The sequence below is a fragment of the Streptomyces sp. NPDC029674 genome (genome assembly GCF_044903205.1).
Lineage (GTDB): Bacteria > Actinomycetota > Actinomycetes > Streptomycetales > Streptomycetaceae > Streptomyces.
In genome coordinates this window covers 55,608-170,950 of the sequence record NZ_JBJDPY010000016.1, presented here as the reverse complement: position 1 = coordinate 170,950, position 115,343 = coordinate 55,608, and the positions used below count along the sequence as shown (strand labels likewise).

General features: G+C 72.5%; 43 protein-coding genes (2 of these 43 cut by a window edge). 18 read left to right on the top strand and 25 right to left on the bottom strand.

What is annotated here, in order from left to right; translation table 11 throughout:
• Nucleotides 1-1,444 carry the 5' portion of an FGGY family carbohydrate kinase gene (locus ACI2L3_RS31775; RefSeq protein ID WP_404755856.1) on the bottom strand. Its footprint begins 29 nt before the window's first position, so 1,444 of the gene's 1,473 nt are visible here — the first part of the coding sequence; its start codon is at nt 1,442-1,444; the stop codon falls past the left edge of the window.
• Nucleotides 1,445-1,714: 270 nt separating this feature from the next.
• On the opposite strand from ACI2L3_RS31775, the gene ACI2L3_RS31770 reads away from it, so the two are divergent.
• Together ACI2L3_RS31770 and ACI2L3_RS31765 are read left to right on the top strand one after the other, a co-directional pair.
• Nucleotides 1,715-2,707 (top strand): hypothetical protein, encoded by a 993-nt coding sequence (locus ACI2L3_RS31770; protein ID WP_404755855.1) that lies wholly within the window; start codon nt 1,715-1,717, stop codon nt 2,705-2,707.
• A 69-nt stretch (nt 2,708-2,776) separates the two neighbouring features.
• Nucleotides 2,777-4,309 (top strand): amino acid permease, encoded by a 1,533-nt coding sequence (locus ACI2L3_RS31765; protein ID WP_404755854.1) that lies wholly within the window; start codon nt 2,777-2,779, stop codon nt 4,307-4,309.
• 18 nt (nt 4,310-4,327) lie between these two features.
• On the opposite strand, the gene ACI2L3_RS31760 is transcribed toward ACI2L3_RS31765, so the two are convergent.
• From ACI2L3_RS31760 to ACI2L3_RS31750, 3 genes are all read right to left on the bottom strand, one after another.
• Complete coding sequence (locus ACI2L3_RS31760; RefSeq protein ID WP_404755853.1) at nt 4,328-4,882, bottom strand: GNAT family N-acetyltransferase; 555 nt, start codon at nt 4,880-4,882, stop codon at nt 4,328-4,330.
• A gap of 36 nt (nt 4,883-4,918) precedes the next feature.
• On the bottom strand, nt 4,919-5,653 hold the full coding sequence (locus ACI2L3_RS31755; RefSeq protein WP_404755852.1) for an SDR family oxidoreductase: 735 nt from the start codon (nt 5,651-5,653) through the stop codon (nt 4,919-4,921).
• Nucleotides 5,654-5,783: 130 nt separating this feature from the next.
• A complete protein-coding gene (locus tag ACI2L3_RS31750) occupies nt 5,784-7,160 on the bottom strand; it encodes a radical SAM protein (protein ID WP_404755851.1) in 1,377 nt (458 codons plus the stop codon).
• A 302-nt stretch (nt 7,161-7,462) separates the two neighbouring features.
• Between ACI2L3_RS31750 and ACI2L3_RS31745 the strand changes: the two genes are divergently transcribed.
• Nucleotides 7,463-9,154, top strand: a complete 1,692-nt coding sequence (locus ACI2L3_RS31745) for a translation initiation factor 2 (protein ID WP_404755850.1) — start codon at nt 7,463-7,465, stop codon at nt 9,152-9,154.
• A gap of 8 nt (nt 9,155-9,162) precedes the next feature.
• Here the strand turns inward: ACI2L3_RS31745 and ACI2L3_RS31740 are convergent, their stop codons facing one another.
• Nucleotides 9,163-10,161, bottom strand: coding sequence for a helix-turn-helix domain-containing protein (locus ACI2L3_RS31740; RefSeq protein WP_404755849.1), 999 nt, complete (start codon nt 10,159-10,161; stop codon nt 9,163-9,165).
• 289 nt (nt 10,162-10,450) lie between these two features.
• On the opposite strand from ACI2L3_RS31740, the gene ACI2L3_RS31735 reads away from it, so the two are divergent.
• On the top strand, nt 10,451-10,849 hold the full coding sequence (locus ACI2L3_RS31735; RefSeq protein WP_404755848.1) for a hypothetical protein: 399 nt from the start codon (nt 10,451-10,453) through the stop codon (nt 10,847-10,849).
• Here ACI2L3_RS31735 and ACI2L3_RS31730 read toward each other — a convergent pair.
• From ACI2L3_RS31730 to ACI2L3_RS31695, 8 genes are all read right to left on the bottom strand, one after another.
• Nucleotides 10,837-12,981 (bottom strand): AAA family ATPase, encoded by a 2,145-nt coding sequence (locus tag ACI2L3_RS31730; protein ID WP_404755847.1) that lies wholly within the window; start codon nt 12,979-12,981, stop codon nt 10,837-10,839. The genes ACI2L3_RS31735 and ACI2L3_RS31730 overlap by 13 nt on opposite strands.
• 10 nt (nt 12,982-12,991) lie before the next feature.
• Nucleotides 12,992-14,014: a Gfo/Idh/MocA family protein gene (locus tag ACI2L3_RS31725; protein ID WP_404755846.1), complete on the bottom strand. Its 1,023-nt coding sequence runs from the start codon at nt 14,012-14,014 to the stop codon at nt 12,992-12,994.
• Nucleotides 14,011-15,075: a Gfo/Idh/MocA family protein gene (locus tag ACI2L3_RS31720; protein WP_404755845.1), complete on the bottom strand. Its 1,065-nt coding sequence runs from the start codon at nt 15,073-15,075 to the stop codon at nt 14,011-14,013. The genes ACI2L3_RS31725 and ACI2L3_RS31720 overlap by 4 nt, the downstream gene beginning before the upstream one ends.
• Before the next feature lie 47 nt (nt 15,076-15,122).
• A complete protein-coding gene (locus ACI2L3_RS31715) occupies nt 15,123-15,950 on the bottom strand; it encodes a carbohydrate ABC transporter permease (protein WP_404755844.1) in 828 nt (275 codons plus the stop codon).
• Complete coding sequence (locus tag ACI2L3_RS31710) at nt 15,943-16,890, bottom strand: carbohydrate ABC transporter permease (RefSeq protein WP_404755843.1); 948 nt, start codon at nt 16,888-16,890, stop codon at nt 15,943-15,945. The genes ACI2L3_RS31715 and ACI2L3_RS31710 overlap by 8 nt, the downstream gene beginning before the upstream one ends.
• On the bottom strand, nt 16,887-18,143 hold the full coding sequence (locus ACI2L3_RS31705) for an ABC transporter substrate-binding protein (protein ID WP_404755842.1): 1,257 nt from the start codon (nt 18,141-18,143) through the stop codon (nt 16,887-16,889). The genes ACI2L3_RS31710 and ACI2L3_RS31705 overlap by 4 nt, the downstream gene beginning before the upstream one ends.
• A 65-nt stretch (nt 18,144-18,208) precedes the next feature.
• Nucleotides 18,209-19,342: an ROK family transcriptional regulator gene (locus ACI2L3_RS31700; RefSeq protein WP_404755841.1), complete on the bottom strand. Its 1,134-nt coding sequence runs from the start codon at nt 19,340-19,342 to the stop codon at nt 18,209-18,211.
• Between the two features lie 139 nt (nt 19,343-19,481).
• Nucleotides 19,482-20,573: an amidinotransferase gene (locus tag ACI2L3_RS31695; protein WP_404755840.1), complete on the bottom strand. Its 1,092-nt coding sequence runs from the start codon at nt 20,571-20,573 to the stop codon at nt 19,482-19,484.
• A 327-nt stretch (nt 20,574-20,900) separates the two neighbouring features.
• On the opposite strand from ACI2L3_RS31695, the gene ACI2L3_RS31690 reads away from it, so the two are divergent.
• Entirely contained in the window at nt 20,901-21,998 is a 1,098-nt protein-coding gene (locus tag ACI2L3_RS31690; protein ID WP_404755839.1) for a mechanosensitive ion channel family protein, read from the top strand.
• A gap of 82 nt (nt 21,999-22,080) precedes the next feature.
• Nucleotides 22,081-23,016, top strand: a complete 936-nt coding sequence (locus tag ACI2L3_RS31685) for a cation diffusion facilitator family transporter (protein WP_404755838.1) — start codon at nt 22,081-22,083, stop codon at nt 23,014-23,016.
• Nucleotides 23,017-23,050: 34 nt separating this feature from the next.
• Here the strand turns inward: ACI2L3_RS31685 and ACI2L3_RS31680 are convergent, their stop codons facing one another.
• Nucleotides 23,051-23,263 (bottom strand): hypothetical protein, encoded by a 213-nt coding sequence (locus ACI2L3_RS31680; protein ID WP_404755837.1) that lies wholly within the window; start codon nt 23,261-23,263, stop codon nt 23,051-23,053.
• 235 nt (nt 23,264-23,498) lie between these two features.
• Between ACI2L3_RS31680 and ACI2L3_RS31675 the strand changes: the two genes are divergently transcribed.
• Nucleotides 23,499-24,491: an esterase/lipase family protein gene (locus ACI2L3_RS31675; RefSeq protein ID WP_404755836.1), complete on the top strand. Its 993-nt coding sequence runs from the start codon at nt 23,499-23,501 to the stop codon at nt 24,489-24,491.
• Nucleotides 24,492-24,554: 63 nt separating this feature from the next.
• Here ACI2L3_RS31675 and ACI2L3_RS31670 read toward each other — a convergent pair whose 3' ends face one another.
• Nucleotides 24,555-25,928, bottom strand: coding sequence for a phenylacetate--CoA ligase family protein (locus ACI2L3_RS31670; protein ID WP_404755835.1), 1,374 nt, complete (start codon nt 25,926-25,928; stop codon nt 24,555-24,557).
• A 754-nt stretch (nt 25,929-26,682) separates the two neighbouring features.
• On the opposite strand from ACI2L3_RS31670, the gene ACI2L3_RS31665 reads away from it, so the two are divergent.
• Entirely contained in the window at nt 26,683-27,486 is an 804-nt protein-coding gene (locus tag ACI2L3_RS31665) for a thioesterase II family protein (protein WP_404755834.1), read from the top strand.
• A gap of 8 nt (nt 27,487-27,494) precedes the next feature.
• Nucleotides 27,495-28,289 carry a BTAD domain-containing putative transcriptional regulator gene (locus ACI2L3_RS31660; RefSeq protein WP_404755833.1) on the top strand — a complete coding sequence of 265 codons (795 nt, stop codon included), beginning with the start codon at nt 27,495-27,497 and terminating at the stop codon, nt 28,287-28,289.
• An 83-nt stretch (nt 28,290-28,372) separates the two neighbouring features.
• Here the strand turns inward: ACI2L3_RS31660 and ACI2L3_RS31655 are convergent, their stop codons facing one another.
• Nucleotides 28,373-29,623: a cytochrome P450 gene (locus ACI2L3_RS31655; protein WP_404755832.1), complete on the bottom strand. Its 1,251-nt coding sequence runs from the start codon at nt 29,621-29,623 to the stop codon at nt 28,373-28,375.
• A 315-nt stretch (nt 29,624-29,938) separates the two neighbouring features.
• On the opposite strand from ACI2L3_RS31655, the gene ACI2L3_RS31650 reads away from it, so the two are divergent.
• The 5 genes from ACI2L3_RS31650 (at nt 29,939) to ACI2L3_RS31630 (ending at nt 48,851) form a co-directional block, all read left to right on the top strand.
• Nucleotides 29,939-34,870 carry a type I polyketide synthase gene (locus tag ACI2L3_RS31650; protein ID WP_404755831.1) on the top strand — a complete coding sequence of 1,644 codons (4,932 nt, stop codon included), beginning with the start codon at nt 29,939-29,941 and terminating at the stop codon, nt 34,868-34,870.
• A gap of 80 nt (nt 34,871-34,950) precedes the next feature.
• On the top strand, nt 34,951-46,488 hold the full coding sequence (locus ACI2L3_RS31645; RefSeq protein ID WP_404755830.1) for a type I polyketide synthase: 11,538 nt from the start codon (nt 34,951-34,953) through the stop codon (nt 46,486-46,488).
• The gene (locus ACI2L3_RS31640) at nt 46,485-46,919 is read left to right on the top strand and encodes a nuclear transport factor 2 family protein (protein WP_404755829.1); all 435 of its coding nucleotides are present in this window, start codon (nt 46,485-46,487) and stop codon (nt 46,917-46,919) included. Before ACI2L3_RS31645 ends, ACI2L3_RS31640 begins: the two co-directional genes overlap by 4 nt.
• Before the next feature lie 40 nt (nt 46,920-46,959).
• The gene (locus ACI2L3_RS31635) at nt 46,960-47,382 is read left to right on the top strand and encodes a nuclear transport factor 2 family protein (protein WP_404755828.1); all 423 of its coding nucleotides are present in this window, start codon (nt 46,960-46,962) and stop codon (nt 47,380-47,382) included.
• Nucleotides 47,379-48,851: an FAD-dependent oxidoreductase gene (locus ACI2L3_RS31630; protein WP_404755827.1), complete on the top strand. Its 1,473-nt coding sequence runs from the start codon at nt 47,379-47,381 to the stop codon at nt 48,849-48,851. The genes ACI2L3_RS31635 and ACI2L3_RS31630 overlap by 4 nt, the downstream gene beginning before the upstream one ends.
• A gap of 68 nt (nt 48,852-48,919) precedes the next feature.
• On the opposite strand, the gene ACI2L3_RS31625 is transcribed toward ACI2L3_RS31630, so the two are convergent.
• The 7 genes from ACI2L3_RS31625 to ACI2L3_RS31595 form a co-directional block, all read right to left on the bottom strand.
• On the bottom strand, nt 48,920-51,724 hold the full coding sequence (locus ACI2L3_RS31625) for an AAA family ATPase (RefSeq protein ID WP_404755826.1): 2,805 nt from the start codon (nt 51,722-51,724) through the stop codon (nt 48,920-48,922).
• Nucleotides 51,721-56,853: a type I polyketide synthase gene (locus ACI2L3_RS31620; protein WP_404755825.1), complete on the bottom strand. Its 5,133-nt coding sequence runs from the start codon at nt 56,851-56,853 to the stop codon at nt 51,721-51,723. Before ACI2L3_RS31620 ends, ACI2L3_RS31625 begins: the two co-directional genes overlap by 4 nt.
• A 17-nt stretch (nt 56,854-56,870) precedes the next feature.
• The gene (locus ACI2L3_RS31615) at nt 56,871-68,945 is read right to left on the bottom strand and encodes an SDR family NAD(P)-dependent oxidoreductase (RefSeq protein WP_404755824.1); all 12,075 of its coding nucleotides are present in this window, start codon (nt 68,943-68,945) and stop codon (nt 56,871-56,873) included.
• 49 nt (nt 68,946-68,994) lie between these two features.
• The gene (locus tag ACI2L3_RS31610) at nt 68,995-81,024 is read right to left on the bottom strand and encodes an SDR family NAD(P)-dependent oxidoreductase (protein WP_404755823.1); all 12,030 of its coding nucleotides are present in this window, start codon (nt 81,022-81,024) and stop codon (nt 68,995-68,997) included.
• Nucleotides 81,025-81,148: 124 nt separating this feature from the next.
• Nucleotides 81,149-93,640, bottom strand: a complete 12,492-nt coding sequence (locus ACI2L3_RS31605) for an SDR family NAD(P)-dependent oxidoreductase (RefSeq protein ID WP_404755822.1) — start codon at nt 93,638-93,640, stop codon at nt 81,149-81,151.
• 52 nt (nt 93,641-93,692) lie between these two features.
• Complete coding sequence (locus ACI2L3_RS31600; protein WP_404755821.1) at nt 93,693-100,430, bottom strand: SDR family NAD(P)-dependent oxidoreductase; 6,738 nt, start codon at nt 100,428-100,430, stop codon at nt 93,693-93,695.
• Nucleotides 100,431-100,436: 6 nt separating this feature from the next.
• Nucleotides 100,437-109,370 (bottom strand): beta-ketoacyl synthase N-terminal-like domain-containing protein, encoded by an 8,934-nt coding sequence (locus ACI2L3_RS31595; RefSeq protein WP_404755820.1) that lies wholly within the window; start codon nt 109,368-109,370, stop codon nt 100,437-100,439.
• Between the two features lie 380 nt (nt 109,371-109,750).
• On the opposite strand from ACI2L3_RS31595, the gene ACI2L3_RS31590 reads away from it, so the two are divergent.
• Nucleotides 109,751-110,455 carry a thioesterase II family protein gene (locus tag ACI2L3_RS31590; RefSeq protein ID WP_404755819.1) on the top strand — a complete coding sequence of 235 codons (705 nt, stop codon included), beginning with the start codon at nt 109,751-109,753 and terminating at the stop codon, nt 110,453-110,455.
• 252 nt (nt 110,456-110,707) lie between these two features.
• Here the strand turns inward: ACI2L3_RS31590 and ACI2L3_RS31585 are convergent, their stop codons facing one another.
• Nucleotides 110,708-111,283, bottom strand: a complete 576-nt coding sequence (locus tag ACI2L3_RS31585) for a TetR family transcriptional regulator (RefSeq protein WP_404755818.1) — start codon at nt 111,281-111,283, stop codon at nt 110,708-110,710.
• A gap of 13 nt (nt 111,284-111,296) precedes the next feature.
• The gene (locus ACI2L3_RS31580) at nt 111,297-112,832 is read right to left on the bottom strand and encodes a DHA2 family efflux MFS transporter permease subunit (protein ID WP_404755817.1); all 1,536 of its coding nucleotides are present in this window, start codon (nt 112,830-112,832) and stop codon (nt 111,297-111,299) included.
• A 205-nt stretch (nt 112,833-113,037) separates the two neighbouring features.
• Here ACI2L3_RS31580 and ACI2L3_RS31575 point away from each other — a divergent pair, with 205 nt between their 5' ends.
• From ACI2L3_RS31575 to ACI2L3_RS31565, 3 genes are all read left to right on the top strand, one after another.
• Entirely contained in the window at nt 113,038-113,904 is an 867-nt protein-coding gene (locus ACI2L3_RS31575; protein ID WP_398299100.1) for an SAM-dependent methyltransferase, read from the top strand.
• A 47-nt stretch (nt 113,905-113,951) separates the two neighbouring features.
• A complete protein-coding gene (locus ACI2L3_RS31570; RefSeq protein WP_404755816.1) occupies nt 113,952-114,851 on the top strand; it encodes an alpha/beta fold hydrolase in 900 nt (299 codons plus the stop codon).
• Nucleotides 114,852-114,971: 120 nt separating this feature from the next.
• Nucleotides 114,972-115,343: the beginning of a type I polyketide synthase gene (locus ACI2L3_RS31565; protein ID WP_404755815.1), read on the top strand. It continues 2,034 nt past the right edge of the window; only the first 372 of its 2,406 coding nucleotides appear in the window; the start codon lies at nt 114,972-114,974; its stop codon lies off the right edge, out of view.

Below are 115,343 nucleotides of genomic sequence, written 5' to 3'. Positions count from 1 at the left end.
GGAGTGCCGCCACCGCCGCGTCGAAGTCCGCGCGGCGTTCGGCGGCCCGGTCGGCGTCGATGCGCGGTTCGTAGACGGCGGCGGGCCGCCACCGCGGGACGGCGTCGGCGACGGTGAGTGCGGGGTCGAGGCCGATGCGGGCGACGGCGGCCGCGCCGAGGGCTGTGGCTTCGGGCAACGCCGATACCTCGACGGGGAGTTGGAGCAGGTCGGCCTGGGTCTGCATGAGCAGGGCCGAGCGGGTCAGGCCGCCGTCGACGCGCAGGCTCGTGAGGGGCTCCCCCAGGTCGGCGGCGACCGCGTCGGCGAGCGAGGCGACCTGCGCGGCGATGCCCTCGCAGAGGGCGCGCACCACGTGGCCCGCGGTGGTGTCGAGGCCGAGCCCGGTCAGCGAGCCGCGCAGGTCACCGCGCCACCAGGGCGCCGCGAGACCGGCGAGCGCGGGCACGAAGGTGACGCCGCCGGAGTCCGGGACGGCGGAGCCCACGAGGTCGATGTCCTCGGCGCCCGCGATCACGCCGAGGTCGGTGAGCCAGCGGACGGCGGACGCGGCCGTGTAGACCTGCCCGTCGAGGCAGTAGCTGCTCCGGCCGGCGAGCCGCCAGGCGACACAGCTGACCAGGCCCGAGCCGCCGCGCCGCGGCCGCGCACCGGTCTGGGCGAGCAGGAACGCCCCTGTTCCGTAAGTGCACTTGGCGCTTCCCGGGACGGTCACGTCCTGGGCGAGCAGTGCGGCCTGCTGGTCGACGAGGAGGCCGGTGAGGGGTATCTCCGGGCCGAACGCGGTGGTCGTGCCGACCGGTCCCGCCGCGTCGACGACGCGGGGCAGGCACTCGTCGCCGAGGCCGTAGATCTCCAGGGCCCGCGGTGACCACTCGACGGTGTCGAGGTCGAGGAGCTGGGTGCGGCCGGCTGTCGCGGCGTCCGTGACGTAGGCGCCGGTGAGGCGGTGGACGAGCCAGGCGTCGCTCGTCGTGACCACGCCGCGCCGGGTCAGGTGGCGGCGTATCCACGCCATCTTGGGAGCGGCGAAGTACGGGTCGAGCGGCAGACCGGTGAGGGCGCGCAACTCCTCGGCGTGGTCGGCCAGTTCGGCGCAGAACGAATCGGCGCGGCGGTCCTGCCAGACGAGGGCGTCGGTGAGGGGTTCGCCGGATTCCGGGTCCCAGGCGAGGACGGTCTCGCCCTGGTTGGCGAGGCCGACGGCGGCGACCGGCTCGCCCGCGTCCGCCAGCGCCGCGCGGCCCGCTTCGACGACCGACGAGAGCAGCTCGGCGGGGTCGGCCTCCACGAGGCCGCCGGGCAGGAAGCGGGGGCGCACCGGCGCCGCGCCCGCACCGATCACGCCGCGCTCCGGGCAGACCACGAGGGCCTTCGTCCCGGACGTGCCCTGGTCCACGGCGAGCACGGGGCGCTGCGCCGGGGGCCGCTCATAGGTGATCACCGCGGGAAGACTGCTACAGCGCCCCGGAGGGCGTCAAGGGATCGAAATGACTGCTCCCGCCCGTCAAATGACTGGTTCCGCCCGTCACATGATCGACCGGCGCGCCGTGTTGACAGGACGTCGACAGAACAGGGCCATAAAAGATCGGCGAAGCGCCATGGAACCGGAACGCCCAGCTCTACACTGTCCGCCGAGCACCACCGTCAACTCCCGCCCCAGCACGCCCTGTTAATCGCTCAACCTCCGCCCTCTTCCCCCAACAGAGGTCTCATGCCCATGCCGTCAGGCCGCCCGGTGTACCACCCGGCAGGCCACGACGAAGCGTTGCGCGCGGTGCTCCAGGACCTCAGGACCGGCCGCTGGGTCTCCACGCGCAACCTGCTGACCGAGACGCCCGACTGGGGGCTGTGGACCCAGCGCACGCAGATCCTCGGGGCCGCCGTCGCCGGCTCCGACGTGGTGCGGGCCTGGCGCGCCGAGGAGCCGCGCAGCGCGTCGGCCGCCGTGCTGCACACCCGTGTCCTGGTGGAGCGCGCCCTGCGCGCCCACCGCTCGGGACACCGGCGGACCAACGACCTGTGGCGCGAGGCGGTCGGGGCGTGCGCCGACGCCTCCGCCATGTCGCCCGAGGACCCGGTGCCGTGGATCTGCCTGCTCACCCTGGCCCAGCTGGACGTGGGCCAACGCTGGGACGAGCACCGGGTGGCGCCTCCGGAGCCGATGCTCTTCCCCGGCCCCTGGCAGCTCCTCGCCGAGGCCGACAAGCGCGATCCGGGCAACCGCGAGGCGTACCACCGGATGCTGCAGTTCGTGTACGGGCGACGGGCGCAGGGCCCCCTCACCGAGGCGTACAACTTCGTGCAGTGGGCGTCGGCCGCGGCGCCCGCGGGCTCCGCGCTGCATCTGCTGCCGCTGTACGTGCGGGTCGAGCGGTACCGCAGGGAGTCGGGGCAGGAGCAGGCCCTCGATCTGCACTGGATCTCCGAGGACGCCACACGCGCCGCGTTCCTGGCCCTGCAGCTGTGGTTCGACCACGCGGCGCCCGCCACGACCTCGCTCCTCGACCTCAACCACCTGGCACACGCGCTGTGGGGCGCCCACCAGTTCCACGACGCGTCACGCGTGTTCCAGGCCCTCGACCCGTTCTTCACGACCGTGCCGTGGACGTACCGCACCCGCTCCCCCGGTGACGCGGACGCCGCCGCCGAGGTCTTCCTCCAGGCCCGCGCCCGCTGCTTCAGCGCCTCCCGCAGCCCCGGTTAGGCCCCTCGGGCCGCCCACGGACCCACCTTCCCCGCACCACCACCGCCGCTCCCCACCGGAGGTCCCACCGTGTCCCGCACCACCTGGTCGTCGAGCTCCGTCCCCGCGCCACGCCAGGACGAGGAGGAACGGCTCAGAGAGCTCGGCTACCAGCCCGTCCTGGCCCGCCGCATGGGCGGCTTCGGCAACTTCGCCATCAGCTTCTCCGTCATCTCGATCCTGTCCGGCTGCATGACCCTGTACGGCTTCGGCCTCCTCACCGGCGGCCCCGCCGTGATGCTCTGGGGCTGGGCCGGAGTCGGCCTGTTCGTGCTCTGCGTGGGGCTCGCGCTCGCCGAGGTCACCAGCGCGTACCCGACGTCGGGCGCCCTGTACTACATGGCGGACCGGCTCGGCGGGCGCCGCTGGGGCTGGTACACGGGCTGGCTGAACCTCCTCGGTCTGCTCGGCGCGATCGCGGGCATCGACTACGGCGCCGCGCTGTTCACCGGCGCGTTCCTGAACCTGAGGTTCGGCTTCACGCCGACGCCGGAGAAGACGTTCCTGATCTTCCTCTGCATCCTGCTGCTGCACGCCGTCCTGAACCTCTTCAACGTGCGCCTGGTGAGCCTGCTCAACTCGGTCAGCGTGTGGTGGCACCTGGTCGGTGTCACGGTGATCGTCGGCGCGCTCGTGATCGTGCCGGACCACCACCGGTCGGTGTCGGACGTCTTCGGCAGCGGCGGCTACTTCAACGGCACCGGCTGGGACAACCCGCTCTACGTCACGGCGATCGGCCTGCTCCTCGCCCAGTACACGTTCTCCGGCTACGACGCGTCAGCTCACCTGTCGGAGGAGACGTCCAACGCGTCGGTGTCCGCGGCCCGCGGCATCGTGCGCGCCATCTGGGCGTCCTGGATCGCCGGGTTCGTGCTGCTCACCGGCCTGTCCTTCGCTATCCAGGACTACGCGGGCACGCTCGGCACCGGCACCGGGGTGCCGCCCGCGCAGATCATGATCGACGCGCTCGGCGAGTCCGGGGCGACGGCGCTGCTGCTCATCGTGATCGTGGCGCAGCTGTTCTGCGGCAACGCCGAGACGGCCGCCGCGAGCCGCATGGTGTTCGCGTTCAGCCGCGACAACGCGCTGCCCGGTTCCGCCGTGTGGCGCAAGGTCAGCTCCCGCACCCAGGTGCCGGTGCCCGCGGTGTGGCTGTCGGTGGGGCTGGCCGCGGTCATCGCCCTGCCGTCCCTGTACTCGGCGACCGCGTACACGGCCGTGACCGCCATCAACGTCATCGGCATCACCCCCGCGTACGCCATCCCGATCTTCCTGCGCCTGCGCGCCGGCGACCGCTTCCAACCGGGGCCGTGGAACCTGGGCCGCTGGAGCAGGCCCATCGGCTGGATCGCGGTGCTGTGGGTGGCGTTCGTGACGGTGCTGTTCTGTCTGCCGCAGGTCTCCCCGGTGACGGCCTCCACGATGAACTACGCGTCGATCGCGCTCGCCGTGGTGCTGCTCCTGGCCACCGTGTGGTGGTTCGTCGCCCGCCGCTCCTACAGCACCCCGCAGGCGTACGGCTCGGACCGCGAGCAGGCCGAGGTCGCGGAGAACATCGTCTGAGAGCGGACCCGGAAAGGCTTATGCCGAACGGTCGTTGAGGATTTTCTGGAACAGTCGGTGATCGCGCCAGGCTCCGTTGATGTGGAGGAACTTCGGTGCGATCCCGTACTCCTCGAAGCCGCACTTGGTGAGCACGCGCTGCGAGGCGGTGTTGTGGAGCAGGGTGCCCGCCTCGACGCGGTGCAGGCCGAGCCGGGTGTCGGCCACCTCGCAGGCGTGGCGCGTGGCGGCGGAGGCGATGCCCCTGCCGACCAGTTCCGCGTCGGTCCAGTAGCCGAGGGCCGCGCTGCGGGCCGGGCCGAGCACGATGTTCGACAGGGCGGCGTGACCGACGATCTCGCCGCCCTCGACGAACACCCAGTGCGCCGCCCGGCCCACCCGCATCTCCTCCAACTGCCCCCGGACCCGGTCGGCCTGGCCCTCCACGGTGTAGAAGGCCTCGGGCCTGATGGGGTCCCAGGGTGCGAGGTGGGCGCGGTTGCGCCGGTAGGAGCGGGCCAGCGCCTCCGCGTCGTCGAACGTGACGGCCCGCATCAGGACGCCTGCCGTGAGTACTGTCTCTCCGCCGATCATGCGAACCAGCGTACGAGAGAGCCCGGCGCGGGAGCGTCAGCGGCCGCCCGCGACCCTCAGCACCGTCCCTGTCGTGTAGGAGGCGTCGTCCGAGAGCAGCCAGGAGACGGCGGCCGCGATCTCCGACGGCCGGCCGGCGCGGCCCAGCGGGATGCCCGACGCGAGCTTCGCGGGGCGCTCGGGGTCGGCGTGGAACTCGGTCCAGATGACGCCGGGGGCGACGGCGTTGACGCGGATGCCGTCCGCCGCGACCTCCTTGGACAGGCCGACCGTCATCGTGTCGACCGCGCCCTTGGCCGCCGCGTAGTGGACGTACTCGCCGGGTGCGCCGAGGGTGGCGGCGGCGGACGAGAGGTTCACGATCGCGCCGCCGCCGTGGGCCTTCATGTCCCGCACCGCGCGCCGCGCGCAGAGCAGGTATCCGAGTACGTTCACGTCGAGCGCCCGGCGCATGCCCTCGGCGTCGGCGTCGGCGAGGGGTCCGACGGGGCCGCTCACCCCGGCGTTGTTGACCAGTCCGGTGACCGGGCCCAGCTCGGCGGCGGCGGTGTCGAAGAGGCGGTCGACGTCGGCCTCGTCGGCGGTGTCGGCCTGGACGGTGACGCAGCGGCGGCCGGCCGCGCGGACCGCCTCGGCGGTCTCTTCCGCGGCCGCCGCGTTCGACCGGTAGCCGATGACGACGTCATGGCCGTCCCCGGCGAGACGGGCGCTGACAGCGGCGCCGATACCGCGGCTGCCGCCGGTGACGACGGTGACGGGGTGGTGCTGCACGGGAGACCTCCGGCTGTGGGTGGCTGACTGTCGCGCCCGCCCGGACGCGGGGGTCGCCCGCGTCCGGATCGGGGGCCATCCTAAGCAGCGGTGATCTACATCACCGACCCCGGTCCCCGGCCACGCCGGGTCAGTTGCCCGAGGTCACCGCCGGGGCGACGGCGTCCTCCGGGGCCGCCTTCTCCGCGGGCAGGCTGTCCATGAAGGAGCTGACCGAGAAGACCGCGTTGCCGGGGCCCGCCGGGCCGTAACCGGGCGGGGACGTCAGGCCGTTCGCCTCCATCGTCGCGCGGTAGGCCTCTAGGAGCCGCACGTGGTACTCCAGCGGCGCACCCTGCGGGTTCGCCTTGCCGAGCGGGGTCGTGGGCTCCGGGCACCAGGTGGTGAAGCGGGGCGTGATGCCGCGCGACATGAAGTACTGCAGGCCCTCGACGGTCGAGTCGATGGCCTCGTCGACGGTCTTGAAGCCGAACGGCTCCGCCATCTCCACGCCCGCCACGAAGTTGGGGATCACGTTGCGCGGCCCGAACACCTCGGCGGAGTCCAGGATGCGGCGGTGCCACTCGTCCCGGCCGACGTACCGCTCCTTGCCGGGGCAGTACCGCTCGAAGAGGTACGGGTCCCACACCTCGTAGTTGGGGTGGTAGATCCGCACGCCGTAGTCGTGGAAGCGCTGCACGTCCGCCTTGGGCAGGGCCTGGGCGACGACCTTGCCGATCCAGCGGCCGGGGAAGCGCTCCTCGATGGCCTTCGCGTACTGCCCGTAGAAGTCGGCCTCGTCCTTGCCGCCGACCTTCGAGGTGACGGCGCCACCGGTCAGCGTGTACGCGGTGGAGGACTTGTTGGTGTCGTACTTGTCGATGATGGCGAGGGCCTCGAGGACCTCCTCGACGGGCTTCACACCGGTGTACGGACGGCCCGCCGCCTTGTGCTGGCGCCAGTTGTGGTTGATGTCGCAGTACTGGCACTCCTCCTTGGCGCCGAAGTACTGGCAGACCCGGAAGACCGTCAGGTAGATGAGGTAGCCCCACTGGATGGTGGGCGCCACCTCCATCACCGACTTGCCGTTCTCCAGCGTGTGCCGGTAGTAGTCCGGCATCGGGGGCAGGCCGACGTCGGAGATCCGTACGCCGTCCAGGTAGAGGCCCAGCACGCCGTGGTCGTCGGCGGCCACGCGGTACGGCGACGCCGGGTTCACGCGGACCGAGACGACGGTGCGGCGCAGCTCGTACGGGCCGCCGGTGAGGACGATCTCCTCCGGCGGGCGGCGCAGCGCGGCGGCGCCCAGCTCGGGGAGCGTGCCGTGGTCGAAGGAGAAGATGAAGTACGACTTCGGCTTGACGTCGCCGTCCTCATTGTCGCTCAGCGCGGACTCGTCGAAGGCGATGCCGCCGCGCAGCAGGTCTTCCTTGATCACGGCTTCCCGCGGGACGTGCGGGAACCGCTCCATGAGTGACTCGATGAGCTGTGTACGGCTCTCGGTACGGCTCTCGCTGCTGCTTGGCATGGGCCGGGCACCTCGGATCCTGTCGGTCGATCTGTTTTGTCCACGCTAATACCCTGCCGATCCGTTCCGGCGCCGGGTCTCCGACCGGCGGGGCCGGACGGCCGGTCCGGGTACGATCTCCGGCATGCCGCCCGCCGACCCTCACATACCCGCCCCGAAGTGCGGAAACGGGCCACATGCCACGCCGCCGCAAACTAGGATGAACACTCCCGAAGCGGGCAGCGGGCAGCGGGCAGCGGGCAGCGGGCAGCGGGCAGCGGGCAGCGGGCAGCGGGCAGCGGGTCCCGTCGCGGGTGGCTTCCGTGGCGAGCAGCCGCGGCGAGAAGCGCGTGCTCTTCGCCGCCCGGTCGGCGACCGCCCTGCACCGGCTCCTCGACGTCCTCCCCGTCTTCGCCGGCGACGACCGGATCCGCCGCCGCTTCACCCTCGTCCCCGGCTCCGACTTCGGTACCGAAGCCCTCGCGGCCGTCGAGCGGGCGGGCGGCCGCACCGTCCCGTGGGCCGAGGCCCTCGCCCACCCCCACGACCTGATCCTGGCCGCCAGCCCCAAGGGCGGCCTCGCCGAGCTCCGCGGCCCGCGCGTCCTGCTGCCGCACGGCGCGGGCTACAACAAGGCCCTCGGAGAAGAGACGGGCGAGGGCGGCTCCGGCGACTCCGCGTCCGGCATGGCCCCGGCGCTCCTGATGCCGGGCGGCCACCCCGTGGCCCACCTCCACGCCCTGGCCCACCCCTCCCAGGTCGCCCGCCTCGCCACCGAGTGCCCGCCCGCCGCGGCGCACGCCACGGTGACCGGCGACCCCACGCTCGACCGGGTCCTCGCCTCCCTGCCGCTGCGCGAGCGCTACCGGTCCGCGCTCCGCACCCACGGCCGGAGGCTCGTCGTCCTCACCTCCACGTGGGGCCCGAACTCCCTGATCCGGCGCCACCCGGGCCTCCCCGCCCGGCTGGCCGCCGAGCTCCCCCACGACACGTACCAGCTGGGCCTCGTCCTGCACCCCAACGAACACAGCAGGACCGGCGGGTTCGACCTCGCGCAGGACCTCGCGCCCGCCCTCGACGCGGGCATGGTCCTGGCCCGCCCGTACGAGGAGTGGGCCGCGCTGCTCATCGCCGCCGACGTGGTGGTCACCGACCACGGCTCGGCGGCGCTGTACGCGGTGGCGGCGCGCGACGTTCCGGTGGTCGCGGCGGGGGACGGCGGCGGCGAGCTGATACCGGGCACGCCGATGGCTCAACTCCTGGCCCACGTACCGGCGTTGACGCCTGCGGACCGGCCGACCGCCGCCGACCTCGAACGCGCAATCGCCGCGCACAGCCCCGGCATCGCGGCCGCGGCGGCCGGGCAGGCGTTCGCCGAGCGCGGCCACGCCGTACGCCGGCTGCGCGAGGAGCTGTACCGCGTCCTCGGCCTGACTCCTCCGGACGGGCCCGCCGAGCCGCGCCTCCTGCCCGATCCCGCGCCCCCGGCCCGCGCCCTCGCGGCTTTCGCCGTCCAGGTCGACCGGCGGGGCCCGGACACCCACGTCTCGCGTCGGCCCGCCCGCTCCGACTCCCCCGCACATCACCTGGCCGCCGAGGTCGGCGAGGCGTCGGACACCCAGGTGCAGAGCGCCGGGCTGCTGTTCCGTCGCGCGGGGCGCCCCGCCGCCGGCCCCGTGCGGGGCGAGACCTGGACCGTCGACGGCTGGACGCGACACGTGCTCGCCGAGCACGGCGGCGTGCGCACGGCCGCCGTCGCGCTGGACGCCTCGTACTGCGTACTGCGCCGGACCGGTAGCCCGCTCTGCTCCGTCCGCATCGAACCGCACCGGGAGCCGGACGGCCGCGTGCTGCGCGCGGACCCGGCGGCCGTGCTGTCCGGTGTCCACGCGTGGCTCGTGGACCACCCCGAGCCGCTCTCCGCCCCGGTGACGATCCCTTGCGTCATCGCGAACCGCACGCACCGGGCGACGCTGACCCGCGCCGCCCCGGCGGAGGGGCGCCAGGAGATCTAGGTCCGCTCTCACGGAGGCGGAAGCAGTTTGATCAGGAACTCCTGGTCGGCGGCGCCGGAGCAGCGGCCCTGGACGATTTCCGTGCCGGCTTCGGTGCCCTGGTCGCGCAGGCTCAGGCACCGGCCGGTGGCGACGGGGCGCAGGCGGAAGTGGGCGGCGGCGGCCGGGCCGAGGGGGCTGACGCGGAACTGCTGAGCCTCGTTGTCGTCGGCGCAGTCGTCGCGGGGTTCGAGGAGGTCGCGGCCCGGCCCCTTCAGCAGGACCGTCAGGCAGCCGATGCCGTACTTCGGGTGGTGCCACTGGATCTGCACGATGTTCCTGCCCAGGGGTTCCAGGAAGACCCTGGGCTGTACCGCCTTCGCGCAAGGGCGCTGGGCGGCGACGGCTGTTCTGTAGTCGCCGGTGCGGTCCCGGCCTTCGGTGACGCAGAGCTCCGGCGTCCGGGCGGGGTGGATACGGGCCCAGCTGCCCACGGCCGGGATGCGCGCCCCGTGCACCGGCATCGCGGACGAGGCGGCCGACACGGCCGTCGGCACCGAAGAGTCGAAGAGGCTACCGACGCGGAGGGTGCCGGCGACTCCGAGACCCGCGGCGACGACCAGGCCCACCGCTCCGCGCCACCACCGGGCACGCGCCGGGACGGGAGCGGGTGACTCGCTGTCGCCGCCGTCGTCGCCGATGACCGCTGCGGGCTCGTCGGTGGCCAGGCGTCGGCGGGCCTCCAGCCGCTGACGCACTTCCTCGTCGCCGAGGCCGCACGCCCGGGTGAAGGCCTCGACGAACCGGTCCCGAGGCAGGGTGACACGGCCGAGGGTGGTCGCGATCGTACTGGCGGGCAGGGTGTCGCCGTGTGCGGTCGCCTTGCTCTCCAGCTGACGGTAGGTCAGTCCGGACCACGTCCGCAGGGTGCGTAGCGCCGCGGCGAACTCGGCCGGGGTGCCGAGCCGTGCCGGCTGCGGCGCTTGTGCCGGCTGCCCGGCCGGAACGCCCTCTGCCCGGCTCGTCACGGCGCCGGCCGGAGCCACCGGGCGGCCATCGGAATCAGCCGGTCCGCCGGTGTTCGGCCGTGTCCGGAACACGATGAGCACCGTTCCGAACAAGCTCGAACATCATTCGGCCTTGTCGACGCGGCGCGCAGCGGGCAGCGTCTGCCCCGACCAGTCCCGACCGTCACGCTGCCGCCCCCTTCGACGCCTGAGCTCAGGCCAGCGGCCAACATACGCACCACCGCTCCCGGTCGGCAGGTCGCATCCAGTCATTTGTCATCGTCCGGCACATCGATCTCCAAGGAGCATCATGCGTACTCGCACATGGTTCGCCGGTCTCGCGGCGGGAGCCGCTCTGCTGGCCGGCGGTTCGGTCACCACCGCACAGGCGACGGCCCCTGCCGCCGACGCCGGCATCGGGGCGCCGCCCGGCTGGAGCCCCGACGGCGTGCAGAGCTGCTCCTCCCACTCCCACCGGGACATCGACCCCGGCGGCGGACAGACGGTCAGTACCCAGACGCTGCGCCGGAGCGGTCCCCACAACACCTGCGGCAGCAATCCGGTCCACAGCACGGCGGTCGACTACCACTGCTACACGGTGAACGAGTCCAGCAACACGTGGACCTATGTGACGGTCCGTGCCACCGGAGCCAAGGGCTGGGTGTACGACGGCAACCTCACGAACGGCGGCAGCGACTACGAGTGCTGAGCTGACGCCTCACCGGAGTCGTCCAGGCCGCCGCCCCGCTCCCGCACCGCGCGCGCCGCCGTGCGGAACTCCGTGGCGGCGGCCGTGTCCCCGGTCTCGGAGGCCAGTTCGGCCAGGGCGTCCAGGGCCCGCAGTTCCTCGCGGAGGGATGCGCTGAGGCGGGCCTCCCGCAGCGACTCGTCGTAGAGCGCCCTCGCCTCGTCGGGTCGCCCGAGGGACCGCAGCACCCGGGCGAGCGCGAAGCCGGTGCGGGCGGTCAGGCGGGCTCGTCCCAGCTCCTCCGCCTGCGCGTGCGCGGCCGTCAACAGCTGGGCGGCGCGGCCGAGTTCGCCGAGCTCGGTGAGGGCCTTGCCGAGCAGGTAGGTCTGGAGCATGGCCCCGTACGCGTTGCCGATCTCCGTGTGGATGCGGCCCGACGCCTCGAAGTCCGCCGCCGCTGCCGCCCATTCGCCGCGGGCGGAGCCGAGCAGCCCGCGGAACTCGATGACCGAGGCGCGCAGCTTCCTCTCCCGGGCGCCGTCGCCCAGCGTCTCCGCGGCCGCCGAGGCGAGGCGCAGTTCCGTCGCCGCGTCGTCGAAGCGGCCCCGCTCCCACAGCGGGCGTGCGAGCTGGCAGCGCATGCGGATGAGCGCGGTGAGCGGGCGCCCGGCGCGCAGCGCGGCGTCCCGTCCTCTGCTGAACGTCTCGATGACCTGGGTGAGGCGGGGGTGGTCGAGGTAGTGGGTCCACAGGGGTTCGCAGAGCGACCAGGCCTCGTCGTCGAGTCCGCGCGCGTGGGCGACGCGTACGCAGTCGTGGAGCGCGAGCCGTTGGGCCTCCAGCCAGTGCAGGGCCTTCGCCTTTTGCTGCTTGTCGCTGTCGGCGGCGGTGATGCCGAAGTCCGTGTCGGGGGCGCCGGGGAGGGGCGGCACCTGTTCGGCGAAGGTCATGCGCGGGCCGGCGCGCAGTGCGTCGGCGCGCTGGGCCTGGCGGAGGTACCAGCGGATGACGCGCTGCCCGGCCTCGTCCGCCTCGGTGCCGTCGCCGTCCCCGCGCACCCGGTCCGCCCGGCGTGCCGCGTGGGCGCGCAGCAGGTCGTGCAGGCGCAGCCGCCCGTCCCGTTCCCGGGCCAGGAGGCTCGCCCGCACCAGTTCGTCCAGGGCGTCCTCGGCCTCGTCCTCTCCCCTGCCGAGCAGCGCGGTGGCCGCCTCCGGGTCGATCCAGGGGCCGGGGTGCCCGACGAGCAGGCGGTAGAGCGTGGCGGCGCCCGGGGTGAGGTCCTGGTACGCGGCGTCCCACACGGCCTCCACCGTGGGCACCCCCTTCGCGTCGAGTTCGGCGGCGAGCTGGGCGGTGAGGCGGGTGAGTCTGCGGGTGCGGTGCTTGCGCAGCCATTCGGCGGCCACGTGGAGGGCGGCGGGCAGGCCGCCGCAGATGCGGGTGAGCTCGGCGGCCGACGCGGGGTCGGCGGCGAGCCGGGGGTCGTCGACGATGCGGCTCAACAGCCGTTCGGCGTGCGGCTCTTCGAGCGGCCCGACGGGGAGTTCCAGGTCGACGCCGCCTTCGACGTCGTACAGGGTCTGGCGGCTGGCGGCGACCACGACGCTCTCCGCCGACGACGGGAGGAGCTCGGTGATCTCGGTGCCGGAGCGGGCGTTGTCGAGGACCAGGACGAGGCGGCGCCTGCCGGTCTGCTCCCAGTACTGCTTGCGGCGCCGCGCCGGGCTCCCTTCGAGGAGGTCGGTGACCTCGAAGGAGCGCAGCAGCTCGCCCATGACGTCGGCCAGGTCGGCGCCGCCGTCGGGCCGGTGGTCGTCGAGGTCGACGTAGCGCACCACGTAGCCGTGCTCGTCGGCGAGGCGGTGGGCGAGGTGCACGGCGAGCGCGGTCTTGCCGACGCCGTGCACGCCGGTGACCGAGACGACCAGTGGACGCCCGGTGGCCCTGGGGCGTGCGGCGGCGTCCAGCACGTGGGCGCGCTGGGGGTCACGGTCCTCGAAGTGCCGGATGTCCGGCGGCATCTGGTGCGACGGCGGTGGGTCCTCGGGCCCGCCCGGGGCGCCGTACACATGCAGCACCTCCACAGGGCCCGTCTGGACGGCCGTCCCGACCTGCGCCTGCCCGCTCACACTGTTCCGCGTCCGTTCGTCCACGGCCCCAACTCTAGGTGTCCCGGCCCAGCGTGACCGGTACTCCGCTGCGGGCGGACGCGTAACCCGCCGCCACGACGCGCAGCGTGCGCAGGCCGCCCTCACCGTCCGCGACGGGCATGCCGCCCTCGCCAGGGCCGTAGAGGAAGGCGCGCAGCATCAGTTCGTCCAGGTCGACGCCGAACGGCACCTCGGTGCCGCGCCCCCGACGTTCGCTGAAGCCGTGCACCTTCTGGTCGAAGGCGTCCATCTCCAGGGTGGCGTGCTCGCCGACGACGGTGAGTTCCAGGCCGCCCCAGGAGTGGTGGGAGCGGGGGTGGGACCAGCTGCAGTCGATGGTGGCGACGGCGCCGTTGGAGTAGGTGACGCTGACCAGGCCGCTGGTCTCGGCGGCGACCTCGTCGGCGTAGAGGAGGTTGTTGGTCTGCGCGTACACCTCGACGGGCCCGGCCTCTCCGAAGAGGTCGTCGAGCAGGTCGGCGATGTGCACGGTGTGGTCCATCAGGGCGCCGCCGCCGGAGAGTTCGGGCTCGGCGAACCAGCGGCGGTCGCGGGTCGGCATGGCGCCGTTGTTGGCGCCCGACACCGCGAGGACGCGTCCCGCCTCGCCCGAGTCGACGGTGGCCTTCACGGCCGCGTACGCGGGGCTGAACCGCACGGGGTAGGCGACCGCGAGCCGTACTCCGGCGGCGCGGCAGGCGGCGACCATCACTTCGCCGTCCTCGACGGAGGCCGCCAGCGGCTTCTCGCACAGGACGTCCACGCCGTGGGCGGCGGCGAGTTCGACCAGGGGGCGGTGGCGGGCGTTCTCGGAGCAGACGATCACCGCGTCCGGTTGCCGGGCGAAGGCTTCCTCGTACGTGTCCGCGTACGCGACGCCCACCGCGTCGGCGAGCGCGCGGCCCCGCACCTCGCCGGGCGCCGCGAGGTCCGTGTCCGGGTCGCTGCCCAGGACCTCGATGCCGGGCATACGGTCCAGGAGCCTCAGGTAGCCCGCCGCGTGGACGTGGGCGAACGACAGGACGGCGACCCTCATCGCGCTGCCTCCTCGGTCCGGTCGGAAAGTGTGGACGTGGCCATCCCGACTGTGGGCGTGGCCATCTCGACGACGCGGCCGGTGCGGCTGGATTCCGCGGCGGCCTCTGCTATCCGCACCGCTTCGACGCCGTCGCGGGTGCTGACGCGCGGTTCGGGTCCGCCGTCCCGCCAGGACGCGGCGAACTCGCGGAGTTCGGTGAGGAAGGGGCTCTCGGTCATGGGGCTGGACGGGATGCCCTCGTTGGCGGCGCGCACGCCCTGCGCGGTGATCCGGAAGCCGGGCACGGCGGTCGAGTCGTGGTGCAGCAGGCCGTCGGCGCCCGCGACCCGGAACGTCGTACGGAACCGCTGGTCGGGCAGGCCCCACAGCCCGTTGATGTGGCTGACGGCGCCCGACGCGTGGGTGAGGACGGCGGACGCGGTGACGACTTCGGGCGGGGCCCCGGTGGCATGCTCGACGCCGCGGGTCCGCGCGTGCACGCGGACCACGTCGCCCGCGAGCCAGCGCGCGATGTCGATGTCGTGCACCATCAGGTCCATGATGACACCGCCGGACTGGGCCGGATCGCCGAACCACGGCGCCCACTGGGGCCTGGCCCCGCCGCGCGTGAAGCGCAGCACGGCGAGCGCGCCGAGGTCGCCGCGGCTGACGGCCCGGTGCAGGGCGGCGTAGGCCGGGAAGTAGCGGACCACGTGGGCGGGGTGGAGCCGTACGCCCGCCGCGTCGGCCGCGGCCGCGAGCTCCTCGGCGTCGCGGGCGGTGAGGGCGAGCGGTTTCTCGCAGACGACGTGCCGGCCCGCGGCGACGGCCGCGAGGACGAGTGCCTTGTGGGTGGGGGTGGGGGTGCAGACGTCGACGGCGTACGCGTCCGTGAGGAGCGCGTCCAGGCTGTCGACGGCACGGATGTCGTGCCCGCGTCCGGCGTACTCCGACGCGAGCTTCTCCGCGGAGCCGTCGACGGTGTACACGCTCACCCGGGCGCCGAGCGCCAGCCAGCCGGGCAGGTGGGCGCGTGCGATGCCGCCGGCGCCGAGCAGGCCGATGTGAAGCGGTGCCATGAAGAAGGGCTGCCTTTCCGTGGGGGGGGCGGCGGGGCCCGGGCCGGTCAGTTCTTGGAGCCGGAGAGGGCCACGCTCTGGACGAAGTGCCGCTGGAGGAAGACGTAGACGAGCAGCATCGGCAGGCTCGCGACGAGCGAACCGGCCATCATGACCGGGTAGTTGGTCTCGAACTGGCCCTCCAGGGAGGTCAGTCCGGCGCTGATCGGCATCTGCTCCGGGTCGGTGTTGACGATCAGGGGCCACAGGAGGTCGTTCCAGGACCACATGGCGGTGATGACGGCGAGCGCGGCCAGCGCGGGCCGGATCAGCGGCAGCATGATCGACCAGAAGATGCGGAAGGAGCCCGCGCCGTCGATGCGGGCGGCCTCCTCCAGCTCCTTGGGGAGCGTCAGGAAGAACTGGCGGAGCATGAAGGTGCCGAACGCGCTGAACATGCCGGGCAGGAAGAGCGCGGGCGCGCTGTTGAGCAGGCCGAGCGACTGGATGATGTCGTACTGCGGCAGGACGAGCAGGGAGCTCGGGACCATCAGGACGGACAGGAAGAGCGCGAACAGGACGTTGCGGCCGCGGAACTGCATGCGCGCGAACGCATAGGCGGCGAGCGAGCAGAACACGAGCTGGCCGAGGGTGCGCCCGACGGTGTTGAGCAGGCTGTTGGTGAGCATTTCGCGGAACGGCAGCGCGGTGAAGACTTCTTCGAAGCTCGCCCAGTTCCAGTCGTCGGGGAGGAAGGTGGGCGGTACCCGCGAGGTCTCCGCCAGGGTTTTGAGCGCGGTGAGCAGCTGCCACAGGAACGGGAAGACCATGACGAGCGCGCCGAGGGAGAGCGCGGCGTGAGTGGCGACGGATCCGGGACTGATGCGCTTAGGCATAGTGCACCCACCTCTTCTGGATCCGGAACTGGAGGTACGTCAGGGCCGCGATGACCAGCATCAGCAGGAAGGCGAGCGCGGCGGCCGCGCCCTGGGCGTTCTCGACGAACGCCCATTTGTAGAAGAGGCCGACGACCGACTGCGTATCGCCGATCGCGGGATTCGACTCGCCCATCATGATGTAGATCAGGTCGAAGGTCTGCAGGGAATTGATCATGCAGATGACGGAGGCGAAGAAGATGGTCGGGCTGAGCAGCGGGAGCGTGATGGTGAAGAACCGGCGCAGCGCCCCGGCCCCGTCGAGTTCCGCGGCTTCGTAGTAGTCCCGGGGAATTCCCTTGATGCCCGCCATGAAGATGACCAGGTAGTAGCCGGTGGTCGACCAGACGATCACCGCGCCGATGGCGTAGACGGCGGTGGAGGGGTCGGACACCCAGTAGCGGCCGTCGACGCCGATCCAGCTGAGGATTTCGTTGATGAGGCCGAAGTCGCCGTTGTAGAGCCAGTTCCAGACGAGGCCGACGGCGACGGGCAGCGTCACGAAGGGCACGAAGTACAGGGCGCGGTAGACGGAGACGCCGCGCAGGCCGCGCCGGTTCAGGAGGGATGCGACGACGATGGCGACCGGTAGCGCCATCAGCCCGATGACGCTGTAGATGAGGGTGTTGCCGAGGGCCTGCCAGACGGTGACGTCCTTGACGACGCGTACGTAGTTGTCGGTGCCGATGAAGGTGTGGCCGCCGAACGCGCCGAATTCGGTGAAGCTGTAGTAGAAGGTCTGAAGGAGCGGCCAGAAGTAGAAGACGGCGAAGCCGATGCCGAGCGGCGCGATGTACCAGTAGGCCACCCGTTGGTTGCGGAATCCGGGCCGGGCGCCGGACGCGGAGGCACGGTTGCGGCCGGCCGACTTCGCGGCCGCGGTGGCGGGAAAGACACTCATGAGGCGCGTTCCTCCTTCAGGGCCCGGTCCATCTGCTCGCCCAGGGTGCGAGCCGCGCTCTCGATGCCGCCCTTGCCGCTGAAAGCGGCGCCGAGCAGCGGGTATTGGAGGTTCTCCCAGACGGCGGTGTTCTCGGAGCTCGGATAGGGCACCGCGTACTTCTGCATGTCGATGAAGTGCTTGAGGTCGAATTCGGGCATCGACTTGAGCCAGGCGTCCTGGGTGCCCTCGTACGAGGAGATGGTGACGCCCGCCTTCGCCTGGATCTCGGCGGCTTCGCGGCCCGCCATGAAGTGCACGAATTTCCAGGCGGCCGCTTTCTTGTCGCTCTTGGCGGAGATGACGTTCGCGAGGCCGTGGATGATGGTGGCCCTGCGGCGGCCCTTGGGCAGGACGGTGATGCCGCCGTGGTCCTTCAGCGCGGGCACGGCGTACATCTGCCCGGCCATCGCGGAGAGGTCGTAGTTCATGGCGACCTTCTCCGACCAGTAGCGCACGCGCCCGACGGACTCGGTCATGGCGCTCTGCGGGGGCGACCAGCCCCGGTCGACCATGTCGGTCAGGAAGCGCAGGCCCTCGATGGTGCGGTCGTCGCCGAAGCCGGAGCGGCCGTCCCGCAGGATGAAGCCGTCGGCGCCGACGACCGCCGGGTAGATCTTGATCTGCCGCTGCATCTCGGCGGCGAAGCCGTGCACGCCCCGGCCGGGATCGGTGAGTTCGGCCGCCGCGTCGCGCACGTCGTCCCAGGTCCAGCTCTCGTCCGGGTACTTGATGCCCGCCTTGTCGAACAACTGTTTGTTGTACCAGAGGCCGATGGTGTCGAAGTCTTTCGGCAGGCCGTACTGCGTGCCCCGGTGGGAGTAGAGCTTCACCAGGGCCTCCGGGTGGCGGTCCACGGGGGTGGCATCGGCCTTGATGTGCCCGGAGAGCGGTTCCAGGACGCCGTTGGACGCGTACAGCTGGAAGTTGACGGCGTTCATCCAGAACACGTCGGGGGCGGTGCCGCCGCGCATCGACGTCTTGAGGGTGGTCCAGTAGCTCGTCCAGGGCGTCAGCTGGATCCGCACGGAGATCCGCGGGTTGCGCTTCTCGAACGCGGCGATGATCTTCTCCATGCCCGGCACCTGCGCCGGATCCCACATCCCGTACGACAGCGTCGTCCTGCCACCGCTGTCCGTGCCGTCGCTCCCTCCGGAGCAGGCGGCGAGCAAGGGGGCCGCCAACACCCCGCCGAGCAGAGTCCTTCTGCGCATGTGCGTCTTCGCCTCCCGATGAGTCGCCGGACGTCCCACGGCCACCCGCGCTGGGCGGGCCGCCGCTACGACGCCTTGTCCGCCAGCAGGTCCTCCTCCACCCGGTCGAGCGCCTTGCGTACGGCGCCGATGGCCACGCCCCGCTCGCCGAGCGAGCTCAGCGCGATGCGCGGGACGTGCAGGGTCATGGGGCGCAGCCGCTCCTCGAGCAGCGGCACCAGGTGCCGGCCGACCGGTGTCGCCCCGCCGGTCAGCACGATGAGTTCCGGGTCGACGGCGAGGGCGAGGGCCGCGATGCCCGGGGCGATGCGGTCGGCGAAGTCCGCGACGGCGGCCCGGGCGCGCGGGTCCCCGGTGTCCGCCGCCCGCGCGAGGGCGGCTACCTCGGACTCGCCGGCGCGCCGCGCACCCGGCCACTTCAGGGCTTCCTGCGCGGTGCTCATACCGAGCGGCGGCAGCATGCCGAGCTCGCCCGCGCCGCCGCGCCTGCCCCGGTGCAGCCGGCCGCCGATGGTGAGGCTGCACGAGACGCGGTGTCCGGTGAGGACGCAGACGACGTCGCCCGCGAGGGTGGCGGCGCCCTGCCAGCGCTCGGCGAGGACGGCGAGGTTCACGTCGTTCTCGACGAGGGTGTGGCCCGGCCGGTCGTCCTGGAGCAGCCGCCCGAGGTCGACGCCGGACCACTCGGGGACCACCACCGTGGTCACGACGCCGCCCGTGTCCACCACGCCGGGCACACCGACACAGCGGGCGAGGACGGCGGCACGGGGCGGGATGTGGGCGTCGAGGAAGGCCTCCGTGCCGTGGCGCAGCAGGTCGAGGCGGGCGCCGCCGCCGAGCTCCGGGTCGATGTCGCGGCGGTGTGCGGCCAGCACGGTGCCGCCGAGGTCGGCGAGGAGCAGCACCATTTTGTGCAGGCCTATGTCGGCGCCGAGCACGTACCCGGCCTCGGTGCGGAAGCGGAAGCGGCGCGCGGGTCTGCCCGGTGTGCGCTCGCCGGGCTCCTCGGCGGACTCGCCGACGAGGCCGCGCTCGGCCAGTTCTTCCACGGCGGCTTCCACGGTGGGCCGGGAGAGGCCGGTACTCGCGGCGAGTTCGGCGAGGGTGCGGGGGCTGCGGTGGTGCAGGGCGCGCAGCACGACGGTGGTGTTGAGCCGCCGCAGCGCGATCAGGTCGTGCCCACGAGCCCCGTTCCGCATCAGTGCTTCACCCCAAGTCCGCGCGGCGGCAGCCCACTTGACGGGCTGCGATGCCCACCGGCTCGCGGAATTAGGGAGGAGACTTGCATAACTGTCGCGGTCGGGGAACCCCTCCGGCGACGGTCAGTCGGTCAGGCCGTCAGTCGAAGTACGTTTCGAGCGTGCCGCGGCGCCGGACGTCGAGCGTCGCGCAGTGGAACGCCCCGCCGAACGGCGCGTAGTGGAGCAGGTCGCACGGGATCGGCTCGAACCCCCACCCTTCGAGGGCGCGCAGCATGCCCGTGTGGTGCCGCTCCGCGATCACCCGCTTCTCGTCGATCATCAGCACGTTCATGCTGAGCCACTTGCCGCACATCGAGGTCATCTTGAGCAGCCGCTCGTCGATGGGGTCGGGTTCCGGGGCGACCAGCACGTCCCACGAGCTCAGCACGTCGGGCAGCCGGTCGGCATCGACGTACTCGGGGTTGATGAGCACCTTGCCCGGCGCGAGCGGCATGAACGTGGTGTCGATGTGCATGGGCACACGGCAGCGGCTCTCGATCTCGTGGACGCGGTATTCGGGGCCGAGGTGGCGGCGCAGCCATTCGATGCCCATGAGGTTCGTGACGTTGCTGCGCGTCACGAAGAGGTCCCGGCCCGCCCGCACGAAGTCCGCCGCGTCGAACACCGGCTCGAACTCGGTGAGGATGTAGCGCATCGGCTCGTCCTCCTGGGGAGGGCGGAAGTCCTTCTCGTAGAGGTCGTCGGTGAGTTGGGGCTTCGGCGCCGCCGTCCAGCGCGCGCCGCGCCGGAAGTAGTCCTTGAGGAGTTCGCGGTACGAGTGCGTCTCGAAGTACCGGCACGGCCAGGCCATCGGGGTCTCGATGATCTCGTCGCCGACGACGAGCATGCTGTCCCGCGGACAGGTGTTGCAGAATCCGCGCGACTGCCAGTCGGGGGTGCCGAAGCGGTGCTTGTGGTCGACGGCGGCCGGCCGCGTCACCGTGATGTCGAGGGATTCCAGCAGAGCGATGAACTGGTCGAGTTCCTGCTGCGCCGGCTCGATCAGCCGCTGCGGGTACTCGAAGCCCGCGGCGAGGCCCTGCAGCCGCGCCGCCCAGGGCGGGATGTTGCAGGCCACGACGGGGTGGCTGGAGGGGATGGTCGCGCCCTCGAGGCGGCCGACGACGACCTCCTCCAGCGGGTCCCACTCGTTGTGGGATTCGACGGGTGAAGTCCCGGGTCTGCCCATTGACGCCATGATCAACCGCCTCCGCTCACATCGATCGACCGGCTCGACCGGTCCGCTGGATCCCGGGTGGCCAAATCGGCTGACTCAATGCTTTACCACGGACCGCGCGCTCATCTGCGTATGGACAGACGTGGCCGCTCTGTGAAGATCCAGGTGGGGGTACGCGCGCCTGTCGTGAGCGGATGGGGCAGGATGACGTCCGCGCCGGAACCGAGCCCCCGTCCCGGCGTGACCGCACTCCCCGGAACCAAGCAGGTATCACAAGGTGACGTCACATCACATACGCCCCACCCAGGCGCACTCCCCCCGAACGACGGGAGCGAACTGATGACCCGAGCGCTCACACTGCACGACTGGATCGCGGCCGGGATCGCGGTCGTCGCCGGCATCGTCGCCGGGCTGCTCCTGCGCACCCTCCTGAAATGGCTGGGCGAACGGGCGAGCAGGACCCGGTGGAGCGGTGACGACGTCATCGTCGACGCCCTGCGCACCCTCGTCCCGTGCGCGGCCATCACCGCAGGGCTCGCCGCCGCCGCGGGCGCGCTGCCGCTGACGCCGCGCACCGGACGCAACGTCACCATGACGCTGACCGCGCTGCTCATCTTCGCCGCCACCCTCACCGCGGCCCGGATCGCCACCGGCCTGGTCAAGGCCGTGGCGCAGTCCCGCTCCGGAGTGGCCGGGTCGGCCACCATCTTCGTGAACATCACGCGTGTCGTGGTCCTCGCGATGGGCTTCCTCATCGTCCTGCAGACCCTCGGCATCTCCATCGCGCCGCTGCTCACCGCGCTCGGCGTGGGAGGCCTTGCGGTCGCCCTCGCGCTCCAGGACACGCTCGCCAACCTCTTCGCGGGCGTGCACATCCTCGCCGCGAAGACCGTGCAGCCCGGCGACTACATCCAGCTCAGCAGCGGCGAGGAGGGCTACGTCGTCGACATCAACTGGCGCAACACCACGGTCCGCCAGCTCTCCAACAACCTCGTCATCATCCCCAACGCGAAGCTCGCCGGCACCAACATGACCAACTACAGCCGCCCCGAGCAGGAGCTGTCGATCATGGTGCAGGTCGGGGTCAGCTACGACAGCGACCTGGAGCACGTCGAGAAGGTGACGACCGAGGTCGTGGACGAGGTGATGGCCGACATCACCGGCGCGGTCCCCGACCACGAGGCGGCGATCCGCTTCCACACCTTCGGCGACTCGCGGATCAGCTTCACGGTGATCCTCGGCGTCGGCGAGTTCAGCGACCAGTACCGCATCAAGCACGAGTTCATCAAGCGCCTGCACCAGCGCTACCGCGCCGAGGGCATCCGGGTTCCCGCCCCCGTGCGCACGGTCCGGGTGCAGCAGGGCGAGCTGCCGCCGCCGCTCGGCATCCCGCACCAGCGCGACCGCGACGCGTCGGTACCCTCGCAGCTCCACTGAGACCCCCGGGACGCCGCCGGGCTGAGCCGAGTGGCCGACCGCTCGGTGGCGGCCTCCCGGACCGCGTGTTCCACTCGCGGGCATGGGGCACGACCACGGCCCGTCCGCCGGGGCGGCGGGCGGCACTCTCAGCGGGACGTACCGCAACCGGCTGCTGTGGACCATCGGCATCAGCGGCTCGATCACCGTCATCCAGGTGGTCGGCGCGCTCCTGTCCGGCAGCCTCGCGCTGCTCGCCGACGCCGCGCACAGCCTGACCGACGCGGTCGGCGTGTCACTCGCGCTCGGCGCCATCACCCTCGCCCAGCGGGCACCGACACCGCGGCGCACCTTCGGGTTCTACCGGGTGGAGATCTTCTCCGCGGTCCTCAACGCGCTGCTCCTGGTGGCCATCTTCTGCTGGGTCCTGTGGTCGGCGATCGGCCGGTTCAGCGAGCCGGTGGAGGTCAAGGGCGGCCTGATGTTCGTGGTCGCGGTGGGCGGGCTCGCCGCCAATCTGGTGGGCCTGTGGCTGCTGCGGGACGCCAAGGAGAAGAGCCTCAACCTGCGGGGCGCGTACCTGGAGGTCCTGGGGGACGCGCTCGGCTCGGTCGCGGTGATCGTGGGCGGCCTCGTCATCCTGCTCACGGGGTGGCAGGCCGCCGACCCCATCGCGTCGATCGTGATCGGCCTGCTGATCGTGCCGCGCGCGTACGGGCTGCTGCGGGACTCCGTACACGTCCTGCTGGAGGCGACCCCGCAGGACGTCGACCTCGGCGAGGTGCGCCGGCATCTGCTGGCCGAGCGGGGCGTGGTCGCCGTGCACGACCTGCACGGCTGGACGGTCACCTCGGGGATGCCGGTGCTCACCGCCCACGTGGTGGTCACGGACGCGGCCCTCGCGGGCGGGACGGACGCGTACGGGGAGCTCCTGGGCCGCCTCCAGCGGTGTGTCGGGGGTCACTTCGACGTGGCCCACTCGACGATCCAGCTGGAGCCGGAGGGGCATGTGGAGGAGGACGGGGCGCTGCACACGTAGGGCCGGCGCCGGCGACGGGTGCGGGCCTCGCGGGTCAGGCGCCGTCGGTGCCGAGGACCCGCCGTACCGCCTGCTGGGCCGCGTAGAAGTCGGCGTCGGAGACTCCGGGGTCGTCCTCGACGCCGTCGAGCCACTCCGCGATCTCCTCGGCCGTATACAGGTCGAAGCCCTTCGGAATGTCCAGTGTCGTGGTCTCCGCGCGGAGCTGCTCCGCGGCAGCCGCTTCCTTCATGCTGCGCGTGCTCACTTCGATCATCGTGATCGTGGCTCTCCCTTCGGTTCTGGAACCCTTCGGTTCTGGAGGGGGACGGACGGGCGACCATGCCAGACGCCTCCCCGGGATGTCCAATCATCCGGTCGCTTCACCAGCATGCCACCGTCAACTGATGTGCAACCTGGGGTTGTTGACGTCCAGCGTGACGTCGGATCACGATGAGGGGCTCCCTCTGGAGGGAGCCGTCACTCTCTCTGTGGAGGTCACTGTGCGCTTACCCTCATGGCTCGGCGGCGTCGCCGCGGTCGTGCTGGCCCTGACCGCCGTTCCGGTCTCCGGAGCCCGGGCGGCCGCCGATCCCTCGCCGCCGCTGGAGCTCCCGGCGGCCGAGCTCGCCAAGGCTCTGCACTGTGGGACGGACCTGGCGGACATGCGGGAAGCCGGCGACAAGCCGACCGTCCTCTTCGTCCCCGGGACCGGCCTGAAGGGCGAGGAGAACTACGCCTGGAACTACATGGCCGAGCTGAAGAAGAAGGGCTACCAGTCCTGCTGGGTGGATTCGCCCGGGCGCGGGCTGCGCGACATGCAGGAGTCCGTCGAGTACGTGGTGTACGCGACCCGCGCGATTGAGGAGGCCACCGGCCGCAAGGTCGACCTCGTCGGGCACAGCCAGGGCGGGCTGCTCACGGCCTGGGCTCTGCGCTTCTGGCCGGATCTGCTGGGGAAGGTCGACGACATGGTGACCTTGGGCTCCCCGTTCCAGGGGACCCGGCTGGCGAGCCCGTGCCGGCCGATCGCCGAGGTCGCGGGCTGCCCGGCCTCGGTCCTGCAGTTCGCCCGCGACTCGAACTGGTCGAAGGCGCTCGCCGCCGGCGGCACGCCCATGCCCGCCGGTCCTTCGTACACCACGATCTTCTCGTACGCCGACGAGTCGGTGGTGGCGGACGGCACGGCGCCGTCGCTGCCGGGCGCCCACCGGGTCGGCGTCCAGGACGTCTGCCCGGGGCGGCCGTGGCCCACCCACATCGCCATGGTCGTCGACCAGGTCACCTACGACCTGGTCGCCGACGCCATCGAGCACCCCGGCCCCGCCGACACGAGCCGCGTCGACGGCGCGCACTGCCTCAAGCCGGTCATGCCGCTCAACAGCGAGGAGGCCGTCAACGCCCTGCCCGGACTGCTGAACTCCCCGGTGGAGCTGCTGATCCACAGCCAGCCGTGGGCCAAGGAGGAGCCGCCCCTGCGCGCATACGCGCAGTAGGCGCGCCCACGCGGCGAGTCCGGCTCAATCAGCTCAGACCGGCTCAGTCCCGCTCAGTCCCGCTCAGTCCGCGAGCGGGATGATCGTCCGGTGCTTGCCGCCGGACGTCTGCCGCGGCGGCTCCTCGCCCCGTTCGACGGTCACGTTGTCGAGCTTGTTGTCGGCGAGGAGACGGGTCAGGCCGTCGTGGGCTTGCTGCCACACGCGGTCCGCGTCGGCGCCGGGAGACGCGGCCACGCGGACCCGCAGGGTCGACGGCGCGGTCTGCTCGATCTGGAAGAGCTCGACTCCGGGCATGCGGTCGAAGAGGCTGCTGAAGGCGAGCGGGGCGAGGCTGATGTCCTCGCCGCGGCCGGAGGGGAAGGTGAGGATGTCGCCCGCCCTGCCCTGGACGCGGATCGCGGGCGTCGGGGTGCCGCAGGGGCAGGGGTCGGGGCGGAGCATGACGCTGTCCCCCAAGTCGTAGCGGAGGAACGGCTGTACGCGGTTGGCGAGGTTGGTGATCAGGACCGTGTGCGAGAACTCCCCCGGCGGGGTGGGCCGGTGGTCGGCGTCGACCGGTTCGAGCACGGCCCAGTCGTCGTTGACGTGGTACCAGCCCTCGGCGCAGCCGTGGCTGAGGTAGGTGCACTCCGTCGCGCTGTACATCGTGCGCACCTTGGCGCCGAAGGCCGCCGCGATGCGGTCGGTGTCGCTCTGGGTCATCGTCTCGCCCGCGGGCTCGATCAGCACCGGGTCGATGTGCAGCCGGCCCGCTTCCTGTTCGGCGGTGAGCAGCATGATCGTGCTGGTGTAGCCGATGAGGAACGACGGGCGGTACTCGTTGAGTCGGGCGACCAGGCGTGACATCGGTTCGTGCACGGAGAAGGCCCGGATCAGTTTGCTGCGTGCCCCGCCCTCCTGGAGCAGGCGGGAGTATCCGGCGAAGCCGACGTAGTGTCCCTCGGTGGCGACGAGTTGGGCGAACCGGCCGCCGTGGACGACGGCCCGGGCGACGCCGAGGGGGCCCAGCCAGGAGGCGAGCGCACGGGAGGTCACGGCGGAGGACACGTTCATGTACCGGTCGTCGAGCACGAACAGGCCGCGCCTGCCGCTGGTGCCGGACGTGGTGGCCACCAGATAGCGGCCGAGGAAGCGCCGGCCGATCAGGTCGGGGTCGTCGGTGAACGCGCGGACCTTCTCCAGGGTGATGTCACGGTCCGTCGCCCAGTCGTCGAAGCGGTCCATCAGCTGCTTCTTGTCCGTGACCGGCAGCAGCGCGGAGTCCTCGATCCGCTCGGGCAGGTCCCGGTAGAGCTCCCGGTAGTACGGCGACGCCGAGCGTGCGTAGGCGACCAGGTCCGCCAGTCGGTCGGCTCGGCGCCGCGCGGTCCCGTCGGGGCCCTGCTTGCGTGCCTTGCGGACGTCCCGCGTCAGCCACGCCGTGCTCTCGCTCATCGTTCCGTGCTCCTTCGGTGGCAGGTCCGGCCCGCGCGGCCGGCTTGCGCCTCCGCACTTCCCCCCATGGCACGACGATCGCGGATGCGCCATGGGGCAGGACACCTCGGACGGGGCACAGTCACCCCAAAAGGTGACAACCCCGTCTCCGGAGCCTGTAGAGCGAGTGGCCAGCTGCCGCGGATTCACACGCGGCCGGATCCGGCCAGCCACCGCCGGAGCCTCCGGGCCCCGGACGCCGCGCGGCGGCAAAATCAAGACCGCTCCCGACCGGCCGGCACCGCAAGAAAACAACAAGCCACAATCGGAGTCCGGGCGAGCCCGCCCGCCGGCCGCGTGGAGACAGCGGATCTTTTACCCTGTATGGGAGAAGGGTCGAGAAGTGGCGCAGGCCAGGGCCGGGGCAGGGCATCAAACCAGCACAGCGTAATAATCCCGCAAAGACCGCCGCGATCACGGGAGGGCGGCGACTGCGGCGGCCGGGGGACCATCATCCCTGGCCGGAGGGGGGCTTGCCGCCGCGAGAGCACCCGGCCAAGGGGGGCGTTGTTAAGCATTCATATTGAAATTTACCCCGCCTTGCGAGCCGTGATCGGCTCGAGCGAGAATCCCTTCATAAACGATAGGGAATGTCTTATTCCGCCCCGCTGCCGCGTTAGCGACGTTGCCCTTTAAACTTCGAGCTGCGCATGATCAGGACCGGCTATGTGATGCGGCGACACCGTTGTCAGCGATCCTGGCGAAGGGAAAGATCTTGTCTGCCTCCCCCCCACCCGATATGTCGGACCCCTGGATACGTCGCTTTCGGCCCCGGCCGGAAGCCGCTGTCCGCCTGGTCTGCTTCCCCCACGCGGGCGGCTCGGCCTCCTACTACCACCCCCTCGCGCAATCCCCCACCCTCCTGCCCGAAACCGAAGTCCTCGCGGTCCAGTACCCCGGACGGCAGGACCGCCGCAGAGAGCGGCTCGTGGACGACGTCCCCGAGCTCGCCGATCTCATCACCGAGGCGCTCGGCCCGTTCGACGACCGCCCGTTGGCCTTCTTCGGCCACAGCATGGGTGCCGTCCTCGCCTACGAAGTCGCACAGCGGCTCGGCAGGCGTACGGGCAAGGAGCCCTGCCGGCTGTTCGTCTCGGGACGCCGGGCACCGTCGCGCTTCCGGCCCGGCACCGTACACCTCCTGAACGACGCCGAGCTGGTCGCCGAGCTGCGCCGGGCCGGCGGCACGGACCCTCGGTTCCTGGACGACGAGGAGCTGCTCGCGGAGATCATCCCGGTCGTCCGCAACGACTACCGGGCGGTCGAGCTGTACCGGTGGAATCCGTCGCCTCCGCTGGCCTGCCCGGTCACCGCCCTGGTGGGCGACCGGGACCCGCAGGCCCCGGTGGACGACGTGGAAGCCTGGCGGCAGCACACGGACGGGCCCTTCGACCTCAAGGTCTTCTCCGGGGGCCACTTCTATCTGAACACGCACCAGCGGGGCGTCGCGGACGTCATCTCCAAAGCCCTGGCGGACGGTGCGCAGCAGCCCGTGACGGCAAGGGGGAACGCTCGGTGAGATACGAAATGCTGGGCCCACTCCGCATCAAGGACGGAAACAACTACGCCACCATCAACGCCCAGAAGGTGGAGATCGTCCTCACCGTGCTCCTCATCCGCGCCGACCAGCTGGTCTCGCTGGAGCAGCTGATGCGGGAGATCTGGGGCGAGGATCTGCCCCGGCGCGCGACTGCGGGGCTACACGTGTACATATCCCAGCTCCGCAAGTTCCTGAAGGTGCCGGGCTCGCCCGGCAACCCGGTGGAGACCCGGGCGCCGGGGTACGTCCTGCGCAAGAAGGACGACGACGAGATCGACGCCCAGGAGTTCCCCGAACTGGTCGACGCGGGGCGGGCGTTGCTCAGGGAGGACCGCTTCGAGGAGGCGGCTTCCTGTTTCGGCCGGGCGCTCGCGCTGTGGCGCGGGCCGATCCTCGGGCAGGGCGGGAACGGTCCTGGCGCCAACGGCCCGATCATCGACGGCTTCTCGACCTGGCTGAGCGAGATCCGCCTGGAGTGCCAGGAGATGCTGGTCGAGTGCCAGCTCCAGCTCGGCCGGCACCGCGAGGCCGTGGGCATGCTGTACGCCCTCACCGCGGAGAACCCGATGTGCGAGGCGTTCTACCGCCAGCTCATGCTGGCGCTCTACCGCTCCGAGCGGCAGGCGGACGCGCTGAAGGTGTACCAGTCGGTGCGCAAGACGCTCAACGACGAGCTGGGGCTCGAGCCCGGGCGCCCGCTCCAGGATCTGCAGCGGGCCATACTCACGGGTGACATGCACCTGATGTCTCCGGCCCCGCCCCTCGTCATGTCCGGTCGCTGACCGGAGCGTCGTGCGGCGCACTTGCGCAGAGGGAAGCGTATGTGCGCAGGACGAGGCGCTCGTGCTCAGCAGTGTGAGAAGGCTCAGAAGGCGCAGTGCAAGTGCTTGATGCCTTCGATGAAGCTGGAGTCCAGCCTGCGGGGCTGCCCCACGGCGTGGATCTGGGGCAGCGCCGCGAGGAGCTCCCGGTACAGGACGGTGATCTCCATCCGGGCGAGGTGGGCCCCGAGACAGACGTGGGGGCCCACCGCGCCGAACGTGACGTGCGCGTTCGTTCCGCGCGTGATGTCGAACCGGTACGGGTCGGGGAAGACGGCCTCGTCGCGGTTGCCCGACCAGTAGAACAGGAACATCCGGTCGCCCCTGCGGAACCTGTGGCCGTTCATGTCGCAGTCGCGGGTGGCGACGCGGCGCATCCAGTTGATGGGCGTGGAGACCCGGAGGATCTCCTCCACCGCGCCCGGCGCGTACGTGTCGAAGTCCGAGAGCAGCAGCTGCTTCTGCTCGGGGTGCTCGGTCAGCAGCACCAGGGCGTGCGAGATGGCGTTGCGGGTCGTCTCCATCCCGGCGATGACGAGCAGGATGAAGAACGAGACGAGCTCCTGACGCGTCAACTGCTCGCCGTCCGCCTGCACTTTGACCAGCTTGGTGATCAGGTCGTCGCCGGGGGCGGCGAGCCGTTCCGCACGGAGGCCCGCGATGTAGTCGCCGAGTTCGCGCGACGCCTCGATCACCGCGCGCTCGGAGTCCGCCCGGTCGGGCACGTAGTCCGGGTCGAGGGGCCCCACGATCGTGTTGGACCGGTCGAAGAGGAAGTCGTAATCCGACTCCGGAATGCCCATCATGTCGCTGAGCACGGCGATGGGCATCTCCGCGGCGACCGGCCTGATGAAGTCGCCGGGTCCCCGCGCGATCAGCTCGTCGATGATGCGGCGGGCGGTGCGGGTCGCCACGGCTTCGAACTCGGGGATCATGTTGCGGCCGAAGGAGCGCGAGACGATGCGGCGCAGCCGGGAGTGGTCCGGGTTGTCCATGTTGATCATCGAGCCGTAGTACTCGTCCAGCTCGGGCGGCAGGCCGATGATCGTGGTCGCGCCGTTCGAGGAGAAGTCCTGCGGCCTGCGGCTCACCTCCACGATGTCCGCGTACTTGACCAGCGCGTGGTAGCCGAACGTCCAGGGCACGCCGGGCATGTTCTGCCGGATGAACGCCGGATGCGGCAGCCCGCGCATCTCCTCGAACAGTGCCACGCGTTCCTCGTGCGGCCGCGCCCAGAAGGACGGGTCGACCAGGTCGGGGAGTGTGGCGGCCGGCTTGCTATCCGTGATGGACACGATGCCTCGCTTCGCGTTGGTCCGGACCGACGGTCAGGCCCGCCGGCCGCACGGGCACGGCACGGGGCGACGCCGCTGATCAGGGCGTGACGGCCTGACATCGGCCCACACCCTGGCAGGCACCGCTTAAGCGTCCCTAAGAGGCTCCTGCTTCGCCCGCGGACCCTCCGACGCCCCGACCAGTGCCGAGGAGTCCCGGCGGCGCGGCGTACACAGCCAAGTATTAGGAGGGCTTTAGCGGCGTCGACGAGTCTGCGGTCCGGCGGGGCCCCCGGGGTTCTGCCGTTCTCGCGGAGAGGGGCGGTTGTCACCGGGATGGCGCACACCGAAGAGAAGCTTCTTGAATACCTCAAGCGTGTCACCGCGGACCTGCGCCAGACGGAACGCCGGCTGCAGGACGTCGAGTCGGCGGGCCACGAGCCGATCGCGGTCATCGGCATGGCCTGCCGGCTGCCCGGCGGGGTCCGGTCTCCCGAAGAGTTCTGGGAGCTGATCTCCACGGGCGGCGACGCCGTGGCACCCCTGCCCGGCAACCGCAACTGGGACCTCGACTCCCTCTACGACCCCGATCCCGAGAGCACCGGCACCAGTTACGTCCGCGAGGGCGGCTTCGTCTACGACGCCGGTGACTTCGACCCCACCTTCTTCGGCATCGGGCCGACCGAGGCCGCGGCGATGGCGCCGCAGCAGCGGCTCGCCCTGGAGACGGCGTGGGAGGCCATCGAACGCGCCGGCATCGACCCGCTCACCCTCCGCTCCAGCGACACCAGCACCTTCATCGGCTGTGACGGACTCGACTACGCCCTCGGCGCCTCCGAGGTCCCCGAGGGCACCGCCGGGTACTTCACCATCGGCAACTCCGGCAGCGTCACCTCCGGACGCGTCGCCTACACCCTCGGCCTCGAAGGCCCAGCGGTGACGGTCGACACCGCGTGCTCCTCGTCGCTCGTCTCCCTGCACCTCGCCGCCCAGGCGCTGCGCACGCAGGAGTGCTCGCTGGCCCTGGCGGGCGGTACGTACGTGATGTCGTCGCCCGCCCCGCTCATCGGCTTCAGCGAACTGCGCGGCCTGGCACCCGACGGCCGCTGCAAGCCGTTCTCGGCGAGCAGCGACGGCATGGGCATGGCCGAGGGCACGGGCGTGGTCCTCCTGGAGCGCCTCTCCGACGCGCGCCGCAACGGCCACAAGGTACTCGCGGTGATTCGCGGCTCCGCCGTCAACCAGGACGGCGCGAGCAACGGCCTGACCGCCCCCAACGGCCCCTCCCAGGAACGCGTCATCCGCGCCGCCCTCGCCAACGCCCGCCTCACCCCCGAGGACATCGACGCCGTGGAGGCGCACGGCACCGGCACGACGCTCGGCGACCCCATCGAAGCCGGGGCCCTTATCTCCGCCTACGGCCAGGAACGCCCCGCGGACCGGCCGCTGTGGGTCGGAGCGGTGAAATCCAACATCGGCCACACGCAGATCGCCGCGGGCGTGGCCGGCGTCATCAAGATGGTCCTGGCCCTGCGGAACGACCTGCTGCCCGCCATCCTGCACGTCGACGCGCCCTCGCCCCACGTGGAGTGGGACGGCAGCGGGCTGCGCCTGCTCACCGACCCGGTGAAGTGGCCTCGCGGCGAGCGCCCGCGCCGGGCCGGTGTGTCGTCGTTCGGCTTCTCCGGGACGAACGCGCACCTGATCCTGGAGGAGGCACCGGAAGAACCGCCTGGGGAGGCTCCCGTTCCGGTGGCCGCTCAGCCGGGTGGGGTGGTGCCGTGGGTGGTGTCCGGGCGAACACCGGACGCGTTGCGTGAACAGGCGCGGCGGCTCGGTGAGTTCGTGGCCGGGGACGCGGATGTGGCCGTGCCCGAGGTGGGTTGGTCGCTGGCCACGACGCGGTCGGTGTTCGAGCACCGGGGCGTTGTGGTGGGGCGTGATCGGGATGCGCTGACCGCTGGCCTCGGCGCGCTGGCTGCGGGCTCTGGTGCGGCTTCGGCGGACGTGGTGTCCGGGGTTGCCGGTGATGTGGGTGCGGGGCCGGTGTTGGTGTTTCCGGGGCAGGGGTCGCAGTGGGTGGGTATGGGTGCCCAGCTGCTGGATGAGTCGCCGGTGTTCTCGGAGCGGATTGCTGAGTGTGAGCGTGCTCTGTCGGCGTACGTGGACTGGTCGTTGACGGAGGTTCTGCGCGGGGGCGGTTCCGAACTGTCCCGTGTCGAGGTCGTCCAGCCCGTGCTGTGGGCGGTGATGGTGTCGCTGGCTGCTGTGTGGGCTGATTACGGGATCACCCCGGCCGCCGTGGTCGGACACTCACAGGGTGAGATGGCCGCCGCGTGTGTCGCGGGCGCGTTGTCGCTGGAGGATGCGGCGCGGATCGTAGCGGTACGCAGTGACGCGCTCCGGCAGCTGCAAGGGCACGGTGACATGGCCTCGCTGGGCACCGGAGCCGAGCAGGCCGCCGAGCTCATCGGGGACCGGCCGGGTGTATGCGTGGCGGCCGTCAACGGGCCCTCTTCCAGGGTCATTTCTGGGCCGCCGGAGCATGTCGCCGCAGTGGTGGCGGATGCGGAGGCGCGTGGTCTGCGCGCCCGGGTCATCGACGTGGGTTACGCCTCCCACGGCCCCCAGATCGACCAGCTGCACGATCTCCTCACCGACCGCCTGGCCGGCATCCGACCCGTTGCCACGGACGTGGCGTTCTACTCCACGGTCACCGCCGAGCGACTGACGGATACGACGGCGCTGGACACCGACTACTGGGTGACCAATCTCCGCCAACCCGTCCGCTTCGCCGACACCATCGAAGCGCTGCTGGCCGACGGATACCGCCTGTTCATCGAGGCCAGCCCCCACCCCGTCCTCAACCTCGGCATGGAAGAGACCATCGAGCAGGCCGACGTCTCCGCCACCGTCGTCCCCACCCTCCGCCGCGACCACGGCGACGCCCTCCAGCTCACCCGAGCCGCAGCCCATGCCTTCACCGCCGGTGCCGAGGTCGACTGGCGGCGCTGGTTCCCGGCCGACCCCACCCCCCGTACCGTCGACCTCCCCACCTACGCCTTCCAGCACCAGCACTACTGGCTCGACCCTTCCACGTCCGCGCCGCGTGCCGTCGCCGGTGTGCAGGGGGCGGCCGAGGCGCGACTGTGGCAGGCCGTCGAGGAGCTCGATCTCGGGCTGCTTGCCGAGACGTTGGGGTCGGAGGAGGGCAGCGAGGAGGCGGTCCGGGCGCTGGAGCCCGCGCTGCCCGTGCTTCAGGGCTGGCGGCGGCGGCACCGGGAGCAGGCGACCATCGACTCCTGGCGGTACCGCGTCACGTGGAAGCACCGGCCTGACGGGCCGGTGGCGGAACTGGGCGGAGACTGGCTGTTGTTCGTCCCCGCGGACAAGGTGGAGCACCCCGCCGTACGCGCCACGGCCGACGCGTTGAGCGAGCATGGGGCGGCCGCTGTCCGCCTGCATGCGGTCGAGACCGGGCGGGCCGGGCGCGAGGCGCTGGCCGCGGTGGACACGGCCGGTCTTGCCGGGATCGTCAACCTGCTGGCGCTCGACGAGGAGCCGCACCCCGAGCACCCGGCCGTGCCGGCGGGTCTCGCCGCGACGACCGCCCTCATCCAGGCCCTCGGCGACAACGGCACGACCGCGCCCCTGCACACGGTCACCCAGGGTGCCGTCTCCACGGGCGCCACCGACCCCCTCACCCACCCCCTCCAGGCCCACGTCTGGGGGCTCGGACGCGTCGCCGCCCTCGAACACCCGCGCCTGTGGGCGGGGCTCGTCGACCTCCCCGCCCGCATCGACCGCCACACCCTCCCCCGCCTCGCCGCCGCCCTCCTCCCCCAGGACGAGGACCAGACCGCCATCCGCCCCACCGGAACCCACAGCCGACGCCTCACCCACGCCGCCGCCGACGCCCCGACTCCCCTGAACACCGAAGACGCCTGGCGGCCACGCGGCACCACCCTCATCACCGGCGGAACCGGTGGCATCGGTGCCGTCCTGGCGCGCTGGCTCGCCCGTCGGGGCGCCCCGCACCTGCACCTCACCAGCCGTCGCGGTCCCGACGCACCCGGCGCGCAGGAACTCGCGTGCGAGTTGCGGGAGTTGGGCGCGGCCGTCACCATCACCGCCTGCGACGTCAGTGATCGCTGCCAACTCCGCGGCCTGCTGGACGGGATACCGTCCGAACATCCCCTCACGGCCGTCGTGCACGCGGCGGGCATGACCGACCTCACCTCGATCGGCGATCTGACGACCGCGCGCCTGAACCAAGTGCTGGGATCCAAGTCCGACGCGGCCTGGACCCTGCACGAGCTGACGCGGGAGCTGGATCTGTCGGCGTTCGTGATGTTCTCGTCCGGCGCCGGGGTGTGGGGCAGCGGCCAGCAGGGCGCCTACGGCGCGGCCAACCACTTCCTCGACGCCCTCGCCGAGCACCGCCGCTCCCAGGGCCTGCCCGCCACCTCCATCGCCTGGGGCCCCTGGGCCGAGGCGGGCATGTCCGCGGACCCGGAGTCACTGACGTACTTCAAGCGGTTCGGTCTGCTTCCGATCAGCCCCGACCTGTGTGTCAAGGCACTGCACCAGGCGGTCGGCGCGGGCGACGCCACGCTGACCGTGGCGAACTTCGACTGGGCGAAGTTCACGCCGACGTTCACCGCCCAGCGGCCCAGCCCGTTCCTCGACGACCTACCGGAGAACCAGCGGGAGGCCGAGCAGCAGGCCGGGTCCGCCGCCGAGACCAGCGCGTTCCGTGCGGAGCTGGCGAAGACGCCCGCGTCCCAGCGGCTCGGCTTCCTGGTCCAGCACGTGCGGACGTACGCCGCCGCGACGCTCGGCCGCACGGTGGAGGACATTCCCGCGGCGAAACCGTTCCAGGAGCTGGGCTTCGACTCGCTGACCGCGGTCCAGCTGCGCAACCAGCTCAACACCACGACCGGTCTCTCGCTGCCCGCCACCGTGATCTTCGACCATCCCACGTCCGAGGCGCTCGCCACACACCTGCGCGGACAGCTCGGCGACGGCGCCGGGGCCGCCGGCGAGGGCGACGTGCTCGCCGCGCTCGACAAGTGGGACACGACGTTCGGCGCGGCCGAGGTGGACGAGGCGGCCCGGCGTCGCATCGTGGGCCGGCTGCAGGTGCTGGTCTCCAAGTGGAGCCCGGCCCAGGACGGACCGGAGGCCGACTCCGCCCATGCCGATCTGGAGGCGGCGAGCGCGGACGACATCTTCGACCTCATCTCCAGCGAGTTCGGGAAGTCCTGAGCAGCCCCGGTCGCACTCCCCTTGCCCTCCCCAACCTCATACGCCCCGATCACCACGTAGCGCCAAGGAGCCTGGGTCAGATGTCGAACGAGGAGAAGCTTCTCGATCACCTCAAGTGGGTCACCGCGGAGCTGCGCGAGGCCCGCCAACGGCTCCACGACAAGGAATCGACCGAGCCGGTCGCCATCGTCGGCATGGCGTGCCGCTATCCGGGCGGCACCCGGTCGGCGGACGACCTGTGGGAGCTCGTGCGCGACGGGGGCGACGCGGTGGCGGCGTTCCCCGACGACCGGGGCTGGGACCTGGAGTCCCTGTACCACCCGGACCCGGAGCACCCGGGGACCAGCTATGTCCGGGACGGCGCCTTCCTGTACGACGCCGGGCACTTCGACGCCGAGTTCTTCGGCATCAGCCCGCGTGAGGCCGTGGCGATGGACCCCCAGCAGCGGCTGCTCCTGGAGACCGCGTGGGAGGCGATCGAGCACGCGGGGCTGAACCCGCAGGCGCTGAAGGGCAGCGACACCGGCGTCTTCACCGGAGTGAGCGCCCACGACTACCTGACACTGATCAGCCAGACGGCCAGTGACGTCGAGGGGTACATCGGCACCGGCAATCTCGGCAGTGTCGTGTCCGGCCGGATCTCCTACACGCTGGGGCTCGAGGGCCCCGCGGTCACCGTCGACACGGCCTGCTCGTCGTCCCTGGTCGCCCTCCATCTGGCGAGCCAGGCGCTGCGTCAGGGCGAGTGCTCGCTCGCGCTGGCCGGCGGCTCGACGGTGATGGCCACTCCGGGTTCGTTCACCGAGTTCTCCCGGCAGCGGGGGCTCGCGCCCGACGGGCGGTGCAAGCCGTTCGCGGCCGCCGCCGACGGCACGGGCTGGGGCGAGGGCGCCGGGGTGGTGGCGCTTGAGCTGCTCTCCGAGGCGCGGCGCCGCGGCCACAAGGTCCTTGCGGTGATACGGGGTTCGGCCATCAACCAGGACGGCATGAGCAACGGACTCGCCGCCCCCAACGGCCCCTCGCAGGAGCGCGTCATCCGCGCCGCCCTCGCCAACGCCCGCCTGTCCGCCGAGGACATCGACGCCGTGGAGGCCCACGGCACCGGCACCACGCTCGGCGACCCCATCGAAGCCAACGCCCTCCTCGCCACCTACGGGCAGGGGCGGCCGGAGGGCCGGCCGCTGTGGCTCGGCTCGGTCAAGTCGAACATCGGCCACACGCAGGCCGCCGCCGGAGTCGCCGGCGTGATCAAGATGGTCATGGCGATGCGCAACGGCCTCCTCCCCGCCTCTCTGCACATCGACACACCTTCACCGCACGTCCAGTGGGAGCAGGGCAGCGTACGACTGCTCGCCGAGCCCGTGGACTGGCCGGCGGAGCGGACGCGGCGGGCGGGCATCTCGGCGTTCGGGATCTCGGGGACGAACGCGCACCTGATCCTGGAGGAGGCACCTCCGGAGGAGGCGCCGGATCCTGTGGTTGCGGAGTCGGGTGGGGTGGTGCCGTGGGTGGTTTCCGGGCGGTCCTCGGATGCGTTGCGTGAACAGGCGCGACGGTTGGGCGAGTCCGTGTCCGGCACGGATTCCTCGCCGGTCGAGGTGGGTTGGTCGCTGGCCACGAGCCGGGCGCTTCTTGAGCACCGGGCTGTGGTGGTGGGGCGTGATCGGGACGGGCTGACGGCCGGACTGGCGGCACTGGCCGCGGGCTCGAGCGAAGCTTCGGCGGATGTGGTGTCCGGGGTTGTCGGGGACGTAGGGCCGGGGCCGGTGCTGGTGTTTCCGGGGCAGGGGTCGCAGTGGGTGGGCATGGGTGCCCAGCTGCTGGATGAGTCGCCGGTGTTCGCGGAGCGGATTGCTGAGTGTGAGCGGGCGCTGTCGGCGTACGTGGACTGGTCACTGACCGAGGTCCTGCGCGGGGACGGTTCCCAGCTGTCCCGGGTCGAGGTTGTGCAGCCCGTGCTGTGGGCGGTCATGGTGTCGCTGGCGGCTGTGTGGGCCGATTACGGGATCACCCCTGCCGCTGTGATCGGGCACTCCCAGGGTGAGATGGCTGCCGCGTGTGTGGCGGGAGCACTGTCGCTGGAGGATGCGGCACGGATCGTGGCCGTACGCAGTGACGCACTCCGTCAGTTGCAAGGCCACGGCGACATGGCCTCCCTGGGCACCGGCGCGGAGCAGGCCGCCGAGCTGATTGGTGACCGGCCGGGAGTGGTCGTCGCAGCCGTCAACGGGCCTAGTTCAACAGTCATTTCGGGGGCGCCGGAGAATGTCGCGGCCGTGGTGGCCGACGCCGAGGCCCGTGGTCTGCGTGCCCGGGTCATCGACGTGGGTTACGCCTCCCACGGCCCCCAGATCGACCAGCTCCACGACCTGCTGACGGAACGCCTGGCCGACATCCAGCCCGTCACCACCGACGTCGCCTTCTACTCCACCGTCACCGCAGAACGCCTCGACGACACCACCGCCCTCGACACCGACTACTGGGTGACCAACCTCCGCCAGCCCGTCCGCTTCGCCGACACCATCGAGGCGCTGCTCGCCGACGGGTATCGGTTGTTCATCGAGGCCAGCCCCCACCCCGTCCTCAACCTCGGCATCCAGGAGACCATCGAGCAGCAGACCGGTGCCGCAGGGACGGCCGTCACTGTTCCTACCCTGCGCCGCGACCACGGGGACCGCGCTCAGCTCACGCTCGCCGCGGCGCAGGCGTTCGCGGCGGGGGCCGAGGTCGACTGGCGGCGCTGGTTCCCGGCCGACCCCGCTCCTCGTACCGTCGACCTGCCCACCTACGCCTTCCAGCACAAGCACTACTGGGTGGAGCCGCCCGCGGCGGTGGCAGCCGTGGGGAGCGGGCACGATCCGGTCGAGGCCCGGGTGTGGCAGGCCATCGAGGACCTGGACATGGAGGCCCTCGCCGGCAGTCTGGAGATCGAGGGGCAGGCGGAGAGCGTCGGAGCGCTGGAGCCCGCGCTGCCGGTCCTTTCGTCCTGGCGGCGCCGGCACCGGGAGCAGACCACGGTCGACTCCTGGCGCTACCACGTCACCTGGAAGCACCTGCCCGACGGCCCGGCGCCGGACCTCAGCGGCGCCTGGCTGCTCCTCGTGCCCGCAGCGCACGCCGACCACCCGGCCGTCCTGGCGACCGCGCAGACGCTGACCGCCCATGGTGGCGAGGTGCGGCGGCACGTGGTCGACACGCGTGCCGTGGAGCGTGCGGAGATGGCGCGGGAGCTGCGTTCCCTGACGGACGGGGACGGGGGTGGGGCCGGGGACGCGGGCGCAGGCGCGGGCGCCTACGCCGGGATCGTCAATCTGCTGGCCCTGGACGAGGAGCCGCACCCCGAGCACTCGGCCGTGCCCGCCGGACTCGCGGCGACCACCGTGCTCATCCAGGCCCTGGGCGACAACGGCGCCGACACCCCCGTACGCACGCTCACGCAGGGCGCCGTCTCCACGAGCGCCACGGACGCCCTCACCAACCCGGTGCAGGCCCAGGTGTGGGGGCTGGGGCGCGTCGCGGCCCTGGAGTACCCGCGGCTGTGGGGCGGGCTCATCGATCTGCCCGCCCGTGTCGACCACCAGACGCTCACCCGTCTCGCGGCCGCCCTGGTCCCGCAGGACGAGGACCAGATCTCCATCCGGCCGTCCGGCACCCACGCCCGTCGCCTCGCGCACGCTCCCGCCAACGGGCCGACGAACCAGCCGGGTTGGCGGCCGGAAGGCACCACCCTCATCACCGGTGGCACCGGCGGCATCGGTGCCGTACTCGCGCGGTGGCTCGCCCGTGCGGGCGCGCCGCATCTCCTCCTGACCAGCCGCCGCGGTCCCGAGGCGCCAGGGGCGCAGGAACTCGCGGACGAGTTGCGAGCGTTGGGTGCAGCCGTCACCATCACCGCCTGCGACGTCGGCGACCGCGAGCAGCTGCGTCACCTCATCGACGGCGTCCCCGCCGAGCACCCGCTGACCGCCGTCATTCACGCGGCAGGCGTGCCGAACTACATCGGGCTCGGTGAGGTGTCGGGCGCCGAGCTGGACGAGGTACTGCGGCCGAAGGCGCTCGCCGCGCACCATCTGCACGAGCTGACACGGGAGTTGGACCTCACGGCGTTCGTGATGTTCTCGTCCGGCGCCGGCGTGTGGGGCAGCGGCCAGCAGGGCGCCTACGGCGCGGCCAACCACTTCCTCGACGCCCTCGCCGAGCACCGCCGCTCCCAGGGGCTGCCCGCCACTTCCATCGCCTGGGGCCCCTGGGCCGAGGCCGGAATGGCCGCCGATCAGGCCGCGTTGACGTTCTTCAGCCGTTTCGGTCTGCATCCGCTCAGTCCGGACCTGTGCGTCAAGGCGCTGCAACAGGCACTGGACGCGGGCGAGACGACGCTGACCGTGGCGAACTTCGACTGGGCGCAGTTCACGTCGACGTTCACCGCCCAGCGGCCCAGCCCGCTCCTCGCCGACCTGCCGGAGAACAGGCGGGCGAGCGCGCCCGTGGCGCAGGAGGACGCCGCCGCGGAGGCGTCGTCGCTGCAGCGGGAGCTGACGGAGGCGAAGCCCGCGCAGCAGCGGCAGTTGCTGCTCCAGCACGTGCGCTCCCAGGCCGCGGCCACGCTGGGACACTCGGACGTCGACGCCGTGCCCGCCACCAAGCCGTTCCAGGAGCTGGGCTTCGACTCGCTGACCGCGGTGGAGCTGCGCAACAGGCTGAACAAGAGCACCGGTCTGACGCTGCCCACCACGGTCGTCTTCGACCACCCCACCCCCGACGCGCTCACCGACGTCCTGCAGGCCGAGCTGTCCGGTGACGCGGCGGCCGCCGCGGACCCGGTGCGGGCGGCCGGACCTGCCGGGGCCGCCACCGACGACGAGCCGATCGCCATCGTCGGCATGGCCTGCCGCTATCCGGGCGACGTCCGTTCCGCCGAGGAACTGTGGGACCTGGTCATGGCCCGCAAGGACGCCATGGGGGACTTCCCCGACGACCGGGGCTGGGACCTGGAGACGCTGTACGATCCGGACCCGGAGAGCCGCGGCACCAGCTATGTGCGCGAGGGCGGATTCCTTTACGACGCGGGCGACTTCGACGCGGGCTTCTTCGGCATCAGCCCCCGCGAGGCCATCGCGATGGACCCGCAGCAGCGGCTGCTCCTGGAGACCGCCTGGGAGGCGATCGAACGCGCGGGCCTCGACCGGGAGACGCTCAAGGGCAGCAACGCCGGCGTCTACACGGGCCTGACCATCTTCGACTACCTCGCACTCGTCGGCGAACGGCCCACCGAAGTGGAGGGCTACATCGGCACCGGCAACCTGGGCTGTGTCGCCTCCGGCCGCGTGTCGTACGTACTCGGCCTCGAAGGCCCCGCGATGACGATCGACACCGGATGCTCGTCGTCCCTGGTGGCGATCCACCAGGCGGCGCACGCGCTGCGGCAGGGCGAGTGCTCGCTCGCCCTCGCGGGCGGCGCGACCGTGATGGCCACGCCGGGCGCGTTCGTGGAATTCTCGCTGCAGCGCGGCCTCGCCAAGGACGGCCGGTGCAAGCCGTTCGCGGCCGCCGCCGACGGCACGGGCTGGGCCGAGGGAGTCGGCCTCGTCGTCCTCGAACGGCTTTCGGAGGCCCGGCGCAACGGCCACAACGTCCTTGCGGTCATCCGGGGTTCGGCGATCAACCAGGACGGTACGAGCAACGGGCTCACGGCACCCAACGGGCAGGCGCAACAGCGCGTGATCCGGCAGGCCCTCGCCAACGCGCGGCTCTCCGCCGAGGACGTCGACGCGGTGGAGGCGCACGGCACAGGCACCATGCTCGGAGACCCCATCGAGGCCAGTGCGCTCGTGGCCACGTACGGCAAGGAGCGGCCCGCCGACCGGCCGCTGTGGCTCGGCTCCATCAAGTCGAACATCGGGCACGCGCAGGCGTCCGCCGGCGTCGCCGGTGTGATCAAGATGGTCATGGCGCTGCGCAACGAACAGCTGCCCGCCTCCCTGCACATCGACGCGCCCACGCCGCACGTGGACTGGGACGGCAGCGGCGTCCGCCTCCTCTCCGGGCCGGTCGCCTGGCCGCGCGGCGAACGCCCGCGCCGCGCCGGAGTCTCCGCCTTCGGCATCTCCGGCACCAACGCGCACCTCATCCTCGAACAGGCCCCGGACGCGCCGGAGCCCGCGAACGCCCCGGCGGAGGTGGCCGAGGCGCCGGCCGGAGTGGTGCCGTGGGTGGTGTCGGCGCGCGGCGAGGAGGCGCTGCGGGCCCAGGCCGGCCTCCTGGCCGAGCGCGCCGCGAAGGACCCGCGGCTCGCGTCGCCGCTGGACGTCGGCTGGTCCCTGGTCAAGAGCCGGTCGACGTTCGAGAACCGCGCCGTCGTCGTGGGTGAGGACCGCGAGGCCCTCCTTGCCGGACTCCGGTCTCTGGCGGCGGGCGAACCGTCCCCGGACGTCGTCGAGGGCACCGTGCAGGGCGCCTCCGGCGCGGGGCCGGTGTTGGTGTTCCCGGGGCAGGGGTCGCAGTGGGTGGGCATGGGTGCTCAACTGCTGGACGAGTCGCCGGTGTTCGCGGCGCGCATCGCTGAGTGTGAGCGGGCGCTGTCGGCGTACGTGGACTGGTCGTTGACGGAGGTTCTGCGCGGGGACGGCAGCGAGCTGTCCCGGGTCGAGGTTGTGCAGCCCGTGCTGTGGGCGGTGATGGTCTCGCTGGCTGCCGTGTGGGCCGACTACGGGATCACTCCGGCCGCCGTGGTCGGACACTCGCAGGGTGAGATGGCTGCCGCGTGTGTGGCGGGAGCACTGTCCCTTGAGGATGCGGCGCGGATCGTGGCCGTACGCAGTGACGCACTCCGTCAGCTCATGGGGCAGGGCGACATGGCCTCGCTGGGTACCGGAGCCGAGCAGGCCGCCGAGCTGATCGGCGACCGGCCGGGTGTATGCGTCGCGGCAGTCAACGGGCCGTCGTCCACGGTCATTTCGGGGCCGCCGGAGCATGTCGCGGCTGTGGTGGCGGATGCGGAGGCCCGCGGTCTGCGCGCCCGAGTGATCGACGTGGGTTACGCCTCCCACGGCCCCCAGATCGACCAGCTCCACGACCTGCTGACGGAACGCCTGGCCGACATCCGGCCCGTCGCCACCGACGTGGCCTTCTACTCCACCGTCACCGCAGAACGCCTCGACGACACCACCGCCCTCGACACCGACTACTGGGTGACCAATCTCCGTCAGCCGGTCCGTTTCGCCGACACCATCGAGGCGCTGCTGGCCGACGGGTATCGGCTGTTCATCGAGGCCAGCCCCCACCCCGTCCTCAACCTCGGCATGGAGGAGACCATCGAGCGGGCCGACATGCCCGCGACCGTCGTCCCCACCCTGCGTCGCGGTCACGGCGACGCCGTCCAGCTGACGCGTGCCGCCGCCCAGGCATTCGGCGCGGGGGCGGAGGTCGACTGGACGGGCTGGTTCCCGGCCGTTCCGCTGCCGCGGGTGGTGGATCTGCCGACGTACGCCTTTCAGCGGGAGCGGTTCTGGCTCGAGGGCCGCAGGGGGCTCGCCGGGGATCCGGCGGGGCTCGGGCTCGCCTCGGCGGGGCATCCGCTGCTCGGGGCCGCCGTGGAACTCGCGGACAGCAGCAGTCACCTGCTGACCGGCCGGATCTCTCCGCGGGACCAGGCGTGGCTGGCCGAGCACCGGGTCATGGACACGGTGCTGCTGCCCGGCTCGGCGTTCGTGGAGCTCGCGTTGCAGGCGGCGGTGCGGGCCGGCTGCGCGGAGTTGGCGGAGCTGACGCTGCACACGCCGCTGGCCTTCGGGAACGACGCCGCGGTCGACCTGCAAGTGGCGGTCGGCCCGGTGGCCGAGGACGGGCGGCGTCCCGTGACCGTCCACTCGCGGCCCACGGGTGAGGGTGAGGACGCCGTGTGGACCCGGCATGCCGCAGGGGTGGTCGCCCCGGCGGGGGCCGACGCCGGGGACGCCTCGTTCGGCGGGACGTGGCCGCCGCCGGGTGCCACACCGGTCGGCGGGCAGGACCCATACGGTGAACTCGCCTCGTACGGCTATGACTTCGGGCCCGGCTCGCAGGGTCTGGTGAGCGCGTGGCGGCTCGGTGACGACATCTTCGCCGAGGTGGCGCTCCCCGAGACGGAGAGCGGCAAAGCCGACCGCTATCAGGTGCATCCCGTGCTGCTCGACGCCACGCTGCACGCGCTGATCCTGGACGCGGTCACGTCGTCCGCCGACACCGATCAGGTGTTGCTGCCGTTCTCGTGGAGCGGGCTGCGGGTGCATGCGCCGGGTGCGGAGAAGCTCCGGGTACGTATCGCGCGCACCGCGCCCGACCAGCTGGCCCTGACGGCCGTGGACGGCGGCGGGGACAGCGGTGGGGTCAGCGGTGGCGTGCCTGTGCTGACGCTGGAGTCGCTCACCGTGCGGCCGGTGGCCGCGCACCAGATCGCGGGCGCCCGTACGGCGGACCGTGACGCGCTGTTCCGGCTCGTGTGGAAGGAGACGGCCGCGCGGGCCGAGCAGGGCGGTGGCGCTGTACGTCCGGCGATCGTCGCGCTCGGCGGGGATCCGCAGGGCGCCACGCTGGCCGGGGAGCTGGCCGGTGCGCTGGCCGGAGCTCCCGTACGGGACACGTTCGGCGCGCTGCGTGACGATGTGGTGGCCGGTGGCGAGGCGCCCGATGTCGTACTCGCCGTGTGCACCGCCCCTGACACGGGTGCGGGCGGCGACGCGGCCGGGTATGCGCGGCTGGCTGCCGTGTCCCTTCTGTCGCTGCTCAAGGAGTGGGTGGACGACGCGGCGTTCGCGTCGAGCCGCCTCGTCGTCGTCACCCGGGACGCGGTCGCCGCGCGGCCCGGCGAGACCGCCGGTGATCTGGCGGGCGCCTCGCTGTGGGGTCTGGTGCGCAGCGCGCAGGCCGAGAACCCGGGTCGTCTGACGCTGCTCGACGTGGACGCGTCGGACTCTTCGCCGGCCGCACTGCCCGACGTACTTGGCTCCGTGGAACCCGAGATGGCGCTGCGGGACGGGCGTGCCTACGTGCCGCGGCTCGTACGCGATGACGCGTCGGCGCGTCTGGTGCCGCCGGTCGGGTCGCTCACGTGGCGGCTGGCGCGGTCCGAAGCCGCGGGCGGGGGCGGGCAGTTGGCTCTCGTCGACGCTCCCGAGGCCGGGCGAGCGCTGGCGCCGCACGAGGTGCGGGTGGCGGTGCGGGCCGTGGCGCCGGGGGCGGACCCGGCCGACGCGGGCCACGTCGAGGGTGCCGGTGTGGTGACGGAGGCCGGTGCCGAGGCCGGCGCGGTGGCCGTGGGCGACCGGGTGATGGGGTTGTTCGATGCGGTGGGTCCGGTGGCCGTCACCGATGCCGCGCTGCTCACGCGGATTCCCTCGGGCTGGAGCTGGGCGCAGGCCGCCGGGTCCTTGGGGTCCTATGTCACCGCGTATCACCTGCTGGCGGATGTCGTCTCGCCGCGCGGCGGCGAGTCTCTGCTCATCGAGGAGGGCACCGGCTCCGTCGGCCGCGCCGTGCTGCGTCTCGCCGGACGCTGGGGCGTGGAGGTCGTGGGCGGGGCGCAGGGCGTACCCGGGGCGGGTGACGAGCGCGAACCCGACGTCACTCTCCGCGCCCTCCGCGATGAGGGGGACCTGGTGGTCCACCGTGCGGGCGGTTCGGAGGAGGTGCAGGCCGTCGTGCCGCCCGAGCCCGGCCGCGTACGCGAAATCCTCGCGGAGCTGGGCGGGTTGGCGGAGGCGGCGCAGCTGGGTGGGTTGGCCGAGGCGGTGCAGCTGGGTGGGTTGGCCGAGGCGGCGCAGCTAGGCGAGGCAGCCGAGGCGACGCAACGCGACGAAGCGGCCAAGATGACGCAGCCGGGCGAGGCGGGCCAGACGGCACAGCCAGGCAAGGCGGCCAAGGCGGCGCAACCAGGCGAGGCGGGCCAGACGGCACAGCCAGGCGAGGCAGCCGAGGTGACGCAACGCGACGAAGCGGCCAAGATGACGCAGCCGGGCGAGGCGGCCGAGGCGGCACAGCACGGCGAGGCGGCCGAGGCGGCACAGCACGGCGAGGCGGCCGAGGCGGCACAGCACGGCGAGGCGGCCGAGGCGGCGTCCCGCAGTCACGATCCCGCTCTGGCGCCGCTCGACGTCACCGTATGGGACATCCGGCAGGCACCCGCCGCGGTGGCGGCCCCGCCCGCCTCCGGCACGACCGTGTTCACGCTGCCCCCCGCCTTCGACCCCGAGGGCACCGTGCTGATCACCGGCGGCACCGGAGCGCTCGGTGCGCTGACGGCCCGGCACCTCGTGGCGCGGTACGGAGCCCGGCATCTGGTGCTGTCCAGCAGGCGGGGAGCCGACGCCCCGGGCGCCCTCGAGCTGGCCGCCGACCTTTCCGCGCTCGGCGCGCGGGTCACCTTCGCTGCCTGCGATCCGGGTGACCGGGACGCGGCCGTCGCCCTCCTGGAGGCGGTGCCCGCGGAGCACCCGCTGACCGCCGTCTTCCACTGCGCCGGCACCGTGAACGACGCGGTGGTGCAGAACCTCACGGCCGAGCAGGTCGAGGAGGTGATGCGCGTGAAGGCGGACGCCGCGTGGCACCTGCACGAGCTGACGCGGGACGCGGACCTGTCCGCGTTCGTCCTCTACTCCTCGGTCGCCGGGCTGCTCGGCGGTCCCGGCCAGGGCAGCTACACGGCCGCCAACGCGTTCCTGGACGCGCTGGCCCGGCACCGGCACGACGGCGGCGCGGCGGCGACGTCCCTGGCCTGGGGCTACTGGGATCTGGAGAGCGGGATGTCCGGGCGGCTCACCGACGCCGACCGGGCGCGTCACGCCCGCGCCGGTGTGGTCGGGCTCGGCGCCGACGAGGGACTCGCCCTCCTCGACGCGGCGTGGGCCGGCGGCCTGCCGCTCTACGCGCCGGTCCGTCTCGACCTGGCCCGGATGCGCAGGCAGGCCCAGAGCCACCCTGCCCCCGCACTGCTGCAGGACCTGGTGAGTGGTGGGAGCAGGAGCGGCAGCGGTGGCGGCGGCGTATCGGCGGGGGCGGCCGCGCTGCTCAAGGCGCTCGGCACTATGTCCGACCCCGAGCGGGAAGAGGCGCTGCTCGACCTGGTGTGCACGCACATCGCGGCCGTCCTCGGATACGACGCGGCCACGCCCGTCAACGCGACGCAGGGTCTGCGGGAACTCGGCTTCGACTCCCTGACGGCGGTCGAGCTGCGCAACCGGCTCTCGGCCGCGACCGGGTTGAAGCTGCCCGCCACGTTCGTCTTCGACCACCCCAACCCGGCGGAGCTCGCCGCGCAGCTGCGGCAGGAGCTGGCGCCGCGCGCGGCGGATCCGCTCGCCGACGTCCTGGCGGAGTTCGAGCGCCTCGAGGGCTCGCTCCTCTCGGTCTCCTCGAAGGACGGCTCGGCACGGGCCGAACTCGCCGGGCGGCTGCGGGCCACGCTGGCCCGGCTCGACGTGCCGGAGTCCGCGGGCGGCGAGGGCGAGGGCGCGGTGGCCACCCGTACCCGTATCCAGGACGCGTCGGCGGACGAGATCTTCGCGTTCATCGACCGGGACCTCGGCAAGGACAGCGGCAGTGACAGCGGCAACGGCAACGGACACGCGGTGGAGGGACAGCGATGAACGAGTTCGCCCGCAAGAAGCGCGCCCTGGAGCTCAGCCGGCGGGTCAACGCCGGGGACCTGGACGCGATCGTCGAGCTGTACGCGCCCGACGCGGTCCTCGAGGACCCGGTCGGCCTCCCGCCCGTCACCGGGCACGCCGCGGTGCGTGCCCACTACGAACCGCTCCTCGCCGCGCGCCTGCGCGAGGAGGCGGCGGAGCCGGTCGCCGGTCAGGACGCCACGCACGCGCTGATCCAGATCACGTCCGTCATGGACTACCTGCCCGCGGGCCCGCTGTACGCGGAGCGGGGCTGGCTCAAGGCCCCCGGCTCCCCGGAGACGGCGCGGCTGCGGCGCACGGCGATGCTCGTGATCCGCATGGACCCGTCCGGCCTCATCCGGCATCTGAAGTCGTACTGGGGCACATCCGATCTCACGGTCCTCGGCTGAACCGGCGGCCCGGACCCGCCACCCTTCCTGGAGGTGTGCAATGCCCGACGAGGCCGCGCGCAAGCAGATGGCCGTCGACTACGCCCAGCGGATCAACGCCGGCGACATCGAAGGCGTCCTCGACCTGTTCACCGACGACATCGTCTTCGAGGATCCCGTGGGGCGGCCGCCGATGGTGGGCAAGGACGATCTCCGCAGACATCTCGAACTGGCCGTCTCCTGCGGTACGCACGAGGTGCCGGACCCGCCGATGACGTCGATGGACGACCGTTTCGTGGTGACGCCGACCACGGTCACCGTGCAGCGGCCGCGGCCGATGACCTTCCGCATCGTCGGCATCGTCGAGCTCGACGAGAACGGGCTCGGCCGCCGGGTCCAGGCGTTCTGGGGCGTCACGGACGTGACCATGGACGACCCCGCCGGGCCCGCCGGCACCACTCACCCCGAAGGGATACGCGCGTGACCACCACCCGACCCGCCCACGCCGTCGTACTGGGCGCCAGCATGGCAGGCACCCTGGCGGCCCATGTCCTGGCCCGGCACGTCGACGCCGTCACCGTCGTGGAACGCGACGCGCTGCCCGAGGAGCCCCAGCACCGCAAGGGGGTCCCGCAGGGCCGCCATGCGCACCTGCTGTGGTCCAACGGCGCCCGGCTCATCGAGGAGATGCTGCCCGGCACCACCGACCGCCTCCTCGCGGCCGGCGCGCGCCGTCTCGGCTTCCCCGAGGATCTGGTGACGCTGACCGGGCAGGGCTGGCAGCACCGCTTCCCCGCCACCCAGTTCGCGCTGGTCGCAAGCCGCCCGCTGCTCGACTTGACGGTACGTCAACAGGCATTGGCCGCGCCGAACATAACCGTCCGACAGCGCACCGAGGCCGTCGAGCTGACGGGCGGCGGCAGCGGCACCCGCGTCACCGGCGTCGTCGTGCGCGACCTGGAGAGCGGCACGCAGGAGATCCTCGAAGCCGATCTGGTGGTCGACGCCACCGGCCGCGGCTCCCGTCTCAAGCCGTGGCTCGCCGCCCTCGGCGTACCGGCGCTCCAGGAAGACGTCGTGGACGCGGGCGTCGCCTACGCCACCCGGCTCTTCAAGGCGCCGCCCGGCGCGACGACCCACTTCCCTGCCGTGAACATCGCCGCCGACGACCGGGTCCGCGAGCCCGGCCGCTTCGGCGTGGTCTACCCCATCGAGGGCGGCCGCTGGCTCGCGACGCTCTCCTGCACGCGTGGCGCCCAACTGCCCAGCACCGAGGACGAGTTCCTGCCGTTCGCGGAGAACCTGAACCATCCGATCCTCGCCGACCTGCTCCGGGACGCCGAACCCCTCACCCCCGTCTTCGGCTCCCGCTCCGGCGCGAACCGCCGGCTGTATCCGGAGCGGCTCGCGGAGTGGCCCGACGGCCTGCTCGTCATCGGTGACTCGCTGACCGCGTTCAACCCGATCTACGGCCACGGCATGAGCTCCGCCGCGCGCTGTGCCGCCACGATCGACCGCGAGTTCGCACAGGGCACACAGGGCACACAGGGCACACAGGAAGGTGCGGGATTCACCCGTGCCCTGCAGAAGGCGATCGGCGCGGCCGTCGACGACCCGTGGATCCTGGCCGCGACCAAGGACATCGATTACGTCAACTGCCGGGTCGCGGCGACCGATCCGCGCCTCATCGGGGTGGACACCGAGCAGCGTCTGCGGTTCGCCGAGGCCATCACCGCGGCGTCGATCCGCTCCCCGAAGGCCTCCGAGATCGTCACGGACGTGATGAGCCTCAACGCGCCGCAGACCGAACTGGGCTCCAACCGCTTCCTGATGGCGATGCGCGCCGACGAACGCCTGCCGGAGCTGACCGCTCCGCCGTTCCTTCCGGAGGAGCTGGCCGTGGTGGGCCTGGACGCGGCGGCGATCACACCGGAGGCCGCCGTACGTTCCTGACCTGCCGCCGGTACAGGTGCACGGCTGACCGCGGGCTCCCCGTGGTCAGCCGTGCATCCGCCCTGCGGTCAGCCGAAGACCGCTTGCAGGTCCGGTCGCCTGACGTCGAGCTTCCGGTAGATCCGGGTCAGGTGCTGTTCCACGGTGCTGACCGTGACGCACAGCTTCCGGGAGATCTGCCGGTTGGTGAGCCCTTCGGCGGCCAGCTCGGCCACCCGCCGTTCGGCGCCGGTCAGTTCGGCGTCCGGCTCGCCCCGGCCCGGCTGCTGCGACGGCTCGGGGACGGTGACGGGTGCGGGCGCGCTGCCCCAGCGCCGGGCCAGGAGCTCCGCCTTGCGGGCCAGCAGCCGGGCACGTTCCGCCTCGCCCCCTTCGCGTACGGCCACGCTCTGGTCGGCCACGGCCCGCGCCAGCTCGAAGGTGTCGCCGCTCTCCCTCAGCACCGCCACGGCCTCGTCGAGGAGTTCGGCCCGCGCCGGCGCGGGGGACGTCGCCGCCCGCAGCCGCAGCGTCATGCCACGGGTGCGGCCCTCGACCGGGAGCGGCAACGCCACTTGCCCGTCGACGAGTTGACGGGCGAGCAGCGACTCGCCGAGGGCCAGGTACGCTTCCGCCGCGCCGAGACGCCACGCTTCCAGCGCGGGCAGGTCGACGCCCCAGCTGCTCATGCGCGTCCCGCAGGCGTAGAAGTCGCACAGGGCCGCGTAGTGGCAGCCGGTGGCCAGGTGGTACCGGCCCCGGGCCGCCAGGTAGTGCAGTCCGGTGCGGGTCTGGAACACCGCCTGCGGTACGGGCCGTTCCAGGAGCGCCGCCGCTCCGTCGACATCGCCGAGGGCCGCCTTGGCCTGTACGGCGGCCGCCAGGGGGAGGCCGATCGCGGCGCCCCAGCCCTTCGGCCCGAGCAGGGCGAGCGCGGTCGCGGCGCGCTGGTCCGCCGCGGCGGGGTCGCCCTGCCGCAGGTGGATCAGGGCGCGCCACGCGTGGAACAGCGCCTGCCAGGTGGGGCTGTTGCGCTCACCTGCCTGGGCGATGAGTCCGTCGCACCAGGCTGCCGCACGGTGCGGCCGGTCGCGGTAGGTGAGGGCTGCCAGGGCGGCCGTCTGGACCGCGACGGTGCGGGGGCCGAGGCGGTAGCGGTTCAGGGCGCGCTCGGCGGACTCGGTGGCGCCGGCCTCGCGGCCGTGCAGCAGATCGTTCATCAGTGTGCCCGCGCCCTGCAGCTCCGGCGTGACCGCCGGCGGGACGGAACCCTGCGGGGACTGGATGCCCGAGCCCAGGCGCTCCTTCACGTGGCCGGGGTAGAGATAGGCGCCCCACAGCCATGGGGTGTCCAGGTCCGCGGGGTTCATCGGCGGCGCTCCGGCCGGGCTCGGGCCGGTGAGCGTGCCGATTGCGTCCAGGCCGTCCTCGACCCGCCCGTGCCAGAGCAGATGGGAGGGGAGGGGCGGGGCGGCACATGCGGGGGTGGGGGCGGGGGCTGCCGCCCCGGTGGACGCGGTGGCGGGGTCGGGCAGGTGCCGCAGGACCTTCGCGGGGTCCAGACGCCACTCGGCGTCCGCGAGCGCGCCGACGATCACGCCGACGGTCGCGTCGCGCCGCCCGGCGTCCCGGCACCGCTGGTGGGCCGCGCGCAGGTATCCGACGCCTGCCTCCACCTCGTCGCCGTCCAGGGCGAGTTGGGCCGCTTCCTGCAAGACGGGTACCGCCCACGGGGTGTCCGACCGGTCGGCGGCCAGCAGGTGGGCGGCCACTTCGGTGGCCGGCGCCCCCTCCTCGTGCAACAGGTCCGCGACCCGGCCGTGCAGGGCGCGGCGCTCCTCGGGCGGCATGCCGTCCAGGACCGCCGCGGCGAACGCCGGATGGCACAGGCGGCCCTCGTGCAGCACCTCCGCGACGGCCAGCCGGCGCACGGCCCGCGCGACGGACGCCGTATCGACGTCCAGGAGCCGCCCGACCAGGGTGGGATCGGCATGCTGGCCCAACACGGCGACAGCACGGGCCACTTGGGTGACCGGTGCCTCGTGCCGGTACAGGAAGCTGAGGACGGCGCGGCCGTACGCCTCCCCGGCGCCGCCCGCCGTACGGTGGTCGTCGGCCAGTGCCCGCACGAGGAGCGGGTATCCCGCGCTCATGCCGTGGACGACGGGCGTGAGGTCCTGGGCCGTCCGCTCGTCGAGGTACCGGGCGAGCACGGCCTCCACGCCGGCCTTCGACAGCGGTTGCAGGTGGATCCGCCGCAGGGCGGGCTCGTGCGCGAACTCGCTGCTCAGCAGGGCGTTCGCCGCTTTCTGATGGGCGTACTCGGTGAACAGCACATGGAGCCGTGCCGACCGCAGCCTGCGCACCGCCGAGAGCAGGCACTGCAGGGATGCCGCGTCGGCGTGGTGGGCGTCGTCGACGGCGAGCACGACGGGCCGCTCGGCGAGCAGGTCCCGCAGGATCTCGCACAGGGCGCGCAGGGCATGCGGGGGGAGGACGGGCCGCTCACTGCCCGCGTCTCCCCCGCCCGCGCTCGCCGCTTCCGCAGCCACCCCTCCCGCATGCGCCCCGTCCTCCCAGCCCGCCTTTCCCGGGTGCACGGAGGCCGTCTCGGCGAACCACGCCGCCACACGGTGGGCGCTCGGCGCGGGCAGGCCGGGGCTGTGCATGAGCTGCTCCAGGACACCCAGCGGCAGCTCGCGCTCGGCCCGGCAGGCGGTGGCGGTCAGGACGAGGGCGTCGGCGCCGAGGCGGTCCGCCCACGCCCGGAGCAGCGCGGTCTTGCCGGTGCCGACCGCGCCGCTGAGCACCACGAGGCTGCCACCGTGTTCCGGGGAGCCGTCGAAGGCGTCCTGAAGAGCGGCCAGCTCCTCGGCCCGTTCCACGAGCTTCACCGCGTGCCCCACTCCCGGTCGATCAGCGCGAACATGTCGTCGGCGCTCGCGGTCGACAGGTCCTCCGGCGCGCCGCCCTGCTCCTCCTCGTCGCCGGGCTCCGCCGTCCCCGCGGTGTCGTGCTGCTTCCACAGCAACGCCTGCAAGCGCCGGACCAGGCCCTTGCGGCGTGGATCGTCGGCCGGGAGACCGGCGAGGGCCGCCTCCAGGTCGTCCAGGTGGGCGGCGACCGGAAGCTCTCCCGCGCCGCCGTCGGGCAGCACCCTGTCCAGCAGGTGTTCGGCGAGGGCGCGGGGTGTGGGGTAGTCGTAGACCAGTGTGGCGGGGAGCCGGAGCCCGGTGGCGGCGCGCAGCCGGTTGCGCAGCTCCACCACCACGAGGGAGTCGAAGCCCAGATCCTTGAAGGCCTTCTCCGGCTCCACGTCCTGGCCGGGTTCGTAGCGCAGGACGGCGGCCACCTGTTTGCGGACCAGGTCGAGAAGCAGGCCGGTCCGTTCCCGCACGGGCAGGGCCGTCAGTTCGCGGCGCAGTGCCGAGGCGCTCTCCGATGCCTCGGCGCTCTCCGAGGAGGCGTCGAGTACGCGTCGGGCCGCGGGGATGCCGTCGAGCAGGCGAGTGGGGCGGGCCAGCGTGAACAGCGGCGCGAACCGCTCCCATTCGATGTCGGCGACCAGCGTGTGCCCCTTGCCGCCGTCGAGCACCGTGTGCAGCGCGCCGAGTGCCAGCCGCGGATCCAGCGGCGGCAGTCCCTGCCGCCGGGACAGTCCGGCGGCGCCGCGCGCCAGCTCCCCGTCGTCCGGCAGATCCCAGATGCCCCACCCCACCGAGACGGTCCGCGGGCCCTCGGCATCGGCACGGTTCCGTTGCGCCAGCGCGTCGAGGTAGGCGTTGGCGGCGGCGTACGCGCCGTGCTCCCTGCTGCCGAGCGAAGCGGTCACGGAGGAGAAGAACAGCACGGTCTCCACCGAGCCGGTGCCGGCGAGTCCGCTCAGCCGCACGGCGGCGGACACGGCCGCGCCGAGCGCGTCGGGGGTGACCTCGGCGAGCGGCGCGAGCTCGCCGGGCAGCGAGGTGTGGATGACGGTCCGTATGTGTACGTCCGTCAGCTCGGGCAGCGTGGGGGCGGCTGTCGACTCAGGGAGCGCGCGCAGGAGCGTCAATTCGGTCCCGTGTTCCGCGACTTCCGTCACGAGGTCGCTGTCCCGGTCGGGGTGGCGGTTGTCGGCGGGGCCCGTGTCCAGGAGTACGACGTGTTCGGCGCCGGACGCGGCCAGCCACCGTACGACCTGATCGGCCAGGTGGCCGACGCTTCCGGTGACGAGGACGGCACCGTGGGGCTGGAGGCTTCCGGAGGGCGCGCCGGGGTCCGAGTCCGGGGCCGCGTCGGGCACCAGGCGGCGGCCGAGGATCCCGCCCCGCCGCAGCGCGACCTGGTCCTCGCGCCCGCTCTCGCTACCTGCACCGCCACCGGACAACACCGCGTACAGGGCGCTCGGGTCGAGCGTCGCCGCGTCGGCGGGCAGATCGATCAGGCCGCCCCACAGCTCCGGGTGTTCCAGGGCGGCCACGCGTCCGAGTCCCCAGACAGTGGCCTGCGACGGCGAGACGACCGGATCGGTGTCGCCGCACGAGACGGCACCGCGGGTGGCGCACCAGAGCGGCGCCTCGATGCCGGCGTCGAGCAGGCCGTGCAGGAGCGTCAGGGTGCCGGTGAGGCCGGGGGGCGCGAGGGGGCGGCTGGTGTCGGGTTCGGTACCCGGTCCTTCGTCGAGGGCCAGCAAGGAGAGCACTCCGCCGACCGGCGTGGTGTCGGCGTCGGCGTCCACGTCCGCGCCGGGGTTGGCGTTGGCGTCGGCGTCGTGTGAACACCTCGCCCGCCATTCCCGGACGAGGTCCGCGATCTCCGTCCGGTCGGCGCGGGGGCCGACCTCGACGAGACGTACCGGCGCGCCCGCCTCCTCCAGCGCCCGGGCGCAGACCTGCGTCCAGGCCCCCGCCCCGCGCTCGGGAACCACGATCAGCCAGGCCCCGGCCCTGGCGCCCGCGGCGGGGGCAGGTGGGTCGACGCGCCGCCAGTCGACCCGGTACCGCCAGGCATCGACGACCGACCGCTCACGCCGTTCGCGCCGCCACGCGGAAAGCGCCGGGAACACCGTCTCCAGAGCCGTCCTGTGCTCGTCGTCCTTGAGGTGCAGGGTGTCGCAGAGCGCCTGGAAGTCCGCGCCTTCGACGGCGGCCCAGAACCCGGCCTCCTCCCCGTCCGCCGAGGCCACGGCTTCGGGCACCGCGCTGTCCGCCAGCCAGAACCGCCGCCCCTGGAAGGCGTAGGTGGGCAGGTCCACGGTGCGGGGCGCGGGGTCGGCCGGGAAGTACGCGGACCAGTCCACGGTGATACCGGCGACGTGGAGGCGGGCCATGGCGTGCGCGAAGGCCTCGTCGTCCGGCCGGTCCGGGAGGAGGGACGCGGTGACGACGGGCTCGGGGCCCTGCGGTTCGGCGAGGTCGTCCAGGGTGTGCTGGGCAGCGGTGGACAGTACGGGAGCGGGGCCGAGCTCAACGAACAGGCCCGCCTTCGCCGCCACTCGAGCGATCGCGGGCTGGAACAGCACGGCTTGGCGGACATGACGTGCCCAGTACTCCGGCTCCGTGATCTCCTCCCCCGCCTCCTGACCCGACACATTGCTCATCAGCGGCAACTTCGGTCGCGCGAACTTCACCTCACGTATCGCTTCGGTGAACTCCGCCAGCATCGGCTCCATCAACACCGAGTGAAACGCATGACTGACCGACAGGGACTTGGTCTTACGACCGCGCTCCCGCCACAGCCCCGCAACCCGGTCCACCTCATCCGCCGGACCCGAAATAACCGTGGAATCAGGCGTGTTGACCGCCGCCACACTCACACCACCCGAGCCCTCCACGTCAGCGGCAAGCTCCTCGGGCGTGGCCTGCACCGCACACATCGCCCCGCCCTCGGGCAACGCACCCATCAACCGAGCACGCGCACCCACCACCCGACACGCATCCGCCAGACCGAAGACCCCCGCCACATGCGCGGCAGCGATCTCCCCGATCGAATGCCCGACCACCACACCCGGACGCACACCGACCGACTCCCACAACCGAGCCAGACCCACCTGCAACGCAAACAACCCCGCCTGCGCCCACATCGTGTGATCCAACCGCTCCTTGGGACCGTGGAACACCGTCTCCCGAAGCTCACCGGGCACCACGCCCAACTCCACGTCCAGCAGGCCACACACCTCATCAAACGCAGCCGCGAACACCGGGAACCGCTCATACAACCCGGCCCCCATCCCCACCAACTGACTCCCCTGGCCACTGAACAGCCACACCACATCACCACTCGGAGCCGTCTGCGTCTGCGGTGAGGATGGGGCGATCAGCGCCGGATGCGGCTCGCCGGCCGCCAGTGCCTCCAGGCCTGCGACGAGCCCGGCCTGCTCCGTACCGATCACCACGGCCCTGCGCTCATGCAGCGCTCGCGTGCTGAGGAGCGACCAGCCGACCTCTACGGGGTTCTTCAACTGGTGGCCGCTGGCCGCCCGTTCGGCCAGGGTGCGGGCCTGGGCCCGCAGTGCGTCGTGGCCGCGTGCCGAGACCAGCCAGGGCACCGCGAGGCCGTCGGAGGTGCCGGAGGCTTCGAGGGGTTCCGGTGCTTCTGTGTCACCGTCCGTGTCGGACGGGTCGGGGGCCTGTTCCACGATCAGGTGGGCGTTGGTGCCGCTGATGCCGAAGGAGGAGACGCCCGCGCGGCGGGGGCGGTCGGTCCTGGGCCACGGCACGGGGTCGGTGAGCAGTCGTACTCCCCCGTCCTCCCAGTCCACGTGGGGCGTGGGCCGGTCGATGTGGAGGGAGGCGGGCAGCTCGCCGTGGCGCATCGCCATCACCATTTTGATGACGCCGGCGACTCCCGCGGCGGCCTGCGTGTGGCCGATGTTGGACTTGACCGAGCCGAGCCAGAGCGGCCGGTCCGCGGGGCGGTCCTTGCCGTACGTCGCGAGGAGCGCGTTTCCCTCGATCGGGTCTCCGAGTGTGGTGCCGGTGCCGTGCGCCTCCACGGCGTCGACGGTGTCCGGAGTGACGCGGGCGTTGGTCAGTGCCTGGCGGATCACGCGTTCCTGGGCGACGTCGTTCGGGGCGGTCAGGCCGTTGCTCGCGCCGTCCTGGTTGACGGCTGATCCGCGTACGACACCGAGGATCCGGTGCCCGTTGCGGCGGGCGTCGGACAGCCGCTCCAGGAGGATCAGGCCGACGCCCTCGGAGAATCCGGTGCCGTCGGCGGCCTCGGCGAACGGCTTGCAGCGGCCGTCCGGTGCCAGGCCGCGCTGGCGCGAGAACTCCACGAACGCCGTGGGTGTGGACAGCACGGTTACGCCTCCCGCCAGCGCCAGGCCGCAGTCGCCCTGGCGCAGCGCCTGGCAGGCGAGGTGGATGGCCACCAGCGACGCCGAGCACGCCGTGTCCAGCGTCACCGCAGGGCCTTCGAGGCCGAAGGTGTAGGCGATGCGGCCGGAGATGACGCTGGACAGGGTGCCCGTGGTGGCGTATCCCTCGACCTCCGGCGGCACCCGGCCCCCGGACATGTGGTCCTGGCTCGACACCCCCGCGTACACGCCGGTGAGGGTGTCCTTGAGGGTGGCCGGGTCGATGCCCGCCCGCTCGAACAGTTCCCAGGCCACTTCGAGGAGCACCCGCTGCTGCGGGTCGGCGGCGAGCGCCTCGCGCGGGTTGATGCCGAAGAAGTCGGCGTCGAAGCGTGCGGCGTCCCGCAGGAATCCGGCTTCCTGTACGTAGGTCGTGCCCGGGTGGTCCGGGTCGGGGTGGTAGAGGCCGGCCACGTCCCAGCCGCGGTCGGTGGGGAACTCCTCGATGGCGTCGCCCCGCGAGGCGACCAAGTCCCACAGCTGCTCGGGCGAGGCGACCCCGCCCGGGTAACGGCAGGCCATCGCGACGACGGCGATCGGTTCCCGCTGCCGCTCCTCCACATCGCGCAGGCGCTGGCGGGTCTGTCCGAGATCCGCCGTCACTCGCTTCAGGTAGTGGCGGAGCTTGTCCTCCGTACGAGGCATGTCGTTGGTACCCGGCATGTCGTTCGTACCCGGCATGTCTTCTCCACTCCTGATCAAGAAGGCAGTTCTCGGTCGATCAGCTCGAAGAGCTCGTCGTCCGACGCGGATGCGAGGTCTTCGTTCACGACGGCGTCGCCGTCGGCGTCCTCCGCGCGGACCGAGGTGTCGTCCAGGCGCCACAGCAGACTCTGCAGGCGCGCCGCAAGACGGCTCCGGGTGTTCGCGTCGTGCGCGTGCCCGGTGATCACCGTCTCCAGCTTGTCCAGTTCACCGAAGAGCGGCGCCGCCGGGTCGGCCCCGGCGGGGCACAGCTGTGCGCGCAGTTCGCCGGCGATGGCCGACGGGGTCGGGTGCCGGAAGATGAACGTGGCGGGCAGGCGCAGGCCGGTGGCGGCCGTGAGGCGGTTGCGCAGTTCGACCGCGGTGAGCGAGTCGAAGCCGAGGTCCTGGAAGGCGGCGTCGGCGCGTACGGCGTCGGTGCCGACGTGTCCTAGGACGGCCGCCGCGTGCGTCCGCACCAGGTCGAGCAGGATGCGGTGCTGTTCGTCGGCGGTCAGCGCGGACAGCTTCGCGGTCCAGTCGACGTTCTGCCGGGCGGCGGCGGCCGCCGGCCGTTCGGTGCCGCCGCGCCTGCCTCCGGCGAAGGCGCGCAGGAGGGCGGGCAGGGCCGTGGCGGGTTTGCTCGCCAGGACGCGGGTGTCGAGGTCGGCGGCCACCAGGTGGGGGCGGCCGTGGCGGTGCGCGGCGTCGAGCAGGGTGAGGGCGTGTTCGTTGGTCATCGCCTTCACGCCGATGCGTGCCATTCGGGCTATGTCGGTGTTGCTGAGGGTGCCGGTCATGCCGGCGGTCGGGCCGGTGGTCGTGGAGGCTGTCGCGCCTTCGGTGTTGGTGCTGGTCTCGTCGGTGTTCGTGCTGGTCTTGGTGCCCTCTGGGGACTCCCACAGGCCCCAGCCCACGGCCAGTCCAGCCTCGCCCTGCGCCCTGCGGTGCTGCATCAGCGCGTCGCAATAGGCGTTGGCAGCGGCGTAGTTGGCCTGCCCCGGGCTGCCGAGCGTAGCGGCGGCCGAGGAGAACACCACGAACATGCCGAGGCGTGCTCCGCGCGTCGCCTCGTGCAGGTTCGCCGCGGCGGCGGCCTTGGCCGCCCACACCCGCGCCAGACCCTCCGGCGTCTGCGCGGTCACCACCGCGTCCTCCAGCACACCTGCCGCATGCACGACACCTGTCAACGGGTGGGCGGGATCCGTCTTTCCGACCAGCTCCGCCACCGACGCCGGATCGCTGACATCGGCCGCCGCCAGGGTCACGTCGGCACCCACCTGGCGAAGATCGTCGGCCAGTTCCTGCGCACCCGGTGCGTCCGGGCCGCGACGGCTGGCCAGCAGCAGATGCCGTACGCCCCACTCGCGCACCAGATGCTCGGCCACGACCTGACCCAGCGCCCCCGTGCCTCCGGTGATGAGGACGGTGCCGTCGGGGTCGAGCGGCGCGGGCACGTCTAGTACGAGTTTGCCGGTGTGTTTCGCCTGACTCATGAACCGGAAAGCGTCCCGCGCCTTGTCCAGCGGCCAGGAACGCACCGGCAACGGCTCAAGGGCACCGGACGCGAACCTCTCGCCCAGCTCCCGCATCATGACCGCGATACGGTCCGGCCCCGCGTCGGTGACCAGGTCGTACACGGTGTAGGTGATCCCCGGGTACGCCGCGGCCACCTCCTCCGCCGTGCGGAGATCAGTCTTGCCCATCTCCAGGAACCGGCCGCCTTCCCCCAGCAACCGCAGGGAGGCGTCGATGAACTCACCGGTGAGGCTGTTGAGTACGACGTCCATGCCGCGCCCGTCCGTGGCGTCACGGAACGCGTCCTCGAACGCGACGTCACGGGAGGAGGCCCGATGGGCGGCGTCGATGCCCATCTCCTCCAGCACGGCATGCTTGGCCGGACTGGCAGTCGCGAACACCTCCGCACCCAGATGCCGAGCGATCTGCACCGCAGCCATCCCCACACCACCCGTAGCGGCATGGACCAGGACCCGCTCGCCCGACTTCAGACCCGCCAGCTCCACCAACCCGTACCAGGCCGTCAAATACGCGACGGGCATCGCGGCCGCCTGGCGCATGTCCCAGCCCTGCGGAACCGGCGCGACCATCCGCGTGTCCGCCACGGCCGTCGGGCCGAAGGAACCATGCAGTACGCCCATCACGCGGTCACCGACCGACAGATGCGTGACACCGGGACCTGTCTCCGTCACGACACCGGCGCCTTCGCCGCCCAGACCGATCTGGCCCGGCACCATGCCGAGGCTGACCAGGACGTCGCGGAAGTTGATGCCCGCGGCATGGATATCGAGGCGGACCTGGCCGGGTGCCAAGGGCTCCATGACCTCGGGATACGCGACTGGGGCCACGCTCTCCAGCGTCTCGGCGCTTCCCTTGTCCAGGCGCCAGGCACGCTCGGTGGGCGCTGCGACGATCCCACCGCCGGTCGCGCGGACCAGCCTCGGGACCAGCAGCTTGCCGTCGCACAGGGCGAGTTGGGGTTCGTCGAGGTCTTCGATGGCCTGGCGGAGTTCGCCCTGGGGAAGCCGGGCGGCGGCTTGCGGGTCGTCGTCGATGTCGAGCAGGGCGAAGCGGCCCGGGTTCTCGGACTGGGCGCTGCGGACCAGCCCCCATACAGCCGCGGCGGACGCATCCACGTCCCCCTCCCCGTCGTCGGCCACCGCACCCCGCGTCACCACCAGGAGACGAGACTCGGCCAGCTCCGGCACGGCCAGGAACTCCTGTACGAGCGAGAGCACCCCCTCCACGACCGGCAGACCGTCACCAGCAGAGGCGACGACAGGGGCGACCACCGCCCACGGCACTTCGTCACCCTCCTCCCCCACCACATCAGCCAGCCGGGTGCCGTCCGAGAGCGTGACCCAGCCGCGACCGTCACCGGCATCCGTCGTCGGCGACAGCGGAAGCGGAAGCGGCGTCCAGTCCACCGTGAACAGCCCGTCATCGCCGCCCTGGCCCTGCACCGACTGGAGTTGCCGGATGTCGGCGGGGCGCAACGTCACCGAGCCGACGGTCAGGACTTCGGTGCCGGTGGCGTCGGATACCAGTACCCGCACTTCCCGCTCGGCCTCGTCGTGCTCGCCGGGCGACAGACGTACGCGTACGGTGCCGGCTCCCGCGGCCCACAAGGAGACCTGGTTCCAGCTGAACGGCAGCCAGACCTTCCCGTCATCGTCCTGCGCCTGCCCGGGCCAGTCGAGGAGCAGGGCCGGGTGGAGGGTGGCGTCGAGGAGGGCGGGGTGGATGCCGTAACCGTCGCTGGTACCGGCGGCTTCGGGCAGGACGACCTCGGCCAGCAGGTCCTGACCCTGCCGCCACACGGCCCGCAGGCCCTGGAACGCCGGACCGTACGCATAGCCCGCGTCGGCCACGCGCTCGTAGAAATCCGCCAGGTCAACGGGTTCGGCGCCCGCTGCGGGCCACGCTCCGTCTAGTCCGTCGCGCGCAGCACCCTGGGGCTCGGGGCCGAGTACGCCGGTCGCGTGGCAGACCCACGAGTCGTCACCGCTCACGGTGTCGGTGCCCGTGTCAGGACGGCTGTAGACCTGAACGCCACGGCGCCCGCCCTCACCCGCCTCATCAACCACGACCTGCACCCGCAGACCGGACGCCTCAGACACCACCACCGGCGCCTGCAACATCAACTCATCCACCACCGCGCAGCCCACTTCATCACCGGCCCGCAACGCCCACTCCACCAGCGCCGCACCCGGCACCAACACCGCTCCGGCCACCGCATGATCCGCAAGCCACGAGACTCCCGAACGCGACAGACGCCCGGTCAGCAGACACCCACCCCGATCAGCGAACTCCACCGCCGCACCCAACAACGGATGCCCCGCGGCCACCAACCCCAGCCCCGCCGCATCCCCACCACCAGACCGACCGGACAGCCAGAACCGCTCCCGCTGAAACGCATACGTCGGAAGATCCACCACCCCCGGCACAGGATCAGCCGAGAACAACACCGACCAGTCCACAGCGACACCAGCCGTATGCAGACGAGCCATCGCCTCCACGAACGCCTGCTCTTGGGGGCGTTCACCGGCCAGTGAGGATACGAGAACCGGCTCGGGGCCTTGCGGTTCGGCGAGGTCGTCCAGGGTGTGCTGGGCAGCGGTGGACAGTACGGGGGCGGGGCCGAGCTCGACGAACAGGCCCGCCTTCGCCGCCACTCGAGCGATCGCGGGCTGGAACAGCACGGCTTGGCGGACATGACGTGCCCAGTATTCCGGCTTCGTGATCTCCTCCCCCGCCTCCTGACCCGAGACATTGCTCATCAGCGGCAGCTTCGGTCGCGCGAACTTCACCTCACGTATCGCTTCGGTGAACTCCGCCAGCATCGGCTCCATCAACACCGAGTGGAACGCATGACTGACCGACAGGGACTTGGTCTTACGACCGCGCTCCCGCCACAGCCCCGCAACCCGGTCCACCTCGCCCGTCGGGCCCGAAATAACCGTGGAATCAGGCGTGTTGACCGCCGCCACACTCACACCACCCGAGCCCTCCACGTCAGCGGCAAGCTCCTCGGGCGTGGCCTGCACCGCACACATCGCCCCGCCCTCGGGCAACGCACCCATCAACCGAGCCCGCGCACCCACCACCCGACACGCATCCGCCAGATCGAAAACTCCCGCCACATGCGCGGCAGCGATCTCCCCGATCGAATGCCCGACCACCACATCCGGACGCACCCCGACCGACTCCCACAACCGAGCCAGACCCACCTGCAGCGCAAACAGCCCCGCCTGCGCCCACATCGTGTGATCCAACCGCTCCTTGGGACCGTGGAACACGGTCTCCCGAAGCTCACCCGGCGCCACGCCCAACTCCACGTCCAGCAGGCCACACACCTCATCAAACGCAGCCGCGAACACCGGGAACCGCTCATACAACCCGGCCCCCATACCCACCAACTGACTCCCCTGGCCACTGAACAGCCACACCACATCACCACTCGGAGCCGTCGCACTGTCGCAGGACTGTGTGAGGGTCGGGTGTGCCTCTCCGGCGGCCAACGCATCGAGCCCGGCCAGTAGTTCGGCCCGCTCGCGCCCCGCCACCACCGCGCGCTGCTCGAACAGTGAGCGTGAGTGCAGCAGGGACCAGCCCACGTCCTGCACCGGCACGGTCGAGTCGGCCGACACCGCGTCGCGCAGACGGGCCGCCTGGTCGCGCAAGGCCTGCGGGGTACGAGCCGAGACCACCCACGGCACGAGGGAACCGTCGACCTCGGGAGCACTGCCGCTGACGGGCGTCGACTCCTCCGGCGACTTCTCCGCCGGCTCGGGGGCGTACTCAACAATCAGATGCGCATTCGTCCCCGAAGCACCGAACGACGAGACCCCCGCCCGACGCGGACGGTCCGCCACCTCCGGCCACGGCACCGCCTCACCCACCAGCCGAACCGCACCCGACTCCCAGTCCACATGCGGCGACGGCTCATCCACATGCAAACTCGCCGGCACCACACCATGCCGCATCGCCATCACCATCTTGATGACACCCGCAACACCCGCAGCAGCCTGCGTATGACCAATGTTCGACTTCACCGAGCCGAGCCACAACGGACGATCCTCCGGCCGGCCCTGCCCATACGTCGCCAGCAACGCCTGCGCCTCGATCGGATCGCCCAACGTGGTCCCCGTACCGTGACCCTCCACCACATCCACATCCGCCGCAGAAAGCCGACCGCTCGCCAGCGCCTGACGGATCACCCGCTCCTGCGACGGACCATTCGGCGCCGTCAGACCATTGCTCGCACCGTCCTGATTCACCGCCGAACCCCGTACCAGGCCCAGCACTTGATGTCCGTTACGTCGGGCGTCCGACAGTCGCTCCAGGATGAGTACGCCCACGCCTTCGCCCCAGCCCGTGCCGTCGGCCGCTGCGGCGAACGGCTTGCAGCGGCCGTCGGGGGCCAGGCCGCGCTGGCGCGAGAAGCCGGTGAACACCTCGGGTGTGGCCATGACGGTGACGCCGCCCGCGAGGGCAAGCGTGCACTCGCCCTGGCGCAGGGCGTTGGCCGCAAGGTGGATGGAGACCAGTGAGGAGGAGCATGCGGTGTCGACCGTCACCGCCGGGCCTTCGAGGCCGAGGGTGTAGGACACGCGGCCGGAGACCACGCTGCCGGAACCGGCCAGCATGGAGTAGCCCTCCAGCTGGGCGTCCTGGGCCAGGCCTGCCGCGTAGTCGTGGTACATCACGCCGACGTACGTGCCGGTCGGGCTGCCCTTGAGCGTCGTCGGGTCGATCCCCGCACGCTCGAACACCTCCCACGACGCCTCCAGCAGCAACCGCTGCTGCGGATCCATCGCCAGCGCCTCACGCCGGTTGATCCCGAAGAACGCCGCGTCGAAATCACCCGCGTCGGGGAGGAAGGCCCCTTCGTCGGCGTAGCTGGTGCCGGGGTGGTCGGGGTCGGGGTGGAAGAGGCGTTCCAGGTCCCAGCCGCGGTCGGCCGGGAATTCTCCGACCGTGTCCACGCCCGCCGCGACCAGGTCCCAGAGTCCTTCCGGTGAGGTCACTCCGCCGGGGTACTTGCAGGCCATCGCGACGATCGCTATCGGGTCGTCCGTCGCGGCCGTGGCGGGGGCGGCGGGTGTGGCCGGAGCGGCGGGGGTGGTGGTCCGGCCGCTGAGACGTGTGCAGAGGTACGTCGCGAGGGCCTGGGGAGTGGGGTGGTCGAAGGCCAGCGTGGCGGGCAGGCGGAGGCCGCTCGCCGCCGAGAGGCGGTTGCGCAGCTGCACCGCCGTGAGCGAGTCGAAGCCGAGGTCCTTGAAGTTGGCCTCGGTGCGTACGTCGGCCGCCGACCTGTGGCCGAGCACGGCCGCCACGCATTCGCGTACGACGTCGGCGACGACGGCCCGGCGCTCCGCCTCGTCCAGACCGGCGAGCCGCCGTTCCAGCGCGGCCTGGTCGACGGCGGAGTCGGCGGCCGTCCTGCGACGGGTCCGGCCCGCCAGGTTGCGCAGGATCGCGGGCACGTCGTCCCCGCTCATATCGCGTACGTCGATTCCGGCCGCGACCACCGGTGAGCTGTGCGCGGCGACGGTGCGCGCCGCGTCGAGGAGGGCGAGGCCCTGCTCGTCGAGCAGCGGCTTCACGCCGCCCGCGCGCAGCCGTGCCAGGTCGGCGTCGTCCAGGTGCCGGGTCATGGCGCTGCCGCGGGCCCACAGGCCCCAGGCGATCGACAGGCCGGGCAGGCCGGCGCGGCGACGGCGGGTGACCAGAGCGTCGACGAAGGCGTTGGCGGCCGCGTAGCCGGCCTGGCCCGCGTTGCCGAGGACACCGGCGGCGGACGAGAACATCAGGAACAGGCCCAGCGGCAGTTCCGACGTGGCCGCGTCCAGGTTGGCGGCCACGGACGCCTTGGCCGCCCACACCCTGGCGAGCCGGTCGGGCGTCTGCGCGGTGACCACGGCGTCGTCCAGGACACCGGCCGCGTGGATCACACCGGTCAGCGGGTGCGCCGGGTCGACCGACGCGACGAGGTCGGCCGTGGCCCGCCCGTCCGTGAGGTCGGCCGCGACGATCCGCACCGCCGCGCCCAGGCCGGTCAGCCGCTCGGCGAGGTCGCGGGCGTCCGGCGCGTCGGGCCCTTGCCGGCTGACGAGCAGCAGGTGCCGCACCGACCAGGTGCGTACGAGGTGTTCGGCGACGAGACCGCCCATCATGCCGGTGCCGCCGGCGATGAGGACGGTGCCGTCGGGGTCGAGCGCGGCCGGGGATCCGGTGTCGGCCCGGGTGTCACGTGTGGGTGTCGGGGTGGCGGCGCGGGCGAGGCGGGGGGCCAGTGGCTCTCCGGCGCGCACGGCCAGCTGCGGCTCGCCGGTGGCGAGGGCACGCTCGACGGCGGCACGGTCCGTTCCCGAGGCCGTCGCGCGGTCGGTGTCCAACAGGACGAAGCGGTCCGGGTGTTCGGCCTGTGCGCTGCGTATCAGGCCCCACAGGGCGGCTGCGGGGACGTCGACGGGTACAGGGTTCCGGTCGTCGCCGTCGCCGTCCGCCGGGGTCGCCACCGCGTGGTGGGTGATCAGTACGAGCCGGGTCTCGGCGAGGCGCGGTTCGGCGAGCCAGTCGCGGAGGAGGCGCAGGGTGCGCTCGGCGACGTCCCGGCCGGACGCGTCGAGCGTCGCGTTCGCCGTGACATCAGGTGTGATGTCGAGTGTGGTGCCGGTCTCGACGAGGACTGTTGTGGCGGCCTGCGTCCCGGCGTCCAGCGCGGCCAGCAGGGCAGGCAGGTCCGGGTACTGGGATACGCCCGGCCCGGCGGCCCAGTCGGGTACGTCCTGACCGAGCACCGCCCAGTCGTCGTCGCGCTCTGCCACGGCCACCGGGGGCAGAGCGGTCCACTCCACCGTGAACAAGCCGTTGGTACCGCTGCCCGCCCGGCCGGCCGAGCGCAGCAGCTCGGGATCGGCGGACCGCAGAGCCAGGGAGTCCACGCTCAGAACCGGCGCTCCCGTGGCGTCGGCGACCGTCACGCGCAGCCCTGCGCCGGCGCCGTCCGTCTCCGTCTCCCCGTGCGGGGTGAGACGCACCCGCACGGTGGCGGCTCCGGTCGCCCACAGGGACACGCCGTTCCACGCGAACGGCAGGCGGAGGGCGCCCTCTTCGCCGGGAGCGTTCCGGTCGAGCAGCAGCGCCGGGTGCAGCGCGGCGTCCAGCAGTACGGGATGGATGCCGAAGCCGTCGTGGGCACCCGCCCGCTCCGGCAGCTCCACCTCGGCCAGCAGGTCCCGACCGTGCCGCCACACGGCGCGCAGGCCCCGGAACGACGGGCCGTACTCGTAACCCGCCGACGCGGCCTGCTCGTACAGGTCACCGATCTCCAGCGGCTCGGCCCCTGTCGGCGGCCACTGTCCGCTCAGCCCGTCCGGCACCGCCCCGGACTCGGGGCTCAGCACACCGGTCGCATGACACGACCAGCCCTCGTCCTGGGCCGGCTCCTCGTCGCCGGAGTCGACGCGGGAGAAGATGCGCACCTCACGCCGGCCGCCCTGCCCGTCGGCCGCGCCCACGACCACCTGGACCTGTAGGCCCCCGGAGGCGGGCAGCACGAGGGGCGCGTTCAGCGTCAGTTCTTCAAGGGTGGAGCAGCCCGCCTCGTCGGCGGCCTGCAACGCCCACTCCACCAGAGCCGCGCCGGGAACGAGCGTCGTACCCGCCACCGCGTGGTCGGCGAGCCAACCGCCACCACCGGACGCCGCGAGCCGCCCGGTCAGCACGAGCGCACCATCGGCGAGACCGAGCGCCGCGGGCAACAGTGAATGCTCCAGCCGCCGCAACCCTGCCGACCGCACATCGCCGACACCGTCGACCGGCAGCCAGTAACTGCGGCGCTGGAAGGCGTAGGTGGGCAGGTCGACGGTACGAGGGGTGGGGTCGCCCGGGAACCAGCGCCGCCAGTCGACCTCGGCACCGGCGCAGAAGGCGTGGGCTGCGGCCCGGGTGAGCTGGACGGCGTCCCCGTGGTCGCGGCGCAGGGTGGGGACGACGGTGGCGGAGACGTCCGCCCGCTCGATGGTCTCTTCCATGCCGAGGCCCAGCACCGGGTGGGCGCTGGCCTCGATGAAGAGACGGTAGCCGTCGGCCAGCAGCGCTTCGATGGTGTCGGCGAAGCGGACGGGCTGGCGGAGATTGGTGACCCAGTAGTCGGTGTCGAGGGCGGTGGTGTCGTCGAGGCGCTCGGCGGTGACGGTGGAGTAGAAGGCCACGTCGGTGGTGACGGGCTGGATGCCGGTGAGGCGGTCGGTGAGGAGGTCCTGGAGTTGGTCGATCTGGGGACCGTGGGAGGCGTAACCCACGTCGATGACCCGGGCGCGCAGACCACGCGCCTCCGCGTCGGCCACCACCGCGGCGACGTGTTCGGGTGGTCCTGAGATGACTGTCGAGGCAGGCCCGTTGACGGCTGCGACAACCACTCCCGGCCGGTCACCGATGAGCTCGGCGGCCTGCTCGGCTCCGGTGCCCAGCGAGGCCATGTCGCCCTGCCCCATCAGCTGCCGGAGCGCGTCACTGCGTACGGCTACGATCCGTGCCGCATCCTCAAGGGACAGTGCTCCAGCCACACACGCGGCAGCCATCTCACCCTGCGAGTGCCCCACCACGGCGGCCGGGGTGATCCCGTAGTCAGCCCACACGGCAGCCAGCGAGACCATCAGCGCCCACAGCACGGGCTGGACGACTTCGACCCGGGACAGCTCGCTGCCGTCCCCGCGCAGAACCTCCGTCAACGACCAGTCCACATACGCCGACAGCGCCCGCTCACACTCGGCGATCCGTTCCGCGAACACCGGGGATTCGTCAAGGAGGTGGGAGCCCATGCCCACCCACTGCGACCCCTGCCCCGGAAACACCAACACCGGCCCCGGCCCCACGTCCCCGGCAACCCCGGACACCACATCCGCCGACGCCTCACCAGAGCCCGCAGCCAGTGCCGCCAGTCCGGCCGTCAGCCCGTCCCGATCACGCCCCACCACCACAGCCCGGTGCTCAAGAAGCGCCCGGCTCGTGGCCAGCGACCAACCCACCTCGACCGGCGAGGAATCCGTGTCGGACACGAACTCGCCCAAACGCCGCGCCTGTTCACGCAACGCCTCCGAAGACCGCCCGGAAACCACCCACGGCACCACCCCACCACCCGGCCGAGCAGCCACCGGGGCGGGAGCCTCTTCAGGCGATTCCTCGGGCGCCTCCTCCAGAACCACGTGCGCGTTCGTGCCCGAGATGCCGAAGGAGGAGATTCCGGCGCGGCGCGGGCGTTCGCCGCGCGACCACGGGACCGGTTCGGTCAGGAGGCGTACGCTGCCGCCGTCCCACTGGACGTGCGGGGTCGGCTCGTCGACGTTCAGGGTGGCGGGCAGGAGGTCGTTCTGGAGAGCCATCACCATTTTGATGACGCCGGCGACGCCCGCGGCGGCCTGCGTGTGGCCGATGTTGGACTTGACCGAGCCGAGCCACAGCGGACGGTCGTCCTCGCGCTCCTTGCCGTAGGTGGCGATCAGGGCCTCGGCCTCGATGGGGTCGCCGAGTCTCGTGCCGGTGCCGTGCGCCTCGACCACGTCGATCTCCGACGTGGAGAGGTGGGCGCTGGAGAGTGCCTGGCGGATGACGCGGCGCTGCGAGGGGCCGTTGGGCGCGGTGAAGCCGTTGCTCGCGCCGTCCTGGTTGATGGCCGAACCCCGTATTACCGCAAGGACCTTGCGGCCCTTCCGGCGGGCGTCGGAGAGGCGCTCCAGGAGGATCAGGCCGGCGCCCTCGCCCCAGCCCGTGCCGTCGGCCGCGGCGGCGAACGGCTTGCAGCGGCCGTCGGGGGCCAGGCCGCGCTGGCGCGAGAAGCCGGTGAACACCTCGGGGGTGGACATGACGGTGACGCCGCCCGCGAGGGCGAGGTCGCACTCGCCCTGGCGCAGGGCGTTGGCCGCCAGGTGCATCGCCACCAGCGAGGAGGAGCACGCGGTCTCGACGGTCACCGCCGGGCCTTCGAGGCCGAGGGTGAAGGAGAGGCGGCCCGACAGGACGCTGGGCGCGGTGCCCGCGTACCCCTCGGTCGCCTTGCCCCCGGGGTCGCCCTGGGTCTGGTTGCCGGTGGTCGCGGCGCCGACGTAGACGCCGGTGGGGCTGCCCTTGAGGGAGACGGGGTTGATGCCCGCCCGTTCGAGGGCCTCCCAGGACGTCTCCAGGAGCAGCCGCAGTTGCGGGCTGCTGGCCAGGGCCTCGCGGGGGCTGAAGCCGAAGAAGTCGGAGTCGAACCCGTCGGCGGCGCTGAGAAAACCGCCTTCGCGGACGTAGCAGGTTCCCGGGTGGTCGGGGTCCGGGTGGTAGATGCCCTCCAGGTCCCAGCCGCGGTCGGTGGGGAAGGGCTCGATCGCGTCGTTCCCGGCGGCGACCAGCTCCCACAGGCCTTCGGGCGTTTCGATGCCGCCGGGGAAGCGGCAGGCCATGCCGACGACGGCCACCGGCTCCTGTCGCCGGTCCTCCACCTCGCGCAGGCGTTGCCGGGTGTCGTGCAGTTCGGCGGCGACCCGCTTGAGGTAGTCGACCAGTTCCTCTTCACTCGCCATGAGAGTTCACCCAGCCTTCAGCGTGGTTGTCGCGCCGTGCACGGTCGGTTCACACACCCAGTTCTTTGTCGATGAAGTCGAGGACCTGGTCGGTCGTGGCGATGTGCAGCTGCTCCTTCGTGCTGCCCGTGCCGGGCGACGCGCCGGCCGACTTCCACTTCGACAGGAGTGCTTCGAGTCGGGCCGTGACCGCGTCGGTGTCGAGGTGCTCGACGAGGGTGGAGGACAGGGCGTTCTCGAGCTTCGCCAGGTCGCGGAGGATCGGGTCGGTGGCTTCCTGGCCGGCGGGTGTGTCGCCGTCGGGAGCGAGTTGCGCGCCGAGGTGTTCGGCCAGGACGTCCGCGTCCGGGTGGTCGAAGACGAGGCCCGCGGGCAGCCGGAGGCCGGTGGCGGCGGACAGCCTGTTGCGCAGTTCGACCGCGGTGAGTGAGTCAAATCCGAGTTCCTTGAATGTGCTGCCCGTGGTGAGGCTGTCGGTGTGCTGCCCGAGCACGGTGGCGGCCTGTTCCTTGATGAGCCGCACGAGCGTGTGGTGCCGGTCGGACGGCGGCAGGGCGGCCAGCCCGCCGGCCAGGTCGGCGGGCTGCCCGCCCGCCGTCGCGGTCGGCCTGCTCGCGCCTCCCGCGGCGGGTGCGGCCAGGCCGCGCAGCAGGGCGGGCCGGGTGTCCACGGGGTGCGTGGCCAGGGTGCGCAGGTCGAGGTTGAATCCCACCAGGTGGGGGCGGCCGTGGCGGTGTGCGGCGTCGAGCAGGGCGAGGGCGTGTTCGTTGGTCATGCCCTTGACGCCGATGCGTGCCATTCGGGCTATGTCGGTGTTGCTCAGGCCGCCGGTCATGCCGGCGGTCGTGCCTTCGGTGTTGGCGCTGGACTTGGTGTCCGGGGACTCCCACAGGCCCCAGCCCACGGCCAGTCCAGCCTCGCCCTGGGCCCGGCGCTGCTGCATCAGCGCGTCACAGTAGGCGTTGGCGGCGGCGTAGTTGGCCTGCCCCGGGCTGCCGAGCGTGGCGGCGGCCGAGGAGAACACCACGAACATGCCGAGGCGTGCTTCCCGCGTCGCCTCGTGCAGGTTGGCCGCGGCGGCGGCCTTGGCCGCCCACACCCGTGCCAGCCCCTCCGGGGTCTGCGCGGTCACGACCGCGTCCTCCAGTACGCCCGCCGCATGCACGACACCCGTCAACGGGTGGGCGGGATCCGTCTTTCCGACCAGCTCCGCCACCGACGCCGGGTCGCTGACGTCGGCCGCCGCAATGGTCACGTCGGCGCCCAACTGCCCAAGCGAGTCGGCCAGTTCTTGAGCGCCCGGCGCGTCCGGGCCGCGACGGCTGGCCAGCAGCAGATGCCGTACGCCCCACTCGCGCACCAGATGCTCGGCCACGACCTGACCCAGCACCCCCGTGCCTCCGGTGATGAGGACGGTGCCGTCGGGGTTGAGGGAGGGCGGGACCTCCAGCACCAGCTTGCCGGTGTGTTTCGCCTGACTCATGAACCGGAACGCCTCCTGCGCCTTGTCCAGCGGCCAGGAACGTACCGGCAACGGCTTAAGCCGGTCTGAGGTGAACAACTCGACGAGCTGGTCCAGCATCCGGCCGATGCGGTCGGGCCCGGCATCGCCGACCAATTCGTAGGCCGTGTAGGTGACGCCTGAGTACTCCGCGACCACCTCCTCGGAGGCCCGCACATCCGTCTTGCCCATCTCCAGGAACCGGCCGCCCTCCTTCAGCAACCGCAGGGAGGCATCGACGAACTCACCGGCGAGACTGTTGAGTACGACGTCCATGCCGCGCCCGTCCGTGACGTCACGGAAGGCGTCCTCGAAGGCGAGGTCCCGGGAAGAGGCCCGGTGCGCGGCGTCGATGCCCATCTCCTCCAGCACGGCATGCTTGGCCGGACTGGCAGTGGCGAACACCTCCGCACCCAGATGCCGGGCGATCTGCACCGCAGCCATCCCCACACCACCCGTAGCAGCATGAACCAAGACGCGCTCGCCCGACTTCAGACCCGCCAGCTCCACCAACCCGTACCAAGCCGTCAGGAACGCCGCCGGGACGCCGGCCGCCTCCCGCATGTCCCAGCCCTGTGGAACCGGCGTGACCATCCGCGCCTCGGCGATTACCACAGGGCCGAAGGCGCCCTCGAACACGCCCATCACGTGGTCGCCCACCGAGACATGGGTGACGTCTGCGCCGACCTCCGTCACGACACCTGCGCCTTCACCACCCATCGCGCCGTACGCGGGGACCATCCCCAGCGCGACCAGTACGTCGCGGAAGTTGATGCCGGCAGCGTGCACCGAGATACGCACCTGCCCCGGCGCCAGGGGCTCCAGGACCTCCGGACAGGCAACTGCCGCCAGGTCGTCGAGCGAGCCGTCGTTCACCATCCGCAGACGCCACGCCGGCGCACCGGGCGGTGCGACGAGTTCGGCGGAACGGCGCGCCTGGGTCAGCCGAGGAACGTAGAGATGCCCCTCGCGCAGGGCGAGTTGGGGTTCGTCGTGATCCTCGACGGCCTGGCGGAGTTCGCCCTCGGGAAGCTGGGCGGCAGCGCCCGCTTGCAGGTCACCGTCGGCGTCGAGCAGGGCGAAGCGCCCCGGGTTCTCGGACTGGGCGCTGCGGACCAGCCCCCATACGGCGGCGGCGGACGCGTCCACATCGCCGTCACCGTCAGTGGCCACCGCACCGCGCGTCACCACGAGAAGACGGGACTCGGCCAGCCCCGGCGCCGCCAGGAACTCCTGTACGAGCGAGAGCACCCGCGCCACGACCGGCAGACCGTCACCGGCAAGACTCTCGACCGGCGCGAGCACCGCCCACGGCACCTCGTCACCCTCCTCCCCCACCACATCAGCCAGCCCGGTGCCATCCGAGAGCGTGACCCAGCGGCCGCCGCCACCGGACTCGCCCACGCGCGCGGCAGGAAGCGGCGTCCACTCCACGGCGAACAGACCGCGTACGTCGCGCTGTTGGGCGGCAGCGAGCTGCTCCGGCTTCACAGGGCGTGTCTGGAGCGAGTCGACGCTCAGAACAGGACCGCCGGTCGCGTCGGTGACCGTCACACTCAGCCCCTGCTCAGTGCTCTCCCCGGCCGGACTGAGGCGAACGCGGACCGTCGTGGCTCCCACTGCACGCAGAGACACCCCGGCCCACCCGAACGGCACGTAGAGCTGATCATCCCCGGACCCGTCCTCGGAACCGTCCTTGAAGCGGGCGGCGAGGAGCGGATGGAGGGTGGCGTCGAGGAGGGCGGGGTGGATGCCGTAACCGTCGCTGGTACCGGCGGCTTCGGGCAGGGCGACCTCGGCCAGCAGGTCCTGACCGTGCCGCCACACGGCCCGCAGGCCCTGGAACGCCGGACCGTACCCGTACCCGGCCTCCGAGGCCCGCGCGTAAAAGTCCGCGACATCCACGGGCTCGGCACCGGCAGGCGGCCAAGCACCACCCAGCTCCACTACGTCGCCGTCCGTTCCGGCGGACAGCACACCCGCCGCATGGCAGACCCAAGAGTCGTCGCCACCCACGGCGTCGGTGCCCGTGTCAGGACGGCTGTAGATCTGAACGCCACGGCGCCCGTCCTCACCCGCCTCATCAACCACGACCTGCACCCGCAGACCGGACGCCTCAGGCACCACCACAGGCGCCTGCAACATCAACTCATCCACCACCGCGCAGCCCACTTCATCACCGGCCCGCAACGCCCACTCCACCAGCGCCGCACCCGGCACCAACACCGACCCCGCCACCGCATGATCCGCAAGCCACGAGACTCCCGAACGCGACAGACGCCCGGTCAGCAGACATCCACCCCGATCGGCGAACTCCACCGCCGCACCCAACAACGGATGCCCCGCGGCCACCAACCCCAGCCCCGCCGCATCCCCACCACCAGCACGGCCCGACAGCCAGAACCGCTCCCGCTGAAACGCATACGTCGGCAGATCCACCACCCCCGGCACAGGATCAGCCGAGAACAACACCGACCAGTCCACAGCGACACCAGCCGTATGCAGACGAGCCACGGCCTGAACAAATGCCTCCTCCTCCGGACGCTCCCCGGCGAGGGACGCCACCAGCACGGATTCGAGGCTGTCCGACGCGTCCAGGGTGTGCTGGGCGGCGGTGGTCAGTACGGGGGCCGGGCCGAGCTCGACGAACGCTCCGGCGCTGGACGCCACTTCGGCGATGGCGGGCTGGAAGAGCACGGTTTGGCGCACGTGCCGTGCCCAGTACTCAGGGTGCGTGATCTCCTCCCCCGCCTCCTGACCCGAGACATTACTCATCAGCGGAATCGAAGGCTCCCGGAACTCCACCTCACGTATCGCTTCGGTGAACTCCGCCAGCATCGGCTCCATCAACGCCGAGTGGAACGCATGACTGACGCTCAGCGCCTTCGTCTTGCGTCCCCGCTCCCGCCACAGCCCCGCAACCCGGTCCACCTCATCCGCCGGGCCCGAAATGACCGTGGAATCAGGAGTGTTGACCGCCGCCACACTCACACCATCCGAGCCGTCCAGGTCCTCGCCCAACTCCTCGGGCGTGGCCTGCACCGCACACATCGCCCCGCCCTCGGGCAACGCACCCATCAACCGAGCCCGCGCACCCACCACCCGACACGCATCCGCCAGATCGAAAACTCCCGCGACATGCGCGGCAGCGATCTCCCCGATCGAATGCCCGACCACCACATCCGGACGCACCCCGACCGACTCCCACAACCGAGCCAGACCCACCTGCAGCGCAAACAGCCCCGCCTGCGCCCACATCGTGTGATCCAACCGCTCCTTGGGACCGTGGAACACGGTCTCCCGAAGCTCACCCGGCGCCACACCCAGCGGCCCCTCCAACAGACCGCACACCTCATCAAACGCAGCCGCGAACACCGGGAACCGCTCATACAACCCAGAGCCCATCCCCACCAGCTGACTCCCCTGGCCACTGAACAGCCAGACCACGTCATCCCCGCCCGCGCGAACCTGCGGGGAGGTCGGGCCGATCAGCGCCGGATGCGGTTCCCCAGCTGCCAGCGCGTCCAGCCCTGCCACCAACTCGGGCCGCTCCGCACCCACCACAACCGCTCGATGCTCGTGCAGCGCACGTGTCTTCAGCAGCGACCAGCCCACCTCGGCGAGCGGCGCGCGGGACGCGTCACCGGCGAAGTCACGGAGGCGACGAGCCTGGTCGCGCAAGGCCTGCGGAGTGCGGGCCGAGACCACCCACGGCACCAGCGAGCCACCCTCAGCCTCACCAGCACTACCACTGACGGGCGCCGACTCCCCCGTCGTCGGCTCGGGAACGTACTCAACAATCAGGTGCGCATTCGTACCCGAAGCACCGAACGACGAGACACCCGCCCGACGCGGACGGTCCGCCACCTCCGGCCACGGCACCGCCTCCCCCACCAGCCGAACCGCACCCGACTCCCAGTCCACATGCGGCGACGGCTCATCCACATGCAAACTCGCCGGCACCACACCATGCCGCATCGCCATCACCATCTTGATGACACCCGCAACACCCGCAGCAGCCTGCGTATGACCGATGTTCGACTTCACCGAGCCGAGCCACAACGGACGATCCTCCGGCCGGCCCTGCCCATACGTCGCCAGCAGCGCCTGCGCCTCGATCGGATCGCCCAGCGTGGTCCCCGTACCGTGACCCTCCACCACATCCACATCCGCCGCCGAAAGCCGACCACTGGCCAGCGCCTGACGGATCACCCGCTCCTGCGACGGACCATTCGGCGCCGTCAGACCATTGCTCGCACCGTCCTGATTCACCGCCGAACCCCGTACGACCGCGAGGACCCGGTGCCCGTGGCGGCGTGCGTCCGACAGTCGCTCCAGGAGGAGTACGCCGACGCCCTCGGAGAATCCGACTCCGTCCGCCGCGGCGGCGTACGGCTTGCAGCGGCCGTCGGGGGACAGGCCGCGCTGACGCGAGAAGCCCGCGAACATGTCCGGGTCGGCCATGACGGTCACGCCGCCCGCGAGGGCAAGGTCGCACTCGCCGTGGCGCAGCGCCTGTGCCGCAAGGTGGATGGAGACCAGTGAGGAGGAGCATGCCGTGTCGACCGTCACCGCCGGGCCCTCCAGGCCGAGGGTGTAGGCGACGCGGCCGGAGACCATGCTGCCGGTGCTCGCCAGGTAGGAGTAGCCCTCCAGTTGGGCGTCGGCCGTGGGGAACGACTTGGCGTAGTCGTGGTACATGAGGCCGACGTACGTGCCGGTCGGGCTGCCCTTGAGCGTCGTCGGGTCGATCCCCGCACGCTCGAACACCTCCCACGACGCCTCCAGCAGCAACCGCTGCTGCGGATCCATCGCCAGCGCCTCACGCCGGTTGATCCCGAAGAACGCCGCGTCGAAATCACCCGCGTCGGGAAGGAACCCGCCCTGGTCGGTGTAGCTGGTGCCCGCGTGGTCCGGGTCGGGGTGGAAGAGGCGTTCCAGGTCCCAGCCGCGGTCGGTGGGGAACGCGCCCATCGCGTCCTTGCGGGCGTCGAGCAGGTCCCACAGGTCGTCGGGGGACGCGACGCCGCCCGGGAACCGGCAGGTCATGGCGACGATCGCCACCGGGTCGTCGGTGCCGGTGCCGGTGCTGGTGCTGGTGTGGGCAGGCGTTGCCGGCCGCTGACCCGGCGTGGCGGACGCGGACGCGGACGCGGTCGTCGACGTGCCCGCCAAGCGGTCCACCAGGTGCGTGGCGAGGGCCTTGGGCGTGGGGTGGTCGAAGATCAGCGTGGCGGGCAGCCGTACGTCGCAGGCGGCCGACAGCCTGTTGCGGAGCTCCACCGCTGTCAGCGAGTCGAAGCCCAGGTCCTTGAAGGCGAGGTCGACGCTGACCCGGGCCGCCGATCCGTGGCCGAGGACGGCGGCGACGTACTCGCGTACGACATCGGTGAGGAGCCGCAGCCGGCCATCCGCGTCGAGGCCGGTGAGGCGGGCCGCGAGCGCTCCGTCGGCGAGGCCCTCGGAGGCCACGCGCCGCCGCGAGGTCGGGGCGGTGAGGGCGCGCAGGAGCGGGGAGAGGCCGTCGGTCACGGCGCGCGGGTCGAGGTCGGCGGCGACCACATACGGCTGGTCGTGGGCGCGTGCGGCGTCGAGGAGGGCCAGGCCGCCCTCGTCGGTCAGCGCGGCGAACCCGGTGCGCTTCATGCGTGCCAGGTCGGTCTCGCTCAGCTGCCCCGTCATGCCGCTGGTCGCCTGCCACAGGCCCCAGGCGATGGAGAGGCCCGCGAGTCCTTCGGCACGGCGGTGCTGGACGAGCGCGTCGCAATAGGCGTTGGCAGCAGCGTAGTTGGCCTGACCGGGGCTGCCGAGTGAGGCCGCCGCCGAGGAGAACACCACGAAGAAGTCGAGGGGTGTCTCGCGTGTCGCCTCGTGGAGGTGGCGTGCCGCCGTCGCCTTAGTCGCCCATACCCTTGCGAGGCTCTCGGGGGTCTGCGCGGTGATCACGGCGTCGTCCAGGACACCGGCCGCGTGGATCACACCGGTCAGCGGGTGCGCCGGGTCGACCGAGGCGATCAGCGCGGCGACCGCTTCCGCGTCGCCGACATCTGCCGCGGCGATCTCGACCGTGGCGCCCAACTCGCGCAGGTGTGCGCGGAGTTCGTCGCTTCCGGGCGCCTGGTCGCCGCGTCGGCTCGCCAGCAGCAGGTGCCGTACGCCCCACTCCCTGACCAGGTGTTCGGCCACAAGACGGCCGAGTACGCCGGTGCCGCCGGTGATGAGGACCGTGCCGTTCGGGTGAAGGCCTTCCGGTCCGGGCGCCGTGTGCCGACTCGCCGGCGGCGTCGTCGCGTCCGCGGCGCGGACGAGCCGGGGGACTCGTATCTCCCCGCCGTGCACGGCCAGTTGGGGCTCGTCCAGCCGCTCCGCCGCCGCCATGGCCGCGGCGAGCGTGTCGTCGGGGCCGAGGTCGATCAGCGTGAAGCGGTCGGGGTTCTCCGACTGGGCGCTGCGGACCAGGCCCCATACGGCCGCCACCGCGACGTCGACGTCGCCCCCGGCGGCCCCATCGCCGTCTCCGGGCACATCGGTGCCGAACGTCACCGCACCCCGCGTCACCAGCACCAGACGCGAGTCGTGCAGGGGCGAGGCGAGCCACGTCTGTGCGAGGCCGAGGACGTGCGTGGCGAGCGCCAGGCCGTCGTCGTCCCGGGCGGGTTCGAGGGGCGCGGCCACCAGGCGCGGCACCGGAGCGCCCGCCTCGACGGACGCGAGCAGGTCCGTGAGGCTCGCGGCGTCCTCACCAAGCGTCACCCATCCGTCGGGTTCGGCCCCATGGGAGCCGTTGGTGGCGCTCTCCGGGGCGGTCCACGCCAGGTCGAACAGCCCCTGGCGGTCGCGGGTCGCGGCCGCGGCGAGGCGGCCGGTGTCGGTCGGGCGCGGGCGCAGGTCGCGGACGGTGAGCACGGGCGCGCCCACGGCATCGGCCACGGTGATCCGCAGCCCCTGGTCGACCCGCTCGCCGAGCAGCGTGAGGCGCACCCGGACCGTGGTGGCGCGTACGGCGTGCAGTGCCACGTCGTTCCAGGCGAACGGCAGCCAGACCTGTGCGGCTTCGGGGGGCGGGAGCAGCAGTGCGGCGGGCTGCAGGACCGCGTCGAGGAGGGCGGGGTGGATGCCGAAGCCGTCGGGGTCGCCGGCCTCCTCGGGCAGCGTCACCTCGGCCAGGACGTCCCGGCCGTGGCGCCAGAGCGCCCGTACGCCCCGGAAGGCGGGGCCGTAGCCGTATCCGGTGCGGTCGGCCTGCGCGTAGAGGTCCTCGACGGGCACCGGTTCGGCGTCGGCCGGGGGCCATGCGCCGTCCATACCCGCGGTGGCGTCATTTGCAGCGGCGTCACCTGCAGCGGCGTCGTCCGCCGGGTCGGGGGCGAGCACCCCCGTGGCGTGGCAGGTCCAGGGCCGCGTCGACGCGAAGGCGTCGTCGTCATCGGGGCGGGAGAACAGCTGGACGTCGCGTCGGCCGTGCGCGTCGGCCGCCTCCACCACGACCTGGATCTGGAGGCCGCCGGTGGCGGGCAGGACGAGCGGTGTCTGCAAGGTCAGTTCTTCGAGGGCGGAGCAACCCGCCTCGTCGGCGGCCCGCAGCACCCACTCGACCTGTGCCGCGCCCGGCACGAGCGCCTGGCACGCGACGACGTGATCGTCCAGCCAGCCGGCGGACTGCCGGGACACCCGGCCGCTCAACAGGTGTACGTCCCCGCTCGCGAGGCCGACGGAGGCGCCCAGGAGCGGGTGCCCCGACGCGGCGAGGCCGAGCCCGGCGGGGTCGCCGGAGCGCCCGGCCGCGGGGGCCAGCCAGAAGTCCTGGCGCTGGAAGGCGTAGGTGGGCAGGTCGACGGTACGGGGGGTGGGGTCGGCCGGGAACCAGCGCCGCCAGTCGACCTCGGCACCGGCCGCGAACGCCTGGGCCGCGGCGCGGACCAGCTGGGCGGTGTCGCCGTGGTCGCGGCGCAGGGTCGGCACCACCGCGGCGGGCACCGCCGCCCGTTCGATGAGGCCCTCCAGCGCCAGGTTGAGGACGGGGTGGGGGCTGACCTCGATGAACAGCCGGTATCCGTCCGCGAGCAGCTCGTCGACCGTGTCGGCGAAACGCACCGTCCTGCGCACGTTCCGAACCCAGTACGCGGTGTCGAGGCCGGTGGTGTCGGTGAGGTGCCCGGCGGTGACGGTGGAGTAGAACGCGACCTCGGTGGCGGCGGGCCGGATGCCGGCCAGGCCCTCCGTGAGCTGGTCCAGGATCGCGTCCAGCTGCGGTCCGTGGCCCGCGACGTCGGAGGCGACGGCCCTGGCCCGCAGCCCGCGCTCCTGAGCCTCGGCGACGACCGCGGCGATGCCCTCGGGCGGACCGGAAATGACCGTGGACGACGGCCCGTTGACGGCCGCGACGACCACGCCCGGATGCCCGTCGATCAGGCCGGCGGCCTGCTCCTGGCCCATGCCCAGGGATGCCATGCCGCCGCGCCCTGACAGCTGGCGCAGCAGGACGCTGCGTACGGAGACGATGCGCGCCCCCTCGTCCAGGGTGATGGCGCCGACGACGCACGCCGCGGCTATCTCGCCCTGCGAGTGGCCGACGACAGCGGCGGGTTCGATGCCCTGGTCCGCCCAGACGGCGGCGAGCGCGACCATGACGGCCCACAGCACGGGCTGGACGACGTCGATCCGGGCCAGGTCGGCCCCGTCCCCGCGCAGCACGTCGGTCAGGGACCAGTCGACGTACGCCGACAGGGCCTGCTCGCACTCGGCGATCCGGGCCGCGAACACCGGGGACTCCTCGAGGAGCCGGGCGCCCATGCCGACCCACTGGCCGCCCTGCCCGGGGAAGACCATGACGGGGCCGGGTCCGGTGGCGCCGACCGCTCCGGACACCACGTCCGGGGACGCCTCGCCCGCCGCCAGTGACCGCAGTCCGTCGACGAGCGCGGCGTGGTCGTTCCCGACGACGACGGCCCGGTTCTCGAACGCCGACCGTGTCGTGGCCAGCGACCATCCCACCTCCACGGGCGATGCCGGCTGCCGGTCGTCGTCGCTCACGTGGTCGGCCAGCTGTGCGGCCTGGGCCCGGAGCGCGTCCTCGCCCCGGGCGGAGACGATCCACGGGACGACCGTGCCGGCGGCCGGCTCGGGCGCCTTCCCTGTGGGCGCCTCCTGTGCGGGCGTCTCCTCTGCGGGTGCTTCTTCCAGGATCACGTGGGCGTTCGTGCCGGACATGCCGAAGGCCGACACGCCCGCGCGGCGCGGACGTTCGCCGCGGGTCCACGGGACCGGCTCGGTGAGGAGCCGGACGGAGCCCGAGGACCAGTCGACGTGCGGGGTGGGTTCGTCGACGTACAGGGTGGCGGGGAGCAGTTCGCGCTGGAGCGCCATCACCATCTTGATGACGCCCGCGACACCCGCGGCGCCCTGCGGGTGCCCGATGTTTGACTTGACCGAGCCGAGCCACAGCGGCCGGTCCTCGTCCCGGTCGCGGCCGTAGGTGGCGAGCAGGGCCCCGGCCTCGATGGGGTCGCCGAGCTTCGTGCCGGTGCCGTGCGCCTCGACCGCGTCGACCTCGGCTGCGCCCAGGCCCGCGTTGGCGAGGGCGGCGCGGATGACGCGTTCCTGGGAGGGGCCGTTGGGGGCGGTGAGACCGTTGCTCGCGCCGTCCTGGTTGACGGCGGAGCCGCGGATCACCGCGAGTACCTTGTGGCCGTTGCGGCGCGCGTCGGAAAGCCGCTCCAGGAGGAGCAGTCCCGCGCCTTCGGAGAAGCCCGTGCCGTCGGCCGAGGCGGCGAACGCCTTGGAGCGGCCGTCGGGGGAGAGCGCGCCCTGGCGGGAGAACTCCGTGAACGCGCCGGGCGTCGACATGATGGTGACACCACCGGCCAGGGCGAGGTCGCACTCGCCCTGCCGCAGCGCCTGGGCCGCCAGGTGCATGGAGACCAGCGAGGAGGAGCACGCCGTGTCGACACTGACCGACGGCCCCTCCAGGCCGAGCGTGAAGGAGATACGGCCGGACAGGACGCTCAGCGCGCTGCCGGTCAGGAGGTGCCCTTCCACCGCCCTGTCGGGCTGCGCGCCGCCGAATCCGAGCACGCCCGCGCCGATGTAGACGCCGGTGGGGGTCAGCTTCAGCGACGCCGGGTCGATGCCGGCCCGCTCCAGCAGCTGCCAGGCCGTCTCCATCAGCACCCGCTGCTGCGGGTCCATGGCCAGGGCCTCACGCGGGCTGATGCCGAAGAACGACGCGTCGAAGGCGGGGGCGTCGTGCAGGAATCCGCCGCGGCGCACGTAGCTGGTGCCGGGGTGCTCGGGGTCCGGGTGGTAGAGGCCCTCCAGGTCCCAGCCGCGGTTGGTGGGGAAGTCGTCGATGGCGTCGCCGCCCTCGGCGACCAGGTCCCACAGGGCCTCGGGCGTACGCGTGTCGCCCGGGAAGCGGCACGCCATGGAGACGATGGCGACCGGCTCCTGGGAACGCTCCTCCACCTCGCGCAGACGCCGGCGGGCCTGGCCGAGGTCCACCGTGACCCGCTTCAGGTACTGACGGAGCTTGGCTTCGGTACTCGTGGGACCCGCAGCGGACTCTCCCGTACCGGACACACCCGTACCGGACACATCAGTACTCGACTCTTCAGCACTCGGCATCGAACGTCACTTCTCCATCAGCGAAGGGCACGCAGGCACGGGGACGAGGGGGGGGAGACAGGGGGTTGAGGACGGGGGGTCACAGCTCTCGGTCGATGAACGCGAACATCTCGTCGTCGGACACGTCGTCCAGCGCGTCCAGGTCCGCCACCTCCGCCGGGGGCCCTGCGGCGGCTCCGTTCAGCTTCGACAGCAGGGTGTTGAGGCGCCTGGTGACCCGGCCGCGCGCGTCGTCGTCGAGGGCGAGGGCGTCCAGGGAGGACTCGATCCTGCCGAGTTCGTTGAGGACGGGGTCCGCGGCGTCCTTGAGGGGCGGCGGCGCGCCGTCCGGCGACAGGCGCTCCAGGAGGTGCTCGACGAGCGTGGCGGACTCGGGGTAGTCGAAGACGAGTGCCGCGGGCAGCTTCAGGCCGGTGGCGGCCGCCAGCCGGTTGCGCAGTTCCACGGCGGTCAGGGAGTCGAAGCCGAGCTCCTTGAACGACGTGTCCGGGCGGACGGCGTCGTGGTCGCTGTGTCCGAGGACGCCGGCGACGTTGCCGCGGACGAGGTCGAGCAGCAGGCGGCGTCGTTCGGCGTGCGGAAGTCCGGCGAGCCGGTCGGCGAGACCGTCCGCAGGGGCGGTGGTGCCCGCGGCCGCGGTGCGCCGGTTGGCGCGGGCACCCGGGGACGTACCGGCGGCGAGGGCGCGCAGGAGGGCGGGCCGGGAGGCGGGCGGCTGCGCGGCGACAGTGCGCGCGTCGAGGTCGACCGCGACCACGTACGGGCTGCCGTGGGCGCGGGCGGCGTCGAGCAGGGCGAGGCCGCCTTCGGTGGTCAGCGGGGTGAACCCGGTGCGCTTCATGCGTGCCAGGTCCGTCTCGCCGAGGTGCCCGGTCATGCCGCTCGCCGTCTGCCACAGGCCCCAGCCGATCGAGAGGCCCGCAAGGCCTTCGGCGCGCCGGCGCCTGACGAGGGCGTCGCAATAGGCGTTGGCCGCCGCGTAGTTGGCCTGCCCCGGACTGCCGAGCGTCGCCGCCGCCGAGGAGAACACCACGAAGAGGCCGAGGCGCATCTCCCGTGTCGCCTCGTGCAGCAGCCGTGCGGCCGTCGCCTTCGCCGCCCACACCCGCGCGAGGCTTTCCGGGGTCTGCGCGGTGACCACGGCGTCGTCCAGCACGCCGGCCGCGTGGATCACCCCGGTCAACGGGTGCGCCGGATCCGTCTTGCCGACGAGCTCCGCCACGGCGTCCGGATCACTGACGTCGGCAGCGGCGAAGGTGACTTCAGCACCCAACTCGCTCAGCGTGTGCGCCAGTTCATCGCATCCGGGGGCCTCGGAGCCGCGTCGCCCGGCCAGCAGCAGGTGTCGTACCCCCCACTCCCTGACCAGGTGTTCGGCCACCGCGGCGGCGAGGACCCCGGTTCCGCCGGTGATGAGCACCGTCCCGTCCGGGTCGAGGGCGGACGGGATCTCAAGGACCAGCTTGCCGGTGTGCTTCGCCTGGCTCATGAACCGGAACGCCTCACGCGCCCGGCCCAGCGGCCACACCTTGACGGGCAGCGGAGCCAGGACACCGGAAGCGAACAACTCTCCCATATCCGCCAGCATTTCCCCGATCCGGTCGGGTCCCGCGTGCGGTACGAGGTCGAAGGCCCGGTACCACGCGCCCGCATGGTCGGCCGCGACCTGGCCGGGGTCGCGCTTGTCGGTCTTGCCCATGTCCACCATGCGCCCGCCCTCGGCGAGCAGACGCAGCGAGGCGTCGGTGAACTCCCCCGCCAGACTGTTGAGTACGACGTCCATGCCGCGCCCGCCCGTCGCCTCCCGCAGGGTTTCCTCGAAGTCGAGGTCGCGGGAGGAGGCGCGGTGGGCCGCGTCGATGCCCATGCCGTCGAGCACCCCGTGCTTCGCGGGGCTCGCGGTGGCGTACACCTCGGCGCCCAGATGCCGGGCGATCTGGGTGGCGGCCATGCCCACCCCGCCGGTTCCGGCGTGGATGAGCAGCGACTCGCCCGCCCGGAGGCGGCCCAGGTCCACCAGGCCGTACCAGGCCGTCAGGAACACCACGGGCACCGCCGCGGCCTCCTGGAGGCTCCAACCCTCCGGCACCGGGACGACCATCCGGGCGTCCGCGACCGCCAGCGGGGCGAAAGCACCCTCGAACAGCCCCATCACACGGTCACCGACCGACAGATGAGTGACGCCGGGCCCGACCTCCGTCACATGTCCGGCGCCCTCGCTCCCCGCGAACGTGCCCTTGTCCGGATACATGCCCAACGCGATCAGCACGTCCCGGAAGTTCATGCCCGCCGCCCGCACGGAGACCCGCACCTGCCCCGGCTCCAACGGCGCGAGCGCCTCGGGCGCGCCGATCACCGACAGGTTCTCCAGAGTGGCCGTGCCCGAGGTGCCGAGGCGCCAGACGGACGTACCGACCGGGGGGACGAGCTCTTCGGGGGCACCTGCGGGCACCAGACGAGGCACGCGCAACTTGCGGGCGTGGTAGATGAGTTGGTTTTCCTCAAGCTTCTCGACGGCGTGGCGCAGGGCGGCCTGCGGCAGTTCCCCGCCGTCCGGGTGGAGGTCCGTGTCGACGTCGAGCAGGACGAAGCGGCCCGGGTGCTCCGACTGGGCACTGCGGACGAGACCCCAGGCGGCGGCCGCGGCCGGGTCCACGGCGTCATCGTCATCGCCGTCCGTGGCCACCGCCCCACGCGTCACCACGAGGAGACGGGACTCGGCCAACTCCGGTACGGAAAGGAACTCCTGCACCAACGACAGCACACGCTCAGCGACCGACAACCCGTCACCCGCAGAGGCCTCGATGGGCGCCAACACCGCCCACGGCGCCTCGCCGGCCACCGCGGACGCCACGTCGGCCGGTCCGGCGCCATCCGCGAGGACGACCCACTCGCCGCCTTCCATGGCGTCGGTGTCCGGCACGGGGAGGGGGCTCCACTCCACCGTGTAGAGACCGTCTACACCGTCACGGGCGGCTGCCGCCGCCAGCTGACCGGGATCGGCCGCGCGCAAGGTCAGGGCGTCGACCGTCAGGACGGGCGCGCCGGTACCGTCCGCGATCACGAGTCCGAGGTCGCGCTCGGCCGACTCGCCCCGCGGAGACAGCCGGACACGGACATGGGTCGCCCCGTCCGCGCTCAGCGACACCCCGCTCCACGCGAACGGCAGCCACATCTGCCCGTCCGCGGGCCGGTCGAGCAGCATCAGCGGATGCAGGGCGGCATCCAGCAGCGCCGGGTGGATACCGAAACCGTCATGGGCGCCCGCCTGCTCGGGCAGGACCACCTCGGCCAGCAGCTCCGTCCCGTGCCGCCACAGCGCGCGCAGCCCCTGGAACGCCGGCCCGTACGCGTAGCCGGCCTCCGCGGCCTGCGCGTAGAAGTCCTCCACGTCGACGGTCTCGGCACCGGCCGGAGGCCACTGCCCGCCCAAATCAGCTTCGTTCGCGGGAGTTTCAGGACTGACCACACCAACGGCATGGCACAGCCACTCGGAAGCCCCACCGCCCGCCTGATCCGGACGCGAGTACACGCGTACGTCGCGACGGCCGCTCTCCTCGTCGGCCGCGCCCACGGCCACCTGGACCTGCATCCCACCGGCCTCGGGCAGCACCAGCGGCGCCTGCAACGTCAAGTCGTCCAGGTTCGCGCAACCCGCCTCATCGGCCGCCCGCAGCACCCACTCGACCATCGCCGCACCCGGCACGAGGACCGTCCCGGCCACGACGTGCTCGGCCAGCCAGGAAGGGGCCTTGCGCGAGAGCCGTCCGGTGAGCAAGTACGAGTCGCTCTCCGCCAGTTCAACGCAGGCACCGAGCAACGGATGCCCGGCGGACACCATGCCGAGGTCGGCGGCATCCCCGGTGAGCCCGGTGGGCTCCTCCAGCCAGTAGTGCTGGTGCTGGAAGGCGTAGGTGGGCAGGTCGACGGTACGAGGGGTGGGGTCGGCCGGGAACCAGCGCCGCCAGTCGACCTCGGCACCGGCGCAGAAGGCGTGGGCTGCGGCGCGGGTGAGCTGGACGGCGTCGCCGTGGTCGCGGCGGAGAGTGGGGACGACGGTGGCGGAGACGTCGGCCTGCTCGATGGTCTCTTCCATGCCGAGGCTCAGCACGGGGTGGGCGCTGGCCTCGATGAACAGGCGGTAGCCGTCGGCCAGCAGCGCTTCGATGGTGTCGGCGAAGCGGACGGGCTGGCGGAGGTTCGTGACCCAGTAGTCGGTGTCGAGGGCGGTGGTGTCGGCTAGTCGCTCGGCGGTGACCGTCGAATAGAACGCCACGTCGGTGGTGACGGGCTGGATGCCGGTGAGGCGGTCGGTGAGGAGGTCGTGGAGTTGGTCGATCTGGGGGCCGTGGGAGGCGTAACCCACGTCGATGACCCGGGCGCGCAGACCACGCGCCTCCGCATCCGCCACCACGGCGGCGACATGCTCCGGCGGACCCGAAATCACCGTGGACGACGGCCCGTTGACGGCTGCGACAACCACTCCCGGCCGGTCGCCAATCAGCTCGGCGGCCTGCTCCGGACCGGTGCCCAGAGAGGCCATGTCACCGTGCCCTTGCAACTGCCGGAGCGCGTCACTGCGTACCGCTACGATCCGCGCCGCATCCTCAAGGGACAGGGCCCCCGCGACACACGCGGCAGCCATCTCACCCTGCGAATGCCCGACCACAGCGGCAGGGGTGATCCCGTAATCGGCCCACACGGCAGCGAGCGACACCATCACGGCCCACAGCACGGGCTGCACGACCTCAACCCGGGACAGCTCGCTGCCGTCCCCGCGCAGAACCTCCGTCAGCGACCAGTCCACGTACGCCGACAGTGCCTGCTCACACTCAGCAATCCGTTCCGCGAACACCGGCGACTCATCCAGCAGCTGGGCACCCATGCCCACCCACTGCGACCCCTGCCCCGGGAACACCAACACCGGCCCCGCACCCATGGAAGTCGCCGCGCCAGATATGACGTCCGAGGGGGCCTCCCCCTCGGCCAGCGCCTGCGCACCGGCCATCAGGTCGTCCTGGTCCCGGCCCACGACCACGGCCCGGTGCTCGAACACCGAACGCGTCGTGGCCAGGGACCAGCCGACCTCGGCCGGCAGCGTCTCCGTGTCGCCCGCCACGAACTCGCCAAGGCGCCGGGCCTGTTCACGCAACGCGTCCGGCGTCCGCCCGGAAACCACCCACGGCACCACCCCACCCGGCTCCGCAACCACAGGATCGGGCTTCTCCTCCGACGGCGCCTCCTCCAGGATCAGGTGCGCGTTCGTCCCCGAGATACCGAAGGACGACACTCCGGCGCGCCGGGTGCGTTCGCCGCGCGACCACGGGACCGGTTCGGTCAGGAGGCGTACGCCACCGCCGTCCCACTCCACGTGCGGGGTCGGTTCGTCGGCGTGCAGGGTCGTGGGGAGTTGTTCGTGGCGCAGGGCCATCACCATTTTGATGACGCCCGCGACGCCCGCGGCGGCCTGTGTGTGGCCGATGTTCGACTTCACGGAGCCGAGCCACAGCGGGCGGTCCTCCGGCCGGCCCTGTCCGTACGTGGCCAGCAGGGCCTGCGCCTCGATGGGGTCGCCCAGCGTGGTGCCCGTGCCGTGCGCCTCCACCACGTCGATGTCCTGGGGGCTGTGGCCGGCGCCGGTCAGGGCGGCGCGGATGACGCGTTCTTGGGAGGGGCCGTTCGGGGCGGTCATGCCGTTGCTCGCGCCGTCCTGGTTCACGGCCGAGCCGCGCAGCAGGGCAAGGACCCTGTGTCCCTTGCGGCGCGCGTCGGAGAGACGCTCCAGGACGACGAGTCCGGCGCCCTCGCCCCAGCCGGTGCCGTCCGCGGTGGCGGCGAACGGCTTGCAGCGGCCGTCGGGGGCCAGGCCGCGCTGGCGGGAGAACTCCACGAACGTGTTGGGGGTGGCCATCACGGTCACGCCCCCGGCCAGGGCCAGCTCGCACTCGCCCTGGCGCAGCGCCTGGGACGCCAGGTGCATCGCGACCAGCGAGGAGGAGCACGCGGTGTCCACCGTGATGGCGGGACCCTCCAGGCCGAAGGTGTACGCGACCCTGCCGGAGGCCACGCTCGGCGTGCTGCCGGTCATGATGCGGCCCTCGAAGCCGTCCGGTTTGCGGGCGAGGAAGCGGGAGCCGTAGTCGTCGTACATGATCCCGGTGATGACGCCCACCGGGGTGCCGCGCAGGGTGGCCGGGTCGATGCCGGCGTGCTCGAAGGCCTGCCAGGCGGTTTCGAGGAGCAGCCGCTGCTGCGGGTCGGTGGCGGCGGCCTCGCGCGGGCTGATGCCGAAGAAGCCCGCGTCGAACCGGGCGGCGTCGTAGAGGAAGCCGCCTTCCCGGGTGTAGCTGTGGCCGACCTGGTCGGGGTCGGGATCGAACAGGCCCGCCGTGTCCCAGCCGCGGTCCTCGGGGAACGGTCCGATGGCGTCGGTGCCGGTGGCGACGAGCTGCCACAGCTGCTCGGGGGAGGTCACGCCGCCCGGGTAGCGGCACGCCATGCCGACGATGGCGATGGGGTCGTCGTCGATGGCGGTGGCGGTGCCCGGTCCCGCCGGGGTGGCGGGGGCGGTCGGGGACGTGTGTTCGGCGCCGGACGGGAGGTGGCCGCGGAGATGGCGTACGAGGGCGGTGGGGCTCGGGTGGTCGAAGATCAGGGTGGCGGGCAGCCTGATGCCGGTGGCCGAGGAGAGGCGGTTGCGCAGTTCCAGGGCGGTGAGCGAGTCGAAGCCCAACTCCTGGAAGGCGCGGCCCAGTTCGATGGAGTCGGGTGCGGGGTGGGCCAGGACGGTCGCGATCTGTTCGCGAATGAGTTCGCTCAGGGCCCGGTCCCGGTCGGCGGCGGACATCCGGGCGAGCCGGGCGCTCCACGAGGAGGGCGCGGTCTCTTCGGTGGTGGCCGCGGTGGCCGCCGCGGGCCGGGGGGTGCGCACCAGGCCGCGCAGCGCGGGTTGCAGGGTGCGGGCGGCGGCCTGGTCGCGCAGGACGGCGCGGTCGAAGCGGGTGGCGAGGACCGTGGGGTGCGGGGCGGTCAGGGCCGCGTCGAAGAGGGCGAGGGCCTGGTCGTCGGTGAGGCCGGTCACTCCGGTGCGGTGGATGCGGGCGCGGTCGGTGTCGCCGAGCCGGGCGGCCATGCCACCGGACGCGGACTCCCACAGGCCCCACGCCACGGAGGTGGCGGCGAGGCCGGTCGCGCGGCGGTGTTCGGCGAGGGTGTTGAGGAACGTGTTGGCGGCGGCGTAGTTGGACTGGCCGCCGTTGCCGAGGACGGAGGCGCCGGAGGAGAAGAGGACGAAGGCCGACAGGTCCTTGTCGCGGGTGAGTTCGTGCAGGTGCCAGGCGGCGTCGACCTTGGGCGCGAGGACGGCGTCGAGCCGTTCGGAGGTCATCGCCGTGATGAGGCTGTCGTCGATGACGCCTGCGGTGTGCACGACCGCGGTGAGCGGGTGTGCGGCGGGGATGTCCGCCAGGAGGGCGGCCAGCGCGTCGGGGTCGGTGATGTCGCAGGCAGCGACGCGTACGTCGACGCCCTCGCCCGCGAGGTCTTCGCACAGCTCGGCGACGCCCTCGGCGTCGGCGCCACGGCGGCTGGCGAGCAGCAGGTGGCGGACGCCGTGCGCGGTCGCCAGGTGGCGTGCGACGGCCTGACCGAGGCCTCCGGTACCGCCGGTGATCAGGACGGTGCCTTGGGTGTCCACCTGGGCGTCCACCTGGGCGTCCACTTGGGTGCCCAGTGTGGCGGGGGCGCCCAATGTCGCCAGGGCGTCCATTGTGGCGGAGGCATCGACTGCGTCGAGGGCGCCTGCTGTGGAGCCGGCGTCGAGTGTGGCGCGAACGTCCACTGTGGCGCGGGCGTCCTCCGTGTCGGCCACGTCCGCCGTATCGACGGTGTCCGCCGTGCCGGATGTGTCGGCCATGCCGGCCCTGCCCGCCGTACCGACCGTGCCAGCCGTACCGACCGTGGCTTCCCTGCCTTCGGGGGCGAGGCGGAGTGTGGCGTTGCCGTCCCCGGGCGGGGTGACGGCGAGGCGCGGCACGAGGGTGGTGCCCGCGCGCAGGGCGAGTTGTGTCTCGGCGTGGGTGGCCGCCGCGGCCAGGGCGGCGGGCAGGGCGTGCCGTGACGCGGCGTCCTCGTCGAGGTCCACCAGCAGGACGCGGTCGGGCTGTTCGGCTTGGGCGGCGCGGACCAGGCCCCAGACGGGTGCGGTGGCCAGGTCGGCGGGTTCGTCGTCAGGGCCGGCGGTGACCGCGCCGGTGGTCAGGATGACCAGGCGGGCGGCGGTGAGGCCATCCGCGGCGAACCAAGCGCGCAGCAGTTCCAGGGCGCGCTGGGCATGGGCTCGTACCTGCGCAGGGACGTCGGCGTCTTCGTCTTCCGTGGGTCCCTGCGCGGGGAAGCGCGCGAAGACGGTGTCCGGTACGGGTTCGCCGTGCGCGACGGCGGTTTCCAGGGCCGCCAGGTCGGGGTGGTGCGCGGCAGGGGCGAGGCCCATGCCGTGGGCTCCGAGTACGGCCCAGGAGTGGGCGGCCGGAGCCGTGTCCGGGGCGGACAGCGGAAGTTGCTGCCACTCCACGTGGTGCAGGGGGGTCGTGGTGGCGGGTCGGGCCGCGCGCCAGCGGTCGGCGGGGATGAGCCGCAGCTGGAGGGCGTCGACCGTGGCGACGGGGGCACCCTCGGTGTCGGCCAGTGCCAGCCGCAGCCGATCGTCGCCCTGCGGGCTGAGGCGGGCCCGCAGGCGGGTCGCTCCGGTGGCGTGCTGGCGTATGTCGGTGAAGGAGAACGGCAGCCGTACCGGGGCGGACGTGCCACCGTCACGGTCATCATCGCCCCGGCCCAGGCCCTCGCCCTCTCCCCCACTGCCGCGATACAGCTCGTCGACGGCGTGCAGGGTGGCGTCCAGCAGAGCCGGGTGGAGGGCGAATGCCTCGGCGTCGGCGCACTGTTCGTCGGCGAGGCGGACGTCGGCGTACAGATCGTCGCCGTGCCGCCAGGCGGCGTGGACGGCACGGAAGGCGGGCCCGTAGCTGTAGCCCTGGGCGTCGAGGCGGGCGTACAGCGCGTCGACGTCCAGGGCGGTGGCGTCGGCGGGCGGCCAGGGAGCGGCGTCGGGGGCGGGCGGTTCGGCGGCCGGGCCCGTGCTGAGGATGCCGGTGGCGTGCCGCTGCCAGCCGGGGGAGCCGCTGCTGTCGCCCGTACCGCCCGAGTCACCGCCGTCATCCGCGTCACGCGCGTCGCCGGTGGGGCGGGAGTGGACGGTGAGAGCGCGGCGGCCGGATTCGTCGGGGGCACCGAGGGCGACCTGCACTTCCACTGCATCGCCGCCGCCGCCGACACCGACACCGACGCCGAGGCCCACGCCCATACCCGTGTCGTCGAGCAGTAGCGGCGTCTCCAGCGTCAGGTCGTCGATCACGTCGCAGTCGGCGTGCCGCCCGGCGAGCAGGGCCAGTTCGACGAAGGCCGTGGCGGGGAGCGGTACGCCGCCCGCGATGGCGTGGTCGGCGAGCCACGGGTGCGTACGCAGGGACAGGCGGCCCGCGAGCAGGATGCCGCCGTCGGCCTGCCGGATGACGGCGGACAACAGCGGGTGGCCGGTCCCCTGGAGGCCGGCGGCGCGGGCGGGCGCGGCGGCGTCGGGGGTGACGCGCCAGTAGCGGCGGCGCTGGAACCGGTAGGTGGGGAGCGGCAGTTGGGCGGTATCGGCGGGGAAGAGGGGGGTGAAGTCGGCCGTCTGCCCGTCGGTGTGGAGCGCGGCGACGGCGTTCAGCAGCGTGCGCCCCTCGTCGTGGCCGGCCCGCAGCACTGCCGCGACGACCGGCTCGGCCTCGTCTCCCTCCGCCGGGGCCGGGAGGAGGCCGTCCCGGACCATGGTGGTGAGGACGGGGTCGGGACCCAGCTCCAGGTAGCGCACGACACCCTGGCTGCCGAGCGTGCGCAGCCCGTCGTGGAACCGCACCGGTTGGCGCACGTGCCGTACCCAGTACTCGGGGTCGGCCATCAGCTCCGCTTCGGCGAGGCGGCCGGTGACGTTGGAGACGACGGGGAGCGTCGGCGCGTGGAAGGCGAGCCCGCGGGCCACGGCGCGGAAGTCGTCGAGCATCGGCTCGATGAGCGGTGAGTGGAAGGCGTGGCTGACGTTGAGCCGCTTCGTCTTGAGGCCGCGCCCGCGCAGGGCTTTTTCGATGTCCCCGACGGCGGTGGCCTCGCCGGAGACGACTACGGCGGTGGGGCCGTTGACGGCGGCGAGCGAGAGGCGTTCCTCCTGCCCGGCGAGGAGCGGCAGTACGTCCTCCTCGGCCGCCTGGACGGCGAGCATCGCGCCGCCCGCGGGCAAGGCCTGCATGAGGCGACCGCGAGCGGCGACGAGCGTGCAGGCGTCCGGCAGGGAGAGCACCCCCGCGACGTGCGCGGCCGCGATCTCGCCGACGGAGTGCCCGGTCAGGTGGCTGGGAGTGATCCCGAGTGAGGCGACCTGCCGGTACAGAGCCACTTCCAGGGCGAACAGGGCGGCCTGCGTCATACCGGTCCCGTGCAGGGCGGCTGCCTGAGCGGTGTCGGCGGGGGCGAACAGGACGGACTTCAGGGGCTGTTCGAGCAGAGGGTCCAGCTGAGCGCAGACCTCGTCCAAGGACTCGGCGAAGACACCCAAGGCGCCAGAGGAGTCAGAGGCGGCAGAGGCGTCGTACAACTGCTGCCCCATGCCGGGGCGTTGGCTGCCTTGTCCGGTGAACAGGAAGGCGGTGCCCCCCGTCCTCACGGGACCCGCACCCCGGGTGAGGGCAGGATGCGTACGCCCCGACGCGAGAGCGGCCAGCGCCGCGACGCACTCGTCGTGCCCGTCCCCGAGCACCACCGCGCGGTGCTCGAAGAGGGTACGGCGCAGGAGGGTCCCGCCGATGTCAGCGGCGGAGGCGGCGGAGGCGGCGGAGGCGGCGGATGCGTGGGTGGCGGAGCTGCCCCCCTGCGCGGCGGCAGCGCCGTCCGCAGGTGCGGCGCAGTCCCCCGCGCGGGACGCGACATGGCTCGCCAACGCGTCCGCCTGGGCGCGCAACGCGGCCGGGCTGCGGGCGGAGAGCAGCCACGGGAGCGGCCGCGACGGTCGTTGCCGGCGGGCTTCGCGGGGGTCGGGCGCGCCGAGCTGCGCGACGGGGCGCGGCGCCGGCCCGTCGCCGGCCGCTTCCTCCGCGTCGGCAGCGGGTGCCTCTTCCAGAATGAGGTGGGCGTTGGTGCCGGAGATGCCGAAGGAGGAGATGCCCGCTCTGCGGGTGCGCTCGCCGCGCGGCCAGGCGACGGGGGTGCTGAGCAGGCGCACCGCGCCGGACTCCCAGTCGGCGTGCGGGGTGGGCTCGTCGGCGTACAGCGTGGCGGGCAGCGTCTGGTGGCGCAGCGCCTGGACCATCTTGATGAGTCCCGCCGCACCGGCCGCGCCCTGCGTGTGGCCGATGTTGGACTTGACCGAGCCGAGCCACAGCGGCCGGTTCTCGTGACGTTCCTGGCCGTAGGTGGCGAGGAGCGCGTCGGCCTCGATGGGGTCGCCGAGCCTCGTGCCGGTGCCGTGCGCCTCGACCGCGTCCACCTCGGCCGGCGAGAGCCGTGCCCCGGCGAGGGCGGCGCGGATCACGCGCTGCTGGGCGGGGCCGTTGGGGGCGGTGAGGCCGTTGCTGGCGCCGTCCTGGTTGACGGCCGAGCCGCGGATGACGGCGAGTACCCGGTGGCCGGCGCGGCGGGCGTCGGAGAGGCGTTCCAGTACGAGGAGTCCGGCACCCTCGGAGAACGCCGTACCGTCCGCGGCAGCCGCGAAGGGCTTGCACCGGCCGTCGGCGGCGAGCCCGCGCTGCCGGGAGAACTCGGTGAAGACGTACGGGGTCGTCATGACGGTGACGCCGCCCGCGAGCGCCAGGTCGCACTCGCGCTGCCGCAGCGCGTGAGCCGCCAGGTGCACGGCGACGAGCGACGACGAGCAGGCGGTGTCGATCGTCACCGCGGGCCCTTCGAGGCCGAAGGTGTAGGCGAGCCGGCCCGAGAGGACGCTGGGCGCGCTGCCGGTGACGAGGTGGCCCTCGGCGGCGGGGTCGATGTGCGGGGTGCCGAACCCTGGCAGGGCGGCGCCCGCGTACACGCCGGTACGGCTGCCCTGGAGGGACCGCGGGTCGATGCCCGCGCGCTCCAGTGCCTCCCAGGCGCACTCCAGGAGCAGTCGCTGCTGCGGGTCGAGGACGGCGGCTTCGCGGGGGCTGATGCCGAAGAACTCCGGGTCGAAGAGGTCGGCGTCGTAGAGGAATCCGCCCTCGCGGGCGTAGGTCGTGCCCGGGTGGTCGGGGTCGGGGTGGAAGAGCCGGTCCAGGTCCCAGCCGCGGTTGTCGGGGAAGGCGCCCAGGGCGTTGCCGCCCGCGGAGACCAGCTCCCACAGGTCTTCGGGGGTGCGGATACCGCCGGGGTACCGGCAGGCGACCTCCACGACCGCCACGGGTTCCTGGCCGCGCTCCTCCGCCTCGCGCAGCCGCTGCCGGGTGGCGTGCAGGTCCGCGGAGACACGCTTGAGGTAGTCGACCAGTTTCTCTTCGCTCACCATGTGCGCTTTAGCTCCCCGCCCGTGATCGCGAGGCGTGCGGCCGGCATGCGGCTCACACCCCGAGTTCGTTGTCGATGAAGTCCAGTACTTGCTCGGCGGTGGCCGACTCCAGCTGGTCCACCGCGCCGTCGCCGTCGCTGTCCCCGTCGGCTCCGCCACCTGTGGCTCCTCCCGCCGCCGCGAAGCGGGCGAGCAACGCCTCCAGGCGGGCGGCGACGGCTGCCTGGTCCAGACCCTGCGTGACGGCGGCGGACAGGACGTGCTCGACCCGCGCCACTTCGTGCAGGACCTGAGCGGTCACGTCACCCCCCGCGCCACCGGTACCACCGGCACCGCTTGCGGCCCGCGCGGTCTCCGAGGCGAGCCGCTCCGCCAGGTGGGCGGCGAGAACGCGGGCCTGCGGATAGTCGAAGACCAGCGCGGCGGGCAGCTTCAGACCGGTCGCGGCGGCGAGCCGGTTGCGCAGTTCGACGGCGGTCAGCGAGTCGAAGCCGAGCTCCTTGAAGGGTGCGTCGACCTGCACCGCGCCCGCGTCGGCGTGCCCGAGGACGCCGGCCGCGTGGGTGCACACCAGCTCGGTGAGGAGGTCCACTCGTGCGTCCTCGGTGAGGCCGGCGAGCCTCCCTGACCAGTCGGCCGCCCCACCGAGCGCGGCCCCGCCGGACCCCGTTCCGCCGGCGGTGGCCGCGGTGGGCCGTGGGCGGGCGGTGCCCGAGGCCGCCCCGGCCGCCAGGGTGCGCAGCACGGCGGGGACGGGGGCGTCGGACGCGGCAGGGACACGGGTGTCCAGGTCCAGGGCGAGCAGGTCGGGGCGCCCGTGGGCGCGTGCCGCGGCGAGCAGGGCGCAGCCGCGGGCCGCGCTGGTCGGCCTGATGCCGTACCGGTCGATGCGGGCCCGGTCGGCCGCGGACAGCGTCCCGGTCAGGCCGCTGGTGGTCTCCCACAGCCCCCACGCCACGGACAGTCCGGCGAGCCCTCGCGCACGTCGGTGCGCGGCCAGCGCGTCGCAGTAGGCGTTGGCGGCGGCATAGTTGGCCTGCCCGGGGGTGCCCATGGTGGAGGCGAAGGAGGAGAACATCACGAACATCCCGAGCCGCATCTCCCGCGTGGCCTCGTGCAGTTGGCGCGCGATGCCGGCCTTGACCGCCCACACACGGGCAAGGGACTCAGGGGACTGCGAGCCGATCAGGGCGTTGTCGAGCACTCCGGCGGCGTGCACGACGCCGGTCAGCGGATGCGCCGGATCGATCCCGGCGATCAGCGCGTCGACGGCTCCGGGTTCGCTCAAGTCGCTTGCGACGTACGTGACTTCTGCACCGAACTCGGCGATACGAGAGGCCAGTTCGTCGGCGCCGTCGGCGGCTGCCCCGCTGCGGCTGACGATGAGGAGATGCCTGCTCTCACCGGTACGCGCCAGATGTTCGGCCACGGCGGCCCCGATGGTGCCGGTGCCGCCGGTGATGAGGACGGTGCCGTCGGGGTCGAGCGGCGCGGGCACGTCGAGTACGAGTTTGCCGGTGTGCTTCGCCTGGCTCATGTGCCGGAACGCCTCTCGCGCCCGTCCCAGCGGCCACGCGGTGACCGGCAGCGGCACCAGCGCCCCCTCGGCGAAGAGCGCGCCGAGCCGGTCGAGCATCCGCCCGAGCCGCTCGGGCCCGGCGTCGGCGACCAGGTCGAAGGCGACGTACGACACCCCGGGGTGCTCCAGTGCGACCAGCTCGGGCTCGCGCGGATCACTCTTGCCCATCTCCACGAACCGCCCGCCGCCGCCGAGCAACCGCAAGGACGCGTCGAGGAGTTCACCGGTGAGGCTGTTGAGTACGACGTCCACGCCACGGCCGTCGGTGGCGTGCCGGAACGCTTCCTCGAAGGCGAGGTCCCGGGAGGAGGCCCGGTGCGCGGCGTCGATGCCCATCTCCTCCAGCACGGCATGCTTGGCCGGACTGGCAGTGGCGAACACCTCCGCACCCAAGTGACGGGCGATCTGCACCGCCGCCATCCCCACACCACCCGTAGCGGCATGGATCAGCACACGCTCGCCCGCCTTCAGACCCGCCAACTCCACCAACCCGTACCAGGCCGTCAGGAACGCGGCGGGGGCGGCGGCCGCCTGCCGGGTGTCCCAACCGGCCGGGACCGGCGCCAGCATGCGCGCGTCGGCGACGGCCCACGGGCCGAAGGCGCCGCCGTCCAGCATGCCCATCACGGTGTCCCCGGCGGACAGGCGCGTGACGCCGGGACCGACCTCGGTCACCACACCGGCCGCCTCCGTGCCGAGCGCCGCGTCCGGGTCGGGATACATGCCCAGAGCGATCAGTACGTCGCGGAAGTTGACGCCTGCCGTGTGGACGGCGACCCGGACCTGGCCCGGCTCCAGCGGACGCAGCGCGTCGTCGTCGCAGGCTTCCGCCGTGACGGCGTCCAGCGTCCCGGACCGCCCGCCCACCAGCCGCCACGCCCGCGCTCCGGCAGGTCCCGTCAGCCCGGTCGGGCCGGCCGGCCCGGACTCCTCGGCCCGCGCCCACCTCGCGACGAGCGTGCGCCCCCCGCGCAGCGCGAGTTGCGGCTCGTCCGCCTCCACGGCAGACCGCACCGCGTCGACGACGGTGGTCACAGACGTACGGTCGAGGGGCGTGTCGGTGTCGATCAGCACGAACCGGCCGGGGTTCTCCGACTGCGCGCTGCGCACCAGGCCCCAGACGGCGGCGACTGCCGGGTCGGCGGTGGCTGCGGGTTCGGCTGTGCTTGTGGGGTCTGAGGTGTCGATCGCGCCTACCGCGTCCACCGCGCCCCGGGTCACGAAGGCCAGCCGTGTCTGCTCCAGACTCGGAGCGGCCAGGAACTCCTGTATGACGCGCAACACCCGCCCGGTCAGGGCGAGTCCGCCCTCGCCGGTGGTCTCAGGGTCCACGGGGGCCAGGAGGACGGAGGGCGGTGCGGTCACGTCGGCGAGCGCGCCCACGCCCGGGTAGTACTCCAGGTCGATGTCAGGCCCCGGGTCGGCGACCAGTGTGCCGAGCGCCGCGCAGCCGGTCAGGTCGTCGGCCGTACCGCGACCGTCCGACGGGACCGGTACGGGCAGCGGCGTCCACCGCAGCTCGTAGAGCCCGTCCGCGCCGGCCCCTGCCGCGCCCCGCACCTGCTGGACCCCGGTCGACCGCAGCCGCAGCTCCGCCACGTCCACCACGGGCCCACCGGCGGGATCGGTCACCGTCAGCGACACGGTCTCCTCGTCGCCGCCGCCCAGGCCGGCGAGCCGCACCCGCACGGTGGTGGCCCCGGTGGCCCACAGCGAAACGCCGCTCCAGGTGAACGGCAACAGCACCTGCCCGCCGACGGACGCGTTCCCGGCCCCGGCTCCGGCACCGTCCTGCCCCCGCTGCGCGAGCAACGGATGCAAGGCGGCATCCAGCAGCGCCGGATGAACCCCGAAACCGGTCGGCGAACCGGCCTGCTCGGGCAGCTCCACCTCGGCGAACAGCTCCGTGCCGAGCCGCCACATCGCACGCAGCCCCTGGAACGCCGGACCGTACTCGTAGCCGACGGCGGCGACCTCCTCGTAGAAGCCGCTCACCTCCACGGGCTCGGCCCCCGCCGGAGGCCACTGCCCGCCCTGCGGCGCGGGCCGCGCCACCGGCTCACGCCCGAGCTCACCGACGGCATGACACGTCCACACCGCCGCGGCGTCCTGCTCAGGCCGCGCATACACGTGTACGTCGCGACGGCCGGTCCGCTCGTCGGCCGCACCCACGGCCACCTGGACCTGCATCCCACCGGACTCGGGCAGCACCAGCGGCGCCTGCAGCGTCAACTCCTCAAGAGTCGCGCAACCCGCCTCATCAGCGGCCCGCAACACCCACTCGACCAACGCCGCGCCCGGCACGATGACCGTCCCGGCCACCACGTGCCCACCCAGCCAGCCACCGCCCTCGGCCGACACCCGGCCGTTCAGCACCACTCCCCCGTCGGCGAGGGCGACAACGGTCGGCAACTGCGCGTGCCCCGAACCGCCCGACTCCCCGCCGCTGTTGCGCTGCACGGAGTCGGCCAGCCAGTAGCGGCGGCGCTGGAAAGCGTAGGTGGGGAGGTCGACGGTACGAGGGGTGGGGTCGGCCGGGAACCAGCGCCGCCAGTTGACCTCGGCACCAGCGCAGAAGGCGTGGGCTGCGGCGCGGGTGAGCTGGAGAGCGTCCCCGTGGTCGCGGCGGAGGGTAGGGACGACGGTGGCGGAGACGTCCGCCCGCTCGATGGTCTCCTCCATGCCGAGGCTCAGCACGGGGTGCGCGCTGGCCTCGATGAACAGGCGGTAGCCGTCAGCCAGCAGCGCTTCGATGGTGTCCGCGAAACGGACGGGCTGGCGGAGGTTCGTCACCCAGTAGTCGGTGTCCAGCGCCGTCGTATCCGCCAGTCGCTCGGCGGTGACCGTGGAGTAGAACGCCACGTCCGTGCTCGCGGGCCGAATGTCGGCCAGGCGTTCCGTCAGCAGGTCGTGGAGCTGGTCGATCTGGGGGCCGTGGGAGGCGTAACCCACGTCGATGACCCGGGCACGCAGACCACGGGCCTCGGCGTCGGCCACCACGGCCGCGACATTCTCCGGCGCCCCCGAAATGACTGTTGAACTAGGCCCGTTGACGGCTGCGACGACCACTCCCGGCCGGTCACCAATCAGCTCGGCGGCCTGCTCCGCGCCGGTGCCCAGGGAGGCCATGTCACCGTGCCCTTGCAACTGCCGGAGCGCGTCACTGCGTACCGCTACGATCCGCGCCGCATCCTCCAACGACAGCGCCCCCGCCACACACGCAGCAGCCATCTCACCCTGCGAATGCCCCACCACAGCAGCCGGAGTGATCCCGTAATCGGCCCACACAGCAGCCAGCGAAACCATCACCGCCCACAGCACGGGCTGCACGACCTCGACCCGGGACAGCTCGCTGCCGTCCCCGCGCAGAACCTCCGTCAACGACCAGTCCACGTACGCCGACAGCGCCCGCTCACACTCAGCAATCCGTTCCGCGAACACCGGCGACTCGTCAAGGAGTTGGGCACCCATGCCCACCCACTGCGACCCCTGCCCCGGAAACACCAACACCGGCCCGGCACCCACATCACCGGCAACTCCGGACACCACACCCGCCGGAGCCTCGCCCGAGCCCGCGGCCAGCGCCGCCAGACCAGCGGTCAGCGCATCCCGATCACGCCCCACCACCACAGCCCGGTGCTCGAACACCGACCGCGTCGTGGCCAGGGACCAGCCGACCTCGGCCGGCAGCGCCTCCGTGTCACCCGCCACGAACTCACCAAGGCGCCGGGCCTGTTCGCGCAACGCGTCCGGTGTCCGCCCGGACACCACCCACGGCACCACCCCACCCGGCTGAGCGGGCGCCGGGACGGGCGCCTCCTCGGATGGTTCCTGAGGCGCCTCCTCCAGGATCAGGTGCGCGTTCGTCCCGGAGATCCCGAACGCGGACACACCCGCGCGTCGCGGGTGGCCGGTCTCGGGCCACGGGGTGGGCTCCGTGACGACCTCGACCGCGCCCGCGTCCCAGTCGACGTGCGGGCTGAGTTCCTCGACGTGGAGGGTGGCGGGGACGAGACCGTTGCGGATCGCCATGACGGTCTTGATGACGCCGGCGACGCCCGCGGTGGCGTGGGTGTGGCCGATGTTGGATTTGAGGGAGCCGAGGAGGAGGGGCCGGTCGCGGTGCTGACCGTAGGTGGCGAGCAGCGCTCCGGCCTCGATGGGGTCGCCCAGCCTGGTGCCGGTGCCGTGCGCTTCGACGGCGTCCACTTCGGCGGGGGTGAGGCGGGCGTTGTCGAGGGCGGCGCGGATGACCTGTTCCTGCGCGGCGTCGTTGGGCGCGGTCAGGCCGTTGCTCGCGCCGTCCTGGTTGACTGCTGAACCCCGTATCACCGCCAGGACGTTGTGACCGTTGCGGCGGGCGTCGGACAGGCGCTCCAGGAGGAGGAGACCGATGCCCTCCGAGAAGCCGGTGCCGTCGGCCGCGGCGGCGAACGGCTTGCAGCGGCCGTCGGGGGCAAGGCCCCGCTGGCGGCAGAACTCGGTGAACATCAGCGGGCTGGACAGCACGAGCACGCCGCCCGCGAGGGCCAGGTCGCACTCGCGCTGGCGCAGCGCGTTGGCCGCCAGGTGGATCGCGACGAGCGAGGCGGAACAGGCCGTATCGACGGTGACGGCCGGGCCTTCCAGGCCGTAGTTGTACGCCACCCGGCCCGAGATGACGCTGGTGAGGCTGCCGGTGGTGGCGTGCCCCTCGAACCCCTCGGGGATACGGGGCAGTTGAGACATGTAGTCCTCGCTGGACACCCCGGCGTAGACGCCGGTGAGGCTGCCCTTGAGGGAGACGGGGTCGATGCCGGCGCGCTCGAACAGCTCCCAGGACGTCTCCAGCATCAGCCGCTGCTGCGGGTCCATCGCCAGCGCTTCCCGCGGGCTGATGCCGAAGAAGTCGGCGTCGAAGGAGCCTGCGTCGTCCACGAATCCGCCGTGGCGGACATAGCTGGTGCCGTAGGCGGCCGGGTCCGGGTGGTAGAGCGCGTCCAGGTCCCAGCCGCGGTCGGTGGGGAAGTCCTCGATGGCGTCCTTGCCGGCGGCGACCAGGTCCCAGAGGTCCTCCGGAGAGGCCACGCCGCCGGGGAAGCGGCAGGCCATGCCGACCAGGGCCACCGGCTCCTGCCTGCGGTCCTCCTCCTGCACCAGGCGCCGACGCGTGTCATGGAGCTCGGTGGTCACCCTGCGCAGATATTCGACCAGTTGCTCTTCGCTCGCCATGTGCGGTCACCCGGCCTTCGGAGTGGGGGTCACGCGCGAGGTGCCGTGCCCGACACCAAGCTCGTTGTCGATGAAGTCGAAGATCTGATCGGCGGACGCGGCCTTGAGCCGGTCGGCGGCGTCGTCCTTGCCGTCGTCGTCCGTGGTGGCGTTCGTGGTGGCGTTCGTGGTCTTCCACCGTGTGAGGAGCGCTTCGAGCCGGGTGGTGATCTCGCCCGTCTCTCCGTGGGACAGCTGGGCGGCGAGCGCGGCCAGCGCGTTCTCCATGCGGGTGAGGTCGCTCAGCACGGCGCCTGAGGAGGGAGGACCGGTGAGGGGAGCGGTGGGGAGACCTGCGGGCGCGCTCCCCTTGGATGTCTCGCTGGGGCCGGTCAGCCGCTCGCGCAGATGTGCGGCGATCGCCGCGGGGGTCGGGTAGCGGAAGACGAGGGCGGTGGGCAGGCGCAGGCCGGTGTCCCGCACAAGCCGGTTGCGCAGCTCGACGGCGGTCAGCGAGTCCAGGCCCAACTGCTTGAAGGTGGCGTCCCCGCGCAGCGCTTCCGGGTCGGTGCGGCCGAGGACCGCGGCGGCGTGGGTACGTACGGCATCGACGAGCAGCCGGTGTTGTTCGGCGGTGGACAGGGCGGCCAGCCGGGCCGGCCAGTCCGTGGGGGGTGTGCGGTCGGCGGCGGTACGCCGGGCCGGCGCGGCGGCCGTGACCAGCGCGCGCAGCGGGGCGGGCACCGTGGCGGCGCCCTCGGCGGCGAGGGCACGCGGGGCCAGCCGGGCCCCGAGCAGCGGAACGCCACCGCCGTGCGCGCGAGCGGCGTCGAGCAGCGCGGGGACCTGGCCGGGCACCGTCTCCTTGATACCGGGCCTCGGCGCGACGGACGGACCGTAGGTGAGGGCTACGCCCGTCGTTCCGGTCGTGGAGGTCGCTGTCGACGTTGCCCCGGCGGCGTGCCGCCGCAAGGCAAGGGCCGCGCTGAACGCCTCGGCCCCGGCGGCAGCCGGCGACCGCCGAATGCCCAGGTCCGCGCCTGCCGGGGACAGGACGGCGAACAGCGCCAGGGGGAGGTGGGCGGTCGCGGTGTGCAGGGCGGCGGTTGCGCCGGCGCTCGACGACCACGTCTCGGCGAACGCCCCGTCTGCCGAGGCACCGAGGTCACTCGCGTCCACGGCACCTACCGCTTCTGCGGCACCTACCTCTTCTGCGGCGTCTGCGGGTTCTGCGCCTCCGACCACGTGGATGGCCCCTGTGAGCGGGTGCTCCGCGTCGACGGCGGCCACCGCTTCGGCCAGCGCGGCCGGGTCCGCCGGGTCGGCGGCGATGAGGTGCGCGGTGGCGCCAAGGCCCCGCAACTCCTCGACCCTTTCCGCCAATTCACCGTCGCCGGACAGCAGCAACAGCTGCCCGCACTGCCCCGTGCGTACGAGGTGTTCCGCGAGCGCGGCCACCGTCGCACCGGACGAGCCGGTGAGCAGTACGGTGCCGTCCGGGTCCAGTGGACGCGCTTCGTCGGTGGTCGACGTGTCCCGGAGCGCGACGAGGCGCGGCACCAAGGCGCGGCCCGCGCGCAGGGCGAGTTGCGGTTCGTCGGTGTCGAGTGCCGTGGCGACGGCCTGCTCCAGGGAGGCGTCGTCCACCCGGATACCGGCCTCGGTGTCGACGATGACGAAGCGGCCGGGATGCGTGACCTGCGCCTGCTCGACCAGCCCCCGTACCGCGGCGGCGGCCGGGTCGGGGAGGGAACCGTCACCCGTGGCAACCGCGCCGCACGTGATCACCACCAGACGGGCGTCGGCGAGTCGCGGGTCGGCGAGCCAACGTTCGAGGAGCGCGCCGGTCCGCCGCACCACGTCCAGCGCAGCGAGTACGTCCGGTGCGTCGGCGGCCTCCTCACCCGTCGCCGTAACGGTGGCCAGAACGACAGGCGGCACCGGAGCTCCGCCATCCACGGCCGCGCACAGAGCATCCAAGTCCTGCAACTCACCGGCACCGACACAGACCCAGCCCGAGGGGTCGGCACCTTCACCCGCACCCGCCGCAGCAGGCACCGGCACCCACTCCATCGCGTACAGCTCCGCCGCCCGCTCCCCCGCGCCCCGCAAGTCCCCGCGCCCCGCCGCCACCGCGACCAGGGCCTCGCAGGTCAGCACCTCCGCGCCGGTGGGGTCGCTCACGCCGACCCGCCACGTGCGTCCTTCCGCTGACGTGTCGGCCGCCGCGTCGTCCAGCGGGGTGAGCCGGACGCGTACAGACGTGGCGCCGGTCGCCCACAGGGTCACACCGGTCAGCGTGAACGGCAGCCACACCTGGGCATCCCCGCCCTCGCCCCCGGTCGGCGGATCGCCGAGGAGCGCGGGCTGCAACGCGGCGTCGAGGAGCGCGGGATGAATGCCGAAGCCGCCCGCTTCGGGCGCCACTTGCGGCAGCACCGCCTCGGCGAACAGCTCGCCGTCCCGCCGCCACAGGGCGCGCAGTCCCGTGAAGACCGGCCCGTAGCCGACGCCGGTCGCGGTGGCCCGTTCGTAGAAGTCGGTCAGGTCGACGGGCTCGGCGCCGGACGGCGGCCACACCGCGTCCGGCAAGACATGCGCGGGCCTACCGGTGGGCTCGGTGACGAGCTGGCCGGCGGCATGGCAGGTCCAGGGCGCGTCGGTCCCGGCAGGGGAACCCTCGTCGTCGGGGCGTGCGTAGACGTGGAACTCGCGGCGCCCGTCCTCCGCGTCGGCCGGCCCCACCACGATCTGCACCTGCACGCCCGCGGTCTCGGGCAGCACCAGGGGGGCCCGCAGCGCGAGCTCGTCGACGCGCGGGCAGCCGGCTTCGTCGGCGGCGCGCAGCGCCCACTCCGCGAGGACGGAGGCGGGCACGACCGCGGTGCCGAAGAGGGTGTGCTGGGCGAGCCAGGGGTGGCTGTGCCTGCTGATACGGCCGGTGAGGAGCCGGATGTCGCCGTCGGCGACCTCGGTGGCCGCCCCGAGAAGCGGGTGTTCCGCCGGGGCGAGGCCCAGGCCGGCCGCGTCCTGGGTGCCGGCGGGGGCCTCCAGCCAGTACCTGCGCCGCTGGAAGGCGTACGTGGGCAGCTCCAGAGTGGACGTGGGCGAGGATCCAACCAGCGCCGCGCCGGTGGCCGGGAACCAGTTCTCCCACCTCACCCCGCACCCGGCGGCGAAGGCCTGGGCGAGCGAGAGGGCCAGGCGTGCCGTGCCGCCGTCCTCGCGACGCAGCGTCGGGACGGTGACGGCGTCGGCCCCGGCCTCCTCGAAGGTTTCCTGGAGGCCGAGCGTGAGGACCGGGTGGCTGCTGGCCTCGATGAAGACCCGGTGGCCGTCGGCGAGGAGCGCGGTGACGGCGTCGGCGAACCGGACCGGGCGGCGCAGGTTGGTGATCCAGTAGTCGGTGTCGAGGCCTTCGGTGTCGACGCGGGTCCCGGTCACCGCCGAGTAGAACGCCACCGGGGCCGCGACGGGCCGGACGCCGGTCAGCGTGTGGGTCAGTTCGTCGGTGATCGCGTCGACCTGCGGGCTGTGCGAGGCGTAGTCCACGTCGATGACGCGGCCGCGCAGCTCGCGCGCCTCGGCGTCGGCTACGACTGCGGCGACCTGCGCGGGCGGGCCTGAAATGACCGTCGACGACGGTCCGTTGACGGCGGCGATCCCGACTCCGGGATGCCCGGTGATGAGTTCCGCGGCCTGTTCCTGGCCCACGCCGAGGGAGGCCATGGCTCCCCCGCCCGAGAGCTGCCGCAGCGCGCGGCTGCGCAGCGCCACGATCTTGGCACCGTCCTCCAGGGTGAGCCCACCGGCCACGACCGCCGCGGCGATCTCGCCCTGGGAGTGTCCGACGACGGCGGCCGGGGTGACGCCGTGGTCCGCCCACACGGCGGCGAGCGACACCATCACCGCCCAGAGCGCCGGCTGGACGACCTCCACGCGGGACAGCTCGCTCCCGTCCCCGCGCAGCACCTCACTCAGCGACCAGTCCACGTGCGCCGACAGCGCCCGCTCACACTCCTCGATCCGTGCCGCGAACACCGCCGACTCGCGGAGCAGTTGGGCACCCATGCCCACCCACTGCGACCCCTGCCCCGGGAACACCAGCACCGGTCCCGGCCCTATGTCCCCGGCGACACCGGACACCACATCCGCCGACGCCTCACCCGCGGCCAGCGCCGCCAGGCCGGCCGTCAACGCGTCCCGGTCACGCCCCACCACCACAGCCCGGTGTTCGAACACCGACCGGGTGGTGACCAGCGCCCTGCCCACCTCCGCGGGGGAAGCCGCGGCCGCGTCCGCGGTCACGAACTCCCGCAGGCGGCGGGCCTGTTCGCGCAGTGCCGCTTCGGTCCGCCCGGAGACCACCCACGGCAGCACCCCATCCGGCTGGGCGGGCGCCGGGACGGGTGCCTCCTCAGGTGGTGGTCCCTGAGGGGCCTCCTCCAGGACCAGGTGCGCGTTCGTGCCGGAGATTCCGAAGGACGACACCGCGGCGCGGCGCGGACGTTCGCCGCGCGGCCAGGCGACGGGCTCGGTCAGCAGGCGTACCGCGCCCGATGACCAGTCCACGTGTCCGCTCGGCTCGTCGACGTGCAAGGTGGCGGGGAGTTGCTCGTGGCGCATGGCCAGCACCATCTTGATGACGCCCGCGACGCCCGCGGCAGCCTGTGTGTGGCCGATGTTCGACTTCACCGAACCGAGCCATAACGGACGGTCCTCCGGGCGGCCCTGCCCGTACGTCGCCAGCAGCGCCTGCGCCTCGATCGGGTCACCGAGCGTGGTGCCGGTGCCGTGTGCCTCCACCGCGTCCACCTCGTCCGCGGTGAGCCGGGCCGCCGCGAGCGCGGTGCGGATGACGCGTTGCTGCGAGGGGCCGTTGGGTGCGGTCAGGCCGTTGCTCGCGCCGTCCTGGTTGACCGCCGAGCCCCGGATCACCGCGAGGACTTCGTGGCCCTTGCGGCGCGCCTCGGAGAGGCGTTCCAGAAGGACCAGGCCCACGCCCTCCGCCCAGCCGGTGCCGTCCGCGCCCGCCGCGAACGGCTTGCAGCGGCCGTCGGGGGCCAGGCCCCGCTGGCGCGAGAACTCGGTGAACATGCCCGGTGTGGCCAGGACGGTGGCGCCGCCGGCCAGGGCCAGATCGCACTCGCCGCGCCGCAGCGCCTGCGCCGCCAGATGGAGCGTGACCAGCGACGATGAGCAGGCGGTGTCCACCGTCAGGGCGGGCCCTTCGAGGCCGAAGCTGAACGACAGGCGGCCCGAGGCCACGCTCGGCGTGCTGCCGGTCAGCAGATAGCCGTCGGTGGACCGGGACGGTTCGTGCAGGCGCGGGCCGTAGTCCTGTCCCGTCATGCCGACGAACACGCCGGTGGGGCTGCCCTTCAGCGTCCGGGGGTCGAGGCCGGCCCGTTCGAAGGCCTCCCAGGCGCATTCGAGGAGCAGCCGCTGCTGGGGGTCGACGGCCAGTGCCTCGCGCGGGCTGATGTCGAAGAACTCGGCGTCGAAGTCGGCGGCGTCGTAGAGGAATCCGCCCTGCCGGGTGTAGCTGGTGCCGGACCGGTCGGCGTCGGGGTGGAAGAGCCGCGCGAGGTCCCAGCCGCGGTCGGTGGGGAACTCGCCGATCGCGTCGGCGCCGTCCGCGACCAGCCGCCACAGCTTCTCCGGCGAGCCCGCGCCGCCGGGGTAGCGGCAGCTCATGGCGACGATGGCGATCGGGTCCCGGTCCGTGCCGGGGTCGACGGTGCCGGGGCCGCCCGTGCCGGACGCGGAGCCGACGACCGCGGCGGCCGTACCGGTGAGCTGCGCGCGCAGGTGCGCGGCGACGGCCAGCGGGGTCGGGTGGTCGAAGGTGAGGGTGGCGGGCAGCGGCAGGCCGGTCTCCGTGCCGAGCCGTTCGCTCAGCTCGGCGGCGGCCATCGAGTCGAAGCCCAACTGCTTGAACGTACGGGCGGTTGCGACCGTCTTCGAGGCGGCTCCGAGCACGACGGCCACGTGTTTGGCGACGAGCCCGAGGAGTACGCGCTCCTGGTCGGCCACGGAAAGCCCGACGAGCCGCTCCCCGAGCCCGGACCCGGTCCCGGGTCCGGTCCCAGGCCCTTCCGTCTCGCGCTCACTCTCTCGCTCGCGCACACTCTCCCGTCGACCGGGCGCGACATGCCCCTGCGGCTCGGCGGCGTCGGGCCAGTGACGGTCGCGCTGGAAGGGGTACGTGGGGAGGGGGAATCGGCGGGCGCCGGTGCGGGCGCCGTACGCCGGGGTGAAGTCGACGTCGGCGCCTCGGACGTACGCCTGGGCCAGGAACGTCAGGAACGTGGTCACCTCGTCGCGGCCGCGACGGCACGCGGCGATGGCGGCGGGGCGCGGACCACTCCGGCCCGCGGAAGAGGAATCCGGGGAAGCGGGATCAGAAGCCGAGGAAGTGGGAAAGCACGCGCGGGCCATCGCGGACAGCGGCGCGTCCGGTCCGAGCTCGGCGAACGTCGTCACTCCGCGCTCGCACAGCCCCCGCACCCCGGCCAGGAACCGCACGGGCTCGCGCGCATGCCGCGCCCAGTATTCGGGGTCGCCCTGCTCGGTACCGGTCGCGGCCACGAGCTCGCCGGTGACGTTGGAGACGACGGGGATGACCGGCGCGTGGAAGGTCAGCCCGGCGGCGACGGCGCGCAGTTCGTCGAGGACGGAGTCCATGTGCGGCGAGTGGAAGGCGTGGCTGACCTTCAGGTGGTGGGCCTTGCGGCCGCGGCCGCGCCAGGCGGCGGTCAGTTCGCCGACGGTGTCGCGGTCGCCGGAGACGACCACGGAGTCGGGGCCGTTGACGGCGGCCAGGGTGACGTGCCGCTCGTGTCCGGCGAGCAGTTCGGCAGCCTCGTCCGCCGTTGCCTGCCACGCGGCCATCGCACCGGGCGCCCGGACCGACTGCATGAGCCGGCCTCGGGCGGCCACCAGAGCGCTCGCGTCCGGCAGCGAGAGGACGCCGGCGACGTGAGCGGCGGTGATTTCGCCGACCGAGTGGCCGAGGACGTAGTCCGGCCGCAGACCGAAGGAGGCCGCCAGCCGGTACAGGCTCGTCTCGATCGCGAAGAGCGCGGGCTGGGTGTACGCGGTCTGGTCGAGGAGGGCCTGCTGTTCGGCGTCGTCACCCAGGACGATGTCGCGCAGGGGGCGGTCCAGATGGACGTCCAGGGCGGCGAAGGCTTCGTCGAGGGCGTCGGCGAAGACGGGGAACCCGGCGTACAACTCCCGTCCCATGCCCGCGCGTTGGGCGCCCTGACCGCTGAAGAGGAAGGCCACCTTGCCGTCGGTGTCCGCTTCGCCGCCCAGCACGGAAGCGGTCTCCGCGCCCTCGGCCAGCGCGTCGAGAGAGCCCAGCAGTTCGGCGGTGTCGCCGCCGAGCAGGACCGCGCGGTGGGTGAGGGGTGCGCGGGTGGTGGCCAGCGCGTGGCCGACATCGGCGGCGTCGGGGGCGTCGGGGGCGGGGCGGCGGGCGGCGAGGTGCGTCCGCAGGCGGTCGGCCTGGGCGCGGAGCGCGGCAGCGCTGTGAGCGCTGACCGGCCACGGCGTCGGCACCAACACCGACGCCGACACCGACGCCGACGCCGACACCGACACCGATCCTGCCCCCGATCCCGACGTCGGCACGGACGCGGATTCGGGCGCCGCCGCCGACACGACGAGGTGAGCGTTGGTGCCGCCCATGCCGAAGGAGGACACCCCGGCGATCAGGGGCTGTTCGGGGCGCGGCCAGTCGGCCGGTTCCCGCTGTACGGCCAGACCCAGTTCGGGCAGCGGGATGGCCGGATTGGGGGTGGTGAAGTTGAGGCTCGGCGCGAGCTGCCGGTGGTGGATGCTGAGGGCCGTCTTGAGCAGCCCGACGATCCCGGCGGCGGCTTCGAGGTGGCCGACGTTCGTCTTGGCGGAGCCGACGGCCAGCGGCACGGTGCGCGCACCGTCCTGTCCGAGCGCGGCGCCGAGCGCGGCGGCCTCGATCGGGTCCCCGACGGGCGTGCCGGTGCCGTGCAGTTCGACGTACTGCACCTGGTCCGGCGTGACCCGCGCCCGGCGGCACGCAAGGCGCACCACGTCCTGCTGTGCCTGCCCGCTGGGCAGGGTGATCCCGTCGGTCGTACCGTCGCTGTTGACGGCGCTCCCCCGGATCACGCAGTACACGGTGTCGCCGTCGCGCCGCGCCGCCGCGAGGGGCTTGAGCACCACGAGGCCGCCGCCCTCGCCGCGTACGAACCCGTCGGCGCGGGCGTCGAACGTGTGGCAGCGGCCCGTGGCCGAGAGTCCGCCGAAGCGGGCCGCGGCCAGCTCGGTTGTCCGCGGCGAGCAGATGAGGTTGACGCCGCCCGCGAACGCGATCTCGGACTCGCCGCTCCGCAGGCTCTCGCAGGCCAGGTGGACGGCGACGAGCGAGGAGGACTGCGCGGTGTCGACGGTGAGGCTGGGTCCGGCCAGGTGGTAGGCGTACGAGATGCGGTTGGCCAGAATGCTGCGGTGCACGCCGGTCATGGTGTGCCGGGTGACGGCACCGGCCGCGTGGAGGTTCAGGACGTCGGTGTAGTCGTCCCAGAACGCGCCGACGAAGACGCCGGTGCGGCTGCGCGCCAGGGCGGGCGGCCGGATGCCCGCGTCCTCGAGGGCCTCCCAGCTCAGTTCGAGGAGCAGCCGTTGCTGGGGGTCCATCGTCACGGCCTCGCGGGGGCTGATGCGGAAGAAGTCCGCGTCGAAGCCGTCGATCCGGTCCAGGTAGCCGCCCGGCCCGTGCAGGCCGGAATCAGCCTGCCGCCGCTCGGGCGGCGCGGCGCTCACCGCGCTGCGGCCCTCGCTCAACAGCTGCCAGAACGCGGCCGGGTCGGGCGCTCCGGGCAGCCGGCAGGCCATTCCGACGACGGCGATCGGGTCGGGGCCGACGCCCGCGCCGGAGGAGGGCGCGGCCGTCCCGCCGGAGGACGCGGCCATCACGTCAGCTGCGGTCGGGCGCGGAACAACTGGCTGCCACAAAGCATCAACGGCGCTCCCGGTCCGAAATCGGAGATCGCTACGAGTACCGGGCTCATCGTGAGCGGGCTGTCTAAAGGCGAACCAAACCCCGACTAGCTGTCCACCGCTTTAGACGAGCGCTATGGCCTGCGGCCAGCATCGGGGCCCCGGGGCGAAGGACACGTCCGCGCCCGCGGAGCGACGCGAGGAGAGGGAGAGCGATGAACAGGGGCAGGGCGCAGGCACCACCGAAACCCGGGTCCGGAACCGAAGCGGCAACCGGAACCGGCATCGAAGCGGGAACCGGAACCGGGCCGGGGCTATGGTTGCGGCGGTACCACGACTCCTCCGGCGCACCGGTGAGACTGATCTGCTTCCCGTTCGCGGGCGGTTCGGCCAGCTACTACTTCGGGCTCTCCGGGCTGCTCGCGCCCGGCATCGAGGTGCTGGCCGTGCAGTATCCGGGCCGGCAGGACCGGCATGCGGAGGCGTGTCTGGAGTCGGTGGCCGAGCTGGCCGACGGGGTCGTGGCCCGGCTACCGGCCGACGGGAAGCCGTTCGCGTTGTTCGGGCACAGTCTGGGCGCGATCGTGGCGTTCGAGGTGGCGCGGCGACTGCGGGGAGCGGCCACCACCGGTCCCGGCCTTCCGGTGCACCTGTTCGCTTCCGGAGGGCTCGCGCGGCCCTACCGTCCGGCGGGGCGGTCGGCGGTGCTGGAGGACGCCGACATCCTGGCTCATCTGCGGGCGATGGGCGGCACCGACGAGCGGTTCTTCCGCAGTCCGGAGCTTCAGGAGCTCATCCTGCCGGCGCTGCGGGCCGACTACCGGGCCGTGGCCTCCTACGAGGCGCCGGGGCCCGGCCGTCTGGACTGTCCGATCACGGCGCTGATCGGGGACTCCGACGAGCGGACGTCGCCGGAGCAGGCCGCCACGTGGCGGGAGCGGACCGGCGCGGCGTTCGATCTGCGGGTGCTGCCGGGCGGGCACTTCTACCTCGACGACTGTCAGGAGTGGGTGGCGGCCGTCGTGACCGAGGCACTCACGGCGGGGCCGGGCGTCTGACGGAAGCCGCGGCGTACGTCCGGCGGAAGCGGGGGCGGACAGACCCCTGGCGTGCTCCGTCGAGGGAAGCCGGAGCACGCCAGGTTGGACCGGACGCGGCAGCCGGGGGAACAGTGGCCGCGTGCGGTCGTCTCTTTTCCGTTGACCCCGCGCCCCGCGGGGGAATCCGGGGCGCGGGGGTCGTACGCGACGGGGCCGCGTACGACGTCTGGCCGGGGCGGGCGACGTGGTTCCGGGTGCCCGCCCCTCCGGTCAGGGCCGCAGGTCTTCCAGGTAGTGCAGCGCCTCGTCGAGCGTGGTCGCGAAGTCCATGTCCGGATCGTTCGCCCAGTCCATCGAGACCTGGAGCATCACTCCGAACACGGCTCCGGTGTAGGCGCGCACCGCGGGGTCCCGCGGGTCGCGCCCGGCCCGTTTGGCCACCTGTTCGCTCATGACCTGCATGGTCTGCCCGATGTTGCCCAGGCTTGCGCCCCAGAGCTCCGGCTCGGAGAGGATGAGTACGAACCGTTCGCGCTGGAGGGCCAGTTCCTGCTCGCTGATGTCCTTCAGCATCGAGCGGATGGCCTGCCGTTCGGCCTGGATCGGCGTCAGGTCGGGCGACTGGGCCTGGACCATCATCGCGAAGGGCAGATCGTAGTCGTGCGAGAAGACCAGGTCCTGCTTGGTGGCGAAGTAGCGGAAGACGGTGCTGGGGGCGACCTCGGCAGCTTCGGCGATCTGCTCGATGGTCGTGGCGGTGTAGCCCTGTTCCCTGAACAAGCGCACCGCCTCCCGCTGAATCGCGGCCTTCGTCCGGGCCTTCTTGCGTTCTCTCAGTCCAGGCACTGTTCCGCCCTGGTCAGACTGCGTCTGCGGCTTCATGCTCAGATTCTGCGGTCTTGGCGGTGCTCTGACCAACATGGCGTGGCAGCCACACCACCGCGAGCAGCACACCGAGCAGTCCCAGACCACCGGAGACGATGAGCACCACGTCCAGGGCGTGGACGTACGCGGAACGCACCGAGTCGGCCAGTCCGTTGGACTTGATCGCCCTGGCCACCGCGAGGCCGCCGAAGACGGAGTCCTTGACCGCGCCCTGTGCCTGCTCGGGCACGCCGTCGAGGTCGAGCTTTCCGCGGTAGCCGGAGTTGAGGATGGAGCCGAGGATGGCCGCGCCGAAGCTGCCGCCGAGGGTACGGATGGACTGGTTGACGCCGGATCCGACGCCGGCGGAGTCCTCGGAGAGCGCGCCGAGGGCCGCGTCCATGGCCGTGGGCAGGGCGATGCCGAGGCCGAGTCCGTAGGCCGCGGTCCAGGCGGCGGCCAGGCCGGTGCCGCTGCTGACGTCCGTGGTGGCGCCGTAGAACAGGGCGGCGGCGAGGAGGGCGAAGCCGATGCCGACCGCGGTCTTCGGGCCGAGGGCCTTGGCGACCTTGTTGGCGACGGTCACACCCACGAGCAGACCGCCGACCATCGGCAGCAGCCGGAAGCCGCTGCCCATCGCGTCGGTGCCGAGGACCGCCTGGTAGTACTGCGGCATCGTGAACAGCACGCCGAACATCGTGAAGTTGATGACGGTGCCGAGCATGGTGCCGGAGGTGAACCGGGCCGAGCGGAACAGCGAGAGGTCGACCAGCGGGTCGGCCACCCTCTTCTCCCAGAGCACGAAGACCACGATGGCGAGCAGACCGCCGATGGTCGGCACCAGCGTGGTGACGTCCGTCCAGCCCTTCTCGCCGCCCTGGATCACGCCGTACGTCATGGCGGCGAGACCCACGCTGGAGAACACCAGGCCGCCGATGTCGAACGGCTTGGCCTCCTTGGCCTTGGACTCGGGCAGCCAGGCGGACACCGCCATGAAGGCGAGGATCACCACCGGCACGTTGATGAGGAAGACGGAGCCCCACCAGAAGTGGTTGAGCAGGTAGCCGCCGAGGATCGGGCCGAGCGGATAGGCGAGCATCGCGGCACCGGCCACCGCTCCGATGGCCTTGGGGCGTTCCTCGTCGGAGAACATGACCGGCAGCAGTGACAGCGTCGTCGGCATGATCAGCGCGGCGCCGAGGCCGAGCACCGCACGCGCGCCGATGAAGGTACCGGAGTCGGTGGCGTAGGCACAGGCCAGCGAGGCGATGCCGAAGATCACCAGAGCGGTGAGCAGCACCTTCTTGCGTCCGAACCGGTCACCGAGCATGCCGGCGGGGATCATTCCGGCCGCGAACACGAGCGTGTACGAGGTCACGAACCACTGCAGCTCGACGTTGTTCGCGCCCAGGTCGTCGGCCATGGCCGGCAGCGCCAGGCTCAGGATCGTCACATCGAAGCCCACGACCATCGAGGCGAGTACGAGAGCCCCGACGGCCCACCACCGCCTCGCACCCTGATCAGCAGACATGGGAGTCGACCTCCTAAAGAGAGCTCAATATCTAGTGAGAGCGTACTCTCGTTTTTTCGGGAGGGGTACCACCCGTTCCGTATAGAACGCGTCAAGAGAGGCGGGGGCGGGACCTCACTAGGGGTGCTCGGGGCGTGCCCTTAGGGGCTGTTGAGGGGCGGGGGTGGGGTTGTGACGCCCCCAGCCGCGCGGTGACGCTGAAGCCGTGACGAAGAACGCGACGACCAAGAAGCCCCCGACGGTGAACAAGACCGTCGCCCCCGAGCCCAGCGACATCGGCCACTACTACGACCACAAGGTCTTCGACCTGATGACTCAGCTCGGAGACGGCAACCTGCACTACGGCTACTGGTTCGACGGCGGCGAGCAGCAGGCCACCTTCGACGAGGCCATGGTCCAGATGACCGACGAGATGATCCGCCGCCTCGACCCGGCGCCCGGCGACCGCGTCCTCGACATCGGCTGCGGCAACGGCACCCCGGCCATGCAGCTGGCCCGCGCCCGCGACGTCGAGGTGGTCGGCATCTCCGTCAGCGCCCGCCAGGTCGAGCGCGGCAACCGCCGGGCGCGCGAGGCCGGCCTCGCCGACCGCGTCCGCTTCGAGCAGGTCGACGCCATGAACCTGCCGTTCGACGACGGCTCCTTCGACCACTGCTGGGCCCTGGAGTCCATGCTCCACATGCCGGACAAGCAGCAGGTCCTCACCGAGGCCCACCGGGTCGTGAAGCCCGGCGCGCGGATGCCGATCGCCGACATGGTGTACCTCAACCCCGACCCCAGCCGGCCCAGGACCGCCACCGTCAGCGACACCACGATCTACGCCGCGCTCACCGACATCGGGGACTACCCCGACATCTTCCGCGCCGCCGGTTGGACGGTCCTCGAACTGACCGACATCACCCGCGAGACCGCCAAGACCTACGACGGCTACGTCGAGTGGATCCGCGCCCACCGGGACGAGTACGTCGACATCATCGGCGTAGAGGGATACGAGCTGTTCCTGCACAACCAGGCGGCCCTCGGCAAGATGCCCGAACTCGGGTACATCTTCGCGACCGCGCAGCGCCCCTGACCCCGCGCCCCCTGCCGCCCCTCGCTCCCCATCCCAAGGGTCCGCCTGTGAAGAACCTCCGCGTCCCCGTGTCGCAGACCGTCTCCCTCAACGTCCGGCACCGGCCCGCAGGCGGACCGGGAGCCACGCGCCGCCCGTTCCTGCTGCTGCACGGCATGCTCTCCAACGCCCGGATGTGGGACGAGGTCGCCGGACGCCTCGCCGCCGCCGGGCACCCGGTCTACGCCGTCGACCACCGCGGCCACGGCGAGTCGGACGCGCCGCCCGACGGGTACGAGAACGCGGCGGTCGTCACGGACCTGGTGGCGGCCGTCACCGCCCTCGGCCTGTCCGGCGCGCTGGTCGCCGGGCACTCCTGGGGCGCGCACCTCGCCCTGCGCCTGGCGGCCGAACGCCCCGACCTGGTGGCAGGTCTGGCACTGATCGACGGCGGCTGGTACGAGTTCGACGGGCCGGTGATGCGGGCCTTCTGGGAGCGCACCGCCGACGTGGTCCGGCGCGCGCAGCAGGGCACCACAAGCGCCGCCGACATGCGCGCCTACCTGCGGGCCACCCACCCCGACTGGTCGCCCACCTCCATCGAGGCACGCCTGGCGGACTACCGCGTCGGACCGGACGGCCTGCTCATCCCCCGCCTGACCTCGGAACAGGTCATGTCGATCGTCGCCAGTCTGCAGCGGGAGGCGCCCGCCGACTGGTACCCCAAGATCACCGTGCCGGTCCGGCTGCTGGCCCTCATCCCGGCCATTCCCCAGCTGTCGGACCAGGTACGGGCGTGGGTGGCCGCCGCCGAGGCGGCACTGGAGCAGGTGAGCGTTCGCTGGTATCCGGGCTCCGACCACGATCTGCACGCCGGCGCACCCGACGAGATCGCCGCCGACCTTCTTCTCCTCGCCCGCTCGTGCGGCGCGAGTTCCAGCGGCAAGGCGGGGGTTAGGCCCGCTTAAGCAGCCGCGGCAACCCTGGCAGCCGTGGCGACGACAGCATGCGGCTCCCGCCTGCCCACCTTGCCCGACCTCGTCCCACCTGAGGCTTCACGCGCGAGAACAGGAAGGCTGACCATTCCCGTGGCGAACGAAGAGAAGCTCGTCGAATACCTCAAGTGGACGACCGCCGAGCTCCACCAGGCCCAGCAGCAGCTGCGCGAACTGAAGGCCGCACAGCACGAGCCGATCGCCGTCGTCTCCATGGCCTGCCGGCTGCCCGGCAAGACCCGCACCCCGGACGACCTGTGGGATCTGGTGTCCGAGGGGCGCGACGCCGTCACCGGTTTCCCCGACGACCGCGCCTGGGAACTCCCCGAGGAACGCCCGTACGCGGAGCTCGGCGGCTTCCTGGACGACGCGGCCGGCTTCGACGCGGACTTCTTCGACATCAGCGCCACCGAGGCCGTGGCCACCGAACCCCTCCAGCGCCTCATGCTCCACCTCGCGTGGGAG

Excerpts from the sequence above, each read along its gene's own strand:
- ACI2L3_RS31770 (WP_404755855.1), top strand. The coding sequence starts at position 1,715 with ATGCCCATGCCGTCAGGCCGCCCGGTGTACCACCCGGCAGGCCACGAC.
- ACI2L3_RS31760 (WP_404755853.1), bottom strand. The coding sequence starts at position 4,882 with ATGATCGGCGGAGAGACAGTACTCACGGCAGGCGTCCTGATGCGGGCC.
- ACI2L3_RS31750 (WP_404755851.1), bottom strand. The coding sequence starts at position 7,160 with ATGCCAAGCAGCAGCGAGAGCCGTACCGAGAGCCGTACACAGCTCATC.
- ACI2L3_RS31735 (WP_404755848.1), top strand. The coding sequence starts at position 10,451 with ATGCGTACTCGCACATGGTTCGCCGGTCTCGCGGCGGGAGCCGCTCTG.
- ACI2L3_RS31725 (WP_404755846.1), bottom strand. The coding sequence starts at position 14,014 with ATGAGGGTCGCCGTCCTGTCGTTCGCCCACGTCCACGCGGCGGGCTAC.
- ACI2L3_RS31720 (WP_404755845.1), bottom strand. The coding sequence starts at position 15,075 with ATGGCACCGCTTCACATCGGCCTGCTCGGCGCCGGCGGCATCGCACGC.
- ACI2L3_RS31715 (WP_404755844.1), bottom strand. The coding sequence starts at position 15,950 with ATGCCTAAGCGCATCAGTCCCGGATCCGTCGCCACTCACGCCGCGCTC.
- ACI2L3_RS31710 (WP_404755843.1), bottom strand. The coding sequence starts at position 16,890 with ATGAGTGTCTTTCCCGCCACCGCGGCCGCGAAGTCGGCCGGCCGCAAC.
- ACI2L3_RS31705 (WP_404755842.1), bottom strand. The coding sequence starts at position 18,143 with ATGCGCAGAAGGACTCTGCTCGGCGGGGTGTTGGCGGCCCCCTTGCTC.
- ACI2L3_RS31700 (WP_404755841.1), bottom strand. The coding sequence starts at position 19,342 with ATGCGGAACGGGGCTCGTGGGCACGACCTGATCGCGCTGCGGCGGCTC.
- ACI2L3_RS31695 (WP_404755840.1), bottom strand. The coding sequence starts at position 20,573 with ATGGGCAGACCCGGGACTTCACCCGTCGAATCCCACAACGAGTGGGAC.
- ACI2L3_RS31690 (WP_404755839.1), top strand. The coding sequence starts at position 20,901 with ATGACCCGAGCGCTCACACTGCACGACTGGATCGCGGCCGGGATCGCG.
- ACI2L3_RS31685 (WP_404755838.1), top strand. The coding sequence starts at position 22,081 with ATGGGGCACGACCACGGCCCGTCCGCCGGGGCGGCGGGCGGCACTCTC.
- ACI2L3_RS31670 (WP_404755835.1), bottom strand. The coding sequence starts at position 25,928 with ATGAGCGAGAGCACGGCGTGGCTGACGCGGGACGTCCGCAAGGCACGC.
- ACI2L3_RS31660 (WP_404755833.1), top strand. The coding sequence starts at position 27,495 with ATGCTGGGCCCACTCCGCATCAAGGACGGAAACAACTACGCCACCATC.
- ACI2L3_RS31650 (WP_404755831.1), top strand. The coding sequence starts at position 29,939 with ATGGCGCACACCGAAGAGAAGCTTCTTGAATACCTCAAGCGTGTCACC.
- ACI2L3_RS31645 (WP_404755830.1), top strand. The coding sequence starts at position 34,951 with ATGTCGAACGAGGAGAAGCTTCTCGATCACCTCAAGTGGGTCACCGCG.
- ACI2L3_RS31640 (WP_404755829.1), top strand. The coding sequence starts at position 46,485 with ATGAACGAGTTCGCCCGCAAGAAGCGCGCCCTGGAGCTCAGCCGGCGG.
- ACI2L3_RS31635 (WP_404755828.1), top strand. The coding sequence starts at position 46,960 with ATGCCCGACGAGGCCGCGCGCAAGCAGATGGCCGTCGACTACGCCCAG.
- ACI2L3_RS31620 (WP_404755825.1), bottom strand. The coding sequence starts at position 56,853 with ATGCCGGGTACGAACGACATGCCGGGTACCAACGACATGCCTCGTACG.
- ACI2L3_RS31615 (WP_404755824.1), bottom strand. The coding sequence starts at position 68,945 with ATGGCGAGTGAAGAGGAACTGGTCGACTACCTCAAGCGGGTCGCCGCC.
- ACI2L3_RS31605 (WP_404755822.1), bottom strand. The coding sequence starts at position 93,640 with ATGGTGAGCGAAGAGAAACTGGTCGACTACCTCAAGCGTGTCTCCGCG.
- ACI2L3_RS31600 (WP_404755821.1), bottom strand. The coding sequence starts at position 100,430 with ATGGCGAGCGAAGAGCAACTGGTCGAATATCTGCGCAGGGTGACCACC.
- ACI2L3_RS31595 (WP_404755820.1), bottom strand. The coding sequence starts at position 109,370 with ATGGCCGCGTCCTCCGGCGGGACGGCCGCGCCCTCCTCCGGCGCGGGC.
- ACI2L3_RS31580 (WP_404755817.1), bottom strand. The coding sequence starts at position 112,832 with ATGTCTGCTGATCAGGGTGCGAGGCGGTGGTGGGCCGTCGGGGCTCTC.